This is a genomic window from Flavobacterium sp. HSC-32F16, assembly GCF_024171645.1.
Taxonomy (GTDB): Bacteria; Bacteroidota; Bacteroidia; order Flavobacteriales; family Flavobacteriaceae; genus Flavobacterium.
Map to the genome: position 1 here is coordinate 230687 of NZ_JALKAC010000001.1, position 115343 is coordinate 346029.

At 33.7% G+C, this 115343-nt stretch carries 103 protein-coding genes and 1 tRNA gene (1 of these 104 cut by a window edge); 55 read left to right on the forward strand and 49 right to left on the reverse strand.

What is annotated here, in order from left to right:
- From L1276_RS01100 to L1276_RS01115, 4 genes are all read left to right on the forward strand, one after another.
- Positions 1-2611, forward strand: the 3' portion of a protein-coding gene (locus tag L1276_RS01100) for an efflux RND transporter permease subunit (protein WP_253784606.1). 488 nt of this gene lie to the left of the window's left edge; only the last 2611 of its 3099 coding nucleotides appear in the window; the start codon falls outside the window, past its left edge; the stop codon is at positions 2609-2611.
- Positions 2612-2677: 66 nt separating this feature from the next.
- Positions 2678-3988 carry a TolC family protein gene (locus L1276_RS01105; RefSeq protein WP_253784608.1) on the forward strand — a complete coding sequence of 437 codons (1311 nt, stop codon included), beginning with the start codon at positions 2678-2680 and terminating at the stop codon, positions 3986-3988.
- Positions 3989-4188: 200 nt separating this feature from the next.
- Positions 4189-5052, forward strand: a complete 864-nt coding sequence (locus L1276_RS01110; protein ID WP_253784610.1) for a bestrophin family protein — start codon at positions 4189-4191, stop codon at positions 5050-5052.
- A gap of 74 nt (positions 5053-5126) precedes the next feature.
- A complete protein-coding gene (locus L1276_RS01115) occupies positions 5127-6050 on the forward strand; it encodes an AraC family transcriptional regulator N-terminal domain-containing protein (RefSeq protein WP_253784612.1) in 924 nt (307 codons plus the stop codon).
- A 134-nt stretch (positions 6051-6184) separates the two neighbouring features.
- Here the strand turns inward: L1276_RS01115 and L1276_RS01120 are convergent, their stop codons facing one another.
- Positions 6185-6772 (reverse strand): glutathione peroxidase, encoded by a 588-nt coding sequence (locus tag L1276_RS01120; RefSeq protein WP_253784613.1) that lies wholly within the window; start codon positions 6770-6772, stop codon positions 6185-6187.
- A 747-nt stretch (positions 6773-7519) separates the two neighbouring features.
- Here L1276_RS01120 and L1276_RS01125 point away from each other — a divergent pair.
- The 3 genes from L1276_RS01125 to L1276_RS01135 all read left to right on the forward strand — a co-directional run bounded on the left by L1276_RS01125 (position 7520) and on the right by L1276_RS01135 (position 9084).
- Positions 7520-8050 (forward strand): RNA polymerase sigma factor, encoded by a 531-nt coding sequence (locus tag L1276_RS01125; RefSeq protein ID WP_053473258.1) that lies wholly within the window; start codon positions 7520-7522, stop codon positions 8048-8050.
- Positions 8050-8838 (forward strand): anti-sigma factor domain-containing protein, encoded by a 789-nt coding sequence (locus L1276_RS01130; protein ID WP_253784614.1) that lies wholly within the window; start codon positions 8050-8052, stop codon positions 8836-8838. The genes L1276_RS01125 and L1276_RS01130 overlap by 1 nt, the downstream gene beginning before the upstream one ends.
- Positions 8839-8919: 81 nt before the next feature.
- Complete coding sequence (locus tag L1276_RS01135; protein ID WP_253784615.1) at positions 8920-9084, forward strand: hypothetical protein; 165 nt, start codon at positions 8920-8922, stop codon at positions 9082-9084.
- 278 nt (positions 9085-9362) lie between these two features.
- Here L1276_RS01135 and ccsA read toward each other — a convergent pair whose 3' ends face one another.
- Positions 9363-12566, reverse strand: coding sequence for a cytochrome c biogenesis protein CcsA (ccsA, locus tag L1276_RS01140; protein WP_253784616.1), 3204 nt, complete (start codon positions 12564-12566; stop codon positions 9363-9365).
- Between the two features lie 269 nt (positions 12567-12835).
- Between ccsA and L1276_RS01145 the strand changes: the two genes are divergently transcribed.
- The 12 genes from L1276_RS01145 to L1276_RS01200 all read left to right on the forward strand — a co-directional run bounded on the left by L1276_RS01145 (position 12836) and on the right by L1276_RS01200 (position 27415).
- Positions 12836-13597, forward strand: coding sequence for a Rossmann-like and DUF2520 domain-containing protein (locus tag L1276_RS01145; protein ID WP_253784617.1), 762 nt, complete (start codon positions 12836-12838; stop codon positions 13595-13597).
- Entirely contained in the window at positions 13581-14108 is a 528-nt protein-coding gene (locus L1276_RS01150; RefSeq protein ID WP_253784618.1) for an HAD family hydrolase, read from the forward strand. The genes L1276_RS01145 and L1276_RS01150 overlap by 17 nt, the downstream gene beginning before the upstream one ends.
- Positions 14109-14292: 184 nt before the next feature.
- On the forward strand, positions 14293-15219 hold the full coding sequence (locus L1276_RS01155) for a geranylgeranylglycerol-phosphate geranylgeranyltransferase (RefSeq protein ID WP_253784619.1): 927 nt from the start codon (positions 14293-14295) through the stop codon (positions 15217-15219).
- Positions 15212-15796, forward strand: a complete 585-nt coding sequence (locus L1276_RS01160; protein WP_253784621.1) for a Maf-like protein — start codon at positions 15212-15214, stop codon at positions 15794-15796. The genes L1276_RS01155 and L1276_RS01160 overlap by 8 nt, the downstream gene beginning before the upstream one ends.
- Positions 15797-15806: 10 nt before the next feature.
- A complete protein-coding gene (locus tag L1276_RS01165; protein WP_253784623.1) occupies positions 15807-16337 on the forward strand; it encodes a mechanosensitive ion channel domain-containing protein in 531 nt (176 codons plus the stop codon).
- 114 nt (positions 16338-16451) lie between these two features.
- Complete coding sequence (locus L1276_RS01170) at positions 16452-17552, forward strand: AI-2E family transporter (RefSeq protein ID WP_253784626.1); 1101 nt, start codon at positions 16452-16454, stop codon at positions 17550-17552.
- 86 nt (positions 17553-17638) lie between these two features.
- Positions 17639-19468 (forward strand): hypothetical protein, encoded by a 1830-nt coding sequence (locus L1276_RS01175; RefSeq protein ID WP_253784628.1) that lies wholly within the window; start codon positions 17639-17641, stop codon positions 19466-19468.
- Positions 19469-19652: 184 nt separating this feature from the next.
- On the forward strand, positions 19653-20168 hold the full coding sequence (locus L1276_RS01180) for a hypothetical protein (protein ID WP_253784630.1): 516 nt from the start codon (positions 19653-19655) through the stop codon (positions 20166-20168).
- Positions 20169-20382: 214 nt separating this feature from the next.
- On the forward strand, positions 20383-22008 hold the full coding sequence (locus L1276_RS01185) for a hypothetical protein (protein WP_253784632.1): 1626 nt from the start codon (positions 20383-20385) through the stop codon (positions 22006-22008).
- Positions 22009-22195: 187 nt separating this feature from the next.
- On the forward strand, positions 22196-24727 hold the full coding sequence (locus L1276_RS01190) for a PIG-L family deacetylase (RefSeq protein WP_253784634.1): 2532 nt from the start codon (positions 22196-22198) through the stop codon (positions 24725-24727).
- Between the two features lie 121 nt (positions 24728-24848).
- Entirely contained in the window at positions 24849-26573 is a 1725-nt protein-coding gene (locus tag L1276_RS01195; RefSeq protein ID WP_253784636.1) for a sodium:solute symporter, read from the forward strand.
- 212 nt (positions 26574-26785) lie between these two features.
- Positions 26786-27415 (forward strand): MCP four helix bundle domain-containing protein, encoded by a 630-nt coding sequence (locus tag L1276_RS01200; RefSeq protein ID WP_253784638.1) that lies wholly within the window; start codon positions 26786-26788, stop codon positions 27413-27415.
- Between the two features lie 15 nt (positions 27416-27430).
- Here the strand turns inward: L1276_RS01200 and L1276_RS01205 are convergent, their stop codons facing one another.
- From L1276_RS01205 to L1276_RS01220, 4 genes are all read right to left on the reverse strand, one after another.
- Complete coding sequence (locus L1276_RS01205; protein WP_253784641.1) at positions 27431-27844, reverse strand: nuclear transport factor 2 family protein; 414 nt, start codon at positions 27842-27844, stop codon at positions 27431-27433.
- The gene (locus tag L1276_RS01210; protein ID WP_253784643.1) at positions 27844-28371 is read right to left on the reverse strand and encodes a TetR/AcrR family transcriptional regulator; all 528 of its coding nucleotides are present in this window, start codon (positions 28369-28371) and stop codon (positions 27844-27846) included. The genes L1276_RS01205 and L1276_RS01210 overlap by 1 nt, the downstream gene beginning before the upstream one ends.
- 141 nt (positions 28372-28512) lie before the next feature.
- Complete coding sequence (locus tag L1276_RS01215) at positions 28513-28887, reverse strand: DUF779 domain-containing protein (RefSeq protein ID WP_253784645.1); 375 nt, start codon at positions 28885-28887, stop codon at positions 28513-28515.
- A gap of 69 nt (positions 28888-28956) precedes the next feature.
- The gene (locus L1276_RS01220; protein ID WP_253784647.1) at positions 28957-30462 is read right to left on the reverse strand and encodes an aldehyde dehydrogenase family protein; all 1506 of its coding nucleotides are present in this window, start codon (positions 30460-30462) and stop codon (positions 28957-28959) included.
- A 272-nt stretch (positions 30463-30734) separates the two neighbouring features.
- Here L1276_RS01220 and pheT point away from each other — a divergent pair, with 272 nt between their 5' ends.
- Positions 30735-33155 carry a phenylalanine--tRNA ligase subunit beta gene (pheT, locus tag L1276_RS01225; protein WP_253784649.1) on the forward strand — a complete coding sequence of 807 codons (2421 nt, stop codon included), beginning with the start codon at positions 30735-30737 and terminating at the stop codon, positions 33153-33155.
- Between the two features lie 231 nt (positions 33156-33386).
- On the opposite strand, the gene L1276_RS01230 is transcribed toward pheT, so the two are convergent.
- The 3 genes from L1276_RS01230 to L1276_RS01240 form a co-directional block, all read right to left on the reverse strand.
- The gene (locus L1276_RS01230; protein ID WP_253784652.1) at positions 33387-34211 is read right to left on the reverse strand and encodes an N-acetylmuramidase family protein; all 825 of its coding nucleotides are present in this window, start codon (positions 34209-34211) and stop codon (positions 33387-33389) included.
- The gene (locus L1276_RS01235; protein WP_253784654.1) at positions 34208-36361 is read right to left on the reverse strand and encodes a hypothetical protein; all 2154 of its coding nucleotides are present in this window, start codon (positions 36359-36361) and stop codon (positions 34208-34210) included. Before L1276_RS01235 ends, L1276_RS01230 begins: the two co-directional genes overlap by 4 nt.
- Positions 36362-36440: 79 nt before the next feature.
- Positions 36441-38456, reverse strand: a complete 2016-nt coding sequence (locus L1276_RS01240; protein WP_253784656.1) for a hypothetical protein — start codon at positions 38454-38456, stop codon at positions 36441-36443.
- A 260-nt stretch (positions 38457-38716) separates the two neighbouring features.
- On the opposite strand from L1276_RS01240, the gene L1276_RS01245 reads away from it, so the two are divergent.
- The 4 genes from L1276_RS01245 to L1276_RS01260 all read left to right on the forward strand — a co-directional run bounded on the left by L1276_RS01245 (position 38717) and on the right by L1276_RS01260 (position 41201).
- Positions 38717-39151 carry a hypothetical protein gene (locus L1276_RS01245; protein ID WP_253784658.1) on the forward strand — a complete coding sequence of 145 codons (435 nt, stop codon included), beginning with the start codon at positions 38717-38719 and terminating at the stop codon, positions 39149-39151.
- A 328-nt stretch (positions 39152-39479) separates the two neighbouring features.
- Positions 39480-39806, forward strand: coding sequence for a hypothetical protein (locus L1276_RS01250; protein WP_253784659.1), 327 nt, complete (start codon positions 39480-39482; stop codon positions 39804-39806).
- The gene (locus tag L1276_RS01255; protein WP_253784660.1) at positions 39779-40567 is read left to right on the forward strand and encodes a sensor histidine kinase; all 789 of its coding nucleotides are present in this window, start codon (positions 39779-39781) and stop codon (positions 40565-40567) included. The genes L1276_RS01250 and L1276_RS01255 overlap by 28 nt, the downstream gene beginning before the upstream one ends.
- Entirely contained in the window at positions 40551-41201 is a 651-nt protein-coding gene (locus tag L1276_RS01260; protein WP_253784661.1) for a response regulator transcription factor, read from the forward strand. Before L1276_RS01255 ends, L1276_RS01260 begins: the two co-directional genes overlap by 17 nt.
- On the opposite strand, the gene L1276_RS01265 is transcribed toward L1276_RS01260, so the two are convergent.
- Positions 41202-41714: an adenine phosphoribosyltransferase gene (locus L1276_RS01265; protein ID WP_253784662.1), complete on the reverse strand. Its 513-nt coding sequence runs from the start codon at positions 41712-41714 to the stop codon at positions 41202-41204. It abuts the gene before it with no gap.
- Between the two features lie 114 nt (positions 41715-41828).
- Here L1276_RS01265 and L1276_RS01270 point away from each other — a divergent pair.
- Positions 41829-41902: transfer RNA gene (locus L1276_RS01270), tRNA-Arg, on the forward strand.
- 206 nt (positions 41903-42108) lie between these two features.
- Here the strand turns inward: L1276_RS01270 and L1276_RS01275 are convergent.
- Positions 42109-42339, reverse strand: a complete 231-nt coding sequence (locus L1276_RS01275) for a transposase (RefSeq protein WP_253784663.1) — start codon at positions 42337-42339, stop codon at positions 42109-42111.
- Positions 42340-42763: 424 nt separating this feature from the next.
- Between L1276_RS01275 and L1276_RS01280 the strand changes: the two genes are divergently transcribed.
- Both L1276_RS01280 and L1276_RS01285 read left to right on the forward strand, forming a co-directional pair.
- Positions 42764-43345 carry a TetR/AcrR family transcriptional regulator gene (locus tag L1276_RS01280; protein WP_253784665.1) on the forward strand — a complete coding sequence of 194 codons (582 nt, stop codon included), beginning with the start codon at positions 42764-42766 and terminating at the stop codon, positions 43343-43345.
- Positions 43346-43650: 305 nt separating this feature from the next.
- Positions 43651-44823, forward strand: a complete 1173-nt coding sequence (locus tag L1276_RS01285) for an MFS transporter (protein ID WP_253784666.1) — start codon at positions 43651-43653, stop codon at positions 44821-44823.
- A 670-nt stretch (positions 44824-45493) separates the two neighbouring features.
- On the opposite strand, the gene L1276_RS01290 is transcribed toward L1276_RS01285, so the two are convergent.
- Both L1276_RS01290 and L1276_RS01295 read right to left on the reverse strand, forming a co-directional pair.
- Positions 45494-46045, reverse strand: coding sequence for a GyrI-like domain-containing protein (locus L1276_RS01290; RefSeq protein ID WP_371924123.1), 552 nt, complete (start codon positions 46043-46045; stop codon positions 45494-45496).
- 44 nt (positions 46046-46089) lie between these two features.
- Positions 46090-46809, reverse strand: coding sequence for a YafY family protein (locus L1276_RS01295; protein ID WP_253784668.1), 720 nt, complete (start codon positions 46807-46809; stop codon positions 46090-46092).
- Positions 46810-47368: 559 nt separating this feature from the next.
- Between L1276_RS01295 and L1276_RS01300 the strand changes: the two genes are divergently transcribed.
- The 6 genes from L1276_RS01300 to L1276_RS01325 all read left to right on the forward strand — a co-directional run bounded on the left by L1276_RS01300 (position 47369) and on the right by L1276_RS01325 (position 52084).
- The gene (locus L1276_RS01300; RefSeq protein WP_253784670.1) at positions 47369-47893 is read left to right on the forward strand and encodes a DUF4199 domain-containing protein; all 525 of its coding nucleotides are present in this window, start codon (positions 47369-47371) and stop codon (positions 47891-47893) included.
- A gap of 475 nt (positions 47894-48368) precedes the next feature.
- The gene (locus tag L1276_RS01305; protein WP_253784672.1) at positions 48369-48950 is read left to right on the forward strand and encodes a Crp/Fnr family transcriptional regulator; all 582 of its coding nucleotides are present in this window, start codon (positions 48369-48371) and stop codon (positions 48948-48950) included.
- A gap of 147 nt (positions 48951-49097) precedes the next feature.
- Entirely contained in the window at positions 49098-49700 is a 603-nt protein-coding gene (locus tag L1276_RS01310; protein ID WP_253784674.1) for an isochorismatase family protein, read from the forward strand.
- 63 nt (positions 49701-49763) lie between these two features.
- Positions 49764-50498, forward strand: coding sequence for a pirin family protein (locus tag L1276_RS01315; RefSeq protein WP_253784676.1), 735 nt, complete (start codon positions 49764-49766; stop codon positions 50496-50498).
- 2 nt (positions 50499-50500) lie between these two features.
- Positions 50501-50992, forward strand: a complete 492-nt coding sequence (locus L1276_RS01320; protein ID WP_253784678.1) for a cupin domain-containing protein — start codon at positions 50501-50503, stop codon at positions 50990-50992.
- Positions 50993-51157: 165 nt separating this feature from the next.
- Positions 51158-52084, forward strand: a complete 927-nt coding sequence (locus L1276_RS01325) for an alpha/beta fold hydrolase (RefSeq protein WP_253784680.1) — start codon at positions 51158-51160, stop codon at positions 52082-52084.
- Between the two features lie 612 nt (positions 52085-52696).
- Here the strand turns inward: L1276_RS01325 and L1276_RS01330 are convergent.
- Both L1276_RS01330 and L1276_RS01335 read right to left on the reverse strand, forming a co-directional pair.
- On the reverse strand, positions 52697-53083 hold the full coding sequence (locus tag L1276_RS01330) for a response regulator (protein ID WP_253784682.1): 387 nt from the start codon (positions 53081-53083) through the stop codon (positions 52697-52699).
- Between the two features lie 774 nt (positions 53084-53857).
- Positions 53858-54115, reverse strand: a complete 258-nt coding sequence (locus tag L1276_RS01335; RefSeq protein WP_229351007.1) for a hypothetical protein — start codon at positions 54113-54115, stop codon at positions 53858-53860.
- 245 nt (positions 54116-54360) lie between these two features.
- On the opposite strand from L1276_RS01335, the gene L1276_RS01340 reads away from it, so the two are divergent.
- On the forward strand, positions 54361-54549 hold the full coding sequence (locus tag L1276_RS01340) for a hypothetical protein (RefSeq protein ID WP_253784684.1): 189 nt from the start codon (positions 54361-54363) through the stop codon (positions 54547-54549).
- Between the two features lie 163 nt (positions 54550-54712).
- On the opposite strand, the gene L1276_RS01345 is transcribed toward L1276_RS01340, so the two are convergent.
- Together L1276_RS01345 and L1276_RS01350 are read right to left on the reverse strand one after the other, a co-directional pair.
- Positions 54713-54976 carry a hypothetical protein gene (locus L1276_RS01345; RefSeq protein WP_253784686.1) on the reverse strand — a complete coding sequence of 88 codons (264 nt, stop codon included), beginning with the start codon at positions 54974-54976 and terminating at the stop codon, positions 54713-54715.
- 255 nt (positions 54977-55231) lie between these two features.
- Complete coding sequence (locus L1276_RS01350) at positions 55232-55816, reverse strand: ferritin-like domain-containing protein (RefSeq protein WP_253784688.1); 585 nt, start codon at positions 55814-55816, stop codon at positions 55232-55234.
- A gap of 378 nt (positions 55817-56194) precedes the next feature.
- On the opposite strand from L1276_RS01350, the gene L1276_RS01355 reads away from it, so the two are divergent.
- The gene (locus tag L1276_RS01355; protein WP_253784690.1) at positions 56195-56347 is read left to right on the forward strand and encodes a hypothetical protein; all 153 of its coding nucleotides are present in this window, start codon (positions 56195-56197) and stop codon (positions 56345-56347) included.
- Positions 56348-56874: 527 nt separating this feature from the next.
- On the opposite strand, the gene L1276_RS01360 is transcribed toward L1276_RS01355, so the two are convergent.
- From L1276_RS01360 to L1276_RS01375, 4 genes are all read right to left on the reverse strand, one after another.
- Positions 56875-57324, reverse strand: a complete 450-nt coding sequence (locus tag L1276_RS01360; RefSeq protein ID WP_253784692.1) for a response regulator — start codon at positions 57322-57324, stop codon at positions 56875-56877.
- Positions 57325-57811: 487 nt separating this feature from the next.
- Entirely contained in the window at positions 57812-58102 is a 291-nt protein-coding gene (locus L1276_RS01365; RefSeq protein ID WP_253784694.1) for a hypothetical protein, read from the reverse strand.
- Positions 58103-58441: 339 nt separating this feature from the next.
- Positions 58442-59953 carry a DEAD/DEAH box helicase gene (locus L1276_RS01370; RefSeq protein ID WP_253784696.1) on the reverse strand — a complete coding sequence of 504 codons (1512 nt, stop codon included), beginning with the start codon at positions 59951-59953 and terminating at the stop codon, positions 58442-58444.
- 536 nt (positions 59954-60489) lie between these two features.
- A complete protein-coding gene (locus L1276_RS01375) occupies positions 60490-61659 on the reverse strand; it encodes a zinc-dependent alcohol dehydrogenase (protein ID WP_253784698.1) in 1170 nt (389 codons plus the stop codon).
- Between the two features lie 206 nt (positions 61660-61865).
- On the opposite strand from L1276_RS01375, the gene L1276_RS01380 reads away from it, so the two are divergent.
- The 7 genes from L1276_RS01380 to L1276_RS01410 all read left to right on the forward strand — a co-directional run bounded on the left by L1276_RS01380 (position 61866) and on the right by L1276_RS01410 (position 68533).
- Positions 61866-63446, forward strand: coding sequence for an FAD-dependent oxidoreductase (locus L1276_RS01380; RefSeq protein WP_253784700.1), 1581 nt, complete (start codon positions 61866-61868; stop codon positions 63444-63446).
- A gap of 11 nt (positions 63447-63457) precedes the next feature.
- Positions 63458-63901, forward strand: coding sequence for a hypothetical protein (locus tag L1276_RS01385; protein WP_253784702.1), 444 nt, complete (start codon positions 63458-63460; stop codon positions 63899-63901).
- A gap of 351 nt (positions 63902-64252) precedes the next feature.
- The gene (locus tag L1276_RS01390; RefSeq protein WP_253784704.1) at positions 64253-65398 is read left to right on the forward strand and encodes a glycosyltransferase; all 1146 of its coding nucleotides are present in this window, start codon (positions 64253-64255) and stop codon (positions 65396-65398) included.
- Entirely contained in the window at positions 65395-66534 is a 1140-nt protein-coding gene (gene glf / locus L1276_RS01395; protein WP_253784706.1) for a UDP-galactopyranose mutase, read from the forward strand. The genes L1276_RS01390 and glf overlap by 4 nt, the downstream gene beginning before the upstream one ends.
- Positions 66534-67682: a hypothetical protein gene (locus L1276_RS01400; protein WP_253784708.1), complete on the forward strand. Its 1149-nt coding sequence runs from the start codon at positions 66534-66536 to the stop codon at positions 67680-67682. The genes glf and L1276_RS01400 overlap by 1 nt, the downstream gene beginning before the upstream one ends.
- A gap of 11 nt (positions 67683-67693) precedes the next feature.
- Positions 67694-68140: an adenylyltransferase/cytidyltransferase family protein gene (locus L1276_RS01405; RefSeq protein ID WP_253784710.1), complete on the forward strand. Its 447-nt coding sequence runs from the start codon at positions 67694-67696 to the stop codon at positions 68138-68140.
- Between the two features lie 57 nt (positions 68141-68197).
- Positions 68198-68533, forward strand: coding sequence for a CinA family protein (locus L1276_RS01410; RefSeq protein ID WP_253784712.1), 336 nt, complete (start codon positions 68198-68200; stop codon positions 68531-68533).
- Positions 68534-69334: 801 nt separating this feature from the next.
- On the opposite strand, the gene L1276_RS01415 is transcribed toward L1276_RS01410, so the two are convergent.
- The 3 genes from L1276_RS01415 to L1276_RS01425 all read right to left on the reverse strand — a co-directional run bounded on the left by L1276_RS01415 (position 69335) and on the right by L1276_RS01425 (position 75868).
- Entirely contained in the window at positions 69335-73072 is a 3738-nt protein-coding gene (locus tag L1276_RS01415; RefSeq protein ID WP_253784714.1) for a WG repeat-containing protein, read from the reverse strand.
- 90 nt (positions 73073-73162) lie between these two features.
- Complete coding sequence (locus L1276_RS01420; protein WP_253784716.1) at positions 73163-73708, reverse strand: hypothetical protein; 546 nt, start codon at positions 73706-73708, stop codon at positions 73163-73165.
- A 99-nt stretch (positions 73709-73807) separates the two neighbouring features.
- Positions 73808-75868 (reverse strand): DKNYY domain-containing protein, encoded by a 2061-nt coding sequence (locus L1276_RS01425; protein WP_253784718.1) that lies wholly within the window; start codon positions 75866-75868, stop codon positions 73808-73810.
- A gap of 519 nt (positions 75869-76387) precedes the next feature.
- On the opposite strand from L1276_RS01425, the gene L1276_RS01430 reads away from it, so the two are divergent.
- From L1276_RS01430 to L1276_RS01445, 4 genes are all read left to right on the forward strand, one after another.
- Entirely contained in the window at positions 76388-76816 is a 429-nt protein-coding gene (locus L1276_RS01430; RefSeq protein WP_253784720.1) for a hypothetical protein, read from the forward strand.
- An 11-nt stretch (positions 76817-76827) separates the two neighbouring features.
- Positions 76828-78048, forward strand: coding sequence for a hypothetical protein (locus tag L1276_RS01435; protein ID WP_253784722.1), 1221 nt, complete (start codon positions 76828-76830; stop codon positions 78046-78048).
- Between the two features lie 45 nt (positions 78049-78093).
- The gene (locus L1276_RS01440; protein WP_253784724.1) at positions 78094-78741 is read left to right on the forward strand and encodes a carboxypeptidase-like regulatory domain-containing protein; all 648 of its coding nucleotides are present in this window, start codon (positions 78094-78096) and stop codon (positions 78739-78741) included.
- 522 nt (positions 78742-79263) lie between these two features.
- On the forward strand, positions 79264-79674 hold the full coding sequence (locus L1276_RS01445; RefSeq protein WP_253784726.1) for an XRE family transcriptional regulator: 411 nt from the start codon (positions 79264-79266) through the stop codon (positions 79672-79674).
- A 241-nt stretch (positions 79675-79915) separates the two neighbouring features.
- Here the strand turns inward: L1276_RS01445 and L1276_RS01450 are convergent, their stop codons facing one another.
- Positions 79916-80773 carry a LysR family transcriptional regulator gene (locus L1276_RS01450; RefSeq protein WP_253784728.1) on the reverse strand — a complete coding sequence of 286 codons (858 nt, stop codon included), beginning with the start codon at positions 80771-80773 and terminating at the stop codon, positions 79916-79918.
- An 89-nt stretch (positions 80774-80862) separates the two neighbouring features.
- On the opposite strand from L1276_RS01450, the gene L1276_RS01455 reads away from it, so the two are divergent.
- Positions 80863-81837: an alpha/beta fold hydrolase gene (locus L1276_RS01455; RefSeq protein WP_253784729.1), complete on the forward strand. Its 975-nt coding sequence runs from the start codon at positions 80863-80865 to the stop codon at positions 81835-81837.
- Between the two features lie 241 nt (positions 81838-82078).
- Here the strand turns inward: L1276_RS01455 and L1276_RS01460 are convergent, their stop codons facing one another.
- The 4 genes from L1276_RS01460 to L1276_RS01475 all read right to left on the reverse strand — a co-directional run bounded on the left by L1276_RS01460 (position 82079) and on the right by L1276_RS01475 (position 85909).
- Entirely contained in the window at positions 82079-82531 is a 453-nt protein-coding gene (locus L1276_RS01460; RefSeq protein ID WP_095929232.1) for an Lrp/AsnC family transcriptional regulator, read from the reverse strand.
- Positions 82532-82745: 214 nt separating this feature from the next.
- Positions 82746-83738, reverse strand: coding sequence for a bile acid:sodium symporter family protein (locus L1276_RS01465; protein ID WP_253784731.1), 993 nt, complete (start codon positions 83736-83738; stop codon positions 82746-82748).
- 56 nt (positions 83739-83794) lie between these two features.
- Positions 83795-84826, reverse strand: coding sequence for a methionine synthase (locus L1276_RS01470; protein WP_253784733.1), 1032 nt, complete (start codon positions 84824-84826; stop codon positions 83795-83797).
- Positions 84827-84856: 30 nt separating this feature from the next.
- Entirely contained in the window at positions 84857-85909 is a 1053-nt protein-coding gene (locus tag L1276_RS01475) for a DUF1852 domain-containing protein (protein ID WP_253784735.1), read from the reverse strand.
- Positions 85910-86176: 267 nt separating this feature from the next.
- On the opposite strand from L1276_RS01475, the gene L1276_RS01480 reads away from it, so the two are divergent.
- Positions 86177-86806, forward strand: coding sequence for a nitroreductase family protein (locus tag L1276_RS01480; RefSeq protein ID WP_253784737.1), 630 nt, complete (start codon positions 86177-86179; stop codon positions 86804-86806).
- A gap of 286 nt (positions 86807-87092) precedes the next feature.
- Here the strand turns inward: L1276_RS01480 and L1276_RS01485 are convergent, their stop codons facing one another.
- From L1276_RS01485 to L1276_RS01530, 10 genes are all read right to left on the reverse strand, one after another.
- Positions 87093-88229, reverse strand: a complete 1137-nt coding sequence (locus L1276_RS01485; RefSeq protein ID WP_253784739.1) for an NADH-dependent flavin oxidoreductase — start codon at positions 88227-88229, stop codon at positions 87093-87095.
- A 21-nt stretch (positions 88230-88250) separates the two neighbouring features.
- Complete coding sequence (locus tag L1276_RS01490; protein ID WP_253784741.1) at positions 88251-88994, reverse strand: SDR family oxidoreductase; 744 nt, start codon at positions 88992-88994, stop codon at positions 88251-88253.
- A 36-nt stretch (positions 88995-89030) separates the two neighbouring features.
- Positions 89031-89309 carry a putative quinol monooxygenase gene (locus L1276_RS01495; RefSeq protein ID WP_253784743.1) on the reverse strand — a complete coding sequence of 93 codons (279 nt, stop codon included), beginning with the start codon at positions 89307-89309 and terminating at the stop codon, positions 89031-89033.
- 14 nt (positions 89310-89323) lie between these two features.
- Entirely contained in the window at positions 89324-90394 is a 1071-nt protein-coding gene (gene namA, locus L1276_RS01500) for an NADPH dehydrogenase NamA (RefSeq protein ID WP_253784745.1), read from the reverse strand.
- A 79-nt stretch (positions 90395-90473) separates the two neighbouring features.
- Positions 90474-90860: a nuclear transport factor 2 family protein gene (locus L1276_RS01505; RefSeq protein ID WP_253784747.1), complete on the reverse strand. Its 387-nt coding sequence runs from the start codon at positions 90858-90860 to the stop codon at positions 90474-90476.
- A gap of 5 nt (positions 90861-90865) precedes the next feature.
- Positions 90866-91411: a nuclear transport factor 2 family protein gene (locus L1276_RS01510; protein ID WP_253784749.1), complete on the reverse strand. Its 546-nt coding sequence runs from the start codon at positions 91409-91411 to the stop codon at positions 90866-90868.
- Between the two features lie 674 nt (positions 91412-92085).
- Positions 92086-92946, reverse strand: a complete 861-nt coding sequence (locus L1276_RS01515) for an AraC family transcriptional regulator (protein ID WP_253784751.1) — start codon at positions 92944-92946, stop codon at positions 92086-92088.
- 466 nt (positions 92947-93412) lie between these two features.
- A complete protein-coding gene (locus tag L1276_RS01520) occupies positions 93413-93925 on the reverse strand; it encodes a response regulator (protein WP_253784753.1) in 513 nt (170 codons plus the stop codon).
- Between the two features lie 458 nt (positions 93926-94383).
- Positions 94384-95892, reverse strand: coding sequence for an ATP-binding protein (locus L1276_RS01525; RefSeq protein ID WP_253784755.1), 1509 nt, complete (start codon positions 95890-95892; stop codon positions 94384-94386).
- 175 nt (positions 95893-96067) lie between these two features.
- Positions 96068-97789, reverse strand: a complete 1722-nt coding sequence (locus tag L1276_RS01530; RefSeq protein ID WP_253784757.1) for an FAD/NAD(P)-binding protein — start codon at positions 97787-97789, stop codon at positions 96068-96070.
- 223 nt (positions 97790-98012) lie between these two features.
- Between L1276_RS01530 and L1276_RS01535 the strand changes: the two genes are divergently transcribed.
- Both L1276_RS01535 and L1276_RS01540 read left to right on the forward strand, forming a co-directional pair.
- Positions 98013-98573, forward strand: a complete 561-nt coding sequence (locus tag L1276_RS01535; RefSeq protein ID WP_253784759.1) for a Crp/Fnr family transcriptional regulator — start codon at positions 98013-98015, stop codon at positions 98571-98573.
- A gap of 70 nt (positions 98574-98643) precedes the next feature.
- A complete protein-coding gene (locus L1276_RS01540; RefSeq protein WP_253784760.1) occupies positions 98644-99507 on the forward strand; it encodes an SDR family oxidoreductase in 864 nt (287 codons plus the stop codon).
- Between the two features lie 26 nt (positions 99508-99533).
- On the opposite strand, the gene L1276_RS25325 is transcribed toward L1276_RS01540, so the two are convergent.
- Together L1276_RS25325 and L1276_RS01545 are read right to left on the reverse strand one after the other, a co-directional pair.
- Positions 99534-99779, reverse strand: coding sequence for a helix-turn-helix domain-containing protein (locus L1276_RS25325; RefSeq protein ID WP_371924124.1), 246 nt, complete (start codon positions 99777-99779; stop codon positions 99534-99536).
- Between the two features lie 129 nt (positions 99780-99908).
- Entirely contained in the window at positions 99909-100292 is a 384-nt protein-coding gene (locus L1276_RS01545) for a helix-turn-helix domain-containing protein (protein ID WP_253784761.1), read from the reverse strand.
- Between the two features lie 99 nt (positions 100293-100391).
- Here L1276_RS01545 and L1276_RS01550 point away from each other — a divergent pair, with 99 nt between their 5' ends.
- From L1276_RS01550 to L1276_RS01560, 3 genes are all read left to right on the forward strand, one after another.
- Positions 100392-100832 carry a nuclear transport factor 2 family protein gene (locus L1276_RS01550; RefSeq protein WP_253784762.1) on the forward strand — a complete coding sequence of 147 codons (441 nt, stop codon included), beginning with the start codon at positions 100392-100394 and terminating at the stop codon, positions 100830-100832.
- Positions 100833-100848: 16 nt separating this feature from the next.
- Positions 100849-101226 carry a DoxX family protein gene (locus tag L1276_RS01555; RefSeq protein WP_253784763.1) on the forward strand — a complete coding sequence of 126 codons (378 nt, stop codon included), beginning with the start codon at positions 100849-100851 and terminating at the stop codon, positions 101224-101226.
- A gap of 89 nt (positions 101227-101315) precedes the next feature.
- Positions 101316-102071 (forward strand): SDR family NAD(P)-dependent oxidoreductase, encoded by a 756-nt coding sequence (locus L1276_RS01560; protein WP_253784764.1) that lies wholly within the window; start codon positions 101316-101318, stop codon positions 102069-102071.
- Between the two features lie 368 nt (positions 102072-102439).
- On the opposite strand, the gene L1276_RS01565 is transcribed toward L1276_RS01560, so the two are convergent.
- Both L1276_RS01565 and L1276_RS01570 read right to left on the reverse strand, forming a co-directional pair.
- Entirely contained in the window at positions 102440-104557 is a 2118-nt protein-coding gene (locus L1276_RS01565; protein ID WP_253784765.1) for a cation:proton antiporter, read from the reverse strand.
- Between the two features lie 3 nt (positions 104558-104560).
- Positions 104561-105136, reverse strand: a complete 576-nt coding sequence (locus L1276_RS01570; RefSeq protein ID WP_253784766.1) for a hypothetical protein — start codon at positions 105134-105136, stop codon at positions 104561-104563.
- A 411-nt stretch (positions 105137-105547) separates the two neighbouring features.
- Between L1276_RS01570 and L1276_RS01575 the strand changes: the two genes are divergently transcribed.
- Positions 105548-106882, forward strand: a complete 1335-nt coding sequence (locus L1276_RS01575) for an amidohydrolase family protein (protein ID WP_253784767.1) — start codon at positions 105548-105550, stop codon at positions 106880-106882.
- Between the two features lie 104 nt (positions 106883-106986).
- Here L1276_RS01575 and L1276_RS01580 read toward each other — a convergent pair whose 3' ends face one another.
- Positions 106987-107319 carry a helix-turn-helix domain-containing protein gene (locus L1276_RS01580; RefSeq protein WP_253784768.1) on the reverse strand — a complete coding sequence of 111 codons (333 nt, stop codon included), beginning with the start codon at positions 107317-107319 and terminating at the stop codon, positions 106987-106989.
- A 119-nt stretch (positions 107320-107438) separates the two neighbouring features.
- Here L1276_RS01580 and L1276_RS01585 point away from each other — a divergent pair, with 119 nt between their 5' ends.
- Positions 107439-108335 carry an SDR family oxidoreductase gene (locus L1276_RS01585; RefSeq protein ID WP_253784770.1) on the forward strand — a complete coding sequence of 299 codons (897 nt, stop codon included), beginning with the start codon at positions 107439-107441 and terminating at the stop codon, positions 108333-108335.
- Positions 108336-108460: 125 nt separating this feature from the next.
- On the opposite strand, the gene L1276_RS01590 is transcribed toward L1276_RS01585, so the two are convergent.
- From L1276_RS01590 to L1276_RS01610, 5 genes are all read right to left on the reverse strand, one after another.
- The gene (locus tag L1276_RS01590; RefSeq protein ID WP_256527354.1) at positions 108461-109816 is read right to left on the reverse strand and encodes an MATE family efflux transporter; all 1356 of its coding nucleotides are present in this window, start codon (positions 109814-109816) and stop codon (positions 108461-108463) included.
- A gap of 128 nt (positions 109817-109944) precedes the next feature.
- Positions 109945-110817 (reverse strand): AraC family transcriptional regulator, encoded by an 873-nt coding sequence (locus L1276_RS01595; protein ID WP_253784774.1) that lies wholly within the window; start codon positions 110815-110817, stop codon positions 109945-109947.
- Positions 110818-110971: 154 nt separating this feature from the next.
- Entirely contained in the window at positions 110972-111514 is a 543-nt protein-coding gene (locus L1276_RS01600; protein ID WP_253784777.1) for a cysteine hydrolase family protein, read from the reverse strand.
- A gap of 663 nt (positions 111515-112177) precedes the next feature.
- Positions 112178-113524: a c-type cytochrome gene (locus L1276_RS01605; RefSeq protein WP_253784779.1), complete on the reverse strand. Its 1347-nt coding sequence runs from the start codon at positions 113522-113524 to the stop codon at positions 112178-112180.
- A gap of 13 nt (positions 113525-113537) precedes the next feature.
- Entirely contained in the window at positions 113538-114980 is a 1443-nt protein-coding gene (locus tag L1276_RS01610; RefSeq protein ID WP_253784781.1) for a cytochrome c, read from the reverse strand.
- Between the last annotated feature and the right edge of the window lie 363 nt (positions 114981-115343).

Consider the following 115343-nt stretch of genomic DNA (forward strand, 5'->3'; position numbering starts at 1 on the left):
GCAGCGATTAGAAACAATACCGGGAGTCAGCGCAGTTCAAATTTGGGGACAAAAACGTTACGCCATGCGTTTATGGATTGATCCTGCAAAACTGGCCGCTTACGGTTGTACGGTAGCCGAAGTTCGTACCGCTTTAAATGCACAAAACGTAGAACTTCCGTCAGGAAAATTAACAGGAAACAATACAGAATTAACGGTAAAAACTATTGGAAATCTTTCTAAACCAGAAGAATTCAATAATATTATTATTCGTACCGACGGTGATAAAATTGTTCGTTTAAGCGATATTGGAGGTGCTGAATTAGGACCAGAAAATCTGGAAACCAAATTAAGCCAGTCAGGACTTCCTTTAATTGGTCTTGCTATTGTACCAATGCCGGGAGCCAATTATTTAGATATTTCAAAAGAATTTTATAAAAAATACGATGCCTTAAAAAAGGATCTTCCAAAAGATATTAAACTGAATATTGCACTTGATAATACCATTTTCGTAAAGAAATCAGTACTTGAAGTTGCCGAAACTTTAGGGATTTCGATTATTCTGGTTATCATTATTATTTACTTGTTCTTTAGAGACTGGGCAATTGCTTTCAGACCATTAATTGATATTCCGGTTTCGTTGATTGCTACTTTCTTTATCATGTGGCTTTTTGGGTTCTCTATCAACGTATTAACTTTATTAGCTATCGTTTTAGCAACCGGTTTGGTTGTAGATGATGGAATCGTGGTTACCGAAAATATCTTTAAAAAGGTCGAAGAAGGAATGTCTCCAATTGAAGCAGCAATTAAAGGTTCTAATGAAATTTTCTATGCTGTAATTTCAATTTCTGTAACGCTTGCTGCGGTATTTTTACCAGTAATCTTTCTTGAAGGTTTCGTAGGCCGACTCTTTAGGGAATTTGGTGTTGTAATTGGAGCTGCTGTATTGATCTCTGCCTTTGTATCATTGACTTTAACACCAATGCTGAATGCGTATTTAATGAAAGGCGGTGAACAAAAAAAATCTAAATTTTACATTAAAACGGAACCGTTTTTTGAAAAAATGAACAGCGGTTATGCCGAAGCGCTGACTAAATTTATGGATCGAAAATGGATTAGTTTCCCTATTCTAATTGCTTGTTTCGGATTAATTTATTTGTTTTTCACCATTCTTCCAAAAGAAACAGCGCCCTATGATGACCGAAGCTCTGTAACCATGCGTATGACAACACCTGAAGGCTCTTCATACGAATATACAGATCGTTTTATGCAGGAAATCTCAAAGTTAATTGATGATTCTATTCCAGAGAAAAAAGTAAGTTTAGTTATTACTTCTCCAGGATTCAGTTCAAATTCTGTAAACAGCGGATTGGTGAGACTTACATTAAAAGATGTTGCTGAAAGAGAAAAATCTCAAAAAGATATTGCTGATAAATTAACGAAATGGACAAAGCAATATCCGAACGCTAAAACTTCTGTAACTCAACAGCCTACAATTGCGGTTAACCGACGCGGTGGTCTGCCGATTCAATATATCATTCAGGCTCCAAATTTTGATAAGTTAAGAGAAAAAATCCCTGTTTTCATGAATGAAGTAGGTAAAAGCGACGTTTTCTCTACTACAGATGTTAACTTAAAATTTAATAAACCTGAAATCAACGTAAGTATCGACCGTGCAAAAGCCGAAAGCTTAGGAATTTCAATTCTTGATATTGCACAAACTTTACAGCTTTCATTAAGCGGACAACGTTTTGGGTATTTTATCAAAAACGGAAAACAATATCAGGTTATTGGTCAGTTTGATCAAAAAGACAGATCAAAACCTTTAGATTTAACTTCGATGTTTGTAAAAAACAAACAAGGTCAATTAATTCAGATGGATAACGTTGTAAAAGTAGCAGAGCAGAGTAATCCGCCTCAGTTATATCACAACAATCGTTATATGTCGGCAACTGTATCTGCTGGTTTAGCGCCGGGAAAAAGTATCAGTGACGGTATTCAGGAAATGGACAGAATTAAAGCTAAAGTTCTGGACGAAAGTTTTACAACTGATTTAAGCGGAGAATCTCGAGATTTCGTAGAAAGTTCCTCGAATACTTCTTTTGCATTCGGATTGGCATTATTATTAATCTTCCTGATTCTTGCAGCACAATTTGAGAGTTTTATAGATCCTTTTATTATCATTTTAACAGTTCCAATGGCGGTTGCAGGAGCCTTATTTTCACTTTGGTTATTCAATCAGACCTGGAATATTTTCAGTCAGATTGGAACCGTAATGCTTATTGGTCTGGTAACAAAAAATGGTATTTTGATTGTTGAATTTGCCAATCAGTTACGAGAACAGGGCAAATCAAAAATGGAAGCTATTCTTGAAGCTTCAGAAGCACGTTTACGTCCCATTTTAATGACCAGTTTAGCCATCGCTTTAGGTGCGCTTCCAATTGCAATGTCTCTTGGTGCTGCTTCTACTAGTAGAATTGGTATGGGAGTTGTAATTGTGGGAGGAACTATTTTTTCTCTTGCGCTGACACTTTTTGTGATTCCGGCAATTTATTTTATGTGGTCAAGAGCCAGAAAACATTATCCTGAATTTGATCATATTGACGAATACGAAAAAGAAAGTATAAAATAGCATTCCAAAAAAATTCACGAATTTTACGATGTGAGATTCGTGAATTTCTGGTAAAAGAATATAAACATGAATATTAAAAATATATACCGCATTTTAATAGTTTTTTTTCTGTGCACGATAAGTACAAAGGCACAGGAAGTATTAACTATTGAAGAAGCAATGAAAATCGCTTTAGAAAATAATTTCGAAATTAAAATTGCTAAAAATAATTCGACAATAAGCGAAACAAATGTTACCATTGGAAATGCTGGTATTCTGCCAACTGCAACAGCCAATATTGTGGATAACAACAGTGTAACCAATTCAACGCAGGTACGTCAGGACGGAACATCAACTACATTAAATAATGCAAAAAACAACAGTTTAACCTATGGAGTTAGTTTGGGCTGGACTGTTTTTGACGGAATGAGAATGTTTGCCAGATATGATCAGTTAAAAGAGCTTCAAAAATTAGGTGATGCCGAATTAAAAAGAACTATTTTAGTTAAAATTGGTCAGGTAAATTCTGCGTATTATGATTTGGTACAGCAGCAGCATCAATTGGCCGCTTTAGATACTACAATTGTAATTTCTAAACAAAGGGTTGAATTAGCACAAAACCGCTTTACTATTGGTAAAGCTTCAAAATTAGAAGTTTTAAATGCACAGGTTGATTTAAATACTGATCAGGTGGCCTTATTGAGACAAAAAGAATCGTATGCAAATGCCAAAATTCTTTTAAATCAATATTTAGCACGCGATCCTAAAATTAATTTCATTGTAACTGATGAAGTTACGGTTGACAACAAACTGGTTTTAAATGACTTAATGGACTTGGCGCAAAAACAAAATCCGGCTTTAGAATCGCAGATTATCAATAAACGTATTGCCGAATTACAGCTGAAACAAGTAAAAGCAAGCCGATATCCAACTGTAAATTTAACATCAGGCTATAATTTTGCTGAAAGCCAGTCAAGTTTAGGATTTACAAGCGAAAACTCTTCAAAAGGTTTTACTTATGGTTTTAATGCTTCGATGAATATTTTCGACGGTTTTAATCAAAATCGAAATGAAAAAGTAGCAAAACTTCAAATTGAAAATTCCCAAATCGCTATTGAACAGCAGAACATGATTTTGAACACACAGTTAAGTACTGCATTTCAAACTTATTTAACCAATTTAGAGTTAATTGATTTAGAAGAAGATAATGAAGCAATTGCAAAACAAAATTTAGAAATTACTCTCGATAAGTTCAGAATTGGAACTATTACAACCATTGATTTTAGAACGGCTCAGCTGAATTATGTTAATGCAAAAGTACGCTACAGCAATGCCCAATACGAAGCTAAATTATCTGAAATTGCGCTGAAAGAATTAGCAGGAAATATCAATTTTTAATTTTTTAGCTGTAATTTATAGAACTACAGCACTTACATATAAAATACAAGGCATTAGTTTGAACTTATCTTCATCTGCTAATCTCCTAAATCTGCGGGAAAAAATCAGCTCTCAGATTTAGCAGATCCAGCAGATTTTTTTTTTCATTTTGCAGCAAATGAGGTGATTTTTAATTTAAATTTGTTTCAAAATAAACTTAAATGATTTCGTACAATACCAAAGACTGGTTTACCTTTATATTCCATTTTCATAAGTCAGATACCGTTAGAAAATTGTTTCCTATAATGATCGCTATCGGAATTTATTCAGCCACGGTAGGTTATCTTGAAATTCATTATTTTAAAGTCGGTAAGAACGATTACATTCATAACATTCCAATCATGCACGGAATGCTGGGTTTTGTGATTTCGTTACTGCTTGTTTTTAGAACTAATACGGCTTATGACCGATGGTGGGAAGGCCGTAAACTTTGGGGCAGTCTTGTAAACAACAGCCGTAATCTTGCTATAAAACTTTCGGCTATTTTAAAAGATGAAAACGACAGAAATTTTTTTAGAAAGTTTATTCCGTTATATGCTGATATTCTGTACAAACATTTAAAAGATGCCGATACGAGCAAACAGCTTTTTGAAGATGTAGATTTAGATATTGATCACCATAAACACAAACCAAATCAGCTTAAAAGAATTATGTATCATAAAATCAATGATTTGTATGATGCAAAAAAAATAACCGGAGATCAGCTTATTACTTTAAATCAAGAATTAATTGCTTTTACAGATATTTGCGGTGCCTGCGAACGTATCAAAAATACGCCTATTCCCTACTCTTACAGTGCTTTTATAAAGAAATTCATTTTCTTTTACACTATGACACTTCCGTTTGGATATTCAGTAAGTTTAGGATATTTAGTAGCGCCCGTTGTTGTCTTTATATTTTATGTTCTGGCTAGTTTAGAGCTTATTGCAGAAGAAATTGAAGATCCTTTTGGAGATGATGAAAATGATCTTCCAACTAAAAAGATTTCTGAAAACATCAAAAAACATGTCGAAGAGCTGATTTAATAAAACGTTAAATCATAATTTTCTAAACATATTTTTATTAAATTTAGAGTTTTCCACTCAAAAATTTAATGACAATGCATAATCAACGAGTTTTAATAAATCCGCCTCATTTATCCAATGAAAAATCATTAAAAACACTTGTTGAAAACAGGAGCGTTTATACGCTTAATCAATGCGAATTAAATCTTTTTGAAACTTACGAATCTTCTAATCTTGTACCGCTTAAATTCAATGATTTTGTGGTGACAAGTATGCTTCGCGGAAAAAAAATAATGCATCTTTTTGATGAACCCGCTTTTGATTATCTTCCGGGCGAAACTGTCGTTGTTCCGTCTAATATCGAAATGAAAATCGATTTTCCCGAAGCATCAAAAGAAAATCCCACTCAATGCCTGGCTTTAGCAATTGATAATGCAAAAATCAATGAAACTTTAAACTTCTTAAACGAACGTTACCCAAAAGAAGGCAGCGATGTATACTGGCAGTTGAATTATCAGAATTATTTCTTTTACAACAATGTTGATCTCGCTTCGACCATCAATAAACTAATTAAAGAATGTATGAGCACATCGATAACAAAAGATGCTCTAGCCGATTTAACTTTACAGGAATTATTAATCAGAATTATTCAGACACAAACTGCAAAATCTGTTGATGAAGGCGTTGTAATTCAGTCCAATAATCCAATTTACGAAGTAACTGAATTTATAAGACTCAATTTAAAAGAGAATATCAATTTAAAATGCCTTAGTGAGAAAGCCTGTATGAGTACCACTTCGTTTTACCGCTTTTTTAAAAGAGAGCTAGGCATGAGCCCGATTGAATATGTTTTAAATGAAAAAATAAAACACGCCAAAAAACTACTTAGAAATCCCGGAATTCAAATTAATGAAGTTTGCTATTTATCCGGTTTTGAAGATGCAAACTACTTCATTCGATTATTCAAAAAACACGAAGGAATTACTCCAAAACAATATCAGCTGCTTTATATTAATTGAGGAACAAAGCTGTTGAGATTCTGTTCTGAGTTTTTTACTGCTAAATATGTTATTTAAAACCTTTGTACTTAAAAAAAATCCACAAATTTGATAATTCAAATTTGTGGATTTTTTTTAAGTTTAGATAGTTATAACTAGCTTTTTATCCAGTTAATTACTTCTGGTTCTGTTACTAACGTTCTAGGTTTAATCACTTTTACCAATTCACCTTTTTCGTTGATCAGGTATTTTTGAAAGTTCCATTCTACTTCAGAATCCTGTAAACCGTTTTTAGATTTTTGAGTTAAGAATTTGTAAACATCGGACATATCCTCTCCTTTTACAGAAACTTTGTTCATCATAGGAAAAGTTACACCATAATTCTGCTGGCAGAAAGTTTCAATTTCTTTGCTTGTTCCAGGCTCTTGCGATGCAAAATTATTTGCCGGAAAACCTACAATTACAAATCCTTTATCTTTGTACTCTTTGTAAACCGCTTCAAGATCCTTGTACTGAGGTGTTAAACCACATTTTGATGCTGTGTTTACAATTAAGATTTTTTTGCCTTTTAAAGATGCAAAATCAAAAGTGTCTCCTGATAGATCTTCAACCTTAAACTGGTAAATCGTTTCTTTTGTCATAGCCTTATCTGATTTAGATAATTTATTTTTGCTTGATTGAGCCTGAATTTGTGCACTTAGAAAAAAGACTGCACTGCAAGCTATAAATAGTATTTTTTTCATTGTATAATTTTTTATAAAATTAATTAAATCTATGTTGAAGTGATGACTTTGAGCTCTTTATTTTTATTAATTATAGGTTAAATAAAAATTGAAGCCCGGCGTTAATCAGACGCCGGGCTTCCCCCCATACAAACAAATCAAACCATGAATTAATTATTATGTTTCTTTTTATATTTTGTAAATTATAGTTGATGCCCCGGTTTATATCGAAAATTATTTTTATCTAAATCACACTAAATTCAATTTATTTATGGCGTTTATAAGTGGAAAATTTCTTCGTTTAACAGTGTGTGACTTCATTTATAATTTTCAGCTGGAAGTCCGAGGACATCAACTATTCAATTTCTTATTCAATATTTAAAATTCGATTCTGTTTTACACTTAACAATTTCATTTTTAAAATCACTTTCATTAAAATTAATAAGTGATAAAACTGTTGTTAAGCCTACAATCAATATTTTGATTTTTTCTATCCCAGTCATAATATCTCTTTTAAAAGAATCGTTTTATCTTTATGTAAAAGGGTTTACTTATTAAATTTCCCTTTATAATGTTATGTACGTAAGAGGTTTATTTTTGGATTTAAAAAAAGCAAAAAAAAGTGACATTTTTTTTACTTTTTTTTTTCAGCCCTTAATTTTCCTAAGTTTTTAGCTACTAAAAAAATATTATTTTTCACAAAAAAATGAATTATCTTTATCTCAGGTTATAAAATATGTTTTTTGTTTAAGCTTTAAATCCAAATCTATGAGTCAAGAAGAATTGTTAGTATTAATTTACAAAAAAGACGAAAGAGCTTTTACCCATCTGTACGATATGTACTCTAAAAGTTTATTCTCAGTCATTAATGTTCTAATCAAAAATCGTGAAGAAGCCGAAGATGTTTTGCAGGAAGTTTTTGTAAAAATCTGGAAAAATATAGATTCTTATAATGAAAGTAAAGGTCGATTTTATACCTGGATCCTTAATATAGCTAGGAATACATCAATTGATAAGTTGAGATCTAAAAATTTTAATAACAGTCAAAAAAACCTTTCCTCAGATAATTTCGTAAATCTGTTAGATGACAGTAATAAATTAATTAATAGAATTGACACAATTGGAATTCAAGAGTTCGTAAAAAAATTGAAACCAAAGTGTATTGAAATAATTGATTTGTTATTTTTTAAAGGATATACCCAGCAAGAAGCTTCAGAAGAATTGGCATTGCCACTGGGTACTATTAAAACTCAAAACAGAAACTGTATTAACGACTTAAGAAATTATCTAAAAATATAATGGAAGCACAAGAATATATTGAATCAGGAATTCTAGAACTTTATGTTTATGGTTTATTAACCGAAAAGGAGAATCTAGAGATAGCCGAACTGGCAAAGAATAATCCAGACGTTGATAAGGAAATTATTGCGATAGAAAAAGCTATTGTAGCTTTATCATCGAGCTTTGCTCCTTTCCACTCTGTTGAAAATTTCGAAAAAATTAAAGCGCGTTTAGAACTTAAACATGGAAAAGTTGTTGATTTAAAACCAACATCAAACTGGACTCAGTATGTGGGCTGGGCAGCCGCAGTTTTATTATTGTTAGGTTTTGGATACCAAACATTAGAGTTGACAAAATCAAAACAAGCCATTTCTACTGTTGGAGGTGAAAAAAATAAAATTCAGAGAGAATATGCTTTCTTAGATCAGCAGAATAAGCAAACGGAGAAAAACCTAAATATTGTCAGAGATATTAAAAATACAGGGGTAACTCTTGGCGGTCAGGCCGTTTCTCCAACTTCTTTTGCAAAAGTATACTGGAATCAGCAGACAAAAACAACTTATATTGATGCTGCAGGTTTACCAGCGCCGCCAAAAGGAATGGTGTATCAGGTTTGGTCTTTAAAACTGAGCCCGGTTCTAACGCCAACAAGTATTGGTTTACTGGATAACTTTGAAGGAAATTCTCAAAAAATCTTTGCTGTCAGCCAAACAGACTCGGCTGAGGCATTTGGAATTACTTTGGAACCCGCAGGAGGAAGTTTAACGCCTACAATGGAACAATTGTATACTTTAGGAAAAGTTTAAAAGCTAACTTAATTATAAATTTTAAGCGCATATTAATTAATTTTAATGTGCGCTTTTTTTATATACTAAAAATGAATGATCATGAATGGAACTTTACTTTTGAGAATTACAACTGCTATAATTCTACTGACGCATTCTGTTTTCGGTATCTTTAATGGCGGTATTAACGATTTTGGAAATCTGTATTTAAATCAAATTGGTTTTGCTCCTTTTGATGTATTTCTTGCTTGGTCAATTAAATTATAGTCACTAAAATAAGATCTGTTAGCACGATAATCAAACTTATATAAAACCTGTCCTGAATAATTTTTTAAAAAATATATAGAATATGAAGACCAAATTTTTTCAACTTCATTTTTAAAAAAGTTTTGCCCCTGGACTACGATTACTAAATTAGTTTTTTGACTATTCATGAGTGATTTTACTTAAATTTATTTTTCTTTCTTTTTATGCGAAATGTTTTCTGTCCAAATAAAAAAGGGTCCAACAATTAAGTTGAACCCTTTTTTATGTACGAAAAAAAATTACTTTTTACTCTTGTAATATTTACGGTATTTTGGATAAGTAACAGCTCCAATTACTGCAATTGTTGCTAAAGAATAATAAATCCAGTTTAACGAATGCGCTTCTCCACTTGCGTAAGAGTGTAAACCAACTAGGTGAAAATTTACTCCATAGTAAGTAAATAAAATCGAAATGAAAGCAAACATACTCATTAAGTTAAAGAACCATTTTCCTCTTAATGCAGGAACAAAACGAGCGTGAATTACAAAAGCATAAATCATAATCGAGATTAAAGCCCAGGTTTCTTTTGGATCCCATCCCCAGTAACGTCCCCAGCTTTCATTTGCCCATTGTCCTCCAAGGAAATTTCCAATAGTAAGCATGATCAAACCAATTGTTAAGGCCATCTCATTGATATAAGTGATCTCTTTAATGTTTAGTTCCATTTTAGTTTTGTTTTTCTCCGTTGTAAAGAAAATCAATAGTAAAGACACAAAACCTAAAATCATTCCTAATGCTGTTGGACCGTAGCTTGCTACAATTACGGCAACGTGAATCATTAACCAATATGAATTAAGAACTGGCTGTAAGTTTGCAATTTCCGGATCAATCCAGTTCAAGTATGCCGCCATTAAAATCATAGAAGTAACAAAAGCAGATGAAGCAACGGTTAATTTTGATTTTCTGTCAAAAGCCAATCCAAAGAACATTGTTGACCAAGCCACATATACAATAGATTCGTAAGCATTACTCCAAGGAGCGTGACCAGAAATATACCAACGTGCTATTAATGCTAATGTGTGAAGCGCAAATAACAAACCAACAATAATATGGAAACCATTTATTGTAATACGAAGCCATCTTTTTTCAAAGAAAATATTGACAATCGTAAAAATAAACATAAATATTGCTGCTGTTATATACCAATACGGTAATTTTTGAAAAACATCATATTTGTTATAAGCAATCTCAGCATCTATTTTTTCTTCGCTTGGGCGGACTTTAGCTCCAAATTTCTTTTGAAAACCATTGATACTTTCTACCAATTGATCAGCCGTATCCCAGTTTTTTGAAATTGAAGCATTATTTAAAGCACTAAAATATAACGGAAGGATTTGTTTTACATACGTAGAATCCATTCCTTTAAAACTATTATTATCGCGTTCTAAATACGAAACCCATTTGTGATTTGGATCATTTGGAATTGGGAAAATTTTTAAAATACTACCGCTTAAGGCAGACTCCATTAAATTTACTTTTTTATCAGTTTCGATAAAATCTTTTTCAAAACTATTTGGATTAGCGGCTTTATAAGCGGCATCTAAGTAAGGAGAAAGTTTATAATTTCCGTTTTCATCAAAAAACTTAACAAAAGGCGCTAGTTTTGCTTTTCTGTCAATACCAATAATTTTACGAATACTGTCATCTTTCGTATTGATATAAATAAGCGGTACCTGAATCCAAACCTGAGCATACTGTGTCATTGATAAAAATACCTGATCAGAATTCATTCCATTGTACTTATCATCATGGCTTACTTTTCTAAGTAATTCAGATGAAAATGTATTAATAGGCTTCATTCTTCCTCCTGCATCCTGAATAATCAAACGGCCAAATTTAGCGGCATGAGATTCCGGAGCTTTATAAATTGTAAGCAGCGAATCTAATTGTTTCTGACTTGGCGGTGCAGTTACGTGATTAGCATGATCATTTGGATCTGCTGCATGATTATGATCGTGATCTTGTGTGTGAACATGAGGTGCCTGAGCAAAACCATTTAAGCTTAAAAGTAAAACTAAAATGGTAATTAGTTTTTCTTTTTTCTTTTTCACACCATCCAATTTGCGTTTTAAATCACCAAAACGAGAATGTTTTGTAAACATGATGGCCATTAAACCAATATATAACATATAATATCCAAAATAGGTTAAGTTAGTTCCCCAGTAATCATGGTTGACAGATAATACTGTTCCTTTTTCGTCCGGATCAAATGAAGATTGAAAGAAACGATACCCTTTATGATCTAAAACGTGATTCATATAAATATCAGCATCAAAAGTTTCAGGAGAATCTAAAACAGTTACTTTACTTTCAAAAGCGGAATAACTTTTTTCTGTTCCAGGATATTTTGTTGCAATGAAATCATTCAAACGAACTTTAAAAGGTAAAACGTAAGCCTTACTTCCAAAAAATATAGAATATTCTTTATTGCCTATTTTAACGGTTTTTGGTTCTCCAATGCTTCCTTTAGAACCCATTACCATAACTTCTTTTTCCTGTCCTTCTGCTTTTACTTTTACAATTAAAGCATCAGAATGCGATTTTGCCTTGAAATCATTATTTGATTCATAATCAACTTTTCCTTTCATTGGCGGATCAGGAAAAACGATACGAATGTCACCAATACTGTATAAAGAACGCATCATTAAAGGCTGTACATCATCTTTAGTAACTTTTCCTTTAAACTGATCTGCCATTCGCATAAATTCTCCTTCAAAAGGAGTCTGAATGGTGTATTCTTTTCCGGTTGTATTAATATTAATAGCGCCTTCGGTTGGTTTATTTAAAGCAAATAAAACATTGTGAATATTTTGAACTTCACCTTCTTTCAGGTAATGTTCTTCACGTCCGCCAGCTCCGGCTTCGACTAATTTAAGATATAAAATTCCGTTTGGATCTTCTTTTACAACTTCCTTAGCTCCCATTATATATTTAGAATAGGTAACTTCAAAAGGAGTTTCGTCAAATTTTCCGGCAATTGTAAAATCATTGTTGGTAACCGGAGAAAGTAAAAGGCCTTTTTCAAAGACTCTGCGTTTCATTTCTCCTTTATATTCACCGTCAACAAAAACGGTTAAAAATGTTTTATCTGAATAAATTTGGTTTTCTGCCGCGCCTTCACGAATCGGCATCATTCCTTCATAACTAATATAACGTGTAATAAAAGCTCCTAAAATGATAAAAACAAAAGAAAGGTGAAGTAATAAAGTGGCCCATTTTTCTTTTTTAAGCAATTGGTAACGTTTGATGTTTCCGAAGAAATTAATCAAAAACACCAGCATTATTGCTTCAAACCACCAGGTATTGTAAATTAAAATTCTGGCTGTATCGGTATTGTATTTACTTTCGATAAAAGTTCCAACACCCATTGCAATTGCGAATGTTATAAAAAGAACGGCCATTAATCGTGTAGAAAACAAAAAAGAGAATATTTTTTTATCCATTATTAAGGAATTACATTGTATAAAAGTGCCACAAAAATACTTAAAAATGTTGATTTGAGGTAAATGTTATTTGTTAATAAAAACCAAATAATCGGGATGAATAATAGGCTGCAGATTACACCTATTAAATGGATTATTTTTTTGGTTTCTTTTATTTTTCACAATAAATAAAACATAAATCTTTATAAATCAATATAATCGACGTAATCGATATTCAAACTTAGTCAGACCATATTTTCTTTAGAAAAAATAATGTTAATTTTGCGATTATGATTCGACTCACGATTATTGGTTCCGGAAACGTTGCACAGCATCTGATAAAAGCTTTTTCAGCAAGTTCTCATGTAGAAATTGTACAGGCTTTTTCGAGAAAAAAAGAAGCTTTGATTCATCTTCTTGATTCAGAAAAAATTGTAAGCGATTTTTCAGCTTTAAAAGAAGCCGATTTATATATTATTTCGATTTCAGATAATGCTATTTCCGAAGTTTCAAATCAGCTTCCTTTTGAAAACCAGCTTGTTGTTCATACTTCAGGAACAACTTCAATTGATATTTTGAATTCAAAAAACAGAAAAGGCGTTTTTTATCCGTTACAAACCTTTTCTAAAAGTAAGGCCGTTGATTTTTCAGTTATTCCAATTTGTTTAGAAACTGAAAATCAGGATGATTATAAAATTTTAGAAAACACCGCAAAAAGCATTTCAAATGCCGTATTCAGTATAAGTTCTGAACAAAGAAAAGCGCTGCACGTCGCTGCCGTTTTTGTAAACAACTTCACCAATCATTTGTACCAAATTGGTCAGGAGATCTGCGAAGAACATCAGGTTCCTTTTGAGGTTTTGAGACCTTTAATTCAGGAAACTGCCGAAAAAATTAAAACTTTAGATCCAGTTGACGCTCAAACTGGTCCGGCAAAACGCCATGATTCAGTTACAACCGATGCGCATTTGGACTTTATTACCAATGAAAATCAAAAAAATATTTATAAAATACTAACACAATCTATACAGAATAATGGCAAAAAGTTATAAAGAAATAATGAACGACATTACAACATTTATTTTTGATGTTGATGGCGTACTTACAGACAGTTCCGTTTTTGTAACCACAGAAGGAGAAATTCTTCGTACGATGAATATTCGTGACGGTTATGCGATGAAAGCGGCTGTAGAAAGCGGTTACAATGTCTGCATTATTTCTGGCGGAAGCAATGAAGGCGTTCGCGTACGACTTCGCAATTTAGGAATTACCGATATTCATTTAGGAACTCCTGATAAGGTTAAAACATTTAAAGAATATACTGAAGTAAATAATATCAAACCAGAACAGGTTTTATATATGGGAGATGACATTCCTGATTTTCACGTAATGAAATTGGTAGGCTTACCTGCCTCTCCTCAAGATGCGGTCCCGGAAATTAAGAATATCTGCCGTTATATTTCGCACGTAAAAGGCGGAAAAGGTGCTGCACGTGACGTTATCGAACAAGTTATGAAAGTACAGGGAAAATGGATGGAACATTTTAATGGACAGCACGATTAGTGTTCCGTTTTTTAGTATTCAGCCGCAGTTTCAGTGTTCAGTTGTAGTATTTAGTTTGCAGTCGCAGTATTCAGTCACAGTTTACGGTGAATAAAATCTCTGAACCTTTGCCTCTCTGCCTCTTTGAACCTTAAAAAAACCTTAGAATCTCAGCATCTTAGAACCTTAGCAACTTCAAAATAAAATGAAATACTTAAAACTAATTCGATATAAAAATCTACTTATGCTTGCTTTTATGCAGGTTTTATTCCGTTATGCCTTTTTAAAACAGCAAGATGTTCCTTTGGCCCTGGCAGACTGGCAATACGGACTTTTGGTTTTAAGTACAGTTTTGCTGGCTGCAGCTGGTTATGTTATCAATAATATTTATGATGTTGCGACAGATACGATTAATAAACCGCAGGATGTTGTTATTGGCAAAGGAATTTCGGAAACCAGAGCTTACAATATTTATATAGGATTAAATGTTACGGGTGTTGCATTAGGATTTTATCTTTCTAATGTGATTATGAGACCAATGTTTTCTTCTTTATTTATTTTTATTGCCTCTTTTCTTTATTTCTATGCGACTAATTTAAAGCAGATTATGATTCTGGGGAATTTTGTGGTTGCTTTACTGCTTTCTATAAGCGTTTTAATCATTGGCGTATTTGATTTATTTCCAGCTACAACTACTGAGAATCAAGCCCAAATGGCCAGTTTATTTTCTATATTAGTAGATTATGCACTATTTGCTTTCATGATCAATTTTGTGCGCGAAATAGTGAAAGATATTGAAGACATGGATGGCGATTACAATCAAGGAATGAACACACTGCCAATTGCTATTGGAAAAAGCAGAGCAACAAAAATTGCATTAGGATTTGCCATAATTCCGTTTATTTTGTCATTGTTGTACATCAATAAATATTTCTTCGAAAATAATCTGTTAATTGTTACGTTTTATACGTTTGTTTTTGTTCTTGCTCCTTTATTATATTTTATAGTGAAGATATTCAGCGCCAAAACCAAAAAAGATTTTCATCATTTAAGTACCATTTTAAAACTGATTTTGTTCTTCGGGATTTTATCGATTTTGGTAATCAGCTTAAACCATCAATATAATGCTTAGAGAAAAACTAAAAAAATATAAAATCATTTTAGCTTCGGGATCGCCCCGCAGACAGCAGTTTTTTAAAGATTTGGATCTTGATTTCGAAATCCGTTTAAAAGATGTAGAAGAAATCTATCCACCTGAACTAAAAGCGGTTGAAATAACTGATTTTCTGGCTGAATTAAAGGCAAATGCTTTTGAAGGCGAACTGCTTGAAAATGAAATATTAGTAACAAGCGACACAATCGTTTGGCATAAAAACAAAGCTTTAGGAAAACCAAAAAGCGCTCAAGATGCCTTTGATATGATCAAATCAATGTCGAATGCTGCTCATGAAGTCATTACATCGGTTTGTTTTAAAACTTCGACTGCTTCTACCCTTTTGCATGATATTACAAAAGTTACTTTCAAGGATTTATCAGACGAAAGTATACTATATTATATAGAAAATTATAAACCTTACGATAAAGCTGGTGCTTATGGCATTCAGGAATGGTTTGGTTTTATGGCAGTTACAAAAGTTGAAGGTTCTTATACTAATGTTATGGGACTTCCCACAGCCAAAGTTTACGAATATTTGACTACATTAGTGTAAAAATTTATTTATGTTTTCTTTCAAAGAATATTCTCAGGAAATATTTGCTACAATAATTCTTCTTTTAGCTTTAGTGGCTTTAAGAATGATTACTGCCAAATTAATTCGTCGTTTTGCCGCCTCAAGTCACTTATTAGAACATCGTACTAATTTAGTTATCAAATACACTCATGTTTTTATGAATATTTTGGTTGTAATTAGTTTGATTGTAATTTGGGGTGTAGAAACCAAAGATATATTCATTACCGTTTCATCAATCGCAACCGTTATTGGTGTTGCCATGTTTGCACAATGGTCTATTTTGAGCAATATTACTTCTGGAATGATCTTGTTTTTTTCATTCCCGTTCCGAATCGGTGATACTATAAAAATTCACGATAAAGATTTTCCAATTGAAGCTGAAATAGAAGATATCAATACCTTTCATGTAAGTTTGCGAACCAAAGAAGGCGAAAAAATCATTTTTCCCAATAATCTACTTTTGCAAAAGGGAATTTCCGTAATGCCTGCACATTACGAAGAGAAAGAATTTTTTGACTAATTTTTGAATGGGAATTTTATAAAGTATATAGAAAAAGCTGGAACGTTATAATTTAATTATATTATAATATTTGCTTAACCAACTATACATTTATTTATAAAATTTCACCAAAAAATGACTCAACCTCTAAAGTTGCCGTTTTATGCAAAACTTGCCTGCATATTAGTAAGCTTAATTTCGTTTGCATATATATTCTGCATTGCCAAAGACATATTTACTCCGGTCTTATTAGCCTTTTTGTTTGCTGTTTTACTGCTTCCCATTTTTACTTTTTTAAATACAAAATTTAAGTTTCCAAGGCATTTAGCAGCAATTGTTTGTGTATTAATTTTTCTCTCCTTTATTGTAGGCATTCTAGTCTTTATATCCTATCAGGTTACCAATATGGCGAATGATTTTGATACAATTAAAAAGAATGCAAACTCTTTTATAATTGAAATTCACAAATTTATCAAGGAAAATTTCCAGGTAAGTATTGGCGAACAAAAAAAATATCTTGATACAGTTACAAAAGACTCTGTTAAAAACGGAAATGCAACTTTAGGTTCAGCTATAATATCAATAAGTGATGTAGTTTTAGACAGTACTATTATTGTAATTTATACGTTTCTTTTCTTAATCTATAAAGAGCATTTTAAATTGTTTTTAGCAAAACTTATAAGTAAAGAAAACCATTCTGTTTTAAAAGATATCCTTTCACAAATCAAAGTTTCGATCAACAATTATATTGTGAGTTTAATTATCGAAATGATTGTTGTTTCTGTCCTTACAAGTTTAGGATTATGGATTATTGGGATTAAATATTTCATTTTATTAGGTTTGATAACCGGAATTTTAAATCTGGTTCCTTACATCGGAATTTTAATTGCAGGTATAATAACAGTTTTGGCTTCGTTGACAGGTTCTGGAGAAATCTCAGTAATTACAGGAATTTTAATTGTAAATGTAATTGTTCAGCTGATTGATAACAACCTGCTTGTTCCTTTAATTATAAATTCAAAAGTCGAAATAAATGCCTTCGTTTCTATTATGGGAATTATTGTGGGCGGAGCTGCTGCAGGAATTGCCGGAATGTTTCTCGCAATACCGCTTTTAGCGATATTAAAAATCATTTTTGACAGAATCGAATCTCTTGAACCCTGGGGATATTTAATGGGAAACCATATGCCGAGAAAATTTGCATGGCGAGTTCGAAGAGCCAAAGTACAAGAATAAAATCTGTTGAATTATGAATTATTTGTATTATTTATCTTAAATTCATAGAATAATCAGCCTTAAAATAAAGTTTTAAATTGATCTGAATGTTACTAAATAAAAAAATAATTGTTTTTATTTCCTTATGCTTTTGTTTTCAAAGCATATATGCTCAGACAGATAAAACAAAAAAAGAAAGTTCTCCTAAAAAAGACAGTACCGAGATTTATACTAAAATAAAAAACTATTCTAAAAAAAATAAGTTTACGCAAACCCTGCATAAGCTTCTTTTTAGAACAAAAAGAGCTAAAAAAAAGGAAATTATTATACCTACTGATTCTCAAAATTATGAAGGTAAAATTATTCGTAATATAAATGTTATTACGCTGGATCCTTTTGGCTATTCTATTACAGATACAACTGTACAACCTAAAAACTGGGGAGAAAGAACCGGAAACAGGCTGCATTTAAAAACTAAAAAAATAGCGATCTATAATCTTCTTTTATTTAAAAGAAATGTTCCCTACGATACTTATAAGGTACAGGAATCTGAACGTTTGATTCGTGCACAAAGATATGTCACTGCAGTAAGGATTACTCATGAACTGGCAGGTGCTGCTTCTGATTCTGTTGATGTTACCATCCGCGTTTTAGATTCATGGAGCACCATTCCGAAGTTTTCAATATCCAGCAACAGAGTTTCTGTGGGATTTAAAGAAAAAGATTTTTTTGGATCAGGACAGCAGTTAGAATATAGTTTTACAAATAGATTTGATGATGGAGCAAACGGTAACGATATAACCTATACAGTTCCAAACATAAAAAATACCTATATCTCAACTGTACTTCATTACAATATGGACCTCGATAACAATTATACTAAAAGTATAGATATCGAGAGAGATTTCTATTCGCCTTTAACTAAATGGGCAGGCGGTGTTTTTGTAGGCCAGAATTTTAGAAAAGACACTTTGCAGGCACCCGATCAATCTTTTGCGTTTCAAACTTTTAAAAATAATTTTCAGGATTTATGGGTGGGCAAAGCCACAAAAGTATATGAAGATGATAATGAAGCCATAACCAATTTAATTACATCTGCCCGTTTTTTAAATGTCAATTATACTGAATCGCCTGATTCTTTGCATGATCCAACAAAATTCTATTCAGATGAAAAACTTCTTTTAATGGGAATTGGGCTTAACAGACGTAAGTTTATCAAAGACAGTTATATTTTTAGAAATGGGCAAATAGAAGACGTTCCTATTGGAAGAATTTACGGAATTACTTTAGGATATCAATACAAAAATTCTATGTGGAGACCGTATGCCGGTGCACAGTTTTCTTTTGGAAATTATTATCGTTTTGGATTCTTAAGTATGAATTTTGAAATGGGAACCTATTTACATCAGTCAAAAACCTATCAAACATCATATTTGTTTGAAGCCAATTATTTTACAAAACTTTATAATCTTGGAAATTGGAAATTAAGGCAGTTTATAAACCCAAAAGTGGTAGTTGGTGCCAATCATGAAGATATTATAGGAGATCAGCTTAATATAAATGAACAAAACGGTCTGGCCGGATTTAATAGTGCTTTATACGGAACAAGTAAAACAGTTTTATCATTACAAACCCAAACGTATTCGCCATATGCTCTTTGGGGATTCCGTTTAAATCCATTTTTTAATTATTCGATTGCGTTTTTAGGAAGCCCTAATAATGCTATGTTTGACAGCAAATCCTATTCAAAAGTTACTTTAGGTTTATTAATTAGTAATGACTACTTAGTTTTCAGTTCATTTCAGCTGTCACTGTCATATTATCCAAGTATACCTTTTCAGGGTGATAATGTTTTCAAAACCAATACTTTTGAAACTACTGATTATGGATTGCAAAGTTTTGAACTCGCAAAACCAAAAACCGTAGAATATAAATAATGCTGCTTATTTTGGATTTTTTTTCTCTTTTTTTAAGACTTTAAAAATCAATATTTTGCATAAAACTCACCTTTATTTTACTCGTTAAAAAACATATTTTATTCGACAAAATACAATCGTTTTTTATTTTTGGCACGGTATATGAAAATCTCTAAACAAGATTAACATTTAAACTTTAGAAAAGATGAAAACAATAAAGATAGCAATCGCCGGATTATTTCTTTTGGTTGCAAATGCCGCACAAGCTCAGGTGTCGATTAACGTTAATATAGGAACACCTCCAGCGTGGGGACCTGCAGGATATTCTGAAATGGAATATTATTATCTTCCAGATATTGAAGCTTATTATGATGTACGTGCATCTCAATTCATCTATTACGGAAGAGGAAAATGGGTTAGAACAACTTATTTACCAAGACAATACAGAAACTATGATTTATACGGAGGATACAAAGTAGTTTTAACAGATTACCACGGAAGAACTCCTTATACTTACTTTGACCGCCATAAAGTAAAATATTACAGAGGATACCACGGTACACCGCAAAGACCTTACAAACCAAGACCGGTTTACGGATATAATGATCGCCGTCATGATCACAGAGATTACAAACATCATGACAAACATGATAAACACCACGGAAAACACGATAGACATGATCGTGATGATGACAGACATGAAGGCCGTGGAAGAAGATAATATTGAATGCTGATGATTCAATACAAGAGAGTATCAAAATTATTGATACTCTCTTTTTTTTAACTATTTTTTTCAATAACTTTAGTTAAAACAGTGCATTATTCACATAAATATCTTAACACGATGATTTTAAGCTATTTATTAACAAAATAATCTTGTTTTATTCTATTTATAACATACATTTGCAGCGAATTTCAAATCCAAAAACTCAATTATGAAAAAGAATATTTATTTATTTTCATTTTTAACTCTATCACTTTTAATTTCATGCGATAACAGTGATGACAACAAAAACGACAACCAATCGTTAAACAACATTACCATTACTTCTGATCAAAACACTTTAAATCAAAGACTTGATTACACTAACTCAGGAGTAGTTGCTATCGAAAACGGTTCTTTAACAGGCAAAACTGCCGAAAATACCGTTACAACTTTTCCTTTAGTTCAGATTGCCGAAGTAAAACCGCCGGTAGATGCAAACGGAAAAACATTGCAGGCAAGTCATGTTACCGTTAACGGAAACTATGCTTATGTTTCTTACATCACAAGAGGTGATGTTTATTCTGGGGCAATCGACGTTATTGATGTTTCAGATCCTTATAAACCAAAACTGGTTACATCTGCTTTAATTCCTAATACAGATATCACATCACTTACCTACTCTAACGGAAACCTTATTATTGGTGCTGCGAAAGATGTAGATAAAGATCCGTTACTAGGTAATAACCCTGCCATCGTTTTTAACATGCCATTAAGCTCAGGATTATTAACTGATAAAGTAACTACTAATTACTTAGAAAGCAGAGTAACTACAGATGTTGCAGCGAATGCTTCTAATTATTTTGCCGTAACTGGAGATAACGGAAGTTTATTTAAAATAAATACTTCTACAAAAGCAATTACAGGAAAAACTGCAATGGCAGATTTACGTTCGATTGCATTAACAACTGATAAAGTTGTGACACTAAGCGGAACCAAAGGAGTTAATATTTACAATCAATCAACACTTGCTTTGCAAAAAAGCTTTTCAACATCTACAGATGTAAGCGGTGCAAAAAGAACAATGGATATTGACGGAACTAAACTTTTAGTTTCTGAAGGTCGAAATGGTCTTGGTGTTTATGATATTAACAGTGGTTCAAAATTACAAACTATTGCCATTGCAACGGCAGGAGAAGATAATGTGACCAATGCCGTTTCTATAAACGATGGTTATGCATTTCTTGCAAATGGTGCATTAGGACTTAACGTTTACCAGTCAGGAACACAGCTTAATGCCTTAGGTTCTGTAGGAATTGCGGGTTCTTCAAACTATGTAAAATCAAGCGGTAACTATATCTATGTGGCCAGCGGAACAGGCGGTTTGAAAATCATTAAGATGGAAAAACCAAATACTACATTTGCAAGCTGTTTATCTTATGGCATTTACAATCAGGGTAAAGATTTAGTTTTAAACTCAAATGAAACCAAATCATACCAAGGAGCCACTTCAATAAATTCAGTAATCGTAAATTCTGGAGCGACATTAACACATTGTGGTGCTATCTCAGTTTTAAGTAACTTAACTTTAAACAGCAATGGTACTTTTAATATGAGAGGAAGTTTATCTCAAGGTAAATATCAGCAGTCAAATCCAACAGAACTTGTTATTAACAGTAATTCAGTGTTGCAAATTGAAGGTTCAGTTGTAATTTGGGGAGATTTAAGATTAAACAGCGGGGCTAAAATTAATTTCATTGGAAATGATTCTTCTATTACTATCTACGGAAAAGTAACTAAAGGAAGTAACGTAACAATTGCAGGAACTTACAGAGACACCGAAAATAAATTAAAATAAATTGTAAGCGTCAAACCGCATTACAATTTAAACAGATACAAGCTGTCAGATTTATTTCTGGCAGCTTTTTTTGTTTTATTCTTAAAATTTAAGGTACAATTATTGTGCGTTAACATTTCATTTAAATAATCTTCCATAAAATAATTAGTATTTTTGGAACAATTTCAAAAAAACAACTAACTCTGCCATGCGAAAAATACAGGTTTTATTTCTTCTTTTATTTTTTATAGGTTTTCAAATCACGTTTGCACAACAGCCTCAAAAGCCAAATTCAGTTGAAATTTACAATCAGATTAAAAAATTAAACTTTTTAGGTTCTGTATTGTATCTTGCTGCGCATCCGGATGACGAAAATACACGTATGATTTCGTATCTGGCTAATGAAATGCATGCCAGAACTGGTTATTTGTCTTTAACGAGAGGCGACGGCGGACAAAACTTAATTGGTTCACAATTGCGTGAATTACTTGGAGTTATTAGAACTCAGGAATTAATTGAGGCTAGAAAAATAGACGGCGGAGAACAGTTTTTTTCAAGAGCAAACGATTTTGGTTTTTCTAAAAACCCGGATGAAACACTTCAAATCTGGGATAAAGATAAAGTTCTTGCCGATGTGGTTTGGACAATCAGAAATTTTCAGCCGGACATTATCATCAATCGTTTTGATCATCGTTCGCCGGGAACTACCCATGGACATCATACATCATCTGCAATGTTAAGCGTCGAAAGTTTTAAATTAACAAATGACCCTAAAATATATCCGGAACAGCTTAAATATGTTGCGCCGTGGCAGGTAAAACGCCAGTTTTTTAACCCATCCTGGTGGTTTTACGGAAGCCAGGAAAAATTCGATGCTGCTAATAAATCCAAGTTTACCAAACTAGAAACAGGTGTTTATTATACAGGAACAGGAAAATCAAATCAGGAAATTGCCGCTTTAAGCCGAAGCCGTCATCAATCCCAAGGTTTTGGAAGTACAGGAGTTCGCGGTTTAGAAACGGAATACCTTGAACTTATTAATGGGGAAAGTCCAAAAGACCGCGATAATTTATTTGATGGAATTGATACAAGCTGGAATCGTGTTAAAAACGGAAAACCAATTGGAGATTTAATTTCAACGATTATTGATAAGTACAACTTCAGCAATCCATCTGCCAGCATTCCAGATTTAGTAAAAGCGTATACAATGATTGAAGCTTTAAACGATACACATTGGAAAAATGTGAAATTAGCAGCAATCAAAAATAGTATTGCCTCTTGTTCTGGTTTATATCTTGAAGCCGTTGCCAGCGAACAGGAAGCTACTCCTGGAAGTATTGTAAAATTAAGCTTAGAAGCCATTAACAGATGTGCTGTTGGAATGGAATTGACCAGCATTACCACATTGCCAGACAATAAAACTACGGTTCAAAACAGTATTTTAAAAGACAATAACGATCAAAGAATCAATCTGCAAATACAACTTCCAAATAACATTGAATATACACAGCCTTATTGGTTAAAAGAAAAAGCAACTGTTGGAATGTATACGGTTTCAAATCAGCAAAATATTGGAATTCCAGACATTATCAGAGAAGTAAAAGTAATTTTCAATGTAAAAATAAACAATGTCGAAATTCCGTTTGAGCGTACGGTTGTGTACAAATATAATGACGGTGTAAAAGGCGAAATGTATAATTTTCTGGATATTGTTCCAGAAGTTACGACTTCGATCTTAGAAAGAGTATTGGTTTTTAGAGATACCAAAAGTAAAATGGTACCAGTAAAAGTACGCGCTGGAAAAGACGATTTAAAAGGAAATTTACAATTAGAACTGCCAAAAAGCTGGAATGTATCTCCAAAACAAATTCCGTTTTCTTTAGATAAAAAAGGAACAGAACAGATTTTCTATTTTGAAGTTACGCCTCCAATAAATCCTGAAGAAATTTCAGCAAAAAGTATTGCTGCAGTTGATAATAAACGCTTTGACAGAGATCAAACTATTATTGATTTCAATCATATTACCAAACAAATGGTTTTAAAACCAGCTGAATCAAAATGTATCAGAATCGATTTAAAAACTTCTGGTGATGCAATTGCTTACATTATGGGCGCTGGCGACGAAGTACCAGAAAGTTTAATTCAAATGGGATATAAAGTTTCTATTTTAAAACCGGAAGAAATTACTCCCGAAAAATTAGATTCATTCAGCACTGTTATTACAGGAATTCGTGCTTACAACACCGTAAATGCATTAGCTAACAAACAAAACATCTTGTTTAATTTTGTAAAAAGCGGTAAAAACATGATCGTACAATACAATACAAACGGGAAATTAGTAACTGATAAAATCGCACCTTATCCGTTAAAATTATCAAATGACCGTGTAACCGAGGAAAATGCTAAAGTAACATTTCTTGCACCCAATCATCCGGTTTTAAATACGCCAAACAAAATTACTTCTAAAGATTTTGAAGGCTGGACACAAGAACAAGGTTTATATTATCCAGATGAATTTGATCCTGCCTTTACTCCTATTATTTCATCACATGACAAAGGAGAATCGGCTAAAAAAGGAGCTTTATTAGTTGCACCTTACGGAAAAGGGTATTACATCTATACCGGCTTAAGTTTCTTTAGAGAATTACCCGAAGGTGTTTCTGGCGCATACAAATTACTATCGAATATCATTTCGCTAAAACAACCTATTGAAGCTCCAAAACAAGATATAAAGCAATAAAACTCAAAATATGGAAGCTAAAAAAACAAAAAAATGGAAAAAAAGCTACACCTACGTTTTGGTCGCTAACGCAATTTATATTGTGATTTTTTTCTTAATCATGCAATTTTATTCATAACCTATGCAGCTATTTGACTGGATCGTACTTATTGTAACCCTTTTATTCATTGTTGGATATGGTTCATGGAAAACCAAAGGAAGTAAAAACGTTGAAGATTTCATTTTAGGAAACAACGAAACGCCTTGGTACACCGTTGGGCTTTCAGTAATGGCAACCCAGGCCAGTGCCATTACCTTTTTATCTACACCCGGACAAGCTTATCATGACGGAATGGGATTTGTGCAATTCTATTTTGGACTGCCAATTGCCATGATTGTAATTTGTTTGACCTTTATTCCGCTTTATCATAAAAACAAAGTTTTTACAGCCTATGAATTTCTGGAAAAACGATTTGATGTAAAAACACGTTCACTTGCCGCTATTCTATTCTTAGTTCAAAGAGGATTAGGAACGGGACTTACCATATATGCCCCGGCCATTATTTTGTCGGCACTTTTAGGATGGAACCTTACCGTAATGAACATCATCATTGGAGTTATGGTAATTATTTATACATTTTCCGGAGGAACAAAAGCCGTAAACGTTACACAGAAACAACAGATGTTTGTAATCATGTCAGGAATGTTCATTACCTTTTTTCTGATCTTACATTATCTTCCAAACGATATGACTTTTACAAGTGCCTTGCATATTGCAGGTGCAAACGATAAAATGAATATCGTAGATTTCTCTTTTGATCCCGAAGAAAAATATACTTTTTGGAGCGGTATTACCGGAGGTTTTTTCTTGGCCCTCGCCTATTTTGGTACAGATCAATCGCAGGTTGGAAGATATTTATCCGGAAAATCAGTTGCAGAAAGTCAGATGGGATTAATCATGAACGGACTTTTAAAAGTTCCTATGCAGTTTTTTATTCTGCTTACCGGAGTTATGGTTTTTGTGTTTTTCCAATTCAATCCGGTTCCGTTAAACTTCAATCCGAATAATAAAATTGTTATTGAAAAATCAATTTACAAAGAAGAATATCATACTTTAGAAAATAAACTAAGTAAACTTTCCGAAGATAAAAAAGTAATCAACCTTTTATATATCGATCAGTTAAATCAAGATTATGATAATCCGATTCTGAGAAAAGAATTAGTGAATTTATCCAATAAAGAAAAAGATTTACGCGACCGTGCCAAAGAAATCATTTCCAGAGCCGACAGCAACAGCGAAACAAATGATAAAGATTATGTCTTTTTTCATTTTATTCTGCATTATTTGCCAAGAGGATTAATTGGTTTACTGCTTGCGGTAATTCTTTCTGCTGCCATGTCGTCAACCGCTTCGGGATTAACTGCTTTGGCCTCTACAACTGCAATAGACATTTACAAAAGAAATCTCAAAACCGAAAAATCAGAGAAGCATTATCTTAATGCCACTAAGTTTTTTACATTGTTTTGGGGAATTATCGCCATACTTTTCGCCTGCGTAGGAACTTTGTTTGAGAATTTAATTCAGCTTGTAAACATCATTGGTTCTATCTTTTACGGAACAGTTCTGGGGATTTTCCTTGTTGGTTTTTACCTAAAAAGAGTTCAGGCAAAGCCAATGTTTATCAGTGCCATTATCAGCCAGTTAACCATTTTTGTAATTTATTATTACATGATTTATAGTCAGGAAAAATTAGGTTATTTATGGCTGAATTTCATTGGTGCAATTTTAACAATTTTCTTGTCGCTTATATTGCAGTTCTTGTTTTTTAAAGGAAAACCAAATGATGAAGATTTGATATTAAAATAATACATCTCTTGTTATTACCCATAGATTGTCATTTCGACGAAGGAGAAATCGCACTGGAGAATCGACAAAGATTGGCGACTTTCTACACGAAAATACTAATGCGATCTCTCCTCCGTCGAAATGATGCTATTATGATTTTCAAAATCTAAATACTGCTAAGTCAGAAACAAATCTTTATCTTTGAGAAAAGCAATTTCTTAAACTAAAGCATTATGAGAGACCATAAAAAATACAGCAATAAAACCAAAGCGGCTTTTGTATTGCTGATTGTAATGCTCATCATTTTATTAGGGAACTTTAATACACTCCAAAATTCTAAAAATGTAAATGAAAACATCAATGCGATTTATAAAGACAGATTGGTTGTGGCGCATTATATTTTTCAATATTCCAAACAATTACATTTCATAAAAGCGGAAGCAGAAAAACTGGATTTAAGCGATAATATCAAAAAAAATGAAATCATTCATACCCTTGATATTATTCATACTATTGATGATTTGTATGCCAAAACGGTTTTGACCAATAAAGAAAAACAATACTTTGATGCTTTTCTAAGTTCCTGTAAAGAAATCAACAAACAGGTTGAAAACAAAAACTGGGATAAAATTGCCAGTTCAAGTACCGAAGCTTTAAAAACTTTAGAATCTTTATCTCAGATTCAGATTAAAGAAGGAAAAGCGAAACTCGCAGGTGCAAATGCTATGTACAGTAAAAACAATAGTTTAGGACAGCTTCAAATTGCTTTATTAATAATTTTAGGCGGTATAACTTTTTATCTTTTAGTTGTAAAAAAAATCAAGAGAAAGATAAAAATTCCGGAACCGCCTAGTATGAATTAATTTATGGCATAGAATTTATCCTAATTTCCTGTCTTCTTCCTTTATTTGAAGGTCATTAATACTGGCAAATCTCTTTTGCATTAAACCGTTAGCATCAAATTCCCAGTTCTCATTTCCGTAAGCCCTGAACCAGTTTCCGTTAATATCCTGATATTCATATTCAAATCTTACGGCAATTCTATTTTCAGTATGAGCCCAATATTCTTTTTTTAATTTGTAATTTCTCTCTTTCTTCCATTTTTCGGTTAAAAAAAGAACAATCTCCTCACGTCCGTTTACGAACTTATCTCTGTTTCTCCATTCGCTGTTTATTGTATATGCTTTTGAAACTCGTTCCGGATCCTGACTGTTCCAGGCATCTTCTGCCAATTGAATTTTTTCTATTGCCGTTTCTAAGGTAAAAGGCGGCAATGGTAATTTCTGTTCCATTATTTTAAAATTAAAGTTTGAAGTATTTTTTTTGATTGTTCTATTAACTCGTTTGATTTAAACAACTGACTTTCGATTATACAGCTTTCAAATAATAAATACACATGATCTGAAACTTGTTCCTCTTTTAAAACAGCTCTAAAATAATTGCGTAAATCACTTTTATGACTTTGAATAACGCTGCGTATTTTACTATTATCAGGTGGAATCTCCGAAAGTATATTTAAGAAACTGCAGCCTCTAAAGTTTTCTTTTGCATTCATGAAAATCAAAAAATCAAAAGAGGATAAAACTTTAGAATTTGAATCTTCTGTATTTAAAGTAAATTGCTTCAATTCATCAAACCAAAAAGAATGACGCTGCTTCAAAAAAGCAACACACAAATCTTCTTTTGATTTAAAGTGCTGATAAAAACTGGCTTTGGCTACTTTCGCTTCCTCAATAATTTGATTAATTCCCGTAGCATTATATCCTTGTTTATGAAATAAAGTAAAAGTCTTTTCTAAAATTCGTTCTTTAGGCAGCATTTTCAATAAATTAGAATACAAATATAATAGTTTTTCAAAACAAATAGACAGACTTGTCTGTTTATTTTAAAAAATAAAAAAGACGCATCAAAATGCGTCTCTACAGAAAAAAACCTCTGAACCTTTGAACCTCTCTCCCTTTCAATCAAAAACCTTTACAGGTTCTAAATCCTTCTCTTCTTCATTTGTAAAAATTCTATATTCAATTTGAAAAGTCTTTTTTAAAGGTGTTTCCAAAGAAAAACCTCCTACACCAAAAGCATCAATTACTTTAAGAGTAAAATGTGCATGTTTCCAATATTCGAATAAATCTTTATCGACCCAAAATTCAGTATCTTCAATAACACCAATACATACATCACCCATTCGCTGGTAATATCCTCCTTTTTCAAAACATTGCGGCTGAGTTCCTTCACAACATCCGCCTGCCTGGTAAAACATCAAATCACCATGTTTTTCTTTTAGAATTTGTATTAATTCTATAGCTTCTTTTGTTGCATCTAACCTTTTTATCATAACCTTTTTTGATTAAATTAAAAAAAGGCAAGTCCGAAAACTTACCTTTTAAACCAATATAATAACTATTTAAAAGAACCCTAATTTCTTTTTATCATAAGAAATCAGCATGTTTTTGGTCTGACGATATTGACTCAACATCATTTTATGATTTTCACGACCAATTCCGGATTGTTTATATCCTCCAAACGGTGCGCCCGCAGGATAAGAATGGTATTGGTTTATCCAGACACGGCCGGATTGAATCGCTCTTGGAACCTGATAAATTTCGTGTGCATCACGTGTCCATACTCCTGCACCTAAACCGTACATAGTATCATTTGCGATTTCGATTGCTTCTTCGGTAGTTTTAAAAGTGGTTACTGCCAAAACAGGTCCAAAAATTTCTTCCTGGAAGATTCTCATTTTATTGTGTCCTTTAAACAAAGTAGGTTTGATATAATAACCGCCTTCAAGATCACCTCCTAAATGGTTAACATCTCCTCCAGTCAGTAATTCTGCTCCTTCTTCTTTTCCTAATTTAATATATGACAGGATTTTTTCTTTTTGAACTAATGAAGTCTGGGCCCCAATCATAGTTGATTTGTCTAACGGATTTCCTGCAATAATGGCTTCTGTTCTTTCGATCACTTTAGTAATAAACTTGTCATAAATATCTTGATGAATCAATAATCTTGACGGACAAGTACAAATTTCTCCTTGATTTAAAGCAAACAATACAGCGCCTTCAATGGCTTTATCGAAGAAATCGTCATCATGATCTGCGACAGACGGGAAGAAAATATTTGGTGATTTTCCGCCTAATTCTAAAGTTACCGGAATAATATTTTCAGTCGCATACTGCATTACCAAACGTCCTGTAGTAGTAGAACCTGTAAATGCGGCTTTAGCGACTTTCTTGTTTGTAACCAACGAACGCCCAAGCTCTGCACCAAAGCCGTTTACAATATTTAAAACTCCCGGAGGAAGAATATCTCCTATTAATTCCATTAAAACCATTATAGAAATTGGTGTACTTTCTGCTGGTTTTAAAACAATAGTATTTCCTGCTGCAAGAGCCGGAGCAATTTTCCAGACAGCCATTAAAATTGGGAAATTCCACGGAATAATCTGTGCTACAACACCTAATGGTTCGCTTAAAGCAATTGAAACGGTCTGCGAATCGAGCTCTGCAATTGAACTTTCTTCGGCACGGATTACACCGGCAAAATATCTGAAGTGATCAATTGCCAGCGGAATATCGGCTGCAAGGGTTTCACGAATTGGTTTTCCGTTATCGATCGTTTCAACCGCTGCGATATACTCTAAATTGTCTTCGATTTTTTGTGCAATCTTATTCAATAAAATACTTCGCCCTGTTACTGAAGTTTTTCCCCAAGTTTTAAACGCTTCGTACGCGGCATCTACAGCTTTTTCAAGATCTTCTTTACCAGAATGTGCTGCTTTTGTAAAAACTTTTCCATCTATAGGAGAAACTACATCAAAATACTCGCCTGTAACGGGTGCTGTAAATTTTCCATTGATGTAATTGTCGTATTTTGCCTTAAATTCAGGTCTTTGTGTGGTTGTGCTCATAATTAGTAATTTTGGATTTATTTCAAATTTACCTTCATAATCTGAAAGAGAATAGCACTTTTCGTTCATCTAATAGCACAAATATTACACTTTTGGTTTTATAAGTTTCTTTTAATATTTTTTTATTAAAATTTTAATACAAAAAATACAAAATACTTATTCCTGTAAGCTTTTTCATAAATTAAATACAGTGAGAAAAAACCAAATAATTTCTTTCTTACTACAATTCGCAATTCTTATATTTGTATCCACATAAAAAGAATAAAACTAACATGAAAATATCTTACAACTGGTTAAAACAGTTTATTAAAACTGATTGGACATCTGAACAAACTTCTGAACTATTGACAGATTTAGGTCTTGAAGTTGAAGTTGTCGAGAAATACCAGTCTATTAAAGGCGGATTAGAAGGGGTTGTTGTAGGACATGTACTTACTTGTGAAAAACACCCTGATGCTGACAGATTAAAAGTTACTACTGTAAATATTGGTCTAGAAGCACCTGTACAAATTGTATGCGGTGCTGCAAATGTTGCCGCCGGGCAAAAAGTACCGGTTGCTACTATTGGAACTATTTTATATGATCAGGAAGGCGCTGAGTTTACTATTAAAAAAGGTAAAATCCGCGGACAGGACAGTCACGGAATGATTTGTGCCGAGGATGAATTAGGTCTTGGAACAAGCCATGACGGAATTATGGTTTTGGATGAAAACCTGGTTCCGGGTACTCCTGCCTCTGAAGTTTTCCAGATTGTAAATGATGAGGTTTTCGAAATTGGATTAACACCTAACCGTGCCGATGCAATGAGTCATTTTGGAACTGCTCGTGATTTAAGAGCGGGAATGCTTCAACGCGGTGTTAATATTGAATTGATCACACCGTCTGTAAGTAATTTTAGAGTAGATATGCGTACGCTTAAAATTGATGTTAATGTTGAAGAACCAACTTTGGCACCAAGATACTGCGGTGTAACCATCTCAGGAATTACAGTTCAGGAATCTCCAAACTGGTTACAAGATCGTTTAAAAGCGATTGGTTTAACGCCAAAAAATAATATCGTTGACGTTACTAATTATGTATTACATGAATTAGGACAGCCGCTTCATGCTTTTGATGCTGCAAAAATCAATGGTAAAGTAATCGTTAAAACATTACCAGCAGGAACTAAGTTTACAACATTAGATGATGTTGAAAGAACGTTACATGCAGAAGATTTAATGATCTGCGACGAAAAAGGACCGCTTTGTATTGCAGGTGTTTTTGGAGGAAAAAAATCAGGAGTTTCTGAAGGAACAACAACTATTTTCTTAGAAAGTGCTTATTTTGATGCTGTAAGTGTTCGTAAAACAGCCAAAAGACATCAATTGAATACGGATGCATCTTTTAGATTTGAAAGAGGAATTGACCCAACCATTACTGAATATGCTTTAAAACGTGCTGCACTTTTGATTCAGGAAGTTGCGGGCGGAAAAATCACTTCTGATGTTGTAGAAGTATACCCTAAAAAAGTAGAAGATTTTTCGGTTTTATTGAATTTCAGCCACGTTTCTAAAATCATCGGACAGGAAATTCCAAAAGATACAATCAAAAAAATATTAGTTTCTTTAGACATTAAGGTAAACAGTGTTTCTGATACCGGTTTAGGATTAACAATTCCTGCATACCGTGTTGACGTACAGCGAGAAATTGACGTTATAGAGGAAATCCTAAGAGTTTATGGTTACAACAATATTGAGTTTTCTAAAAAATTCAATGCAACGGTGGCCAACTCTCCAAGAACAGAAGATTATAAAGTACAAAATGTTATCGCTTCTCAATTAAACTCACAAGGTTTTCATGAAATGATGGCAAACTCTTTAACAACAGCTGCGTATGCTAAATTATCTACTGCTTTAAAAGAAGAACACAACGTTACGATGTTAAATCCTTTAAGCAGTGATTTATCTACAATGCGTCAGTCTTTATTGTTTTCTGCCTTAGAAGCAATTTCATATAATATAAACAGAAGAAATTCAGATTTAAAATTATTTGAATTCGGAAAATCATATCATAAATACCTTAACGGATACGAAGAGCACAAACATTTGACTTTATCTATTTCAGGAAACCGAAATAAAGAAAGCTGGACATCGCCGCAAAAAGGAACCGATTTCTTTTTACTAAAAGGATATGTAAAAGGTGTTTTAGCACGTTTGGGAATTGAAAAGATTTCGAATACTCCGGTTCAATCTGATATTTTCTCAGAAGGAACTTCTATTTGCTATAACAATGATACATTGGTTGAAATGGGAGTGGTTAAAAAATCAATCTTAAAGCATTTCGGAATTAAACAGGATGTTTATTATGCTGATTTTAACTGGGATTTGGTTCTTAAAATCATTACCGGAAAAATTAAATACACTGAGATTCCTAAATATCCTGAAGTCCGCAGAGATTTAGCTTTATTAATCGACGATAAGATAACTTACGAAAGTATCTTTAATTTGGCGAGACAAACTGAAAAAGCACTTTTAAAAGACATTAATTTATTTGATGTTTATCAGGGAAGTAAACTTCCTGAAGGCAAGAAATCGTATGCTTTGAGTTTCACGATTCAGGATAATACAAAAACACTTACGGATGCTCAAATCGATAAAATCATGTCGAAATTACAGCAGACTTTTGAAACTGAATTAGGCGCAAGCTTAAGATAATAGTTTTATCTATAGATATTCAAACCCGACAGGTTTTAAAACCTGTCGGGTTTTGTTTTTTTTGTTTCAGGTTTCAGACTTCGGGTTCTTGACTTTTTAACATAGTTTCACCGCAAAGTTCGCTAAGATTTACGCAAAGAGTTTTAAAGCTTAAAACAACTTAATTACTAATAGTTATCACAATTAACCATACCAACAAACTTGAAGTTTGAAAACTGAAACAAAAAAACTTCATTTAGAATATTTCAAATACGCACGCATTAATTTTTCGTCGTATTTATTGGTTTTATAAGCCGGACCGTTGTATTTTAAAGCAAATGATGCCCAGTTTTTACTTCTTAGAATCCCTAACAGATTATTTTTTTCTAAGAACATCCCAAAGGCTTTTAAATGTTCGCCTTCATTCTCGTTCATTTTAGCAACAAACTCGTCAATGCTCTCATAACCAATTGACACCGCATTGAATCCCATTATTTGAAAAAGGCCCCATGAAGCCGAACAATATGCTGCGTCTCTAAAATTCTTATCTGCACCTAAACTTGCCGCTTTTTCTAAACGATTATATTCTTCGGCTCCGCCCACATAATATCTTCTGTTATAGCTTTCGAACAAAATATTTCCATTTGAGCTATTAGCATAAATTCCCGGATCAATATTTCTTTTCTCGAGTTGTTTCCAAAAAATATGGCCTTCAAATAAAATCTTGGGTCTTCCATCAACCAAAAAACCTTTTCCGTTGCTTTCAACTTCGTTAACTGCTTTTACAACGGCGAGTTCCAGATTAAACTGATTGGAAAAATCAATAAGATTTTGCTCTGAAAGCAGTTTTGAATTAGAAGAAAATAAATTACCGTTCTTCGCTAAAAGTGCTGACCAGGTTTTTAATCCCACTACTCCATCTACAACCAAATTGTTGTTTAACTGAAAATCTTTAATCGCCGTATCAGTCGCTGTTCCAAAATAATCTGAAACCACAACATTGTAGTTTAATTTTGAAAGAAGTTCATTTAAATAATAAACCTCACTTGACTTTGTTCCTGATTTTATCGTTCTCATGACTTTTTGTTTATAGTAATTATTGATGCTTTCGAAAAATCGAAAACATCATTTTTGGTACCAATCAGATTGTCATTTTTATCAAAATAATTGACTTTATAAGAAATCAATGTCGAATTATTCTGTGTGTTTTTAATTATAAAGTTGAATAATATTGGGGTCGAAAATTCAGCTTTTAAGCGCTCCACGGTAAATTTACTTCCCGTTTCCTGAACCGTTAATTCAATCGTTATTTTAGTTGTTACCGTAGTCTGGCTTTTAATCTGCACTTGAACATACCTGTTATAACTAGTTGATTGTGAAACAACCTGACTAAACTCAGAACTTATGTTTTCTATATTTTCAAAATCAAAAAATACATTTTTCAATTCACCTGAAGTGGACGGATTAAGAGCTGTAAAATCTAAAAGCTTAATATCATTACTTATTAACTGTGGATAATTTTTAAAAAAAGTGCTGTTTAAATACGTTGCATTTTGGTTATAAACCAATAAAATAGAGTTGAGTTTACAATTCGAAATGGACTGATTATTAATTTGGATTTTTTTAGCTGCATTGTCAATCAAAACTTCGATAATTTCGCCAATTGTCTGTTCGATATTCAACTCAATAATACTGGTATCTTTTATTTCTTTATGTTTGAAATTGATGTTGGCGTATTGCGTTATCGTATTGTTTAAGGCATTAATCATAATACTCGCTTCCGATAAATTTTCTGTAGAAAGATTAAACAAAAAGTGTTTTCCGTCAATCGTAATATCTGACTGTTGAAGGAAATAATTACCACTTACTTCATATTCTGCCCCAATATCATTCGGAAACAAGAATTGAACCTTATCAAAATAATCCGTTGTGTCTCCTTCTATAAAATTATTTTGAAGCAGAGCAATTTTCAATTTAGCCAAATCAAAATCAGATAAACTTGGACCAATGGCAAACTGAAAACTAATTTTTGATATTTCTTCGGATGTTCCTGTACCTTCTTCATAAGCATGAAAAATCGTCGAAATACAAGGCTTCATCGTATTTAAATCCTTGGAAAGACTGTAAATCTTTGAAATCAATAGAAATGTATTAGGCTGTACCATTGATTTGTAAATCGACAGTTTACTAAAATTAAACCCTGAAACAAATATTTGCTTAAACTGCGAAAAATCTTCGTTTAAATTAAAAGGAATAGTAGTGAATCCGCCGCCAATTGTTTTATATAAACTAACCACAGGGATTGTTCCAATAGGATAACTCAACGTTTTGTTGATTTTAAGCAGAAAAGTGCTTTTTACATATTCTTCCTGAACGTCTGCACGTATGTTATTATCTCTTTGAATTTCTGAGATTACCGTTTTTGGCGCAACTCTGCTTGCCATATCAGCTTTTACGAGCAATGGACTGTTTATAAGCATTGCTTTTGGCTGAAGCGTGGTTTTTGTTGTCAAATCTTTTTTAGTGCTTATTTGGCTTCTTAAAACAGTTAGATCTCTCGCAAATAGAAAATTTCGTTTTACTTTAGAATACCCTTTAAAATCAAAAAATAAATCAATATTACACTTTAAGTCATTAATATTGGATACTAGATTTATAAAAGCAATTTTAACGGCTTCATCAATCAAATCAAATTGAATTTCCTGAGTTGTTGTATTTACAATTCCGTTTACTTTAACGAAATCACTTTTGACTTTTAAATTTAAAATGGCTTCTCTCAGGTTTAAATCAATACTTTTTTGATTGGCTTGCAGGGGTTTATTTTTGATACTGTATTTCAATGTTACTTTTCCTGAAAGACCACCTTTATTTCCTGACTTATCCGGCACATTTTCATAATAAAAAACGGTTCCGTTATTGGGCTCGATTTCAATTTGGGGAAAAAATAAGGTAATATCATTTTTAAAATAATCCTTAAAGAAAGCATTCTCTGTAATAGCGCTATCCTCTTGTATTAAAGGAAAATAGCTTTCAAATATTGGAAACCCAATTATTATAGGTTTTATTTCAATCGAATGAATTACAGGATGTTCAATAACTTTAAAGTCCGTTTCTTTTTTAAGGGTTGCAGCAGTGAAAGAAATGCTGGGTTTTGCAGGCTCAAGATTAAATCTGTTAATAGGAACTAATTTTGTTCCTTCGAGCTTGAATGTGTTTAAATCTGGCATGATGTTTTGGTTTAATGATTAGTGACTTTTAGAAAACAAAAGGGACATTATGTCCCTTTTGTAAAATGTCTCAGAAAAATTATTCCATAAATGGAGCTCTGATTTTTTCGATATCAGCATTTTGAGCTGCAGTTCCGGTTGGAATTTCAAATAAAACATCACCTTCCAGATAATCAATTTTTTGATAATCTGTTGAGATTGACACTTTCTTAGCTTTCTTGCCAATTTTACCGCTGCAAGTATATTTTACTTTATACTCTGTTGGTTTTATGGTGTAATCCAGTTCATACCAAGCTCTGTACGGAATGGCATCTTCAAAATTATCTACAGTAAACTTGAACTTTTTAGACGACATTTTATCGACTTTTAAAGTTACTTCAAGTGTATCACAATCGTAAAGCTCTTCTGTAGATAAATTGTAATTGATCATGTTTTGAATTGGAAGCGGCACAAAGATTTTAGTTCCTTCAAATTCAAACTCTCTTGTTACATCTTTAAGCTTGATTCTCTTGTCTTTTTCATACATTACTTCTTGTCTTACTTTAATTTTAGAAGAACCGTTATTTTTTACAAAATCAAACACAAAAGCATTCTTTTCTTTCGATTTATCGTTCCATGTAGCCGGGAAAATCGCATCGATTTCCTTACCAGATTTGCTGGTATTTTTTACATAAGGAGTTCCTTCCGGAGCAATCATTCTTCCCGAGCTTTTCCAGATTAATTTACCTTTAGAATCAGGATATCCAACTTCAATAGAAACCTGGCTTACCGGGCTGTCGTTCACAATATCACTGTCTTTGTCCAGTTTAATTAAACCTCCGTTTAAAGAAGCAATTACCTGAACTTTTGAGAAATCTTCGTCTAACTGAATTACAGTGATATACTTTTTCAATTCTGCTTTTGCTTCTGCTCCTGATTTTAAAGTCAAAGGAGTCAGATTTCCACTGATTTTTGAATCTAAAACCTCAATGGCAGAGAATTTAATTTCATCTGTAAATTTTACTTCTCTAATTTGAGTTCCATGTTTCAAACTCACGCCAACGCTTCCAGCGCCAAAAAGAATTCTAAAAAATCCTCCTGGTTTTTCCGGCGTTGATGCTGGTGTAAATTGTTTTTCCGGTGCGTCAAAAATTTGTTTCTGAACCAATTGAAAAGCAAAATCTCTTTGTTTTTGAAAAAGTGCTTCTTCTACTTTTTTTCTTTCTTCGTTAGAAAACTGGTTATCAGTAATAATTTCACTAACGATTCCGCCTTGAGTCAGGATTTTTTCATATTCACTTTCCCAATTTACATCCACAAACGACCAGCTCACATTGGCTTTCGCCGAAAAATATGTGTGCACTTTTTTAACATCTACGGTTGTTTTGATCGTTGTAGTCGGCATATATCCTTTGTATTTGATCTTATTTTCGACTACAAGGTTATTGGTTCCTGTTTCTAAAGCATCTTTTACCAAAGAAGCACTATAGCGCCCCATAAGTACAGAAAGCGCATTGTCTCCAAGTCCAAAAGTGGTTCCTGCTCCTTCTCCCTGAATATTAAATGTCCACGGATTTGCACCTCCAAAAGGATTATTTGGTGATTTTTCGCCCACAACATGCATAGATATTGTGTTTTCTGTTAATTGAATCGGTCTTACATTTGTTTCATTAAAATCTCTATCAACTCCTTTTAAATAAGAAAATAACCCAAAAAGTTTTGATTGTCTCTGATTATTATAATTTGTATGAAGTTTCGTTTTTAATTTATCGATTGCTTTTTTCAATAAAGCTTCTGGTAAATCAATTGTACTTGTTAAGGTGGTATAAGCTCCGGCTTCTTCTTCCAGACCTTCTGCACCTATTACGGTAGAAGAGTCTCCTTCTGATTTAAAAACCTGCATTGCAAATTTAAATCTTCCATCAGGATGTTTTGCCAGCCTTGGGGCTTTTGGATAATAGTAGAACTGCATTGGTAATCCGGCATCTCTTAACAATATATTGTTTGGATCTGGCGAAAAAAGTACTGCGAAATCTGCTCCATCTTCTTTCTCTAAAAGAATTTCTACTGTTCCGGCTCCTGCATGAGGATAACCTAGGGGTGTTGGTTGTGACATAATTTAAAAAATTTAGTTATTACTTATTAATGGTTACTCATTTTGATCGTCGTTTTTAATGCACAAAATCGACGATGTAAAATTGTTTCATTATAAAATATTATGAAACAGCACTTTAACCCATTTTTTTAAATAATTTTACCCAACTAAAAAAGGGTGTTTTTCCCCTTGCAGCGTTTTTGGGTTTAAGATAATTTTGTCCCATCAACAATTAAAAATACAGCAAACTAAACCATTAACCAATTAAATTTTAAATAATTATGAAAAATCCACCCGCAAAACCGAATCAGTTAATAACTAAAGAATTTGCAAAGCAGTTAAACATTAACTATAACAATAAGAAAGCAGCATCCTTAACCGGAAAAGCTGCTAAAAAAGAAGATGCAAATGCTATTTGGTATTCATTAGAAGCTTTAGAAAGCTATATAGATTATATTAAAACGCATGGAGCAAAAGACGGATACAACGTAGATGGCATACGTTTTTATTTTGGCGTATATCCTGACGATGAAAAGCACGGCGAAAAAGCCGGATTAACCACTTTATTCTTGGTTCCTACAGGAAAAAAGGTCGAAAACAACACCGCAAAAATTCAAAGTTTCGCTTTAGTTCAGGAAGCATCGTCATCTGACATTCAAAGCCTTGACCCAATGAATTACGGAAACATCGGAAGACCGCCAAGTTTATTATATTAAGAAAATTATGTTTGAATTTTTAAGATCTTATATCATTTATTTAGCTTTGTTATCAGGCTGCATCGGATTAATTTCGATGCATAAATTACCTGGTAAGAAAGCTAAATTTTTAGTAATTTTAATTTGGTTTTCTGTACTAATAGAATTAGTTGGATACTATTTTACTTATTGGACGGGCTTATTAAATTATTATGTCTATAATTTTTATATGTTCGTTAGTTTCTCAGCCTATATTTTATTACTGCGAAGCCTTCTGTTAAAGATAAATTACAGATTGACTGCAGTATATTTTCTTATCTTATTTATTGTTTCTTTCTTTTTAAACATTATGTATTTTAAAGAGGATGCCAATCGTTCTTTTACGTATAGTTTTGCCATTGGAGTATTACTTGTACTAATATTATGCTGTCTATATCTGGTAGAGATTTTTAATTCAGACAAAATTTTAAACTTTAAACGATCTGTTTTTTTCTGGTATATTTTAGGAATATTGGTTTTCCACGTTCCTTTTACGCCCTTTATGCTGGCTATTAATTGGTTTCTTGTTTTACAAGATGAATCCACCTTTAGTCTGGTATTGTTTATTCTAAATATTCTGGCGCACACTTGTTTTATAATCGGATTTCTATGGAGCGAAAAGAAATACAATTATTAGTCATTTCATTAGGTATTGTTTTTCTAACTTTACTTGTCGTGATACTGGTTCTTTTTTTTTATTTTTTAAAGAAGAAAAACAACTATTTGGTCGAAAAAATGGAAGCTGAAATGTATTTCCAATCAGAACTTGTAAAAACCAGAATTGAAATAAAAGACCAGACGCTTTCTGAAATCAGCAAAGAACTTCATGATAATATTGGGCAGATTATTTCGGTAGGAATTATGCAGCTCAATATGTCTATCAGCAGTAAAAGTATTCAGGTAAAAGAACTAAAAGACCTAAAAGATGTCCTGGCAAAGGCATTAGACGAACTCCGGATTTTATCCCGCATTATCAATAAAGATAATTTACTGCAAAGCAACTTCATCGAAGCAATAAAACAGGATTTAGAACGCGTAAAAAAGCTCAAGAAAATTCATTATCGCTATACATTAACCGGAAAAATTCCAAAAATAAGCGAAGAACACGATTTATTTATTTACCGAATTTTCCAAGAAGCTTTACACAATAGTCTAAAACACTCTCACAGCGATTTATACGAAGTAAATATTGTAACGACTGAAACACTTTTTCAGTTGAAATTAAAGGATTTTGGGATTGGCTATGATGTAAAGAAAGCAAATTCCGGACTAGGATTAACTAACATGAAATTAAGGGCCAAGTTGATTGGTGCCATATTAATCATGAAATCGAATGCATCAGGAACAACCGTAACTTTAGAATACCCCTTAACCACAACCAATGAAACCGAACACTAAAAGTAAAATTATAATTGTAGACGATCATCAGCTTTTTTCTCAATCCTTAGAACTTCTAATTAAAAGTTTTGGCGATTATGACGTGATTGACAGATTTGAAAACGGTAAAGTTTTTATTTCTTATCTTCAGGAGAATCCAGATTCTGATATTGATCTGGTACTATTAGATGTTAATATGCCAGTTTTAGACGGTTTAAGCACAATGAAATGGATTAAAGAGAACAGACCCAACTTAAGAGTAATCGCGCTTTCTGTAAATGACGATGAAGAAATAATAATCAAAATGATTACTAATGGTGCAAAAGGTTATTTATTGAAAGATACTTCACCGGAAATTTTTAAAGAAGCAATTGAATGTGTTATCGAAAAAGGATTTTATTTCACCGAATTAGTTTCGGGAATGCTTATCAATAAAGTGAACAGTGATAATAAAAAAGTCAATTTAAAAGAAAAAGAACTGGTTTTTATAAAACACGCCTGCACCGAGATGACTTATAAGGAAATCGCATCAGAAATGTGCCTGAGCCCTAAAACCATCGACGGATACAGAGAATGTTTATTTGATAAATTAGAGATAAAAACCAGAATAGGTTTGGTCTTGTACGCGGTTAAACACAAAATTGTGTTTGTTTAATTAATAAGTCAGCGCTGCAAAGACCGGAAACTCTTTGATTTTTTCTCTACCGTTCAGGAAAGTCAGTTCCATCAGGAAATTGCACTGTACAATTTCTCCTCCCAGTTTTTCTACCAATTCGCAAACCGCTTTTGCAGTTCCGCCAGTTGCCAGAACATCGTCGTGAATTAAAACACGATCGCCTTTTTTGATGGCATCAGTATGCATTTCAAGGCTGTCAGTTCCATATTCTAATTCGTATGAAGCTGAAATAATATCAAAAGGCAGTTTTTTAGGTTTTCTAACCGGAACAAATCCTGCTTTTAGTTCTTGTGCCAATAACATCCCGAAGAAAAATCCCCGGCTTTCTGCTCCTACAACTTTATCAATTTTCTGATCTTTTAGGGAATTTACCAAAATTGACAAGCATTCCTGCCTCGCTTCAACGTCATTTAGCAGCGGAGTGATATCTTTAAATAAAATTCCTTCTTTAGGAAAGTCCTGAATATCACGTATATAATTTTCAATCTTCATTTTTTTTTATTTTTATGTTATTTTTCTCTTGTATATGTCACATTTCTTCCTATCTTTGCACCCGCAATAAGCAATCAACAAAGCTACAAAAAATTAGCTAATTGATAACAAAAAGGCCTCGTGGCGCAACTGAATAGCGCATCTGATTACGGCTCAGAAGGTTACTGGTTTGAATCCAGTCGAGGTCACAAAAAGAGATAACTAATTACTAGTTGTCTCTTTTTTTTTGCACGAATATGTAGATTTTTCAAGCCTTCACGGATCAACACGAAAACCTGTGGGGAAGCAAAAATTAGGCATAAATATTAGTTAGCCTAAAAAGAAAATATTCTACATTTCTCACGCCTCTAAATTTTGATCTAAAAGCTTTTATTTTTGCATTAAAAGATTCTGCCTAGGCATTGGTACTTCTATTGTCAAAATAATTTAATATAGTTTGATAATGATTCATAATCGTTCGGGAGATCGTATTGAAAGATTTAAATCCAGATTGATTTACTTTTTCGTGCCATTTGGCTAATTTGGTAAAACCAATGATTTTATCGGTTGTATTCTCAAAAATACTTCGAAGTTCCTGAGTTAGATTATATCCTTTTTGAATCTCAGGATATAAGTCAAATAGCACCGCAGCACATTCTGTTTGGTTTTAATCACTCCCTCTAGAAAAATTCAATGAAAAAAATATGTATTTCTACGGAAATAATACCATATTAAATTTGATAACTTAACAGGATTCGAACAGCAAATGTTGAATAGTAATTATAACTTTTTAATATCCTAAATTGTTTGAATTGCAGTTTACTGGTACATAAAAATTGAGTTAATGAAACAATTAACAATTGATTATTGAACTCTATAGCACCGCTAGCAGTGAATTGTTTCAAAAGGAAAATTAAAAAGATTGATCACAAAATCTTACGAAATAGTAAAAGCAGCTAAATCTATAAAGATTAAAAAATAATCCTCTCGATATTCCAAGAAAACAATAATTTAAAAATAATCTGTAATTAATAATAAACTGACCAGTTTATTATTATATTTGCATCGTTATGGCAAGAACAAAGGAATTTGATTATGAAAAGAAATTAGATATTGCGCTAGAACTTTTCTGGACGCAGGGATATCATGTGACTTCCATCACTGACTTGGAGACGCACTTAGGAATTAATCGAAGTAGTATTTATCCAACTTATGGAGATAAAAAAGCGCTGCTTATTAAATGCCTGACCAAGTATATGAAATCTAAAGTATCAGAATATGAAGGTATTTTAAAACCTGACCAGACTGATGCAGTTGAAACTTTAAGAGCATTATTAAAGCTGGCAGTAGATCAAAGCATAAAGGAAGACAGAATATGTCTGGCTGTTAAAATTGCATTTGAACTGGCATTAACTGACCAGGAGGTCAGACGTCTACTTGCAGCAAATGAGAAAAAGATAGAGCACATCTATTTTGAATCATTAAAGCTTGGGCAGAGCCAAGGAAGCATTAAAGTTGATTTAGACACAAAATTGACTGCTGATTTCTTTGCCAGTTCGTCTAGTGCAATGTTCAAGAATTATGCATTAAATAAAAATCGAAAATATATCTACGATATGATAGAGACTTTAATCTTAATGATTAAAGTCTAAATAGGTCATCTTGGAACGGAATTAATATAATGAAAATATTTTTTTAACCTTTTTTAAACCGATCAGTTTAATATGAAATAAATCTATACACAAGAATTGCATACTTGGGATGCATGGACGTTATCGAAATAATAAGTACAGATTTCGCTACGCTTGTAAGCTAAACTGTACATTATATAAAAATCGAAAGTGTCGCTACGACATTTTAAAAACTTTAATCATTACGATTAAAATGGACTAGAAACTTTCGAACAGAATTAATAAGTAATATTTTTTTTACCTTTTTTTAAACCGACCAGTTTAATATGAAATCAAATTTAAATAAAAGAATAGCGTACATCGGATGTCTGGGCGTTATCGGAATTATAAGCACGGAATTTGGCGTAATTGGCATCTTGCCGCAGATTGCTGATTACTACAAAATAAATATTGGAACCGCAGGGTATCTCTTGAGCATATTTGCTTTAACAATTGCCCTTACAGGACCTTTCATGGTTTTATACGTATCAAAATTTGACAAAAAGAAAATTATGATGTATGCCTTAGGACTTTTCCTAATTTCTAATTTCTTTTCAATTTTCAGCCCTCCTTTCTGGCTTCTAATGATACTTCGAATACTGCCCACGATTTTGCATCCAGCATTCTTTTCAATGGTAATTGCTGCTGCAACAAAAGATACATCTGCTCAAATGCAGATGCGCTTAACCAGTATGATAATTGGAGGAATAGCCCTTGCACAGGTAACACTTATCCCATTCACCACATTTATCGCAAGTATTTACACCTGGCAGTTGAGTTATGTTATTCAGGGTTTGCTCATTTTGATAACATTGATTATCATTTATAAGTTTCTGCCGTCTATGCCCAATAAGGAGGTGAAGTCTTTTAAAAACCAATTGAGCATACTCAAAAGACCTAGGTTTATTGCAGGGACTGCTTTGAACCTTCTTCTTATAACTGCCTGGTTTTGTTCCTATAGTTATTTTGCCGATTATCTTTCGAAGGAAAAAGGTTTAAGTGCACAGCAGATTAGCTATATGCTGCTTTTGTTTGGAATAATGGGTGTGATATCTAACTTTCTGGCAGGTCGTTTACTGGGAAGATATATGTTCTGGACTACCCTATTTTTCCTTGCAGGTACATTTCTGCTTCCATTTGCATTTCAATATACCGGCAGTTCACTGCTCAGCATATCAATTGTGGTGGGATTTTGGGGAATTATGTATGGACCATGCTTCTTAATTGGCGTCGGCCATATGGTATCGGCCGCATCCGATGCAAAAGAATTCGCGAACAGTCTTCAGACTTCGTTTGGAAATCTTGGTGTTTCACTAGGTACTGCTATTGGTGGATGGTTTATTAATCATTACGGAATATCAATTACGCCATGGATTGGTCTGGGTTTCGGTGCACTGGCTGTTATTATAATTTTTTGGAGAGCCTGGCTCGATAGAGCTATTACAGCTGAGAACCTTTAAAGGCACGCAAGTATTTTAACAAATTGCAAAAAAAAATCATTTTATTAATTAATCAAAGAATAGCCGAGTGATCGGGTTAATCAATTGTAAAATCAAATACACTTTCCAACAATCCCCAACAGGACATCTAAACCAAAATTACAAAGCCAATGGAAGACAGACATTAAATATAGTATGCCAATTTCTTCAAATAATCCAAAAAAGATGTTGAAACTTGTCCTGTTCCTGTCACAAATGCCAAAAGGCGCCAATTGGATACAATTGGCGCCTTTTTTTATATATCCCTATTAATAAATGAGTTTGACTTATTTTTGCTGTAATTTTCTTTTTTAGAATCGTACAATCTAAAGAAGAAAACTGCAAAAGAATACATATTGCGCAGAAAGAGAATCAGATTCAATAATTTCAGTTTCACAAAAAATTGATAGAATTCAGAATGTTCAGGTTAGACTGAACGCTTTTACAAATCCCACATTAGCAGAATTTTTCTATTTGGTCTTTTACAATTTCTATATACTTTTTCTTATTTTGAGGGTTTATAACTCCAGCGCCCAATTCTTCCTTTAGTGTATATATATATAGGGAGATTTAAAATGCATCTTCTAAATCTTTATACTAATCATCTAAGAATTGAACTTTTACCATCAACTGATCAAGGCTGTCTAAAGGTTTATTTTTTTACTGATATAAAAGTTTCTACCACGGCATTTTCTCCTTCAAAATATTTTTGCCCATGAACCGTAAAGTCGGCCCTATAGGCTCTTTTTAAATTTAGCTCCTTATTTCCCCATATTTGCAGCCAGGTATTGAAAATAGCTTCAGGCATCTTTCCTTTGGAAATAAATTTTTGGTAGCTTGTGGTTTCAATTGTGATGCCAACAAATCCTTTAGGAATATTTTCCAGTGTGCTTACCGGCAATCCTATTATAGTGGTGTAGGGCCCTGTAAAATCGGTTTCATAATCCGTATAAACAGCATAAATTTCATCATTTACTTTATTAGGAATTTGTTTTTGGATTTCTTCGCTCCAGAATTTGCCCCACAAAGCTTCAATATCTTTGGCAGATTGTCCATTTTCATTAGTTGTTCTGGTTGAAATTCCTACTACATAAAATTTCTGAATGGTTTGGTTGTTCATTTTTGTTAATTTGTTTGTCTGCGATTGCGCTGTTAATGAAGTGAACATTAAAGTAAGAATAATTAAGTTGTGCAAATTTTTCATCATATTTGATTTTGCAGCAAATTTAAAATATGCCTGTGACAGCCCTATGTCAAGGGTGTAGAACATTTTTTTCTGCAAATATCAAAATACTCTTCAAATGATATTTTATGTGGTTCAAATGTGTGGTTTTGCACCAATAGACTTTCAATTCTATCTAAACGAAATGCTCTGTAATCGTTTCTCAATCTACAGAGCGCAATGAGCAGCCAATTTTCCTGCGATGTGTAAATTGCAAAAGGTTCTATGATTCTTTCTGTTGTTTGGTTATTGCCGGGGGAATAGTATTTTATTTTGACAGGATTAAAATTTGTCAAAGCCAATTGAAGAGTTGACAAATTATTACTTGTGCGCTCACAGTCTGCATTTTTTCCGAATACAATGCGATTAGAAAGTAAATTAACTTTGTCTTTCGTGTTGTTTCTTAATACCGATTTGATTTTAGTAATTGCATCTGTATAATCTTTTACAAAAGACGCATCTTTATTTCTTAAAACCAATTGTTCAGCTGTAATCAAAGCATTAGCTTCATTTTCAGAAAACATTACCGGTGGAATTCTGTAACCGTCCATCAAACTATATCCTTTTCCGTCTTCTGTTAGAATGGGAATGCCTGCTTGTTCTAATGCCTTGATGTCTCGATAAATTGTACGTTTACTAATAGAAAATTTTTCAGCTAATTCCGAAGCTGTTAAAAGACGTTTTGTTTGAAATTGCGTCAAAATTGCGGTCAGTCTTGAAAGTCTTTTTGTATCGTTAACGTTCATTTTTATTCTATTTTCGGGTTTTGAGCGTTCTTGGACTTGATACCTTTATCGCAAAGGAAAGATAAGGCGAATTTAAAAAAAAAATAGTTATCCATACTTTGTGTTAAAACGTGAAGTTTTTTTTAACTTCAACATTTTGTCATAAAATTTAAGCTTGTCTGTTTTCACTAAAATTAAAATCATTTCAGAATTAAATAGATTTTTGGTTCAGTCCCCAACAGTCCATCTAAACCAAATTGCTGAAGTCAATCAAAGACACGCCCTATTTGAAGTATGGCAATCTTTTTAAATCTTCCATAAAATGTATAGTAATTTGTGTCGCAGCTTTAATAAGGCCCTAACGAGTACCCACTTGATTTTCAATCAATAAAAAAAATTACTTTTTTTTTCTTAAAAAATTAAACTGTCATTGAAACATTTTGAAAAAAAACGACTAACATTTCAATCAAGATCTTTTTTTACCAGCTTTCGTCTTTGCAACAATTTTAAGCAAACATAATTTTGCTGAGTTAATATACATCTGTTAGCCGTTAGAATATTCAATTAAAAATCAATAATAATGACAAAAAGGACATTTCTAAAATCAGTATTTAAGCAGGGAATTATAATGGGACTCAGCTTTTGTCTCTACACTATTTTAATGTGGCTGACAAAATTAGACACAACTTATTTAAATATTGGACAATATTTAGATATCGCAATAATTCTGCTGCCCTTACTTATGATTTTTTGGATTATAAAAAAACATACTGCTTCTTATAAAGTAACAGTTATTCAAAGAATTGTAATCGCTGTTTTTGTCGGTTTCATTTCCTATTTAATTTACGATCCTTTCCTGTACATTTATCATCACTACATTAATCCTGACTGGTATAATGCCGTATTAAATTTAAAAGAATCAGATTTAATTGCTGGTCATACGCAGCCAAATAAAATAACAGCGATTTTAAAAGAAATGAAAACGTCGCCAACAGCTCAGGCAGATTTATTTAGAGTATCCGCAGCAATACCTTCTGTAATTATTTTACCGGTTTTAATTTCTTTAATTTCTCTCATTTTTATAAAAAATAAACCCCAAAAATAGTACAGTAGCTCATGCAGTTTAATTAATCAGATCAGGAGTGAATTAATTTATCTAAAAATAAACTGGAGTTTTTTGATAAAATCATTTTTGAAATTAAATAAATTTTAACGCAATCCCCAACAAGACATCCAAACCAAATTTACAAAGCCAATGAAAGACAGACACTACATGTAGTACGCCAATTTCTTCAAATCATCCATAAAATTTATTATAATTTGTCCCGTCGAGGTCACAAAAAAGCCAAAAGGCGCCAATTGAAGACAATTGGCGCCTTTTTTTTATTACCTAATAGCAATATTTTGACTCGTTTTTGAGGATCAATGCAAAAAACTGTGGATTGATAAAATTTACGCATAAATATTAGTTAACCTAAAAAGGGATCAATCAGCACTTTTTCCAATGCTAATTGTAATAACAAAAATCATGCTTCTTAAAAAAATATTTTGTCGTACTTTTATTTAAAATATTTAAATCTATGTATGACCAGCTTTTCAGCTACATTAGCAGATACAGTGAATCTCCTCTTACACTAGAAGATGAAGTATTAATAAAAACAGCACTGAAACCTGCGAAGTTAAAAAAGAAGGAGTTGTTCCTTGAACAGGGGAATATCTGCCAGTTTACAGGTTTTATAATAAAAGGTGCCATGAGACAATACAGCATCGACAGCGCCGGTAATGAGCATATCATTCAGCTGGCTCTTGAAAACTGGTGGATGGTGGATCGTGAAAGTTATCTTATGAAAACACCATCGGTATATAATATTGATGCATGGGAAGATACAGAACTTCTAATATTGGAAGCTGACGATCTGCAGCGTCTGCTTGAAATACCTACAATTAAGGAAATGTTCTGGAAGATGAACCAAAGCAGTTTCATAGCTTCCCAAAAAAGATTAAACAATTCCATTGCACTTCCCGCCATGGAAAGATATGAGCAATTACTTAAAAGCTACCCTGATTTTGTACAGCGCTTTCCCCAGCATATCATTGCTTCTTATTTAGGTATCAGCAAGGAAACCTTAAGCCGCGTGCGCAGTAAGCTATTCCAAAAATAAAATTAAGATCCTGCCCTGCTTTAGTTCTTCTATTGTTCTTTATTGACAAATGTCATCGTTTTCTGTTCTATGACCGCAATAAATTTGCCTTATAAATCAGTAACAAAGATTTTTAAAATTTAGAACAACATTTAAAACATTAGAAAAATGAAACAGTTTACAAAAGATGATACCGTTATGCTATTAATTGATCATCAAACAGGCACACTTAATTTTGCAGCTAACAGACCTCATGAAATGATCGTGAGCAGAACAAGAGCTTTGGCTAAATTTGCAACAGCTTTAAACATTCCCGTTGTGCTTACCAGCAGCCAGGAAGATCATGCACAAGGACCTTTAATTCAGGATTTACAGGATCTGCTTCCTAAAGAGTATGCAGATAGAGTAAAAAGAGAAGGAATTACAAATGCATGGGATGACGAGAATTTTAAAAATGCTGTTCTAAAAGCAGCTGGCGGAAGAAAAAACGTAATCATGGCAGGCCTTACTAATGATGTATGTATTGTGTGGCCTTCAATTTCAATGCAGGAAGAAGGATTTAATGTTCAGGTAGTACTTGATGCAGGCGGATCTCCATCAAAAATTGCTGATGATATCGCACAGCAGACTTGGGAAAGCCAAGGTGTAAGAACTACAACAATCAACCAGATAATTTCTGAAATGGTGCACAACTGGGCAACCGAAGACGGTCAAAAAGTTCTTCCAATACTTTTTGAAGAAGTTATGTCTAAAGTAGGACAGTTCTCTTAATTAATAGATTCTTATAATCGAAGCTGGGGTATTTAGGTATCCGGCTTCTTTAAAAATATAATTATGATACAGAAAATAAACAGCTCCCAATTTCTGGGTCACGGTCCGATAAAGATTCTTTATCCGGGTTCGGCCGTTTCAAGTACCGATACCGGAATAGGAAGCATAGGAAGAATTGACCATCCTGAAATAAATTCCAATACGGTTATTAAAATGCATCCCCACATCAACGATGAAATTCTTTCTTACTTCAGGACAGGGGAAGCAGAACACAGTGACTCGGAAGGATTTGTGAAGGTAATCGGCGGAAAGACCCTTATGCTGATGAAAGCCGGAAAATCATTCTTTCATGAAGAAAAAATCATGGGACAGCAGCAGACAATGGAAGGGCTTCAGATTTTTATCCGTCCCGGTAAAAAAGACCTGAACCCCGAAGTGGTATTCTTGGAACTGGAAGATCTTCATAGCGAAAACAGCTGGCGTATTATCGGATCTCCAAATCCTGAAACTGAATTTCAATTCAGCAGCCAGACCTGGATTTACGATATAAAACTTCTTAAGGGTAGCACTTCAGAAATACCCCAGCTGCCAAAGGAAAATCTTACTGCCCTATTATACGTTTTTCAAGGAGCAGTCCAGGTGAATAGTACAATTGAACTTAACAAAAAAGAATGTATCGTATTTAAAGAAGAGCCGGTTTCTATAAAAGCTTCACAAGACGCTGAGCTGGTCTTATTCTTTACAGACGAACAAGGAGAAATCTTTAAAGGAGGAATGTACAGTGGAAATCAAATGTAATTATGGACAATACTATCAGCATTATCAGTAAAAATGAAGGAGAACGTCTTGCAGTTGCAGGCGGTAATTACAGAATTATAATATCTGGAGAACAGACCAATGGCAATTACGCTGTTATTGAAATGATAGTGCCTCCGGGAGGAGGACCGCCTCCGCATGCTCATCCTGACACCCAGGAAATGTTTCATGTCCTGGAGGGGGAGCTGGAATTTAAAACTGAAGCAGGAAAACAGCTTGTAGCGCAGGACGGATTCATAAATATCCCTTTTGGCGGCGCCGTGCACTGCTTTAAAAATACTTCAAAAAATTATGCACGTCTGCTCTGTACGGTAGTACCGGCAGGACTGGAAAACTTGTTTCATGAAATAGGAATTCCGGTAAAAGCCGGCGAATTCCTGCCCGTTCCTGAACTCACAGAGAAACGGAAGGAATTTTTAAAAGAGATGGACTGGAAATACGGCCAGAGAACATACGCTCCTGATTACTTAGGATAGCAGTTCAATCCAATTAAATATAAAAATTTGGCGGACAGGTTTTTCCAGCGGGCTGATTGCTTAAAATCAGCACTGGATGATTCCTGCAATATTTCTATTGCCATGCAGAAACTGTTGTCTGTCCTTAGAATGTATTGTACAATACTGCCCTAAAAAAGAATAAAAATGGAAAATATAGATAAAAATACGGCAGAACCCGGTAATTTAAGCAATGAGCTTGTAGGCTGGTCAGCAGAAGTTAACGGAATTAAAATTAATTATCTTATGGGAGGCAATCCTGAGGGAAGTCCTGTTCTTTTATGGCACGGCTTTTTAGGGACTTCAAGCTCCTGGAGAAAAGTGGCAGCAATTCTTATTGAAGCTGGACTTGCCGTTTTAATTCCTGATATGAGAGGATATGGGGATTCTGATAAACCGCAAGGCACTATTGGATATGATGCCCGCACAATCAGTGAGGATTTCAGGGCTTTAGTGAAAAAGCTGGATTTTGGAAAAGGAAAGCCTATTACCCTGGCGGCACATGATATGGGCGCGGCACCAGCCCTTATCTGGAGCGCTGACCACCCGCAGGAGATTGCCGCTTTATTTTATATAGAAATGGTAGTGATGCTTGATCAGGTGCTCAGCCCCCACTTATCATTCAGCCGTGAAACCATGGAAAGCCAGATGGGGCCGATGTGGTGGTGGATCCTTCCCCATGCTCCAAAGGCGCTTGAAGTACTGTTTACAGGAAGAGAACGTGAGTTCCTTACCTGGTTCTATGATTGGATGACTGCCGGAAAAGATGTAATTGACAGCGAACAGATTGATGAAATCTATCGCACATTCTCTGGGAATAATGGTTTCCAAGGTGCTTTCGGAATATACAGAGGGGTATTTGATTCTATAGATCAGACCACACCTTTACTTCAGAAAAAAATCAAAGTGCCGGTTACTGCTATCGGAGGAGAATATTCACTTGGAGCTGGTGTTGGCGAAATGACCAAGCTGGTAGCGGAAAATGTAACTTTAATTGTAATCGAAAATGCCGGTCACTTTCTTCCTGAAGAAAAGCCACAGGAAATAGCACATCACATTTTGACTAATTTCTAACTTCGGAAATTTATAGAGTGAATCTAATTATTATATTTTAGTAACAAAATAAGATCCAAAATTTAATACATTTTTCTTTTATTTCCTTTCTTTAAAATAATACTAAAGCAAAGAGTCAACTGCATCAGCGTATATATTTATATCATAAACAATACAAATCATTAATCTAGCGTTCGATAACTTAACAGGATTCGAACACCAAAAATTGAGCTAGAAATTAAGTTTTAGATTCTGCTTAATTGTATTCAACTGCTTTTCAAAGGCTAATAGTTCATCTCGTGTAGTAACTGATTTATCATCAAATAATTAGTTAAATCTTAAACTAACTTTAATTAATTTATCCAAAATATCTGGTTTATAAATTCCAGGAAGGAATTTAGAATATTTCATACATATTACTTTCTGAGGGAAGTCCAAATAATCTCAAAGATCACGATGAGGACAAATTAAAAATGTGGATAGAGAAAACGAAAAAATCTGGAAGAATCAAAAATCTCAATAAAAAGGGCTGAAACTTCATAAATATTAGCCCTGATTTCCCCCATAGAAAACGTTATTGAAGTTTTTAATGCTTTCTTAAAGCTGGTATCTAGAACTTTTCTATACATTTTATTATTGCTCCTCCAGTATATTTTTCAGCAGTTCCGTCAGCTCTGTAAAAGTATTGGGTTTACTAATATATCGCTCCGTATCATGAATAATCGACAATTGTGCAGCCGCATTTTCGGAATAGCTGGAATATATAATTACCGGAATGGGTTTGAGCTTTTCGACCGCTCTCATTTTTTCTATAAATTCATTCCCATTTATAACAGGCATATTATAATCTAAAAAAATAAGGTCAGGCAGGATTTTTGTACTTTTCAAAAACTCTAAAGCTTTAACGGGATTTGTTTCTGCCAGGCAGGTAACATTTTTATCCAGAGAATTGATGGCTTCGATAAACGTATCGGCATCATCAATATCATCGTCAATCAGCAGTATATTTCTATATAACATGGCGTATATTATTTATAGTTATTATCTAACCGTTTTTAATTTCACTGAACATGAAAGTTTAATTTCGGTATTTTTTTTAATTTGTATTGTTTTAAAAACACCTGTGCTAGAAAATAGAGATCAAACAGTTATTAAACAGAACTTTTTCAATTAATAATTTTATGGAGATCTTTGTTTTTTATAATTCCAAAAAGCCACTCGTTTTTTAGCAGCAACTGTCAGAATGTTTTAATTTTTGACTATTCCCAAAATTACACCACTCTAATTACTGCATCTTACACAATACTATTTAAGGTATTACAGGATTCAAACATAAGCGCCTTCATATCAAAACTTTACAAGCAAAAACATAAAATAAGAAGTAAGAATTATCAAATTTTATTAAAAATTGCTGATACAGTACTTCTCTGCTAAAAGAAATTAATGAGTTTGCAATAAAAGTTTCGCTTATTCAACATGGTGCTGTTACCAGCGATATACAGCGTGATCCCATAGAGGAGCAAGAAGAAAAAATCAAAAAAATTAGAAATGCTTGAAGCGGAAGATATTGACATGAGTGTGTTATTTTGCTTATCGCAACCCAAAAGATGCGATTTTGTAACTATGCAGGTTAGACCCCATTTGCAAGCTATATAACGTATTTTATAGTCAACAAACTAAATCGATCAATAATTAAATTTCAACCAAAAATAAAGCTGCCTCAACATAAGTGAAGGCAGCTTTATCATTTTGAATAAGATATTTTAAAGGTTTTGTTATACTCCTCCATAAAACTTACCCGTTTACTGTTTTGTCTTCAGCATCATGTCCTTCTAACTTGACAAGCTTATTATAAACTCCAAGTAATAAAAAAGGCGATGCCCATTGTCCTACAAATAGTGCAGTATGCTTTCTGCCCAAACATTTTAAGGTTAATGACGTTCCCATTGCAGCAAGTGCAGCGTATAAAAATAAATCTGATGGCAATTTTGAAGTTTGTTCTTCGATTGCTTTTGCCGTAGCTCCTTCTGTGTTTTGATTTTCAAATGACATAACATTTTGTTTAAAATTAATAATTGGAAAAGTAAAACATCAGTACAGAGGGTTTTTACAGAATTCAACTCTAAAGTTACAACATTGAATACTAATACATTAATTATCAAATAATTAAAAGTAGTTTTAAAATTTCAAAAATTACTTTCAAAGATTTAACCAAGTCATTTATAAATTGTAAAATTTGTTTTTCGCATTTTTAGACTTAAAACGAAAACGACTTTTATCCTTTTAAAATATAAACCATGAAAATTATACAACGACAGGAAAATGAAACCTCTTCAGTAGATCATTATATAACCAATAATGCTAAACCAGATTATGGAAATGAGTTTAGCAGCGAAGAATTCAAAACTGATGGACTTGGTAATAAAAACTTGGGAGATGATGAATTCAATAACGAAGGTCTTAATGATATTCATGAAAAGAACTAATCTCAATCGTATTTCACAAATCTATTTCAGAACCGTCTTTTTAGGCAGTTTTTTTATGAAAAATTATAAATTATTATTTACGATTTCCTGTCTCAATTGCATTAAAATAAAAGCCTATTTTAAAAAAAATAGGCTTTTAAATTAAATAATCTAGAAAGATATATTACGGTCTTGTTGTTCCGTTGATCGTATCTCTTCGTGGAGGAGTTGATGTTTCTGTTTTAGGAGTAGTTCCTTTCTTTTTGTTAGAACGCTGTTTAGTAATCGTGTCTCCTTTTTTATTGCCAGACTTATGCTCAGAACCATGCTTTTTCTTGTTGTAAGTAGAATCTGTTTTAGTCGTTGACTTTGTTTTCGCAGGAGTGGTCTGCGCTGATGCATATACAAATGATAATGCCATACAACAGGTTAAAAATAAATTTTTCATAATTCAATAGTTTAAATAATAATTTGATAGAGAAACAAAAAGCTTTTTGTTCTCTTGCAAATGTTGCACACTTACTATTCAGTTATTTATAAAAACCTTATGCATTAATTACATGATTACCATTTACTTGCAAAACAAATATATACAGAAGAGTATTTAAACAAATAGTTTTACTTATCGAATTATAATTAGCATAAAAAAAACCTGTAATATTCTATTATAGATTACAGGTTTTTTACTTATTTTTTGAAATATTTATTCCTCATCTTCTTCAGAAGCATCAAAATTAATTGTATTATAAGCAGCTTCAGTCAAAATAGTATCAGCTTCTTTTTCTTCTTCTAATGTCTGCTGCAATAATGCTGCGGCTTGCTCTTCTCCCAAAGTTGTTGCAAACGCTGCCAAAGTTCCGTAAGTTGCAATCTCGTAGTGTTCGATTTTTTGCGATGCAGCAATAATTCCTGCATCCCTTACTGGACCTTCCTGCGTTTCTTCCATAATACTTTCTCCTTCCTTAATTAGACCTTCCATAGCATCGCATTTTTTTGCTGCAGCTTTTTCTCCAATTATTTCAAAGACTTGTTCCAATCGGCTTACTTGTTCTTCTGTTACAGTCAAGTGGTCATTGATCGCCGTAATTAGATTTTCTGAAGTTGCATTTTTAGCCATCTTAGGTAACGCTTTTGTTAATGCTTTTTCTGCCCAATAGATATCTTTTAAAGAATCTACAAATAAATCTCTCAATCCTTCGGCTGCAGACGATTTAGCTTTTACCGTTTTTCCTTTAGATGCTGTGGTCGCTGCTTTTTTTGCAGTGCCCTTTGTGTTTGTCGCTTTCATAATGTTTTTTTAATAATTAACGATTTCAAAAGTAGCGGAAGACATAGGGCGCTTTTTACATAATTATGGCGGGTATTTGTAAGATTAGCATTTAAGAACTTTATCTATACTAACAGGAACATTATTGATTAAATGAATTATTTTAAAAATAGCAGAGAATTTATAGATTATAAAAAGGAAGCTTATCACCAAGCTTTAAAATTAGTTCAGAGGGAATGAAGTATCCTCTTAGATTATAATACATTAAAGCATGGACATAATTATCAATTACCAAATAACTAACTGGTAATTATACAATTACAAACAGCATTAGTATAAAATCGAGCTATAACACAATCTTACATTTACCAATATATTAATCATTAAAACTATATTATCATGAGTACTTCAAACAATAAAAAAAGCACTAGTAGTGCAAAAGCATCAGATAAAAAAACTGATAAAAAAGAAACTGCTTCAAAAAGCACAGATAAAACTGCTGATACAAAAAAAGACACAGCAGACAATAAAAAGGGAACAGATAAAAAATAATCTTAAAAAAAAGAGTATGAGTTTAGATGAGAGAGAAAACTACGGTCAAAGTGACTCGTATTCTCAAGAAGACGAAACAAGAACTTGAAATGAAGAGTATACTACTTCTGTAGATAGTACTGAATCTAACGATGAACTGCAAAATAAGGATCCTGATTTTAATCAACAAGACAATTATACTAAAAGCGATAATCTGGATGATGATCAGAAAGAATATGATTCTAATGAGTTAGATGATGATGAGAATCTCGAAGACGAAGATGATTTTATTTCTAGTGATGAAGATGATTCGGAGTTGGATTCGGACAATGATTACACCCAAAGTGACATCAACAAATCGCTTTAAAAACACTGCTTAAACCGTCTGAAAATCAGACGGTTTTTTTATTTTTCAACAAAGTAAACACGGCAGATATGGCAGTCCTTTATGTATTGAACAAGAAGGTACTCATAGATTTTACAACAGAATCTGGAATGATGCATGCCAATTTTTAGAAATTCGCAGAACCGGGATTGTTTTTCAAAATTTAAGTTAATCTAAATTTCTTCTTGTCATTTTGAATGGAAATCCAATCCATCTGCAAAACATTTTTTATCAATATTTTGATATCGTCAAAAGTACTGGGCTTTACAGCATAAAAATTAGCTCCAAGTTCTTGTGCTTTAAAAATAGTAAGAGGATCACTGCTGGTAGAAAGCATTATAATCAGCAATTTATTTAATTTCTTATTTTTCTTTATTTGTACAAGGCATTCAAAACCACCTATTTTAGGCATATTGATGTCCAGAAAAATAAATTCGGGTAATGGTTTCGGATTTTTAGAAAGAATATCCAGTAACTGCTTACCATCTTCCGCCTGAGTTAAAACTACATTGCTATTCACTTCAAGCAGCGCTTCAAGAAACATCAGCCTGTCATCTTCGTCATCATCTGCTAAATAAATATTCCTTTGTGATTGTGAGGTCTGTGCTGTCATTTGCTTAATATTTATATCGCAAAAACATAAGACAAGAATTTAGAAATCTGCAAATGTTTATATAAATATAAGCGTCTGAAAATCGATAAACGATCGAATTATATCCGTGAAACGGTTAATAATAGTTAAAGATACTTATTTAACTTAAGAAAAAACATATAAAAAGTTCATTTTCTAAACTTAAAAGTATGATTCGCTTCAGTATTTTACCTATTAAAACATAAACAACATATTTTATGGAAAAAAAATCTTATAAAAAAATAAGAACATTGATTTAAGAATATTGCAGCTATTTCACTGCCTTAAATAGTTGCTAATAGTATAATAGCTTTCATAGATTTTGTGGGTTATGAGTAATGGTTATATGCTGGAAGTTTGAAATACATGGTCTTTAATTCAGTTCTTCTTAATCCTTTAAAAGAAATAAACCTGCAGCCAGCAAATGCCACAGGTTTACAAACATTAAATAATCAACCCAGGGCAGTTATTATCTGCCTTTATTATTACCTGCTGCAGTTGAATCAGTCTTTACATTTGTTGTTCCTTCCTGCTGTGTACCCGCAGCTCCAGATCCGGTTGAACCTTCTCCTGTTGCTCCGGTTGTTCCCGCACCGATAACCTTTGTACTGTCTGTACCTGGACCAATGGTGTCTACTGTTGTAGAAGTAGAATCTGCAGTGCTATTGTAATCATTCTCAGCAGCTGATTCATTCTTTTTACAAGAAAGAATAGTTGCAAACAACGCAATCAGCATTGTGGTTTTAAATAGCTTTTTCATAATATTAATTTTTAGTTTGTATATTTTCAAATATACCTTTGCAGCTAAAGTTATTTTTACACAATTAATCTAAAATCTTACACTTTTCGATACGGTATCTAAATAGAAGAAATATTTTCAGGTTAATTACCAAGCAATTTCCACTATACTTTTTCCTGTAATTTTATACTCTAGTAAAATTTTACTTTTTGCCGTGGCCAAAATTCGTTTTTTATTGTGAAAGACATCTATTTTAATTTTACTGCTACTCTCAGGAAATAGTATTTTGAAATTACAGTCAAATTTTTACATTATTTTTGTATGATGTTACATTATTAAACTTAATCCTTACTATAATCTTTATGCTGCAGTTACTTTTGGATATAATTTAATAATCAAACCTTTAAGTCTGTTCTGATAATCTTCCAACAGCCAAGCCTTATAGTTTTTACTGGCATTATCAAGACATTTTACGTACTGTTTTACACGCCAATCAATTTCTGGCTGCAAAGCTTCTGCCAATGCGATTGCCTGCGACAGTGTTTCTGCATTATCCATACACATTTTGGCATGCTGCCTTATAGATTGCTGAATGACGGTTTTTGTTTTTTTATCTGTATCGATTGCTTCCTGATAATGTCCTTCGATATCAAAGGTCATTTCCAGCGTATTAGGAAATTGAGCTCGTAATTCAGCAGAAAGTCCGTGCGATTGTACAGATGAAGAACCTGCACTCGATTGAAAATGCAGTTGTTTGGCAAATTCCTCTGGACGTTCAAAAACATATTTCCAGTCCACAGGTTCTTCCCAAGCACCGAAACGCTGGATATTATTCCCCAGATCAGTAATCGTAAACGTTTTTTTAGACGGAAGTCTTCTTGATCCGCGACCCACCATTTGATGGTAAAGTGTTATCGAAGTTGTGGCGCGATTCAAAATAACATTTTGCACCGTCGGTTCATCAAAACCAGTGGTTAAAATCGAAACCGAAGTCAGAACTGCATCTTTGGTTTTCTTAAACCATTTTAGAATTTCTTTACGCTCTTTATCAGGTGTTTTATTATTAAGATGTTTGATCGCAATTCCTGCTTCAGTAAAAGTTTCATATACTTTTTGAGAAGCCGCAATTCCGTTATTAAAAATCAGCGTTTTTTTTCCTGCACCATTTTCACTGTACGCTTTTAGCAATAATTCCAGCATTGGTGGTAAACTATATAATTCATTAGAAGAACTTACCGTATAATCGCCATGTATTCCTGTTTTTAGCGAATTTAATTCAACCTCATAAATATAAGATTGTGGTTTAGCGAGAAAACCCTGCGCAATAAGCTCTGAAATATTCTCACCCATTACCAACGATTTGTAATGCTTTTTCATTGGTTTAGATATATCAGAACTAAAAGGTGTTGCGGTAACTCCAATAACAAAAGCATTTTTAAAACTGCTCATTAATTTCCTGAATGAATTGTGATGCGCTTCATCTACAATTACAAGACCAACGTTATTGGTTTTTATTTTTTTAGCTTTTATTCGGTTACGCAGCGTTTCTACCATGGCAACATAACAATCAAAATCAGGTTTAAAGTCTAGGCTTTTACTGCTGATAATATGGTTATTAATTCCCATTTTTTTTAATGTCGAAGAAGTCTGTGTAGATAATTCTTTGCGATGCGTCAAGATAATAACTGTTTTATCAAATTCTTCTATAAACCTTCTGGCAATTTCAGAAAAGATTATAGTTTTTCCCCCGCCCGTAGGTAACTGATATAAGAGTTTGCCGTTATTTTCACTTTTGATATGATCAAAAATTGTTTCGATATCTTTTTCCTGATAAGCATAAAATGCTTTTTTAGGCTTTGTATTAGTTTTCATTTTGATCTAATTATTTATTCTTTACTCTTTATTCCGCCGGCGACAATTGCGATTCCATAAATTTTCCCGTTACAATTGTACCTTCTTCATCTTCCCATTGTATAATGACATTTTCAATCAAATCTGGTTCGAAACCTATTACTTCCATAACCTGATTCCCAAATTCCTGCTATACTTTCTGCCCTTTCTTAAACATTATTTTTCTAGTTAAGATGTTATTAATTGTTTTCGTGCGAATTGGAATAGACAGTTTTTAAGCTATGCTAGCGCATTATTGTCCCAAATTAAAATTAATGCATGGCAACTGATCTAATTTACATTATTGTATTGCAGGTTTTATATTATTATCTGATTCTAAAAATCTAAAAACAAATCTATTGCAGAAAATATTAGAGAAAATCACGATTCTACACAGCCGCTGAATAGCAAATAAACTATTCTTATAATGAAGCAAACCCGATAGATTTTGAAAACCTGCCGGGTCTGTTATATCGGATAATTTATTCCAAAATTCGCTTGAAAAACTAATCTCAAGTCTATTTCCAAGGATCTAAAACTACTTTCACACAGCCGTCTTCACGTTTTTTGAAAATATCATAAGCATGTGCAATTTCCGACAATGGCAGTCTATGCGTGATAATATCATCGAGTTTTACTTTTCCCTGCACCACATATTCCAACAACTTATCAATATGTTTATGAGCCGGAGCTTGTCCTCCTTTTAAGACTATTCCTTTGTCAAAAAATTGCCCTAATGGAAAATTGTCATAATTAACAGGATATACACCTAAAACTGCAACTATTCCACTTCTTCGTACAGCGCTCATACACGCTTCTAAAACTTTAATAGATCCCTTTTCAAAATTAATGGTGGCTTTGATTCTGTCCCCTAAATTTCGGTCTGGCTCAAAACCTACAGCATCAATGCACACATCGGCGCCACGTCCATGAGTTAAAGAACGAATTTGTTCCACTACATCTTTCGGTCCGTCTTCCCACAAAATGGTAGTACAGCCCGTGCTAAGCTTTGCTTTGTCTAGTCTGTACTGCAGCGTGTCCACTACAATAATTTGTGCCGCCCCTCGTAAAACAGCACTTTTAGCCGCCATAATTCCAACTGGGCCAGAACCAAAAATGGCTACCGTTTCGCCGCCTTTCACTTCTCCCCAATCCACTCCTGTATATCCTGTTGGAAAAATATCAGTTAGAAATAGAACCTGCTCATCACTAAGATCTTCAGGAACAATTCTTGGCCCATAATTAGCATACGGAACTCTTACATATTGCGACTGGCCTCCATCATAACCTCCATACAAATCAGTATAGCCAAAAAGTGCACCGCCTTTTTCTGTCGCTATTCCTCCTTCTGGTCCATAATGCTCGGGATTACTGTGTTCACAATTTCCGGGAACATCATGATTGCAAAAAAAACAATTGCCGCAGGCAATCGGAAAAGGAACCACTACTCTGTCTCCTCTTTTTAAATGGGTAACCTCAGATCCAACTTCTTCTACTATTCCCATAAATTCATGCCCTAAAACCATAGGTCTGGGCTGCGGAAACCCTCCCGAATAAATGTGCAGATCAGATCCGCATATGGCTGTGGAAGTTACTTTCAATATAATATCATCTTTTGCTTTTAAAATCGGATCATCTACTGTATCATATTTAATAAATCCCGGACCGTGTATAACTGCTGCTTTCATAATTCTCTTATTTAAGATTAATAGAAAGCTAATCAACTATTAATAAAGCACTTATTCTTACAGCATTATGACAAAGTATTATATAACATACACAATGGCAATGATATAAACTTAAAATCTTACCATGTAAATTCCATATATAAAAGGCTTTTAAATTTGGCTCAAACTTGGAAAAAACCTTTGTCAACTAACTAAATAAATAAATCATGAATAAGATTTCAGATCAAATAAATAATGGAAGTATTTCATCGGGAGAAAATGTATCGTTTTGGATTGATTCTACTTCCCCGATTGCGTATAATACCCCTGATCAAAATTATGGAGCCGAAGTACTCGTTATTGGAGGCGGAATCGCTGGTCTTAGTACTGCATATAAATTATTAAAAGCAGGTAAAAAAGTAGTTGTCGTTGAAGACGGGTTTATTGGCAGCGGTGAAACGGGTCGTACTACAGCACACCTGACCTGCGCCCTTGATGACCGTTATTATTATCTGGAAAGTACTTTTGGCAAAGAAGCTGCAAAATTGGCCGCCGAAAGCCACAGCAAGGCAATAGATGAAATTGAAACAAATGTAAATGACCTAAATATAGACTGTTCCTTCAGAAGAGTCAACGGATATTTATTCCTGCATCCTAGTGACAAACCGGAGAATTTAGAAAAGGAATATGAGGCTACCAGAACCGCTGGAATCAATACCACATTTCTAAACGCCACACCAGCCATAACTGGCGGAGAAAAAACAAATTCTATTGTATTTCATAATCAGGCCCAGTTTCATGTTTTACATTATTTGAAGGGTCTTGCCGATGCCATTACAAAGTTAGGAGGCATTATTTACACAGAAGCGCGTGCCGAAAATATAACCAAACATGGTGCAGAAGTAAATGGTTTTACCTTTTCGGCAGAACATATTGTGGTGGCTACCAACTCTCCTATTAATGATACGCTAACTATGCATACTAAACAAGCTGCTTATAGAACTTATGTTATTGCGGGGAAAATACCTAAAGGCTTATTACCTTATTCTCTATGGTGGGATACTGGCGACGCTAATTCGGAATGGGTTGCAGAACCGTATCATTATGTTCGATTAGAAAATTTTGACGATCAGTATGATCTGCTTATTTCGGGAGGCGAAGATCATAAAACAGGCCAGGAAGATCAGGAAAATATTTCGGCAGCTGAACGTTATGAAAGGCTCGAAAGCTGGACAAGAAGTTATTTTCCTATGCTTGAAGATATATCTTATCGATGGTCAGGCCAGATTATGGAACCTGTAGACGGTTTAGGTTTTATGGGGAAAAATCCCGGTGACAACAATATTTATATTATCACAGGCGATTCTGGAAACGGAATGACACATGCCACTATTGGCGCTATGATTATCAGCGACCTTATATTAGGAAACAAAAATCAATGGGAGGATTTATACAGCCCTTCAAGAATTACGCTAAAATCTACGGGAGACTTTTTAAAAGAAGCCGGAAATATGGCCTCACAATACCTAGACTGGATCAAAGGTTCTGACTTAAAAAACACAGCTGATTTACCTGCTGGCGAAGGTGGTGTACTCTCTTCTGGACTTAAAAAAATTGCGGTTTATCGCGATTACGACGATACTTTAAAAGCCTTCTCTGCAGTATGTCCCCACTTAGGCTGTATTGTTCATTGGAACACTGACGAAAAATCTTTCGATTGTCCTTGCCACGGTTCAAGATTTTCTACAGACGGCACCGTGATCAATGGTCCGGCACAAACTGATCTTAATCCAATACAAATTAAATAAAAATTTTATCTATGGACTTTTACACATTGATTCAAATTTTAGTCTCGTCAATTGCTGCTACTTCTGCCATGACTTTGTTTAGTTATGCAGTATCGGCAACTGCCAGAGAACTCTACAAAGAACCTGTACTATTGAGTTATATTTTAAGCCATCTTCATTTAGAAGTATCACCTAATGTAAAAAATATACTGGCGTGGATTTTACATTATACAATTGGTTTTTGTTTTGTAATTGCTTACCATTTTTTATGGATTTATAAAGTTCTCGAGCTAACATGGCCAAGTGGTATTCTTTTAGGAGCAATTAGTGGTATTATTGGCATAATTACGTGGTTCGTTTTATTTAAAATGGTACATCAAAAACCTAACATTGACTATAAGGGGTACTATTTACAGCTTTTTGCAGCACATATTATTTTTGGTTTTATTGCTTATGCAGTTTATATTCTTTTTTAATAATAAAACTTAACAGCAATTAAAATCTCTACTCAATCCAATTTTTGAAGCAAAAACAAAGTTCAATATTCTGGATTGCTACAAACTTCGCATGCAAAATATTCTACAATAAATATGTTGTTTCCCTTACTCTGCTAATTCCTGAGAGTATATAAAACATCCCCCTGTTAATACAGAAATAACCTTACTAATCTTGAAGTTAAAATTCAAAAAAAACCTGCCTTTAATTGTGTAACAAAGCAGGAGAATTCTGTAAAAAACACATGCTTTACAAGTCTACATTTGAATCCGTTAAATTTACAACAAAAGATCATTTAACAAATAGTAATCACATTTAAAATAATTATCGACATGCAGACAAATGTACACACCCCAAAAAATAAAGTAACAGAATCTAATTTTTCTACAAGCAGCAATGAACCGCCTCAAAATTACGATATGGTTGTTTTTTGCCATTTAAGATGGCAGTTTGTTTACCAGCGTCCGCAGCATTTAATCAGCAGAATGTCTAAAAACATGAAAGTGCTGTTAATAGAAGAGCCAATTGCCTTTGATGCTCATCAGGAAAACACAGCCAATCTTATTATTATCAATGACAACTTGCATATTTTGCAGCCTCGTGTTCATAGTATTGAAGCCATTGCGAGCGTATTACCTCAGTACATTAAAAATAAAAACGTTTCAACTGGATGGTTCTACTCAGCATCGTTTAGTCCTTTAATAGAAACCTTTGAATTTGAAACAATCATATACGATTGTATGGATGAATTAACATTGTTTAAAGGAGCTCCTGAACATTTGATTCATCAGGAAAAATATTTAATGGCCAATGCAGATATTGTTTTTACTGGCGGAAAATCATTATATGAGTCAAAAAAGCAAAACCATTCTAATGTCTACTGTTTTCCAAGTTCTGTTGATGAAACGCATTTTGCACAGGCACTAAACGGAATTGAAATTCCCGCAGATATTGCCAATTTACAATCTCCAATTGTGGGTTACTTTGGCGTAATCGACGAGCGTATCGATTTAAAATTACTGCATGAAACTGCCTTAAAACTGCCAAAAGTTTCCTTTGTAATGATTGGCCCATTGGCAAAAATTGACGAAGCTGATCTTCCAAGAGAAGAAAACATTTATTATTTGGGAATGCGATCTTATAATGAACTCCCGAATTATATTAAAGGTTTTGATATTGCAATGATGCCCTTTGCAATAAACGATGCGACCAAATATATAAGTCCGACAAAAACTCTGGAATATATGGCAGCCGGAAAACCGATTATCTCCACTAAAATAACAGATGTAGTAAGAGATTACAGCAATTGCGTAAGTCTTATCGAAACCGCTGATGATTTTTGCGATGCCATTACCTTACTCTTTGATAAGAGAGCAAGCGCATTGATTGCGTTGAAATATACCGAGATATTAAAAAATACATCTTGGGATAGTACTGCTGCAAGAATGCAGGAAATTATTAAAGAATTTTCAAAATGAAACAAGTAGATATTTTAATAATCGGTGCTGGAATTTCTGGATCGGTATTAGCAGAAAGATATGCCTCTATAGGAAAAAAAGTCCTTATTATCGAAAAACGAAATCATATTGCAGGAAACTGTTATGATTATGTGGATGACAACAATATTCTGGTTTCAAAATATGGAGCACATTTGTTTCATACCAATGATGAAAGTGTCTGGAAATATGTAAATCAGTTTTCCGACTGGTATCCTTGGGAACATAAAGTTATCGCGAGAGTTGATGATAAAACGGTTCCCATTCCGGTCAATATTACAACGGTTAACAGGCTATTTGGCGCCAATATCAACTCTGAGCAGCAAATGATAAGCTGGCTCGAAGAAAACCGTACACCAATAGAAAAACCTGCAAACGGCGAAGAAGCAGTATTAAACCGTGTTGGTTCTGTGTTGTATGAGAAAATGTTCAAGCATTACACCAAAAAACAATGGGATAAATATCCTGCTGAATTAGATGCATCTGTTTTAGATCGTATTCCGGTTCGATATAATTATGACGACCGTTATTTTTCGGATACTTATCAGGCATTGCCACAAGGCGGTTATACACAATTATTTGAAAATATTGTAAAGCACCCCAATATCGAAATTTTACTCGATACGGATTACTTCGATGTAAAAGAACAGTATACGGGATATGAAAAATTATTCTATACAGGCCCCGTAGATCGCTTTTTTGATTTTAAGCATAGTCTGACGGAAAAGCTTGAATACCGTTCAATCAATTTTGTGAGTGAAACTATTGATGCTGCATTTTTTCAGGAGAATTCAGTCGTCAATTATCCTGGAACTGAAGTAGATTTTACCCGAATTATCGAGTACAAGCATTTTGGAAATCAAAAGTCAGAAAAAACAACGGTAGTCAGAGAATATACAGTAGATGAAGGTGAACCTTATTATCCTGTTCCAAATCCGAGAAATGCTGAAATTTACAACAAATACAAGGATGAAGCCGAAAAACTTCTTGATGTGCATTTTGTGGGCCGACTGGCGAATTATAAATATTTCAATATGGATCAGGCATTTAAAAATGCCCTTGACCTTTTTGATTCTCTGGAGAAAAAAGACAAAATCACTTATAAGACAGCAGGCTGATGAAAATATTCAATACTTTTTTTATGGGCGGTTATGAATGTGCTGATCATATAAACAGATCGGGACATCGCATTAATCTTTTGAAAGAAACACAGCATGATCTCAGAGTTGCTGAAGATTATGACATGCTTTCTTCAATTGGTATTAAAACGGTAAGAGAGGGAATATGCTGGAGCGAAGTTGAGACATCGCCTGGTTTCTTTGACTTTTCAGAAGTTTATAACCGCATGCAAACCGCAGAAGAATATGGTATTCAACAGATATGGGATTTGATTCATTTTGGCTATCCCGATGGAATTTATCCCACACATCCCAATTTCTGCGAACGTTTTGCTGCTTTGTGTCATGCTTTTGCAGTGTTTTATTCTGAAAATTCTACGCAGGAATTGTATGTCGTGCCCATAAATGAAATCAGTTTTCTCTCCTGGCATTCCGGTGATGTAAGAGGAACTGTGCCCTTTGCGGTAAACAGCGGATGGGATATTAAATATCATCTCTGCAAGGCAGCAATTATAGGTATAAAAGCTTTAAAGGAAGCAGATCCTGACTGTGTCATCATTTTGGTCGAACCCTTAATAAAAATTCATGGGAATCTTCAGGAAAATGCAGAACAAATGCATGAGCTAAATGAGCATCAGTTTCAGGCAATGGATATTATCGCCGGCAGAATGTGTCCTGAACTGGGTGGTTCTGAAGAATTCCTGGATATTTTAGGTTTTAATTATTATTGGAATTGTCAATGGAACATAGATGATACTCCGTTGGACTGGCCGGAAACATTAAAACGAAGAACACCGCTTGCCGATCTGCTGCAGATGGCTTACAAAAGATATGAAAAGCCGATTTTTATTTCCGAAACAGGACATTTTGGTTCTGGAAGAGTAGAATGGATTGAAGAAATTACGCAGGAATGCCTCATAGCAAAAAAACGTGGTGTAGACCTTAATGGTATCTGTATTTATCCAATTACCGACAGGCCAGATTGGGATGACCTTTCAAGCTTCAGCAATTGCGGGATTTGGGATCTTGATTTTGATGGAAACAGGCTACCAAATATCCCCTATATAAATGCAGTAGAAAAAGCCCATGCACAGTTTACAAATACGAACAAAATCATGGATTTTGTACTTAACTTTTTTAAAAACTAAAATTTATTACAATGGAACTTACCAAGACAAAAACTGGAATTACATTTAGCGCTTTTGATTTGCTTCATGCCGGACATGTAAGAATGCTGGAGGAAGCTAAACTGCATTGTGATTATCTAATTGTAGGTTTACAAACAGACCCGACAATAGATAGACCAGAAAAAAATAAACCTACGCAATCTGTTGTAGAAAGATATATTCAGCTTAAAGCCTGCAAATTTGTAGATGAGATTATTCCTTACACTACGGAGCAGGATCTTGAAGATATTCTTCAGGCGCTGTCAATCGATGTTCGAATTCTAGGAGATGAATATAAAGAGGTCGATTTTACCGGAAGAGAATATTGTGAAAGAATGAATATCGAACTGGTTTACAATAAACGGAATCACCGTTTTTCAAGCAGCGGGCTTCGTAAAGAAGTATATCAATGTGAAAGCTTAAAGATTGTAAATGGTTAACTTTTATTCATTTAACCACTTATAAAGTTTATTCATCAACCTCTAAAAACTACAGTTATGCCTTCAGAATTTGTAACAAAATGCAGTAAAGTTTTAGCAGCAAAGGAATGGAATATTGCCTTTGCCGAAAGTGCCACTGCGGGAAGAATGAGCGCAGAATTTTCGATGACTAAAGAATCCGGAAAAATTTTGCGCGGCGGCATAGCCTGTTATGAAGTTTTTGTAAAAGAACAAATTCTTAATGTTCCGCATGCAATGATTGAAAAATATACACCTGAGTCAGCAGAAGTCACAAAAAAACTTGCCGAGCAAATGACAAAATTGTTTAATGCAAAAGTTACGGTAGCAGTTACCGGACTTACTACGGAAGTGAAACCCCTGAAAAACCTGTAGGAACATTTTTTTTCAGTATCATAACTCCTTCTGAAAATATAAATAAGCGCAAAGTATTTAAAGGAGATTCGGAGCAGATAATCATTCAGGCCATTGATGAAACTGCCAAACTTATTATTGAGAGTATTGCGAGCTTGTAGTAAAACCAATTTAGACTTTCTATAATGCACATTTAATAGTTTCTGTAATAACAAGACTATTATATCTGCAGTAATGCACAAGTTCTAACTGGCTGCGCTAGGAATATCCTTTTACAGCCTGCTCATCGTTACTAACTCGTATGCACAGATAAACCACAGGCATAAGTAGATAGATTTTACGAGGAAGTCATTATTATTTAAAACGTAGAATTTAGAAAATCATTAGACACACAACAAACTCAATACGAACCACATATACACTTAAAAGTTTATCAATAAATTGTATTTTTGAAAATCAACAACATACCAGATAGTAATAAGGACGTGATACCTTTAACATAAAAAAAACTAAGGCGATCCTTAAACAAATCATAGACTCCAATTATGGAATTTTAACTGCAAAATTTAAGGAAGACTTATTTAACCAAATAAATTATCATTTTGCTGAAAAAAGTTTCGGAAATCAAATGGATTAATTTTAAAATCCCAGACAGTAATTCATAGAGTCAAAGAAAGACAATCCCGCCTTAACTTAAAACACTCTTTTCAAATCCTCGATAATAATATTTCATAATTATTTGAATTTCCTGCCCGCTTTATGTTGCTCGACTGAAGGAAAAAATTAATTTATTCCCTAGGCAATACAGTTGTTGTCATAATTTTAATTAATGTCGCTATTCTTTATTTCGTAAAACACTTTATTCTGGGGGGTCACCAATACTGTTTTTTTACCTTGTTTACATTCAAAATACCCCTTCTCTATATATCTGATATCATCGTAAATAAGTGAAATAATTATGAAATTTGATAAATCTACCACACCTTGTTTTTGTTCTTTGGAAACGATAGCTAAATTTGTCCTTTCAAGTATTTTATAATCATCATAGTCTTTATTATTTTCCGATTTTGTTTTATTATTTTCCTGATTTGCAGGAGTAATTTCATACGGATTACGGTCATTATCAATTAGGTTTCCATAATAATCAATTCGTCCCTTTTTTCCATCTTTTATAAAGGTATAGCACCAATAAGGAAGATTTTTTTCTCTATACAATGTATCGCATTCAATCGAAAATTGTTTTTCTCCATAACTTCCATACATTGTGTGTATTTTATTCTTTCGACCTTGGATTCCTTCTGTAAAATTTAAATCATCTTGCTCAATCGGAATTATTACGCGACCGTTCAGAAAATCTAAAATCCCTTTTTTCTTATTTTTTGTAACTACCAATACCTTTTGCTCATTCGCATACCCTTTATTAAAATCAATATTTTTAATATTATCATAAACAAATTCATGAAGCATCTGATTTTTATTGGTAAGCACTCCATATTTAGTACCTCTTTTAGCAATGAAATTGGTATTGTCCGGCGTATATAAGCTATCATTTACAAAGGGTATTAATATACTTTCGTTTGCATCAATTACCCCATATTTATTATTCCTTTTGACTATAAAAAGTGTAGTGCGTAAAAAAGGATCGTAATTACGATCATAATGCTCCATTGTTTTTGAATCTTCAAAAATCAAGCGACCATATTTACTATATTTAATCATTTTTACACTATGATTTTTATCGTCATACTGCCTATCTGAATAACCTCCGTCAATGTCGTCACTAAATTTTGCTGCTGTAGTTTCTAAATCAATTTTTTGCGTTTTTAAATTCAGCAGTTTAATGGTGTTACCGTCCCTAAGTATTAAATGATGATTGACGGTTATATTACTAAAATCAAATTTCCAATTGGCAGGCACTATAAACGAAACTATTTTTCTGTTTTCTGGGCCTATAATATCTACTTTGTCTTTGGTTTTACAAATGAATATTTTGTTGACATATTCTAAAATAACATCTCTTTTTGCTTTGTTGCACCAAACACTATTATAATTTTCAAATGGAAAAATGATTTCATCATATTTGTTGTCTGCTGGCACTAAAACTTTTCCGTCAAAGTTGACTATACCGTATTTATCGCTTTTGGCATCAGTCTTAAACTTAAATAAACTAAAGATTATCTTTTGATTTTCAGAAACTTGACTTCTCTCTTTATCATTTTGATAATAATAATCTACTACCGGATACTTGAACTTGGCAATTTCTAATTTATCGTTAACTGCTCCGTACAGATCTTTATCATTATAGATAAAAAATTTATTTTTATACGAAACTATTGGATAGGGAGCCTGATACATATTAAAATCCGTGTCAAAAAACACCTGTTTTTCATCGGCAGTGTTTGCTAAAATAAATTTTTGATCATACTGTGAATGAGTATATCGTGCCAATATTGCTCCCGAATCCTTTCCGTTTTGAAGATTATACAATCCGTATCGACCTAATTTATCCTGATAACCAAGTATAATATTGTGGATATCAGTTCGGATATTATTGCAATTATCCAATACTTTGGTAAGTGTGTCTCCCTGTATTTTCAACAAGGATATTTTGTAATCATAAATTTGTCTCCCATTATCAAAATAGGAAATGTTTTGATAATTTACTTTTTCAGAAATAATATAATAGCATGTTTTTATGGAATCATTTCGAATACTCAATCTTTCTATTATATCCTGAATGATAAAAGGGTAAATGCTTTGTCCTTTGCTATTATACAGACCATAATTATTATCTTTATTTTTTACTTCAAAGACAAGGGCTTCTTCTCTTTTTTCGTTATAGCTTGGATTCGGGTAAGTAGTAATACTTTCATATTTTACGGGTACAACTTCTTTTCCATTAATATCCAACAAACCTTCAAGCGATTTAGAATCTTTTATATTATTTCCAGCTAAAAAAATATTTTTATTAGCATGAATTATATACGAGTATTGAGCCTTTAGAATTTCTTTACCATCAACATCCTCAATACCATATTTATTATTTTGTTTAAATAATTGTCGATCTGTGTAAGTATCATTCAGTCCATCAAACGAATTTTGGCTTGATACATATTCTTTAGGATTATTGTCCTTTGAATCGCGGTATAATTCACCATTTAATTTATAAAGGGTCTTTCTTTTGTTATGATAAGCTGCTATAAGTAAACCCTGGGCTTTAGTATTATCTATACATACAAAATCATACTGTGGTTTTTCTATTTTTTTGTTATTCAAAATAGTAAACCCCCAATTGTTTTTTATCCTATAAAATAACACATCTTTGTAATAGATATTACTGCTAAAACTTTTAATTTCATCATATTCATTATTTAATAACTTTTTTCCATCCAATAGTCTGGCGCCAAACTTATTTTTATTTTTAGTAATGAAAATATAGTATTTTGAATATTCTTTTCTTTCTACAACAGGCTCAGTAAAGAAAAGATTCGAATGCTTGCTTTGTAAAAGTGTATTTCCGTAATTTGAAATAGAATCATAAACAGGTTCAGTGAAATACTCAAGTTTGCTAAAATTATAAACACCCGCCTTGTTGTCTTTTTTTACTATTAAATATTTGTTTTTATCTTTTAAAGGGATTTCGTTGGGCTGGTTAAAATTTTCTTTGTCATTAATAATTTTTGACAGAATATTATCATCCTGGCTTTCTTTTTCATAAGAATCAAAAATATCCTTGATGAAAAGGTTGATTTGGGGCTGGTAAATAGAAAGATGATTACCAATATGTAAAATAAAATATTTCGATTCCTTTTCTTCAGCATAATTCGGATACATTTCTTCATAAGAATCAATAGAATCAACTAAAACTTCATTTTTTTTTAGATTGATAAATTTCCATTTTCCATCTTTTTTAGCCAATAGCAGGTTATTTCTATACAGTATCGCAGAAGAGCACTCAAAAATCAGTTTACAGTTTAAATCATAAATACCAATGGTTTCCTGAATTTTTGAATTTTTATCCAAATCGGTTACGATAAAATATTCTAGCGTCCCATGCAAACCGTTGTAATAGGTAAAATAATCTTCACTGGTTGTAATTTTCTGATTTTTAAATGGTATTACAATTTTTCCAGTTTTATCAAGAAGTGCTTGCTGATTATTTTTAATGACCACAAAAAAAGTAGATTTATCATCGCAAAAAGTTAAAATCCAATCGTAAATAGGTGCAATCACATAACTATTTGTCTTTCTATTAAAAACACCTTCAGATACAATATTTAAAGTTTGTACTCTAACTTTAATGTTCAAGGTATCTTTATCGGATATTCCATATTTCTCCGAAAAATTATGATTGAGAATCGAAGCAATATGCTCTTTCCAAACGCCAATATTGGTATTTTGTAAAAGTTCCTTATCTTTTATTTTATCAAATGTTTTAAGAGATTCATTAAATTTTCCTTCATTATAAAACTGCATGGCTTGTTTTCTCAAAGCTTCGCTATTTTGGGAGAAACCAGTTAAAGGCAGTAAGGCAAATAATATTAGTACTATTTTTTTCATGCAGTTATAATAAATTAGTAACATTTTTTGAAATCCTTTTTTAGTTTTTGCTGTTCAATTTCAGCTATAATGCTGTCTATTTTTGTTTTTCTATTCTAACATAAAGTCTTTTACATCACTTAAAATTTCTCCTGTTTTACCATCAATTTTTATTGTTCTGGTCCCTTCCATTAAATTTAGCTGTAGTACGTAACAATAACTGGTAAACAAAAAAAGACGTTTATATGAAAATCTATCTATTAATAATGACTTGTAATTAGTGTCGTTAATCAAGTCAATCTGCAAATCTTTTTTCAGCATTGCTATCAATTCTTTTACTGTAAAATCAAAGTTTTCATCATAATTTTTCCAGCTTATCAAAACTCCTTTTTCGTCATAACTTTTCCAGATACCAACTGGCATTGCGTAAAAATGACAAAATTGATTTACCAATAAATTTGTCGTTTTATCGTAAAGAGAAGTTTGCTTGAAACTATGATTATCCCAAACTAGTTCTTTTTTATATTGATCTTTACTCTCATACAACTTGACAATTGTATCCTGCAAAGTATATTCATAAATACTGTCAAGTTTATTCTCATTGAATTTTTTCAAATCGAATTTTTCAGAAGTGGCACTATCAATATTTTCAGGCAAGATTGTTTTTTTATCACTACAGGATAAAATACACAATATCGTAATTGCAATAAATACTTTTTGAATCATGAATAAAATTATATTTCCTAAAAACTTTAACTACTGAACATAGTATGGAATACTGTACAAACATCTTACTGGGTTTCCATCTTTAATTGCCGGAATCCAATTAGGAGATAATTTTAAGACTCTTTCTAATTCTCTTCCCGATCCATAGCCAATATCTCGAATCACTTCTATCTCAGACAAGCTTCCATCCTTTTCAATTATAAATTTTGCAAAAACTCCGCCTCTAGAAGATTCATCATCAAGTATTTCTTTCGGAATAACATAATTCTTCTTTATAAAAGCATAAAACTTTTGAATCCCGCCTGGATAATCTGGCCTAATTTGGACAGCTACAGCATTATAAACTTCATTATCTATTGTTTTACTTTTATTCTCGTTCTTTTCTTGTTTTACTATTTTTTGAGGTCCAATTGTTCTATTGTTTCCATATTTTTTGGCAAGATCAATTGCTTCAAAAGAGAATTCCCATTTACGGTCAAATACTTTACCTAAAAAGCGATACGATATTTTATCTGAAATTTTGACAAGCCAAAAACCTTCCGAATTTTTAAACAAATAAAAATTTGAAAGAGGCGTTGGATCATTACCACAGAAACCACCTCTATATCCGGAAAACGAAGCCAATAATTCTATTCCTGTACTTTTAATAATTTTTACATTTTTGCAGTATAATAAGTTTTTATCAATCAGGAAAATATCGAAAGTGCGTGCAGAATTCACATCGATATCACTCATTTTTTTTATGTCACGAATTCTTTCATTACAATAAGAAACCACATTCTTATCTTTATAATATTTATCTTCATAATATTGATTACTATTATCCATTGGTATAAATGTTTCAGCATCAAATGAAGTTCGCTTACCCCTAAAATAAATACGATTATACATTTTGCAAAAATTATAATCGATGAAAACCTTATTGGAACCATCAAAATCGTCAATATCATTTTTTTGTGCTTTTGCTGCCGCAATTTGTTTTGGACTTAAATCTTCATAAAAAGATTTTGTTCGAGTTGCATAAGCCTGATTTTTATAAAAGATAATCCCGCTATACTTATTATATGATATATATTTGCTGTTAAACTTTCCTTCATATTGAAAAGGTAATTTTTCTATAATCTCTTTTTTCAATTCTTGATTATATCCTCTTTCATAAATTCCATTTTTATCATAAAAACAATAGGCACCACTAAGAAAACCGAAAGAAGGAAGATCTACTTTCTTGTCAATCTCTTTACCATCTTTAAAAATGCTTTTACCATCAGTAATGTAAAAATCATAGTTGTCAGCAGTCCAAACTTTAACTATACTAGAATTTTTAAGTTTCATTGGAGTTTTATTACCTCTAAAATATACATCATTGTTATATCTGGTATAATGTGCCGACAGTGCTTTTAAATTGTCTGGATGCATATCATCAACTAATTCTCCATTGCGAAAGACGTATTTTTTTGTTTTAAAAAAATCACAGTTAACATATTGATATGGTTCTCCACCAAAAGAAGCAACTTCACCTTTGAAATAAATGTGATTTTTATCGTGACAAAAATCATACGGATTGGTATTTGCCGTAGCTCCATCTGACCCTTGTATTTTTTTGTCGAAGTAATAAATGAAATTCTTGTCTTTATAATATTGATCTTTAACCTCTCCATTGTAACTCTTGCAAGGATTAGGCTGAAAAGTTGCCACATCAATATTCTTTAATTCTGTAGTGTTTTTAAATACTTTATATTTTGTTTTCCATAGAAGATCATTTTCTTTATTTATTCCTAAAGCAACAAAACCGGTGGTATCTATTTTTAAAAATTCACCTTTAACGTACATCCCGTTTTTATCAAATGCAAACCCCGGTTCATTATTTTTCCCGGGTTTAAAAGAAACAATATCCGGATAAAAAACAATATGTGTACAAACATCCTGATATACAACATAATCTTTGTTTACGATGTAAGTAGGATTTTCAACAAAATTGCATTCTCCCGATCCATATTCTATTTTTAGAGCAGGATCTTCCAATGCTGCTATACTAGTATTTTGACAGCTAAAAAACAATAGAAAACTAATGGGTAAAAATATTCTTATCATAGATCTTGGCTTAATGAATGGGACATCACTATTTCATCTGCTTTTAGAAGTAAAAAAACAAAATTTATTTCATTACAGTAAAAATAAAGTAAAAATCTTCTAAGTAAATCTCCTTCATAATAACATAGATAACCTAAAAGGTAAAAGGGTTGGGATAGAATGAAAAATAATTTCAAAAAAGATATTGATGTTTAACCATTTTTAACTTTTAACCCTTACTGTACATACAAACCGCTATAGAATTAAAATTCAAAATGATGGTTCAAAGTCCTGCTAAGGATATAAATTATCCTAATTCTATTTTCACAATTATCCTTTAAATAAAAAAAAATAGCCAAATTTAAATTATTGAAAATCTAGTTTCTTTCCAACCTTTCAAACAAAATCGACATCTATAATCAAAAGACGGATATTTAATTCTCTGAGATATGACATTTTAAAAAGTCATTTTTATTTTTATACTTTTAACTATCGTTTTTACAAATAATTAATTCAAAACTATAAAACCAAAATTATATCATGAGAAAAACAATCTTGATCATCTTATATTTTATTACTATGATATCTTTCGCACAAACAAAGGTAATTGCACACAAAAGTCATAGCGGCTCTAAAAACTCATTTGCAAAGGCATATCAAAATAATCTCTTTGATATTAGAGACTCTAATTTTGGGTTACCTGAGCATAAAATCCAAAGATTAGATACTATTATTGCCATAAACGATTCTACTACTGTACTTAGATATAGAGTATCTAAAACTAAATATCATATTGGAACGAAATTTGAAAATATAGACGAGTCTGATATTATTAAAAAAACTCAAACACTAAAAAATGATCGTTTAATAAATAAAAAAAACACTATAAAATATATAAAATCACATGCTTCAATATTTTATAACACTCCTATTGATGAGGTAGTATTCATTGGCTTTAAAAAGGAATAAACTATTTCATAATGAAAAAATCAAATCTCTTTTGGTATCAGGCATTCCTATCATTTGGCTTATTGGGAGTATTGTTTGTGCCTTTTTCTTTTCGCTATTTTGATTTTCAGTCCAAAATAACGAAGTTTATATTTGAAGATTTGATTCTTTTAATTTCCTCTTATTTCAAAAGTACTGCTATTTCAAATCCTGAAATTACGTCAGATTCCACAATGCTTTATTATCTGTTTTTTATTTTATTCATTCTGTGTTTAATCTTTACAGTAGCTTTCTCCTTTTTTGAATTTTGGAAAAATCATAAAACCCCAATTATTAAGGCATTTCAAATTGTTTTAACCTATTATCTTGCCTGTATTATGCTTAAATATGGTTTGGATAAAATCTTTAAAGTACAATTTTACCTTCCAGAGCCTAATATTTTATATACGCCATTAGGAATGCTTGATAAAGACATTTTGTTTTGGAGCACTATGGGAACTTCTTACAGTTACAATATCTTCATGGGTTTGATGGAAGTTGTTCCTGCCTTGATGTTATTTTTTAACAAAACCAGAATTCTTGGTCTTTTAATTCTTTCGGGAGTTTTAATGAATGTCGGGTTTATCAATTTTAGCTTTGACCTTTCAGTGAAGTTATACTCCTTGTTCTTACTTCTGATTTGTTTTTTATTGCTTGTTCCGAATTTAAAAAAAATAATTCTTTTTTTTATATCCAACCAACCAATCGTATTGTCACACTTTAAAGGATCGGACATAATCAGCTCAAAATCAACAAGAATCAGTATAAAAACATTAATTATCATTTTTATTTTTATGGAATCTCTTTTTCCATACATTCAAAACCAAAATTTCAACAACGACAATGCCATTCAAAATCCACTTCACGGTGCATATGAAGTTGTCAAAATAGAAAAGAATGAAACGAAGAAAAATTCTGTAAATCTGAAAATAAAACGCATTTTCATACATCGAGACAGTTATTTTATTTTTCAGTATGAAGATGATAGTATGCAAGATTTTTATCTAGAAATTAATGAAGCTAAAAATCAATTCACACTCACTAATTACAACAGTCAAAAAATAAGATTGCATTACAAATTTGCAGACCATTCAAAAACATTAACCATTTCATCTCCAGAATTAGGCATTACTTTTTATACTAAATCACTTCCGTGGAAACAAATGCCATTATTACAACCTCTTTTTCATTGGACAGTAGATGAAATTCACTAAAGCTAAAAGACTTTCCTAAAATGGCTATTTACTAAAAACCCAAATATGAAAAACTTGAAACTATTTTTTATCCTAATTCTACTTTCGCAATTATCCTTCGCACAAAACAGAGTAGTTTACGGAGTAGTTAGTGATAGTACCGGACTTCCTATTCCGGGAGCAAACATCTTAGTTGAAGGAACAAAAACAAATGCACAAACCGATTGGGATGGTTGTTTTTCCATTAAAGCAGATTCAGATCAATTCTTAGTTTTTACTAATCTAGGATTTTTTTTCCAAAAGATTATTGCCTCCAAAAATGATATCAAGGTGATCCTTCAAATAGATCATTCACATGATTACGACTGTATAATTCCTCCTTTACCTATAAAAAAAGTAAAACCTCGCTTTGCTATTACAACTATATCTGCTAAGGATTTAAAAAATGCCAACAATCCCAAATACAATTTTAAGAACTATTATAACAGCAATCCATCGATTTTTGTTTCAGACTACACTTTGAAAAAAGCAGATTATGAATTTCAAATAAAATACAAAATAATCTATTCTCCAATTCAGGATCGTAATATTGAATATGCCACAACCTACAATAAACTTACTTTTAAGTATTTAAAAAAGAAATATAAAAAAACTTGGCAATCTGAGATTAGAAGAGACGCTATTGGATTAAATGAGTTTTTGAAGAAAAATTAGAATAATTAACACTAAACCCCATTATGACTCTCTAATAACCTAAACTGATTGTTAATCAATGTTCAATGACTAAATTAAATTTTATTTTAAAACGTCTTATCATTTCTTGCTTTTTCCGCTCTCATGTATTCGATTATTAATTATTTCTCGAGTGAGGCAAAAAAAATGATTTATTACCATAGATCTGCTGCTTTTTTGCTACAAAAAATTAATACTCTGTTTTTTACCTAAATAATTTACTCAATAACGTTTTCTTGAAATCATTAGTAAAATCTAATAATTTTCCATCAATCCCCAACAGGACATCTAAACCAAATTGTAAAAGCCACTGGAAGACAAACAACTACATATAATAAGCCAATTTCTTCAAATCATCCAAAAAAAATGTTGAAATTTGTCCCGTCGGGGTAACAAAATTAAAATCCCATTTCTAACGAAATGCGATTTTTTTTTATTTTAAAACACAGGTTTTAATTCAAAAAATGGCTTTATCTTTAAGCCTTTAGAAAATTGATATTCGTTATGGAACAGAAAATACATCAGGGAAGAAACGTAAAACGTTTTAGAGAAATGCTAAGTATAAAGCAGGAATCATTAGCTTATGATCTGGGAGAAGACTGGAATCAAAAGAAAATTTCTATGCTGGAGCAGAAAGATGTAATTGAAGAAAGCCTTCTGAAACAAATCTCTGCAATATTAAAAATTCCTGTTGAAGCTTTTCAGAATTTTGATGAAGAGCAAGCGATAAATGTTATTTCAAATACTTTTACAAGTAATGATACATCAACATTAAATGCAGTTAATCCAAACTGTACATTTAATCCAATTGATAAAATTGTTCAATTGTATGATGAAAAAATTGCGTTGTACGAGCGTATGCTGAAAGAGAAAGATGAAATGATGTTGAGGCTTGAAAAATTGATTAATAAATAATTTATTTATAGAAGATATATAATTTCCCAAAGAGACTTTCGAGTCTCTTTTTTTATTTTAGATCATTATTTTACTTGTGCAAAATCAGGAGACATTTTCATATCTTTTTCATAAGAACTCTTCGGAGAGCGGAACCAAATGGCGCCAATTGAAGACAATTGACGCCATTTTTTTATCTATAGGTTTTGTATTAATTCAAAAAACTGAAAAATTAGAGAAACTATAATTTTATCAAAATAAATCATCTATACTGATCTAAAAATGCTTTTAAAGCCTTAGAAGGTAGTTCATCATTTCTATAAACTAAAAGTGTAGTCATTGTAGCGAGTTCTTTGGTTACAGGAAATGTTTTTATATTTCTATTGCCATAGTACTGATTTATGACTTCAGAAGGAAGTATACTAATACCCAGGCCTGCCTCGACAAAATTAATAATACCTTCTATTGAATTAAGTACTGTACTTTTATAGCGCAGTACTCCTTTTGAACCAAGCCATGTTTCAAGTCTCGCCCTGAAAAAACAGCCCTGACCGAAAACCACAATTTTCAAAGGCTCTTCTTTTAACAATTCCGAAAGCTTCCCGACATCGCCTCCTGCAATTATTACTAGCTGCTCATCGCGAACAACAAGCTGCTGCAATCCCGGAATATTTATAGGTGCAGCAACAAAAGCAGCATCCAGTTTATAACTAAGTACATCTTGTATTAGTACTGATAACATAGAAGATTGGAATTCAAGTTCTACGTTGGGGTAAAGTTCAGCAAAACCTTTGATGATTTCAGGTACCTTAAGTGCCATTGTAGTTTCTATACATCCTATGCGTATGGTCCCTCCTATTTTTTCTGCACTCTGTATATCACTTTTTGCATCATCTAATAAACGTCCTATTTTTTTAGCATATTGCAAAAGCGTTTCGCCTGCCTCAGTAAGAACTACTTTTCTGGAAACTCTCCTAAACAGTTCAGCTCCAAATTCATCTTCTAGATTTTTTATACGAGCCGTTACATTAGATTGTACCGTAAAGGTTGCTTCTGCTGCTTTTGTAAAACTTCCCAGAGTTGCTGCCGCTTCAAATATTTTCAGGTCATTGCTGTTCATATTATCACAATTAGTGATTAATCATATCATTATAAATCGTTTTCAGGTATCAAATATAGGATGTAATTTTGTTTTAAACAATTGAAAACATGAAAAACACAATTAAATCATTAACTCTAATTCTAGCTGTAATTATGCTCCAACAAACAACTGCAAAAGCACAAGTAAAGAATACTTTACCTGCAAAAGAAAACATTGAAATTCATCCCGACCACTACAACACGATTAAGATCAACGGACTAAATATATTCTATCGTGAAGCTGGAGCTAAAGATGCTCCAACGGTATTATTACTGCATGGTTATCCTACATCGTCTCACATGTTTAGAAATCTTATTCCTATTCTGAGTAAAAAATATCATGTAATAGCTCCAGATCTTCCCGGTTTTGGTTTTTCAGATGCACCCGATCATCTTAAGTTCGAATATACTTTTGATAATCTGGCTAACACTATGCAGGGATTTATTGATAAACTCGGACTAAAACGTTTTGCTCTTTATGTATTCGATTATGGCGCACCAACCGGGTACAGGCTTGCTCTTGCTAATCCGGAAAAAATTACTGGAGTCATATCACAAAACGGAAATGCTTACGAAGAAGGATTAAGTACAGGCTGGAATCCTATCCAAAAATACTGGAAAGATGCTTCTCAGGTGAACAGAGATGCACTAAAGAATTTTGTTTCTAAAGAATCTACTTGGTTTCAGTATCATGAAGGCGCTTCAGATGCTTCGCTTATTGCACCTGAAACATACACATTAGATCAGCATTTTCTGGATCGCCCGGGAAATATTGAAATACAGCTTGATTTATTAAAAGATTACAGAACTAATGTAGCGCTGTATCCTAAATTTCAAGCTTATTTTAGAGATCAAAAACCTATGATGTTAGCTGTTTGGGGCAGTCAGGATCCTTATTTTCTTCCAGCGGGAGCAGAAGCTTATAAGCGCGATAACCCAAATGCTTCTGTAAAATTTTATAGAACTGGTCATTTTGCCCTTGAAACTCATTATAAAGAAATTGGAGCTGACATATTGTTATTTCTTTCCAAACTTCCTAAATAATTAGGCTAAATATTTTAAAATAGCGGTTGTAAAAGACCGCTGTTTTTTAAGGTAAAATTGTAGGTTTTCCAAACCTTTACAACCTAACATTTCATGATTCTATTTTTTTTACAAGAAATCCTTAGACTGTTTAAAATAAACAATATAAAGTGGCTTCATTAAAGATTTAATCGAAGCTGAACGATGATTCGAAGTCCCACAAAAGCTAAGGTGAATTTCAAATAAATAAGCCATCGCGGCACTATCCATACAAATTTTTTATCTCCGACATAACAAAGGTACTCTGGGTACTGCCTATGCTTTCAACTGATCCCAATTTATTAAACACAAAATCCTGATAATGCTTCATGTCTTTGGCAGAAACTTTCATTAAAAAATCGTAGTCACCTGAGATATTGTAACATTCCACAACTTCTTCGATTTTCATAATATCACTAACAAACTGATTCCCAATATTACGATCGTGCTGTTTAAGTTTGATATTACAGAAAACGATGAAACCTCTGTTTAATTTTTCTGCATCCAGCAGGGCTATATATTTCTTAATGTAACCGCTGTTTTCCAATCTCTTAATCCGCTCAAAAACTGGCGATGCTGAAAGATTTACCATCTTAGCAAGTTCTTTTACAGTGTATTTAGAATTATCATGAAGTATATTTAATAACTGAAGATCAATATCGTCTATTTGTTCCATAGAATATTTTGGTTTAATTTATTTCTAAAACAGAATAAAATTCTTCAAATATAACCAAAAACAATACAAAAATCTTATTTTATACAAGTTAAAAACATTACATACTGCAACGTTGATCTTCACAGTTATAAAAATCTAAAAGAATTATTTTATAGCAGGAGCTTTATTTTATTGCCCTTTATCAAAATAAATAAAGGGGAAAGTCATAAAAAAATTACACTTCTTTTCGTCGAGCCATCCCCTGAGCAATGATGCTGGCGGCAATCAATTGCAAGGCATGGTAAAGCATGAGTGGCAGCAATACGATGCCCGTGATGGTACTGTGCTGAAAAAGTACTTTTGACATAACAGTACCGTGTACCAATGACTTTTTAGACCCGCAGAATAAGACAGTAATACGGTCTTCATCTGAAAAACCAAGCAGACGGCTGAGTAGTCCGACACAAAAGAATACGGCAAAAAACAACGCCATCATCCCTGCAGCGAGTCCGACAAGTTCAAGGGCGGTGAAGCCTTCAAAAAGATGTTCGGAAAATGACTTGCAAAACGACGTGTAAATAATCGTGAGAATAACTGCCTGATCGAAATATTTGAGCTGTTTCTTGTATTTTTCGGCAATGGCACCGAAACGGGAATTGAGACTTATGCCAATGATGACAGGCAGCAAGACTTGAAGAATCAACTTTATGACGATTTGAGTAACATCAAAATCGCCTGTTGCAGAAGCTATAAACAGTCCAACCCATAGAGGCGTAACCACTACTCCGATCAAACTGGAAATACTCGCATTGAAAATGGCTGCCGGAATGTTTCCCTTAGCGATGGAAACCATGACCACCGAAGAGGAAACTGTGGACGGTAAAGCTGCCAGAAAAAATACACCCAGCCAAAGCAGCTCGAAGCCGTTATTGACAAACAACGGACGAAATGCCAAAACAAGGAGCGGAAAAAATAAAAAGGTTGTCAACTGTACGATAATGTGCATTTTCCAGTTGGAAAGTCCGGTTTTTAGTTTCTCAACACTCAGTCGCATGCCATAAAACAAGAAAATAAAGGAAACGCCTGCATTGGCAATCTCCTCCAGCGAAACAGGTTCTTTGACCATGCCTGGCTTTGGCAAAAAATAAGCCATCAGAATCATGGTGGCTATCATTAACAGGAAACCATCGAAACCTGCTTTTTTTAATACTTCTAATAATTTCTTCAATGTGTTTTAAATATTATTCCTCCGTGGAGGCAAGATTACAAAAATATCAATTGAGACTAAATCCCAAGTTCTTTGCGTATAATTTCTGCTCCTGCGCTTAAAGCACTTAACTTACCTCTGGCTACGTCTCGAGATAGCGGGGCCATACCGCAGTTTGTAGAAGGGTAAAGATTTTCGGCATCTACAAACTCAAGAGCTTTACGCAGTGTAGCAGCGACTTCTTCTGGTGTTTCGATAGTGTTTTTTGCCACATCAATGGCACCGACCATTACTTTTTTACCGCGAACCAATTCCATTAAATCTAAAGGCACATTGGAGTTGTGACATTCTAAAGACACGATATCAATTTTAGATTTTTGAATTTTCGGAAAAATTTCTTCGTATTGTCTCCACTCAGAACCTAATGTCTTTTTCCAATCAGTATTTGCCTGTATTCCATAACCATAACAAATATGAACCGCAGTCTGGCAGTGTAAACCTTCAATGGCTCTTTCTAATGCTGCCATTCCCCAATCGTTTACTTCATCAAAGAACACATTAAATGCAGGTTCATCAAACTGAATAATATCTACCCCTGCGTCTTGAAGTTCTCTTGCTTCTTCATTGAGTGCTTTCGCAAATTCCCAAGCCAATTTTTCACGGCTTTTATAATGGTCGTCGTACAAAGTATCTACCATTGTCAGCGGACCTGGCAATGCCCATTTTATAGGTTTATTAGTCTGTTTACGTAAAAATTTAGCATCTTCAACAAAAACTGCTTTTTGACGTGCAACCTCACCTACAACCACTGGAACACTCGCGTCATAACGGTTACGGATTTTTACTGTTTTACGATTTTCAAAATCTACACCGCTTAAATGCTCGATAAAAGTCGTTACAAAATGCTGGCGTGTCTGCTCACCGTCACAAATGATATCTAGATCTGCCAATTGTTGTTCCTGCAGAGAAATGCGTAAAGCATCTTGTTTCCCTTCAAGCAGCTGATCGCCTTCTAATTTCCATGGTGACCAAAGTTTTTCGGGTGGTGCAAGCCAGGCAGGTTTGGGTAAACTTCCAACAATTGAGGTAGGTAATAATAATTTCTTCATAATAGTATAATTTTAAGACGTTGTAATCAATTAAAGAGTAAAATTAGCAGACCATTCTTCCAGGAGACTTTTGTAAGGCTTAATGAAATGCTCTTCTGCATATTTACCCTGTTCAACAGCCAGTCGGCTGCGCTCTTCGCGATCATAATCCACACGAGTCAGTGAATAATCTTCGTGTTTAAGACTAGGTTGATAGATTTTCCCAGCCACTGAATTTGCATTGTAAATTTCAGGGCGATAAATCTTCTGGAAAGTCTCCATCGTGCTGATTGAGCTGATTAGTCCAAGATCAGTATAATCAGCAAGCAGATCTCCGGAATGATAAAAAGCCATCGGTGCCACACTATTCGCAGGCATGAAAAAACGAACTTTTAAACCCATTTTAGAGAAATATTCATCAGTGATAGAATACTGATCCTGCAGATACTCAAAACCCAGAACCGGATGCTGATACTCAGTGCGAGTATATGTTTTGTTGCTCGATACACTTAGACAAATGATCGGTGACATTTTAAAGTGCTCTTTATAAGTGGCTGAATTCACAAAGCATTTATAAAGTTTTCCGTGCAAATCACCAAAATTTTCAGGAATAGAGAAATTAGGTTTATTTTTATTGTGATCGATCAATAAAATGCTGAAATCATAATCACGCACATAAGATGAATAATTATTTCCGGCAACTCCTTCGATTTGCTGGCCAGTCTTACGATCAATAATATTTGTTTTTAAAACTTCAATCATCGGTAGATCGTTACTACCATTTTTATCATCAATACTCATTGTTACTGTGAGGATTTCAAGTTCCACATGGTAACGATCCCCTTTTGGATTATCTACATAAGCCAATGTATTGAATCGATTATTAATCATATTTAAGGCATTACGCAAGTTTTGCTGGCGATTACCTCCTCTAGCCAGGTTTGCAAAATTGGTTGTCAAACGCGTTTTACTTGAGGGATGATAGTTTTCATCTAAACAAGTGCTCTTTAGTGTAAATGCAAAATCATTTTGGATTGCATTCTGGGTGTTTTCAATATCCTGCTTTTCGTTTATTCCCCTATCTTGCTGTATGTTCGCTTTCATCTGATGATACTATTTAGTTTTTTTACCCTGCAAATTTGAAAATAAAAGATTTAATATTTTTATTTATACTTAAAATCAGACAATTATTCTTTTTATGCATATTTTTAAAGATTATTAATCTTTAAACAAATATAATAATGAAGGAAAACAGATAAATATTCTTTAGTGACCTAAGAGGATTGACTTGGAGTTTCCCAGAGCGCTTCCAAAACTCGAAAAAGAAAACAATATCATTTATATTTGTCAAAAATTAAGACAGACATAGCAATGAATTTGATAGAAAATTTGAAATGGCGCTACGCCACAAAAGCTTACAATAACATTAAAGTAACAGAAGAGAAGATCGATCAGATCTTAGAGGCTATAAATCTTTCAGCATCTTCTTGTGGTCTTCAATCTTACCGTGTTTTTGTTGTAAGCAACCCGGAAATCCAAAAAAAATTAGGTGCTGATTCGTATAATGGACAGATTAGCTCTTGCTCTCATTTGTTGGTTTTTGCCGCATTCAATGATATGTCTTCGACTTACATTGACGATTATATGGCAATGACAGAAAAGCAAAGAGGTCTTGATGCTGGTGCCTTATCAGGATTTAGAAATGGACTGCACTCCTATTTCAGCGCTATTAACGCAGATCAAAAAGCCCTATGGGCGGCCAAACAGGCTTATATTGCACTAGGAACGGCACTTATTGCTGCGGCAGAATTGAAAGTGGACGCCACTCCTATTGAAGGATTTAATGCCGCCACTATCGATGCCGTTTTGGGTTTGAAAGAAAAAGGGCTGCATTCCGCAGTTATCCTTGCTTTAGGATATCGTGATTCGGAAAAAGACTATATGGCAGCTACGAAAAAAGTTCGTTTGCCTATAGATGAAATGATAACTAAAGTTTATTAATAATATTAGATATGTTAATTATTATGGGTTTACATCTAACCCCAACAGGCATCTAAGCTAAAATCATAATACCAATGAAAGACAGAAACTACATATAGTAAGCCAATATCTTCAAATTATCCATAAAAAATACTGTTCCTGTCAGTACAGCCAAATGGAGCCAATTGAAGACAATTGGCTCCATTTTTTATATCATTAAATAATAATTTAAGCAACAGGAGTAATTCCCAAAACTAGCAGCCAACTGATTTTTATTTTATAAATCTTTATTTTGCTATTGATTACATTAAGCTTCTACTTGCACCCAACCTTCTATTTTTTCGAAAATTGTCATTAATTTTGATGGAATTTTTTTCTCTTTTATTGCTGTAAGTTTAAGAATAGAAGTGATTTTATCCTCTTCTCCATTTTGAGTTAATTCTACCCAATCAGGATTAACAATCAAAGTTCTACCAATTGCCACCATGGGAATACCATACTCTACAACTTGATTAGCCATTGCAGGTGTTGTAATACCTCCGGCAACTAAAACAGGAACTCTGCTGTTCACATAGTTGTTTAGTGCAACTGATATAGGTTCTTTAGAAAATTCTGAATCAATTGGTTTTTGATCTACAGCATCAAACAAAGAGAAATGTAAATAATCAATATTTTCTTCAATGAGCTTATCAATTAGATTGAACGTATCTGGAAGTCCATAAGTTTGTTGTGGAAATTCTTCAGGTGAAATTCTGTACCCTATCAAAAAAGGACGATCAGCATATTTTGAAACTATATTTTTTACTTCTCTTAAAATTTCCAGACTAAGCCGCAAACGATTTTCCAGAGAACCTCCCCATTGATCCTTTCTATTATTAAAAAAAGGTGATCTAAAATTTTGAAGCAAAAAACCATGTGCGCCATGAATCTCTACGCCATCAAAACCGGCTTCAATTGCTCTTCTGGTGGTTTCACCAAATGCTTTGATGATTTCCAGAATTTCATTTTCCCTTAATTCTTTTGGAAGATTTTCTTTTTCAAAAAGCACTATTGGTCCACTTGAAACTGCGCTTGCACTTACCACTTCACCATCTGGAATAAGTCCGGGAATTGCTTTATTGCCTGCATGAAACATTTGTAGAATTGCTGGTGCTCCACCACTTTTTGCAGCATTTGCCAACTTTTTCAGACTTGGAAGAAAGGTATCATCATATCCTGCAAATTCATGGGTAAAGCCAATGCCATTTGCCGTAACGTGGGTACAGCCTGTAATCACTAAACCAACACCGTTTACTCTTTTCTTGTAATATTCAACTTCTTCATCAGATATCGTGAAGTCTTCATTAGAGGACCAAGTAGTCATAGGCGACATCACAATTCTATTTTTCAAACTAATTCCGTTCGCAAATAATAAGGGTGCAAACAGCTTTTTATATTTATTCATTACTTATTTTTTTATTAAATATTACCAATCTTGTGAAGTTGGACTGATCACGATATCGTTTACATTAACATTATCCGGCTGGTCAAAAGCAAACAATACTGCGTTTGCAACATCTTCAGGTTTAATCGCTTGCTTATTCAACTCGGCTGCAATTGCTGCACCTTCTTTGTTGGTCACTTTGTCTGCCCATCCTGTATTGATTACTCCCGGACTTATCAGGCTTATTTTAATTCCTTTATGCACAGATACTTCTTTTCTTAAACTTTCGGTAATCGCCCGAACGAAAAATTTGGTTCCGTGATAGATGCCTGCTCCTACACCAATGTTGATTCCTGCCACAGATCCCATATTGAGAATATGACCGGATTTTTGCTCTAATAATTTAGGAAGAACCGTCGCAATAGCATTCAAATAACCTTTGATATTGGTATCAATCATCGCATTCCATTCCTCAATAGCAACGTCTTTCCATTGAGAAAACAGCATTAGTCCGGCGTTATTAACCAAATTATCTATTCTCCCGAACTTCTCAATTGCAAAATCTGCCATAGCTTTCATTTGGTCGATGTCTGTTACGTCTGCAACAAATATTTCGGCTTTACCACCTTCAGCTTCAATCTGTTTTTTTACTTTTTCTATTTTATCATCAGCTCTGGATACTAAAATAATGTTGGATCCTGCTTTAGCTAATTTTAATGCTGTTGCTGCACCAATTCCAGAAGATGCTCCGGTAATAATGGTTACAGACTCGTTTAATTTTTTCATATTCCTAAATTTTTAAACAACTATAAATGTTACTAATTAATTGGATCGATAAATAATCGGTTGTTCCTGCAATTTGTCAAATGATGCGAAAAACGCCTTTGAATACGGTTGTTGATTATGAAGACTTAATCCGTCCAGGCTTTCCCATTTTTCATTTAGAATAAAAATATTTTCATCATCAATACTTTGGTGAACATTATATTCGATGCAGGTCTCTTCTTTTATAGATAATTCAGGGAGACTGTATAAAAGGGTTTTGATTTCTTGCTGATGCTCAGGCTTTGCCTTTACAACAACAGTTAAATAAATACTCATGTTTTTTTGTAGTATTAAAATGCAAGTTCATAAGGTTTTGGAACAGGAATTTCTGAACGAAGCTCTTTTGCCGCTTCTAAAGAAAAATAAGGGTTTCGCAAAAGCTCACGACCTATAAAAATAAGATCGGCATCATCATTCGTCAGGATCGTTTCTGCCTGATGTGCATTAGTAATCATGCCTACTGTTCCCACCAATAATTGATCTTTCAACTCCCGTTTAATGGTACTTGCAAATGGCAATTGATAACCGGAACCTACTTTAATTTTAGCATTTGGAACTGTACCGCCTGAAGAAACATCAACAATATCAATTCCTTTTTCAGACAATTTTTTGCTTAACCAAACTGAATCTTCAATGTTCCACCCTTCTTCCATCCAGTCTGCAGCCGAAATACGCACGGCAATTGGAAGCTCTGAAGGCCATACCTGTTTTACTTTGTCGATAATTTCGAATAGAAATCTTGCTCTGTTTTTTATACTGCCGCCATAATGATCTGTTCTTTTGTTTGGAATAGGTGATAAAAATTCATTAATAAGATAACCGTGGGCACTGTGAATTTCAATCATTTCAAAACCTGCCTTTAAAGCCCTCACTGCAGCATCAGAAAAAGCTTGTTGAAGTTCTTCGATATCTTGTAAGGTCATCTCGCGGGGCATTTGCATTTCTGATGAAAATGGTACGGCAGAAGGCGCAATAACTTGCCAGCCATCATCTTCATCTGGCATCAATGGGCGACTCTCGCGTCCTGAAGCCCAAGTACTTCCTTTTCTTCCGGCATGAGCCAATTGAATAGCAGGGACACTTCCGGCACTTTTTATAAAGGATGTAATCTTAGTAAGCATTTCGATATGCTCGTTTTTCCAGATTCCCAAATCTCCTACGCCAATACGTCCGTCAGCTCGTACCGCTGTTGCCTCCAGCATTACTGCACCTGCACCTCCCATCGCTCTTGAACCATAATGAACCAGGTGCCAATCGCTTGCAAATCCATCCTGAGCCATATACATACACATTGGCGAAGTGATAATTCTATTTCTAAACGTAACTGATTTAACAGTCAATGGACTGAATAATTTTGACATTTTTATTTTTTTTTAAACGCAAAGCTCCACCGGAAGCAGTATTTTGCTCCCAGTAAAAACTTTACGAAATGATTTTTGATTATTTAGTGTACAGATGAAAAAGCTTTGCCACTACTTTCCATTCACCATTAATTTTGATTAACGAATGGTAATCTGTGAAATCTTCATCTGCTGCATCGTGTTCCATTTCAATACGAACAATTGCTGTGGTAGGTGTTTTGTGTAAAACCGTAAGATTGGTTTTGATGTTGGGTGCTGCACCAAATTTCTCTACATAGGTGTACAGATTATCTATACTTCCTTCTGAAAGGTCATCGCCTAAATGACCGTACATTATCGCATCGTTATGAAAAGTCTTTTTTAATGCTGCAACGTTTCCTGTTTTTAATCCGTTTACATAACCTTCCATTGCCGTCAGGACATCTTCATAATCCTGAACGGTATTGATATTTTGATTTACTGACATAATTCTTATTTTATAATTTGATAAATTTTACTGATGATTTTCCAATCGTTTCCGTCTTTTACAAGGGTAAACATATCGGCATATTTGTTTGGTCCAAATTGTGATTCGATTCTCACTATTGCAACATTACCTTCTACATCCAGAGTAGTCAATGTGTAATTCGCTTCTGTTGGCTCAGCGGCAGAAAATCCATCAAATAACACTTGAATCGGAACACTTTTTAATGCTCCGTTTTCAGACCATGACATTGTTGCGGTTGTTGCAAATGCTGGTTTTGCAATACTGCCATCGCCTTTTCTTCCTGCTTCTACATATAAATCTATTGCTTTCAGGATACCTTCTTTTTGTTCTTGATTGTTTTGCATAACTTCTGTTTTATTGTTTTGATTGTTTTTATCGTGGCAGGAAACTAATAATCCGCCAACGGTTAAGGCTGAGATAATAGCTAAAGTTGGGACTGAGAAAAAGATCTTTTTAGAAATTTTTCTAATACCCTGCCTAAAACCTGCGTAATTTCGAACTGCGGTTTTTCTTTCGGAAATGTTTTTCATAAATCGTTTGTTTTAGTTGAAAATGCTAATTTTTGAGCTTAATTTTCTGTGTTATTTGACAGAATAGTTAAGCTCTATTTCTAAAACAAAAGTACAAGGACTTAAGCGTGACGTTTTTTCTAATCAGCTCAAAGATTTTATCTAATTAGTCCTTTTTTAAGGATTGAAAATTATACATTGTGGAAGTTACTCTATTAATAAAATTTGTTATCAAAACTTTTTCAATGAAAATCGAGAATATACACAAAGACTGATATTCAAATAATTGAATGCCTAAATTTTTATTTGATTTGATGTAAAGCTTCAACAATTGGAGTATTGCCATCGTGCATTAAAATGACTTTACTTATAGTAGAATTATTTTCTAATATTGATACAAGAGTATCTACAACATTAGCAATAGAATTAGATCATCTGTAAAAGATTTTTACCTCATGAACCTAAGACAAAATAAACGACGTCTACACCAGTCATACTTTCGGTAATCGTATCAACATCGCTTATCAGATCAATATAAACTTGCTCAACATTATCCAGATTATTTTCTGGCTTTGGATTTCTTGAACCTGATAAAACCTGATGTTAAGAAGCTAATTTAGTAACTAAAAGAGATCAAGCCCTTCCATTTCCTCCAATAACGAATACTTTTATAAGCTTAATTTTAAAATTATTTACTATCGAGAGGTACTCGGTGCCTGTCCGTGAAATTCTTTATATATTCTTGAAAAGTGAGAAACATTTTCGAACCCTAAAGAATAACATATATCTGAAACCGACAAAGCTGTAGTTTCCAGCATATCTTTTGCTTTTTCTAATCTCTTTTCTCTAATCCAGGTTGCAGGTGCAGCATTGTATATATTTTGAAAATCTCTCTTAAAACTTGACAAACTTCTGCCGGAAAGATAGGCCAGCTCGGAAACAGAAACTGGTGAAGCATAATGCTGTTCTACCACATTACGGATATCCGTTTTTACAGGCTCGTGCAGCTGGAGGATTTGTAAAAACATATTTCGGTTACATTCTGCAACATCATAAAGCAGTTCCATGATTTTCAGGCGAAGCTGTCCGGGATGAACCACAGAATGATCAAAAAAGTAAGGCTTCATGGAATGGGCAAATGCAACTAAACATTCATTCATTGGGTAAACTCCTGTTTTAATTTCTCCCTCAGGTTTTGACACCTTAATTTCTGAGGTTGATAAAAACGACTTCAGAAGATCATCTTTGATACTAAACATTAAACTATCATAGATATTATCATTTTCGGAATTTCCGAATTTATGATATTTTACAGCAGTTGCTTTTTTTAGTAAAATCATGTCATTCTTGCCAAGCTTATATTCCTGTTTTCCATAAGTCAGATCAACAGATCCTTCTAATACAATTAAGAGTAAATGCTGTTCCAAGTACATGATTCCTTTAACTTCAGTACTGTGTATACACTGCTCAATTAAAGAACAACCATCTAAGATGAGGGAGTTTTGGGGAGCATCTCCGCCAATCAAAGAAGTTGGAACTTTAATCATTTTCTTCATACTACAACTATTAAAGTTATAAAGCAGTTATAAATTTGTTTTGGAAATTCTTTTGAAATTGATCCTGAAATATTACAAAATTCAGCTACAAAGATAAAAGTATTAAGAAAAACATACTTTTCTTTTTAGTCCAAATATTTTACTCTTTTAGTCCAAAAAAATTTGATGTTTAAAATATTAGGCAACAATTAAATAAGTTAACCCCTCAGAAAAAAGATATCAATCTCCAACTGGACATCCAAACCAAAATTCTTAATAAAGCAAAGACAAACTGGCTGGTATCCCACAACGAGTTCCCTAAATTCACCTGACGTTTTGAAGATAAAAGATTCAATTATGAAAAGACCATCACAGGGCTCTGCGACTCTTGAGGGGACTTGAATGAAATTCATCTGCTCCAGAGAAAATGGGAAAATGGCTAAAGCAGTTCATAAGGACAAAATAAACGGATAGCACAGGTAAGAGCTTAGGAGTCCCTTTGGGATATATTCTTTTCTGAAACAAAAAATAAATTTTTAACCGGGCTCAATAAAGCTTTTGCCCAGTGGAGAAAGAAGACTTTCTTTAGGATCTGTACAAAGCCGGCAAAAGAATTTGGTTTCTGAACATAGAGGTCCGCTCCCTTCTCAAAAGTATCTTCAATATCTGCAGGATGGCCCCAAGTGGATAGCATAACGGCAGGGATGTCCTTAAGCTCTTTATCAGCCTTTATCTCTTCCAGTGCCTGAATACCTGCTTTAACTGGCATATTGATATCTATAAAAATAATATCCGGATCGGGCTGGGATTTATCTTTGAGCGTGTTCATCAGCTCCTGCCCGTTTTCAACCGTAGTTACCTCAGAGGGTACTTCTGCCTCATCCAGGGCATCGATGAATAATTCCTGGTCATCTTTATCATCTTCAGCCAATATGATTTTCAGGGGTTCTTTTTCATTTAAGCCTTCAGAGGCCTGGTGGGAATTTTCAGAAATTATCATCTTAAAGAGTTTTAAACCTACCAAATGTAGTGTATAAATGCTAAAAAGATTTCGATAAACCAATAATATTAAAAGTAATAAGAAATTCAGAACATAAAGAGTCGTTACAGATAATTATGTCCGGAGTCCTGCATAAGAAAGAAAAACGGTCTTTCGCATCCTTGTTTACAATGACAAAAGAGGACGCCTGCTTACTGCAAGCGAGCCCGGATACAAACCCTGAGTTAATTGATTTAAATTAGTCAACCTATTATATGGTCTGCGAGAGGTTCTGCTCATTTATAAAAACTTTAATATCCTGTTGGACTTCGTTTTTCTATCGGCGTCAAAAGTATTGAGATAAAATCGTATGCTTTGCGCTTTTTAAAAAATCTTTCGTTGATAAACCGCTGTGATTATAAATTAATTATAATTATAAAATAAAGCCTCGGCATGCCGGAATGTTAAAAATAATCCGCTTAAAGCGTTCTGCTTTGCTGTGTTAATGGCAGCAGTACAGTAAAGACCGACCCCGCATCCTTCTCTCCTCTGGCTTTTATGGTTCCTCCATGCCGCTCTGCAATCTTCCTGCACAAGGAAAGCCCCAGACCGCTGCCTTCATACTGGTCTTTGGAATGAAGACGCTCAAAGGCCGTGAAGATCCGCTCACTGTAAGCATTGTCAAGCCCGATGCCATTATCCTCGATACTGATCTCGGCCCAATTCCCCTGCTGATCCTCTATGATACTGCTGGAGATAATCACACTGGGGGGCACCTCAGCTTTGGAAAACTTAAGGGCATTGTGCACCAGATTGTAAAAAAGCTGCTGGATCAGTATTCTGGCCCCTTCAATCTCAGGGAGCTTCGAGCTGATAAAAACCGCATTTTTTTCCTGTATTACCAGTTCTAGATCGGTCTTAATTCCCTCAAGAACCCTGTTAAGGTCAATGCGCTCCACGGGCTGTTTTTTCTTATCTGCAGTGGAATATGCCAGTATGCCTTCTATGACATTCTGCATCCTGTGCGCAGAATGTTCAATCTTGCCTATATACCATTCAAACCTGTCATTAAACTCTGACTGCATTTCATTTCGCATTCTGCTGATAAAGGTTTTGACCTTACGGACTGGTTCCCTGAGGTCATGACTCACCAGATTAGCGAAATGCTGCAGGTCGTCATTCGAACGGCGGAGCTCCTCGGTGGTATCCCTGGCTTCTTTTCGAAGCTGCTCTTCTATCGCTTTCTGACGTCCAATATCCTCAATAATTCCGGTAATCTTAACGGGATCCCCATTTTCATCCCTGATTACCTTGCCGCTGATATTGGTCCAGCGCAGCGAATTGTCTTCGTTTAAAATCCTGGCCTGATAAGAAATCACACCCGTCTGCTCGGCATCACGGTGCGCTTTTTCCCTCACTGCTATATCATCAGGATGCAGTCTTGCTATTATTTTTTCATTTGTAATAGTATCATTTATATTCCAGATTGTCCTAAAATTGCCTGAAGTGGCAATCTGCTGTGTGCTCAGGTCTATTTCAAAAGTCCCCATGCCAGAAGCATCAATGGCCATCCGGAGCTGTTCCTCCGAACTCTGTACCTTTTCCTTTGCCATATGAAGGTCAGTGATGTCCATCCCCGTATTCATTACTCCATATATACGGCCTTCGGGATCCAAAAGCGGCATAAAACAGTAATTGAAATAAAAAACCTGCTGCTGTCCGTCCACCACAAGCTCAACCTTCCTGTCTTTGGCATGGAAAGCAATACCGGTGGTATAAACCTGCAGCGCCTCGTCAAAAATACGCTGCTTTAGAAGCTCGGGAAGAACTTCAATGTAGGTTCTGCCGATTACCTCACTACCTTTTCCCCATGTTCTGATCATGGCCAGATTAGCCAGTTCTATTTTCAATTCAGGTCCAGTATACACCCCTATAGGCAGGGGAGCATTATCTACAATATCCCTTAAAAGGTGTACAGTTCTTTCCATCTCGGCAGTTTATTTTATAGGCAATGTAGTTCTTTTCGATGGTTTTACTATTATATCCAGCCCCATTATTATTTTAGAATTTCCATTGTAATGTTCAAGAAAAATTAACGTGGAAGGAAAACGAAATTTCCCGGAGCGTATTGGAGTGTTTGGAACATTTGAATTTATACTCTTATTAATCCCTCAAAATATCTTTTACTATGCGCAGAGAAGCTGCTTCACAAAAATCCAAACCGGAATAATCGGGATTTAAACCTCCGATATAAGGCACAGCCATAATGTATAAATTTTTATTATATGCTCCATATTGATCCATAATTTGAAAATTGTCATTAATGGCTATTCCTGAAACATTCAAAAAATAATCGCCGTATTGGTCTTTCTGAACTCCTTGTGAATCATTAATAAAGGCCTTATGGCCAGCTTCTTTAGATTTGAATTTTAAACGCGCAGGACTAACCGCTTTTTGATCCAGCAGACTTTTAAAAGGAAAATCAGAGTAAGATAAATGCGGCTGTCCCACACAATCTACAAATGTTTTATAGAAAACAGACTGCTTATTGTTATCACTATCTGTAAAATTATACAAGACTCCTCCTCCATTCTGCGGTTCAACCGAACTATCGTCGCCGACAGGAATCAGGTCCAGCACACCAGCCATGTAAAGAGCCAGTAATTCTTCACATGATTTCTGGGGAACAAATGCAATTACTATAGAAATAAGCGGCATCAGCACTTTTTGAAGCCGCTGCATATCCTCTGCCGAAAAATATTTGGCAGGATGGTTCATGGCAAAACTCAACACTGCCAGCATTTCTTTCCAATAAATTGATTGCTGCCTTTTAATAGATTTCTCGGCCTGCACATATTCAGCTCTTAAAAGCTGGAAAGGATCAAGACGCTCACGCAGTTCCATCATATCAGTTACAAAATCCTCAATTGAAAAGTCTTTAATCCGCTGATAAAATTCCGGGTCTTTTTCACGAAATATTTCTTTAAAATCCTTTTCAAAAATGAAATCAAGGGATAAAAATCCATCATTACTTTTTCTGTGCAAATCTATTTCTTCCTTAGTTAACAAAGAGTCATTTGAAAGATGTGAATCTTCTAAATGAAAACGAACCGCAGGAAGCATACCGCTTCTGGAATGCATCATAATTTTAAAATCTGCACTTTCCGGGTTTAATTTAAAACAAAGAACCTCATCAGCATCTTTCTCAAATGAACCGTTATTTCTTGCCAGTGTTCTTATGGCGTCAATTGCTGTTAATGAAGAGCCTTTTACTGCAATTGGGTGATTGAAATGCTTTGCCAGTTTTACAGGAGGATAAGGTGCATCATAATATCCGGGAACTTTACCTTCATAACGTATCGGCCAGTTATGGCCTGTGCAGATAACAGCATAATCAAATTCATGATCAATACCATTTATAGTTTCCACCCTCACGGTTTGATTTTTACTGTCATAAATAATATCTGTAACTGTGCTTGCAAAATATACATTGGTGCTAATTCCCATTTTCTTCGCTGTCTCACGTAACATTTCAAACTGCGCAGCAAGATAACTTCCAAATAGAAGTCTCGGTACGACTTTATACTCATTAAATTGATCCGGTTTGATATTATATTGTTGAAGTAATTCGGCAGGTGCAGTATAAATCCACTCTGACATGGCAGATACTATATGCGGTACTTCATTATCTGATACATTGGTGATATGCTCTATATTTGCTCCTTCGGTGCTGTAAGGCATTCCTGCTCCAAGCTCTTTTTTTTTCTCAAAAATTGTAATCTCAAAATCATCTGAGCCGGATTCAACCAATCTCTTATAAACAAAAAGGCCGCTTGGACCTCCTCCTAAAATTGCTATGCGTTTTTTAGTATTTTTGATATCCATTTCATCTTAGATTTTAATATTTATTTTGAAACTGGCAGGCACTTAAATTATTTTTGCAATGGAATAAGATGGTGTAAAAATAATCGCTCCTATGTGATACAAATATCAATAACCAATTGTCCAGTTGGTTATATTATTCGAAGTGGAAATTATATAATTAAGGTTATTCCTGAGCTCAAACTACTAAAGATCAAATAAGATATACTCTATTATTTTATAAAAAATGAACGCACTAATAGAAAAATTTAAACAGTATGGTCCTCTCAGTAATGAAATAGAAAAGGAACTTCTGAAGAAGATAAAAATGCAAACAAGACCAAAAGGCGATTTTTTTCTCAAACAAGGACAAGTCATCACCTGCCTGTTTATGCTTGAAACAGGCCTAGTACGTTCTTATTACACTGTAGAGGATCGTGAGGTAAATTCCTGGTTTGGTTTTGAAAATATAATTTTAGGATCCATAACCCCGTTGTTCCTGCAGCGTCCATCTTCTGAGAACATACAGTTTTTAGAACACTCCACGATTCATTACATAGAAAGCAGTGATCTTGAAGCTCTGTACAGAAAACATACTGAAATGAACACAATCGGAAGGCTCATAGCCGAAGAGTGCTGCAAGTTTCTGGAAGAACGGGTAAACTCACTCCAGACTCAGTCTGCTGAGAAAAGATACCAATCATTATTATCCTTTCAGCCTGATGCTCTCCAAAGAATTTCTCTGGGGCATATTGCATCCTATCTGGGCATTAAACAAGAAACTTTAAGCCGGATCAGAAAGAAATAACGATTTTGACTTTTGTCAAAAAAACAAGTCAAAAGTTGCTGTTACTTTGTATTATTAAAATACAGAAAACATGATATTAGTAACAGGAGCATCTGGAAATTTAGGCACAATAGTAGTTGAAAATCTATTAAAACAAATACCTGCTGAAAGGATTTCAGTATTAGTGCGAAATCCATTAAAAGCGGCATTATTTGAGAACAGAAATATAAAGGCTCATATCGGAGATTATAGTGATAAAGCCTCAGTTATAAAGGCTTTACAGGGCGTAGAAAAACTTTTACTTATCAGCAGCATGGGTGCTGATGCATTGCAGGAGCATATAAATGTAATTGACGCGGCCGTTCAGGCAGGTGTATCACATATTTATTATACCAGTGGTGCATTAAACAGAAATGTCAAGAAATCCCTGCTTGGACCTTTAGCTGATTCCTATATGACGACTGAAGATTATATTATCGCAAGCGGTTTGAAGTATACAATATTTCAAAATGGACTTTACTTGGAAACCATTCCTTTTTTTATAGGTGAAGAGGTACTTGAAAAAGGAATTTACTTTCCTGCAGGAGACGGAAAGGCATCTTTTGCAAAAAGAGAGGAAATGGGTGAAGCAATTGCTAATGTAATAGCAGAGCAAGGTCATGAAAACAAAATTTACGTTACCACAGCTGTTCCATCACACTCCTTTGGAGAAATTTCACAAATGCTTTCAGAGCTCTCCGGCAGGAAAGTAACTTATGAAAGCCCGGAGCCGGAAGAATTTGAAAACCAATTAAAAGAATTTGGTCTGCAAAATGAGGATATCTACTATTCACAGATACTGGCAGCCATCATAAAAAATCAAGAATATAATATAAATGTCTCAGACCTTGAAAATTTGCTGGGAAGAAAACCAACTGATTTAAAAGCGTATCTTAAAGAAACATTTTTGCCCTAAATTATTGTTATAAGTATTACTTAATATTAAGATATTTCTTTTAAATTGAACTTCCTAAAATCCAGAAATACTGGTATCTTTTTTTTTAAATATTTTACAAAATAAGAATGATCATCAAAACCAAGACAATGTCCAATCTTACTGATATTGTAATTAGTATCAAGGAGTATTCTTTTTGCTTCTGTTATAATCCATTCGCAGATAATCTCAGAAGGCCTTTTATCTAATAATTGACTGGTGAGACTGGATAATGTACTAGATGATACCTGCATAGGTTCTGCATAATCGCAGACTTTAAGTTCTTTTTTATAATTTTCCTCTACGAGATTAACAAATTTTACTAATTGAAGCTGCTTTTGAAAGAGAGTTCAATTGAATTTTCTTTCCTTTTTTTATTGTACCTATTGGGCTTTACTTTCATTTCGTATTTTTTCTCTATGCTGTATCCCCCATTTTGTCATGGCTCCTACAACTTCTTCCAAAGTCTGGCTGTAAGGAAGAAGTTCATATTCGATACTTACAGGATATCCCACTGATACTTTTTTAATTATAAAACCATTTTGCTCTAATTCTTTAAGCTCACTTGAAAGAACCCTTGCAGAAATACCTGCAACCTGCCTTTGAATTTCCGTAAATCTTTTATTCCCCCTCGCCATTGCAATAATAATCATCAATTTCCATTTTCCTCCAATTGCATACAATGCATCAGAAACTGCCATAAGTACAGTGTTGCATTCTTCAGTAAATTCCTTGTTTTCGATCTTTTTTTCTTCTGCTTTTGACATAACTATCATTTTAAAAGCTACTAACCTTTTAGTAACAACTAATAAATTGTAAGCAAATGTACTGTAATTTTGCTTAATAATTTTAAAAATAATAAAATCATGACATTAGAAAATTTAAGAGTAAAAGAGGAATTAAGAAACCTGATAGATGACTACGCCACTTTAGGTGACGAGAAAAAGATCTCACAGGTAATGGATTTATTTACCCCGGATGTTACCTATAAAGTTTATATGAATGGTACTTTAGTTTCTTCTGTTTCTCAAAGAGAAAACATGGAAAAAGAATTCAATCAGCATGCCGGCCATGTAAAAACTTACTTTACACTGAATGGACAGCATAAAGTAGAAATCGATGCAGATACTGCTACAGGCATTTCTTTCTCTCAATTAAAAATGATTAGAGAAGTGGAAGGAAAAGACATTCTTTCAGACTACAGCGTTAAATATGAGGATGAGTATGTAAATCATAATGGAAAGTGGCTGATAAAGAATCGCATAGGACATTTTATCATTATAGAAGTTAGACAACTTAATAATTAATCTCATTACGTAATCAATGAAAATAAAAAAATATCTTACGATCTCGCTTTTGATATTAACTACTGTCATGGTAGTTTTAAGCGGTCTTATGAAAGCCATCCAGCTTCCGTGGTCAGTTAATGGACTGGTAAAATTTAATCTGCCTAATGCAGCGACAACACTTGGCTTGATGGAAATGATTTTTGCTGTTTTATTTATCTTTCCCAAAACCATGCGCATTGGTTTTATACTGCTTTCGTGCTATTTTGCCGGAGCAATGGCAACAGAATTATCACATGATGGTTCAATGCTCAATCCGGCAGTGCCATTGTCTCTAATCTGGATAACAGCATTTCTGCGTGACCAATCTTTATTTATAGGATCTCCGGAATCAGTACAAGAAATCAAAAAATAATAGCAGACTAGATTTTTTTAATATCACAATTTAATCTTTGATTAAAAAAAGTTATATCCAATTTAATTAAAAAAGACATAATCAAAAAAATGAAAACAATATTAGAACATAAAGTTGTTGTAGTAACTGGTGCATCTAAAGGAATAGGTGCTGGTATTGCAAAAAAAATGGCTGAATCAGGAGCCAAAGTAATAGTAAACTATGCTTCAAGCAAACAAGATGCAGAAGAAGTTGTGGCCGAAATAACCAAATCTGGGGGCATCGCCGCTGCAGTTAAGGCAGATATATCAATACTTACAGATGTAAAACAACTTTTTCAGGAAACAATAAAAATTTATGGCCGTTTGGATGCACTGGTAAATAATGCCGGTATTTATGAATTTGAATTATTAGAATCATTTACAGAGGAATCATATCGAAAAACATTTGATATTAATGTGCTTGGTGTTCTCTTAGCATCAAAAGAAGCCGCCGCTTTGTTCGATAAAAACGGAGGAAGCATTATCAACATCAGTTCATTTGCCGGTACCAGACCTGAACCTTACTCTGTGGTATATGCGGCTTCCAAAGGGGCTGTTGACTCAATAACCTATGCACTGTCACAAGAACTAGGACCGAAGAATATCAGGGTCAACTCTATCAGGCCCGGCGGGGTTTTTACAGAAGGTGTGGCAAAATTAGGAGCCAGCCTTGAGTCTGATGTCATTCTGGGAACTGTGAAGAGAAGTGCGTTAGGCCGCATGGCTATGCCAGATGATATTGGAAATATGGCAGTATTTTTTGCTTCAGACGAATCAAAAATAATTACAGGACAAACTGTAGAAGTATCAGGCGGGTTCAAGTAAAATTAAATATTATTAAATGATAATAATAAAAATAAAACTTTAAATTGTGCTTTTGAAATGCATCAGTTTCTTTCTATGTTTAACTCTGCACAATTTTCACACATACCATTGAGATGCAGTATTGTGCTTTTAAATTAAGGCTGCTTTCACTACTAATTGTAGAAAACATTATAAGACAGATAATGTTTAATATTTCAAAAGAATTGCATAGGGCAGATTAATTCTAGCCATATAATTTAAATAAACATTTTTTGGAAGATTATGTTTATGGACAAACCCGTCTTTATTTTATCTATACTGACGGGTTTTATTGCTGTTATGCAAATTCCGCTTTTTTGGTTTTACATGATCTTCTCAATTTTTAAGTTTTATTTAAAAAGTCTTCTTATCGCCTGTCCTATCTCAGCGAAATCATCATGACTGCTCACTGATCTTTTTTCCATATTATTCTTCAAGGTTTTAGAAAAGGGATAGATAAGCATATAATTATTGTTATTAAATTTCTGGTTTAAAAGATCAGGTATATCTCTCATTTGAGAAAAATACGAATGCATTCCGCTATCCCCCATCATAATAATTAATCCTTCATTTTCTTCAATCCCCAATGCAGTCTGCTGGGCATTTTCCCAATTTAAGAAAACATTAAATGATGCCTCGATGGAAGCTTTTTTAGCGATTCTTTTTAAAATATTCAGTGTTTTTTCTTTCCCGTAAAAACTCATTTCTGCACCTGAATTACGGCCTATATTCCAAATTCTCAACATGGAATAAAAAAAACCTGGATCCATTTCGGCATCCTCAGGTATAAAAACTAAATATTTTTTGATAGTTGCAGCCGGCTGGACAGCATGATATACCATTAAGTTTATGCTTTTATTTCGCAGGTAACCATTATATAGATTATAAACAAATGAAGCCGAAAAGCCTTTTCCTCCTTCAAGTCCTAAAATAAGGTCAGTAATTTCTTTTTCCTTCATCACATTACTGATCCCTCCTGCCGTATCATTGTCATGACGTGTTATGGGATGCAATATTACATCTGCGGCAGAAGCAGCTTTAACGGCATTCTCTAGTATTTTTTCGGCATTTTTTTCAGAAGATTCATTAGCATCTTCATTAATTACATTTACAGCATAAAGTTCTTTATTAGATGCCGTTCTAACCATTAATCCAAGATTTACCATTTTCTCTACAGTAGCCTCATGATTAACAGCCAGGAGTATATTTTCTTTTTCTTCGCTCTTGCCCGATACAGTATTATCTTTATCTGCCTGAGCGATGCGCTGTGCGCTTGCCATAGAGACAAAAGAAGATACTGTGCAGGAAACCAAAATAAGAAGGATACTGCCGTTGAGCACATGATCATTTAGAAGTCTTATCGGCTCACCTGCATCATTTTCGCCAATAATAATATTATATCCAACCATTACAGAAGCCAGCGTAGCCGCCGCAGAAGCCGAACTCATTCCAAAAATCAGCTGTCCTTCATCGTTTGTAAGTTTAAAAGTTTTCTTGGTCAGCATGGCTGCGATATATTTTCCTCCAATTGACGCTACGAGCATAATTGCCGCAACCCACAAGGTTTCCCAGCTTTGTATAAAGGCATTAAAATCAATCAGCATTCCGACACTTATTAAAAAGAAGGGAATAAAAATGGCATTTCCAACAAATTCTACCCTGTTCATAAGGGACGATGTATGGGGAATTAATTTGTTTAAGGCCAGTCCGGCAAAAAATGCACCGATAATAGATTCGATACCTGCCAGTTCGGCCATAAGCGCAGCCAGATAAATCATGACAATTACAAAAAGATACTGGGATATTTTATCATCTACGTTTTTAAAAAACCAACGGGCAATAATTGGGAAAACCAAAAGTACTATTAAAGTAAAAACAACCATTGAAACCGATAGTCTGGCCCAGAAAGCGATTCCTGCTTCTCCCTGCGACATGCCGACGATAGCTGCCAAAACCAAAAGCGAAAGGACATCTGTAATCATTGTGCCTCCAACAGTTATGTTTACAGAAAGATTTTTAGCAATACCCAAACCGCTTACCATTGGATAAACAATTAAAGTATGCGACGAAAAAAGACTGGCAAAAAGAATTGAAGTCAGCGGTGAAAAACCCAGCATGTAATAACCGCCGATAAACCCTAAAGTAAAGGGAACGGCAAAAGTAAAAATCGAAAAGATGATACTCTTCCATTTGTTCTTTTTAAAATCAGCCATATCGATTTCAAGGCCAGCTAAAAACATAATATACAAAAGGCCGGTAGTTCCGGTAACTACCACACTGCTGTCTCTTGAAAGCACACCAAAACCATTTGGACCAACAAGTGCACCGGCAATAATAAGACCGAGCAGATGAGGCACCTTAATTTTATTAAGTAAAAGCGGAATGCATAAAATAATGATGATTTCAATAAGAAATTTCAAAAGCGGATCTTCAATAGGAAGACTTATATGGTGTATACTCAGCTGCATATATTACTTTTTTGTGGATGGAGTAAGTTCAACTGAGAATTTCGCAATACAGTTATCCTGACCAGTTACGGTTTGTGTACCTTTAATGATATTTTTTTTAATATCATCAAGTACCACACTAACTTTAATTTTGTTTTTAACAGAAGTTTCCTTTGCAGAATCAAGGACTATTTTATTTTCAAGATACCGGCCTGTAAAGACGCGTTTAATTTCTTTATTGCTGAAAACATTGGCATACATTCCTGTTGAATCCGATGTAAACTCCCAAATCTCGATGCGCTGGTCGCCAATAACATAATTGCTGCAGTTCGATTCCCTGCAGATCATTTTACTGTTCCATTTAATTTGAAGACTGTCAGGCCATTGCTGATTTTTTGGAAGCGAATCTTTTATGCTTTCGGCAGAGAACAGACTGTCTTTTAATTTTAGAAGTTTATCATATTCTGCCTGCTTATGTTCAAACTGTTTTTCACGTTCTAAAAGGGAATTTTCACGAAGGATGAGATCCTGTTCTTTTTTATTGCTGCAGGAAAAAAAAAAGAGTACAAAAGTGAGAAATAAAAGTCTGTTTAAAGCCATAAGAATTGATTTTGGATTCTACAAGTTAAGCAGAAAAATTCTTTTAACCCAGTAAAACAGCTTAAAAAGAAATTTGATTTCTTTTTTTAAGCTGTAAAATAAAATTTTAATTGCTTGTTTATATCCTAAATTACTTCAAAAACTCCTTTGTTATATTCAAATAAGAGCTCATACGGTTCTGCAACCGCAGGTCCTGAATCTTCACCAACAAAAGTATCAATTCTGAAGCAGGCGGCAGCTTTTTATCAATTCGCATTCCTGCTGTTAATTTATTACTTATATAAATCTTACTACTTTTCCGGTGCCCCGTTAAATTACGATTTACTTTTAAGCCAAACGTTTACAGACAATTAAATAACTTACTATAACTTTTGCTATATTAGTACTTTATAATTTCAATACCCTTTTAATATGAGCAGTATAAAACAAAAATTATTGACAATTGTAATTTTAATGAGTTCATTTTATACAATGGCTCAAAAAGTAATCCTAATCAACAATGTTCAAATTTTTAATGGTAAAGACGAAAAAATAATTACAGGAAATCTTTTGATTGTTAATAATCTGATTAGTAAAATTTCTACGGCAGCAATCCCAACGGATGGAGGTGCTACTACTACCATTATTGATGGCAAAGGAAAATTTTTGATGCCGGGTCTTATTGATGCTCATACCCATATCATGATGGAATCCATGAGTATCACAGAACTGATGAACAGCGATATAGAATACATTACTGCAAATGCTATTAAATCTGCGGAGAAAGATCTGATGCAGGGCTTTACAACGTTCAGAGACCTTGCTGGTCCTGCAGGCGGTTTACAAAAAGCGATAGACAAAGGTTTAATTATTGGGCCGCGTATCTATCCTTCGGGTGCGATGATTTCCCAAACCGGAGGTCACGGAGATTTCCTTCTTCCGAATGCCGTTCCAAGAGATGTTGCAGCAAGCCTTGATTTTACCGAACGTAATAATTTCGGTGTAATAGCTGATGGTCCGGATCAGGTATTGAAACGTGTAAGGGAGCAGCTTCGTCTTGGTGCCACGCAAATAAAACTGGCGGCAGGCGGCGGGGTTTCTTCAACTTACGATCCTTTAGATGTATCTCAATTTACCGAAGCAGAAATGAAAGCCGCAGTCGATGCAGCTGAAAATTGGGGTACTTATGTTACTGTGCATGCTTACACGCCCAGAGCAATACAAACAGCATTGCGTGCAGGAGTACTTTGTATTGATCATGCTCAGCTTATTGATGATGAGACAGCAAAAATGTTAGCCGATAAAAAGGCATGGTTAAGTCTGCAGCCTTTCATAGATGAAGGTAAAAGCCTTTATGCTGATGGCTCACCGAACCGGATCAAACAACAAACTATGATGAGAGGTACTGACAAAGCTTATAATTTTGCAAAAAAATATAATATTAAAACCGCGTTTGGAACGGACTGCCTTTTTGAGCCTGGGCATTCGGCAAAAAGAGCGGGAGATCTTGTAAAGTTATTGCGCTGGTACACGCCTTATGAAATATTAAAAATGGCTACTTCTACAAATGCTGAATTACTTACAATGAGCGGACCGCGTAATCCCTATCCAAAGAAATTAGGTGTTATAGAGGAAGGTGCTTATGCCGATATTTTATTACTAGACGGTAATCCCCTTACTAATTTGAGTATAATCGAAGACTATGAAAAAAAATTATTGCTGATTATGAAAGACGGAGTTATTTATAAAAATACACTTAGCAGATAATTTCGATATCTATTATTCAAGGACTTAATTTTAGTTTTTGATTCATACTGTATAAAGTTAATTCAGCTGTTGGAAACATAAAGGTACACCTGATTCATGGCGAACTAAACCAAATTTTCCAATCCAAAAGCTGCAATTTGATCTATAATAGGTAAAGTCTTCAAACCGAGTTCTGTTAATGAATATTCCACTCTTGGCGGGATTTCAGGATAAGCCTTTTTACAGACTAGTTTGTTTTCTACAAGAGCATTCAATTCCTGAATCAGCATTTTTTCACTAATACCCACTACAGCCCTTTTAAGTTCTCCATATCTGATAGTTCTTGTATTAAGCTGATACAAAATCATCATTGTCCATTTTCCTCCCAATAAACCTAATGCTTTTTTTACCGGGCAGTTTTCATCACATGCATTAATTATTTTTATATTTTTTTCCATTGATTTTCAATATTTCTAACTATTTGGTAAGTACCCAACTAAAACGTAAGTACTTGTACAAAAGTAAGTTATTAATTAGTTTTACCAAAAAATCAAAACAATTAAATAAAAAAAATAAAATGATACTATTAGTATTTGGAGCCACAGGTTCACAGCAATTTCATGTAATTGGAGAAGCAAAAAATAAAGGCGCAATTGTTTATGCTGCTACAAGTTCAGAAAAAAACTTTTCAAAACTAGAAGATGCAGGTGCAATCCCTGTATTAGGCGATATGTCTGATGCATTAAAAATGAAAGAAATCACTAAGGGAATTGATGCTGTTGCTTTACTCATTCCTGTTTCCCTGCCTAATCCGGCAGATGGATTTCAACTTGCCAAAAATGTAATTGATGCAGCAAAGGAAAATGGCGTAAAAATGATAGTTTGGAATACCAGCGGATTTTTGGCACCGCACAAATTAGGGATTCCTATGGAAGATGTAAAGCTGGATACTAAGGAATATCTTCAAAATTGCGGAGTACCCTATGTAATTATTGAGCCATCTATTTATGCTGAAAATTTACTGGCTCCTTATACAACCGATTATGTAAAAAGTGAAAGAAAAGTAGCTTACCCAACTCCCGAAGATATGCCTATTGGATATATTGCATCAAGAGATGTCAGCGCTTTTGTGGCAGAAGCTTTATACAAACCAGAATTTTCAGGACGATCATTTATGGTTAGCGGTTTGGATAACCTTAAAGGAAATGATCTTGCCGAAAAATTCTCTATTGGTTTGGACGAAAAAATTGATTTCTACGCAATGCCTCCACAAGAATTCGGGGATAAATTAAGTATTCTTGTTGGAGAAGAAAGCGCCAGAGGTGTGCAAGGATATTATGAAATGTTGGCAAATCTGCCCGTATATCCAATAAAATTCAATCCTAACCTGCAGGAGGTTTTAGAAAAACTACCTGTAAAAATGACTCCAATGGAACAATGGGTTAAGATCCATAAAGAATTTTTTATTAAATAGATTGTAAAAAAAAGCAGCAAGAATAGTGACTATTTTTGCTGCTTTTTTTATGTCTTAAATTCTAAACAGACATTGTACTTTAATAATTGAATTTATAAACTAAGAAATCTATATTAGCGTATAAATTATTTTTCCAAAACTTTATTTATTACATATCGGAATCTTAAATACAGTAAGCCAGATGATGTTAACAACCCCAAAGTCAAACCATACCAGATTCCCTTTACTCCTGCATTGAAATAAATTCCTAAAATATAGGCCGCAGGCAGTCCAATAAGCCAATAAGCAACAAAGGTTATCAAGGTAGGAATATTTACATCACCCATTCCTCTTAGTGTACCTAGTCCAACAACCTGCGTACCGTCAAAGAGTTGGAATACCGCTGCAATTAACAATAATTGTGCAGCCAGCGCTACAACACTTGTATCATTTGTTATCAAATAAGGTAGATATTGATTAAAGAGTGTAAAAATTACAGCAAAAAACATCATAAAAATGATAACTAGATGATAAGACGCATAAGCAAATTTCTGAAGTCTTTTGTAGTTTTGATTACCGAAACTATTTCCAACTTTAATAGTTGCCGCCGATGCAATTCCTCCCGCCATCATGTAGGTCATAGCCGCAAGGGTTATTGCTGTCTGATGAGCAGCCTGTTCAATTGCGCCAATATTACCAGCCATTAAAGCAGCAACTGCAAATACTCCAATTTCAAAAACATACTGCATCGCTACAGGCAATCCTATTTTTACCACTTTTATAATTTTAGAAAAATCAATAAACTTAACAGAGAAATGCTTTATATAAATCCTAAAATTCTCTGATCGAAGTACATACCACATCATAACCAGCATCATTAAAACCCGATCTATTAATGTTGCAATTCCTACCCCCTGAACTCCCATTGGCTCAATGCCAAACATGCCCTTTACCAGAATCACTGCTATAATTACATTAAGCACATTTCCCCATATCGTTATAGACATTGCTTGTTTTGTAAAACCCAGCCCTTCTGCAAATTGTTTAAAGGTTTGAAATACCATTAAAGGCAGAATAGATAAACTTAAAATAAGCAAGTAAGGTTTTGCCGTTGCAACTACCTGAGGATCCTGATCGGCATGCTGCATGGCAAACATAGAACCATAGTACACTACTAAAAAAAGAAATACTGCAGCTGCAACATTAAGCCATAAGCTGTTTGACAGAAGCTCAGCGCATTCCTTAAAATTTGATTTTCCATTTTCTTGCGCAATCAAAGGTGTTAATCCATATGCAACGCCTAATCCAATCACTAAAACGACCATGAAAACAGAATGAACCAGTGAGACTGCTGCCAACGATATAGTTCCTGCATAATGCCCTATGATAACGGTATCGAGAGTCTGCACCAGTGTGTGTCCTAGTTGAGAAATGACCACAGGTCCTGCAAGTGTTATTGTACTTTGGTAATATATCTTATTAGATTTATATTTTTTGAGCATATTAAAAAATTAACTGCCTCAAGGCAGATTGAATGGATTGAAAAAATATACTGTAAACTATCATTTTTAAAGTATAGCAATTCTTTTATTGCAAATTTATCTTATTCTATAAAAACTCAACTAAAATGCTATGAAAATATACCATTTTGATAATCTGACAGGAACTGCGTGCTGGTAATTCCTGTCTGGGTTTTAAAAAATCGCATCATATGTCCAGGTTCCGAAAAATGAAGATTATAGGCAATCTCAGCGACAGTCTTTCCAGAATGTATCAGATCATTTTTTATTTCGAAGAGCAGTCTTTGTTTTAAGAGTTCTACAGCGGTAACATTAAACTGTTTTTTCACGCAGGTATTAATTGAAATCCTGCTCACATTTAATAAATCTGCATAATGATCAATTCTCTGCTTCTCCCTTATATGAGTTTCGAGTAACTTTTTGAACTGGTAAGCATAATTATTTTCGGCCCTTTCAATTGAGAGATTATTTTTTTCGGCATATACTCTGTTGAACTTCAGAAGAAGATAATAAGTAAGAGAGCGTATGATGTGAATACTGTCTGTCCTGCGCGCTGCCAATTCTGTTTTGATTTCCATAAGCTGCTCAAGTGCTTTTTGCAGTTCTTCTTTTTCAATAGTTATATTTAAAGGAAAATTTAACTGATAGAAATAAAGAAGACGATACGTAAAGTATTTATCTGAGAAAAAATCGTTAAGAAAATTTTCCTGAAAAACCAAAACAGTAAAGTCAAGTCCCTCATTATCCAATATCCATTGTCTTTTCTGAAAAGGGGAAATAAAAATAATTGTATTGTCAGTAATATTGATTTTCTGTTGATTTAAAATCAGAGTTCCCTTCGCCTTTTTAAAAAGCAAAATTTCAAAAAAATCAGTGTTAAAAGTATCACGCTCCAAATATCTTTCGCTTAGTACATCTCCATGCAATACATTAAGAAGCATCTCAACACCACATTCTGCTTTATGAAATTTTATTGTTTTCATTCCTTTCTAATTACTTTTTAATCTCTTAAAAATCGTTTTATTACTTTCAGCCTGCTTTAGTAAATTTACAACTTCATTTGCAAATAACTGCCAAATACAAAAATGAGCCATAATAAATTACAGCCCATTTTATAAAATTGAGTTCTAAATTTATTTAAGAAAGCAGATATTGATCAGTTGTCTGAATTTTAGCGTAAAAGAATTCTAATGCTGCTAAAAATGCATTGTGTACATCGACAGATTTTACTTTTTGTTCGTTAATCTGAAGGTCCATTGCAGCACAGGCATCGCCAATTACAGTACATTCAAATCCAAAATCAACAGCTGCTCTTGTTCCTGCATCTATACACATATGAGTCATCATTCCTGCAATAACCAAATGCGTTATTTCCTTTGACTGTAAATATTCTAATAGATCAGTGCCTCTAAAACTATTAGGAAATTGTTTCGTGATTACTTTCTCGCCTTGTAGTGGTTTTACATTTTCATGGATTTCCACTCCTTGAGTTCCAGAAACAAAAAAGGGAATTCCTTCGCCAGATATATGCTGTACATGAACAACAGTATCATTTTCTTTTCGGAAATGTTCCAGTAATTTTTTTGCATTTTCACTTGCCGGAATTGGATTTACAAGTACCAATGCGCCATTTTCAAAATATTCTTTCTGTATATCTATTAGTAGTAATGCCTTTTTCATTTTAATTAATTTTTTAATTTTTATATATGTCAAAATTAAAAACTCATGCAGCGATATCTGCTGCCAAAACACTTTTAATACATACCATTTTGATAAGCAAAATTTTCTATCTATGCTATTCTCAATTTCATAATCCTATTTGCTCTTAAAACTTAAGTCCTATTTATAAACAAAAAAGAAGCCCTGTGTGTGTCAGCATCAACAGGGCTCCAAACTATCAAAATTTAAAAAGAAACTTCTTTTGGTGGACAACCTTGGCTAATACAGTCCCTTAATAAATTGATAATTCTTTTCTAATGGGTTTTCTTTGTTATTCACCTCTTTTGACTTAACAAGCTGCAGTGTAATTGATTTTATTCTTATCAGAAAAACAATGGCAAGAAGCACAAAAATTAAAATCATAATGGAAAAAACTTGTATCATACTATTTTATTTTTAAGTTAAAAATCGATTAAGGCTGTCAATTATACGACAGTATCATTTACTATTATTATTTTCTAAACATGGAGCGGAAACGCTATGCGATCTTTCTATTCTGCTCTTTAGTCTTTTTTTTATTATACTTTCATACTTATTTACCTTGTATAAAATGCCTGTAACACACATAAAAATAATTATTGGAACCAGATAACAGAAACGAATCATAGAGAATTGTTTTTTACTTTATTTTATGGTCAGGATATATTCTGCCAGCTGATCGAGTTTCTGCTGATCCAGCTGCGATTCAAAACCGGGCATCTGCGGATAATCAGGACGTTTTTTACCCGGATTTTTTATCCATTTCTGCAAATCGGCCACATTATCTTTATAAATTTTTGCCATTTCCAAAACTGGAGGCCCCACTAATTTTTCATCTACTTTATGGCAGGAAGCACAATACTGGCTGAATACCTTCTGTCCTTTCTCTGCTTCTGACATATCTGCCGAAGCTTCTCCGGCTTCTACTTCTTTGATTTTGGCTGCGGCCTTCTTTTTCAAAATTTGAAATTCGTCTGTTTTAATTCTCACCAGTTCACGATGTTTTTCAAGCGAATTTGACCTGTAAATCTGCCTTCCTGATCCCATGCACAAAACCGTAATTCCAAGCAGCATTGCTATTTTATAAAAGTCTTTTTCGATGTTTTCCTTTTCACCGGTCAGTCTCTTCCAGATAAGCCACATGGCAGGAACAGCAAAAGCAACACCCGAAAAAATAACTAAAATCAGGTTCCAGCCCATGCCTTTAGAAGGAAGAGTCAGCAGTACAAGCGGGCCAATCATACACTGGCATATAGAAGCTGTAAGAGCCAGAGAATATCCTTTTTTCTGAATATCGTATCGGGTAAATTGCTGGTATATCGCTTCAAAGGGGTAACTCTTACGGCTGTTGTACCAAAATATAAACAATCCCGTTACAGCCAGTGAAGACAAGATGAAGTGCAGATACCTTGGAAAAACATTCGGCAGAAACAATGCATCAACAAAGCCTTTTACTAAAGCCCATTTTTCAGGAAAAAGCATTAGATTAATATTGGTCAGAAAGATAAATGGGATAAAAAGAAAGATAACTGTTGCCAAGGCCAGAATCGAAATATGAACTCCTTTGTGATTCTCTAATGTTTTCCAAGTATACTTGTGCAGGTAAGTAAGCAGAAATGCCACTGTTACCAGCGGTATTACCGCAATCCACATTAAACCGGTAAGCGCATTTGCCGAATAAAAATAAATCGTATACAATACATTAATACTCAAAAGAGGCGCAATACCCAGTACTACGGCTATACTTTTGTTGACTGTTATGGTTTTGGCTATTTCGTGTGCCAGTATATCGTATTCTTTATTTTTAAGTCCTTTTATTTGGGCAATCAAAGCCAAAATAGAGCCTCCAAGCATTAGGTTTACAAAAAGGATATGAAGCAGGAAGGACAGTACAAGAACCACTACAAAAAACCATTCAGGCATTGGCAGCGGCAAGGGAATATCTTTTGGAACGGGAACATTGTTTTGCAACGCAATATATAAATTGATCATTTTTAAACTTTTGTTATTTTTTATTTGCTAAAACTGCTTTTGTATCTTGGAGTCCACTTACCTCTACACCTTCTGACTGTGCCCCTTCGAGAACATCACCAGTATCCTGAATACTGCGGATATAGGCCGCCAAGGCTTCACTTTCTTCTTGGGTGCCAGGAAAAGGAGGCATATAGGTTCTTCCGTTATGCATATTGGGTATATAAGATGCCATCGAGTTAATATCCAACGGCTTTCCAACTCCATACATACGCTCAAAAACATCAACTACACTATTAACTCCCTGAGTGGTATGACAGCGGCTGCAGGCAATTGCAAAAACATTTCTGCCGGCCTCTACTTTATTCTCTGGCGTAATCTCGGTTACTGTGGTATAGGTTGCATTCTTAAGAAGTCCGTATTGCTGGTAAACAGGATAATCTTCTTCTAATAATAAGTTGGAATACATATAACCTCCAATTACATAAGGTTTTCGGACAAATTCACGGACCCTTTCAAAAAAACCAAGATATCCAAAAGCCATAACTACGGGAAACAATACCATATAACTTCTAATCCATCTGGTTTTAAATAAACCTAAAACTGCCATTATCAGAGAAGACGAAATTCCAAATAGTATAAAATATTTCATTAAATCGTAATACTTATTGAAATCCATCGTACCCACAGCCGTGCTCATATTGGCAGTCATGGCCTCTGGAATTGCACGATAGTAAATTACTGCTCCCAAAAGCGAAATCGGAGCCCATAGAATAATCCACTTTGAGACATATTTCACCGCTTTGAGCCTTATATCCGTACCTTTTTTAAAGAATAGAGTTACCAACATCATTCCAAAACTTCCAGCTACCAGCATGGCTGTAGGAGTCCTAAACAATAACTGAGGCAGATAAATTGGATTGGTAAACCCATTGAGCAGACTCTTATGTGTATTCCAGTTTCCGGGATCCATCATAAAGCTCAAAATAGAAACAATAATTGCCATAGTAATCCAGGAGAATAAACTTAAAAACCATCCAAACCGGATGTGCAATAATTTAGCCCTCAGTGAAGTATTACTGCTCTTCCATGTCAAAAAATAAATCATGATCAAAATTACCTCAGTAACAAATACCAGCCATTCAACAAACCATGCCCAGTAAAAAACACGTATTAAACTTCCAATCGATGTGGGACTTACAAGTGCAACGGAGAACCAGATCCCCACTCCTGTCATTGCACCAAGTGTTGTAGTTATGATAAAAGCAACTTTCATCATATTATAGATTCTGTTGTCCCAGTCTAAATCTGTAATTTGTTCCCTGCCGCTATTCTTAACGCCTTTCTGTTCCAGCCAAGTTATAAGAGGCATAAAACCTACAGCTAACCCATGATTTATCATCACGTGAATAATGGCAATGATGGCGATAAGCATCCTATTGTTGAGCCAGTCTAAATGAAAAATTGGAAAGTCCATAAATTATTCTGTTTTTTTACTGCAAATTTCGGTCAGTAATCCAGAAATTGCTAAAAACAAAAAAGCAGGAAATTTTAATAAACGTTACTTCCAGATTCGTTAAAATCACTATTTATATTGCATTTTATTCTACTGAATTTAGCTTTTCACTCTATTGATTTTACTAGTTACACCTTATTATCAGATTGCTGGGCTGTATATTATTTTCTGTTTTATTATTAAAAATATAAACCACTAATAAAGAATAATTTAAAATTCAAAATTCCATTTTTAGTCATAGTTCCTCCTCTTTAACCACCTCTGCTATTTTAATTCACGCAACTTGTTTGAATTCAGATAATTTTGTATCTCTAAACTATCCTA

Excerpts from the sequence above, each read along its gene's own strand:
- L1276_RS01105 (WP_253784608.1), top strand. The coding sequence starts at position 2,678 with ATGAATATTAAAAATATATACCGCATTTTAATAGTTTTTTTTCTGTGC.
- L1276_RS01110 (WP_253784610.1), top strand. The coding sequence starts at position 4,189 with ATGATTTCGTACAATACCAAAGACTGGTTTACCTTTATATTCCATTTT.
- L1276_RS01115 (WP_253784612.1), top strand. The coding sequence starts at position 5,127 with ATGCATAATCAACGAGTTTTAATAAATCCGCCTCATTTATCCAATGAA.
- L1276_RS01120 (WP_253784613.1), bottom strand. The coding sequence starts at position 6,772 with ATGAAAAAAATACTATTTATAGCTTGCAGTGCAGTCTTTTTTCTAAGT.
- L1276_RS01125 (WP_053473258.1), top strand. The coding sequence starts at position 7,520 with ATGAGTCAAGAAGAATTGTTAGTATTAATTTACAAAAAAGACGAAAGA.
- L1276_RS01130 (WP_253784614.1), top strand. The coding sequence starts at position 8,050 with ATGGAAGCACAAGAATATATTGAATCAGGAATTCTAGAACTTTATGTT.
- L1276_RS01135 (WP_253784615.1), top strand. The coding sequence starts at position 8,920 with ATGAATGGAACTTTACTTTTGAGAATTACAACTGCTATAATTCTACTG.
- ccsA (WP_253784616.1), bottom strand. The coding sequence starts at position 12,566 with ATGGATAAAAAAATATTCTCTTTTTTGTTTTCTACACGATTAATGGCC.
- L1276_RS01145 (WP_253784617.1), top strand. The coding sequence starts at position 12,836 with ATGATTCGACTCACGATTATTGGTTCCGGAAACGTTGCACAGCATCTG.
- L1276_RS01150 (WP_253784618.1), top strand. The coding sequence starts at position 13,581 with ATGGCAAAAAGTTATAAAGAAATAATGAACGACATTACAACATTTATT.
- L1276_RS01155 (WP_253784619.1), top strand. The coding sequence starts at position 14,293 with ATGAAATACTTAAAACTAATTCGATATAAAAATCTACTTATGCTTGCT.
- L1276_RS01160 (WP_253784621.1), top strand. The coding sequence starts at position 15,212 with ATGCTTAGAGAAAAACTAAAAAAATATAAAATCATTTTAGCTTCGGGA.
- L1276_RS01165 (WP_253784623.1), top strand. The coding sequence starts at position 15,807 with ATGTTTTCTTTCAAAGAATATTCTCAGGAAATATTTGCTACAATAATT.
- L1276_RS01170 (WP_253784626.1), top strand. The coding sequence starts at position 16,452 with ATGACTCAACCTCTAAAGTTGCCGTTTTATGCAAAACTTGCCTGCATA.
- L1276_RS01175 (WP_253784628.1), top strand. The coding sequence starts at position 17,639 with ATGTTACTAAATAAAAAAATAATTGTTTTTATTTCCTTATGCTTTTGT.
- L1276_RS01180 (WP_253784630.1), top strand. The coding sequence starts at position 19,653 with ATGAAAACAATAAAGATAGCAATCGCCGGATTATTTCTTTTGGTTGCA.
- L1276_RS01185 (WP_253784632.1), top strand. The coding sequence starts at position 20,383 with ATGAAAAAGAATATTTATTTATTTTCATTTTTAACTCTATCACTTTTA.
- L1276_RS01190 (WP_253784634.1), top strand. The coding sequence starts at position 22,196 with ATGCGAAAAATACAGGTTTTATTTCTTCTTTTATTTTTTATAGGTTTT.
- L1276_RS01195 (WP_253784636.1), top strand. The coding sequence starts at position 24,849 with ATGCAGCTATTTGACTGGATCGTACTTATTGTAACCCTTTTATTCATT.
- L1276_RS01200 (WP_253784638.1), top strand. The coding sequence starts at position 26,786 with ATGAGAGACCATAAAAAATACAGCAATAAAACCAAAGCGGCTTTTGTA.
- L1276_RS01205 (WP_253784641.1), bottom strand. The coding sequence starts at position 27,844 with ATGGAACAGAAATTACCATTGCCGCCTTTTACCTTAGAAACGGCAATA.
- L1276_RS01210 (WP_253784643.1), bottom strand. The coding sequence starts at position 28,371 with ATGCTGCCTAAAGAACGAATTTTAGAAAAGACTTTTACTTTATTTCAT.
- L1276_RS01215 (WP_253784645.1), bottom strand. The coding sequence starts at position 28,887 with ATGATAAAAAGGTTAGATGCAACAAAAGAAGCTATAGAATTAATACAA.
- L1276_RS01220 (WP_253784647.1), bottom strand. The coding sequence starts at position 30,462 with ATGAGCACAACCACACAAAGACCTGAATTTAAGGCAAAATACGACAAT.
- pheT (WP_253784649.1), top strand. The coding sequence starts at position 30,735 with ATGAAAATATCTTACAACTGGTTAAAACAGTTTATTAAAACTGATTGG.
- L1276_RS01230 (WP_253784652.1), bottom strand. The coding sequence starts at position 34,211 with ATGAGAACGATAAAATCAGGAACAAAGTCAAGTGAGGTTTATTATTTA.
- L1276_RS01235 (WP_253784654.1), bottom strand. The coding sequence starts at position 36,361 with ATGCCAGATTTAAACACATTCAAGCTCGAAGGAACAAAATTAGTTCCT.
- L1276_RS01240 (WP_253784656.1), bottom strand. The coding sequence starts at position 38,456 with ATGTCACAACCAACACCCCTAGGTTATCCTCATGCAGGAGCCGGAACA.
- L1276_RS01245 (WP_253784658.1), top strand. The coding sequence starts at position 38,717 with ATGAAAAATCCACCCGCAAAACCGAATCAGTTAATAACTAAAGAATTT.
- L1276_RS01250 (WP_253784659.1), top strand. The coding sequence starts at position 39,480 with ATGTATTTTAAAGAGGATGCCAATCGTTCTTTTACGTATAGTTTTGCC.
- L1276_RS01255 (WP_253784660.1), top strand. The coding sequence starts at position 39,779 with ATGGAGCGAAAAGAAATACAATTATTAGTCATTTCATTAGGTATTGTT.
- L1276_RS01260 (WP_253784661.1), top strand. The coding sequence starts at position 40,551 with ATGAAACCGAACACTAAAAGTAAAATTATAATTGTAGACGATCATCAG.
- L1276_RS01265 (WP_253784662.1), bottom strand. The coding sequence starts at position 41,714 with ATGAAGATTGAAAATTATATACGTGATATTCAGGACTTTCCTAAAGAA.
- L1276_RS01280 (WP_253784665.1), top strand. The coding sequence starts at position 42,764 with ATGGCAAGAACAAAGGAATTTGATTATGAAAAGAAATTAGATATTGCG.
- L1276_RS01285 (WP_253784666.1), top strand. The coding sequence starts at position 43,651 with ATGAAATCAAATTTAAATAAAAGAATAGCGTACATCGGATGTCTGGGC.
- L1276_RS01290 (WP_371924123.1), bottom strand. The coding sequence starts at position 46,045 with ATGAAAAATTTGCACAACTTAATTATTCTTACTTTAATGTTCACTTCA.
- L1276_RS01295 (WP_253784668.1), bottom strand. The coding sequence starts at position 46,809 with ATGAACGTTAACGATACAAAAAGACTTTCAAGACTGACCGCAATTTTG.
- L1276_RS01300 (WP_253784670.1), top strand. The coding sequence starts at position 47,369 with ATGACAAAAAGGACATTTCTAAAATCAGTATTTAAGCAGGGAATTATA.
- L1276_RS01305 (WP_253784672.1), top strand. The coding sequence starts at position 48,369 with ATGTATGACCAGCTTTTCAGCTACATTAGCAGATACAGTGAATCTCCT.
- L1276_RS01310 (WP_253784674.1), top strand. The coding sequence starts at position 49,098 with ATGAAACAGTTTACAAAAGATGATACCGTTATGCTATTAATTGATCAT.
- L1276_RS01315 (WP_253784676.1), top strand. The coding sequence starts at position 49,764 with ATGATACAGAAAATAAACAGCTCCCAATTTCTGGGTCACGGTCCGATA.
- L1276_RS01320 (WP_253784678.1), top strand. The coding sequence starts at position 50,501 with ATGGACAATACTATCAGCATTATCAGTAAAAATGAAGGAGAACGTCTT.
- L1276_RS01325 (WP_253784680.1), top strand. The coding sequence starts at position 51,158 with ATGGAAAATATAGATAAAAATACGGCAGAACCCGGTAATTTAAGCAAT.
- L1276_RS01330 (WP_253784682.1), bottom strand. The coding sequence starts at position 53,083 with ATGTTATATAGAAATATACTGCTGATTGACGATGATATTGATGATGCC.
- L1276_RS01335 (WP_229351007.1), bottom strand. The coding sequence starts at position 54,115 with ATGTCATTTGAAAATCAAAACACAGAAGGAGCTACGGCAAAAGCAATC.
- L1276_RS01340 (WP_253784684.1), top strand. The coding sequence starts at position 54,361 with ATGAAAATTATACAACGACAGGAAAATGAAACCTCTTCAGTAGATCAT.
- L1276_RS01345 (WP_253784686.1), bottom strand. The coding sequence starts at position 54,976 with ATGAAAAATTTATTTTTAACCTGTTGTATGGCATTATCATTTGTATAT.
- L1276_RS01350 (WP_253784688.1), bottom strand. The coding sequence starts at position 55,816 with ATGAAAGCGACAAACACAAAGGGCACTGCAAAAAAAGCAGCGACCACA.
- L1276_RS01355 (WP_253784690.1), top strand. The coding sequence starts at position 56,195 with ATGAGTACTTCAAACAATAAAAAAAGCACTAGTAGTGCAAAAGCATCA.
- L1276_RS01360 (WP_253784692.1), bottom strand. The coding sequence starts at position 57,324 with ATGACAGCACAGACCTCACAATCACAAAGGAATATTTATTTAGCAGAT.
- L1276_RS01365 (WP_253784694.1), bottom strand. The coding sequence starts at position 58,102 with ATGAAAAAGCTATTTAAAACCACAATGCTGATTGCGTTGTTTGCAACT.
- L1276_RS01370 (WP_253784696.1), bottom strand. The coding sequence starts at position 59,953 with ATGAAAACTAATACAAAGCCTAAAAAAGCATTTTATGCTTATCAGGAA.
- L1276_RS01375 (WP_253784698.1), bottom strand. The coding sequence starts at position 61,659 with ATGAAAGCAGCAGTTATACACGGTCCGGGATTTATTAAATATGATACA.
- L1276_RS01380 (WP_253784700.1), top strand. The coding sequence starts at position 61,866 with ATGAATAAGATTTCAGATCAAATAAATAATGGAAGTATTTCATCGGGA.
- L1276_RS01385 (WP_253784702.1), top strand. The coding sequence starts at position 63,458 with ATGGACTTTTACACATTGATTCAAATTTTAGTCTCGTCAATTGCTGCT.
- L1276_RS01390 (WP_253784704.1), top strand. The coding sequence starts at position 64,253 with ATGCAGACAAATGTACACACCCCAAAAAATAAAGTAACAGAATCTAAT.
- glf (WP_253784706.1), top strand. The coding sequence starts at position 65,395 with ATGAAACAAGTAGATATTTTAATAATCGGTGCTGGAATTTCTGGATCG.
- L1276_RS01400 (WP_253784708.1), top strand. The coding sequence starts at position 66,534 with ATGAAAATATTCAATACTTTTTTTATGGGCGGTTATGAATGTGCTGAT.
- L1276_RS01405 (WP_253784710.1), top strand. The coding sequence starts at position 67,694 with ATGGAACTTACCAAGACAAAAACTGGAATTACATTTAGCGCTTTTGAT.
- L1276_RS01410 (WP_253784712.1), top strand. The coding sequence starts at position 68,198 with ATGCCTTCAGAATTTGTAACAAAATGCAGTAAAGTTTTAGCAGCAAAG.
- L1276_RS01415 (WP_253784714.1), bottom strand. The coding sequence starts at position 73,072 with ATGAAAAAAATAGTACTAATATTATTTGCCTTACTGCCTTTAACTGGT.
- L1276_RS01425 (WP_253784718.1), bottom strand. The coding sequence starts at position 75,868 with ATGATAAGAATATTTTTACCCATTAGTTTTCTATTGTTTTTTAGCTGT.
- L1276_RS01430 (WP_253784720.1), top strand. The coding sequence starts at position 76,388 with ATGAGAAAAACAATCTTGATCATCTTATATTTTATTACTATGATATCT.
- L1276_RS01435 (WP_253784722.1), top strand. The coding sequence starts at position 76,828 with ATGAAAAAATCAAATCTCTTTTGGTATCAGGCATTCCTATCATTTGGC.
- L1276_RS01440 (WP_253784724.1), top strand. The coding sequence starts at position 78,094 with ATGAAAAACTTGAAACTATTTTTTATCCTAATTCTACTTTCGCAATTA.
- L1276_RS01445 (WP_253784726.1), top strand. The coding sequence starts at position 79,264 with ATGGAACAGAAAATACATCAGGGAAGAAACGTAAAACGTTTTAGAGAA.
- L1276_RS01450 (WP_253784728.1), bottom strand. The coding sequence starts at position 80,773 with ATGAACAGCAATGACCTGAAAATATTTGAAGCGGCAGCAACTCTGGGA.
- L1276_RS01455 (WP_253784729.1), top strand. The coding sequence starts at position 80,863 with ATGAAAAACACAATTAAATCATTAACTCTAATTCTAGCTGTAATTATG.
- L1276_RS01460 (WP_095929232.1), bottom strand. The coding sequence starts at position 82,531 with ATGGAACAAATAGACGATATTGATCTTCAGTTATTAAATATACTTCAT.
- L1276_RS01470 (WP_253784733.1), bottom strand. The coding sequence starts at position 84,826 with ATGAAGAAATTATTATTACCTACCTCAATTGTTGGAAGTTTACCCAAA.
- L1276_RS01475 (WP_253784735.1), bottom strand. The coding sequence starts at position 85,909 with ATGAAAGCGAACATACAGCAAGATAGGGGAATAAACGAAAAGCAGGAT.
- L1276_RS01480 (WP_253784737.1), top strand. The coding sequence starts at position 86,177 with ATGAATTTGATAGAAAATTTGAAATGGCGCTACGCCACAAAAGCTTAC.
- L1276_RS01485 (WP_253784739.1), bottom strand. The coding sequence starts at position 88,229 with ATGAATAAATATAAAAAGCTGTTTGCACCCTTATTATTTGCGAACGGA.
- L1276_RS01490 (WP_253784741.1), bottom strand. The coding sequence starts at position 88,994 with ATGAAAAAATTAAACGAGTCTGTAACCATTATTACCGGAGCATCTTCT.
- L1276_RS01495 (WP_253784743.1), bottom strand. The coding sequence starts at position 89,309 with ATGAGTATTTATTTAACTGTTGTTGTAAAGGCAAAGCCTGAGCATCAG.
- namA (WP_253784745.1), bottom strand. The coding sequence starts at position 90,394 with ATGTCAAAATTATTCAGTCCATTGACTGTTAAATCAGTTACGTTTAGA.
- L1276_RS01505 (WP_253784747.1), bottom strand. The coding sequence starts at position 90,860 with ATGTCAGTAAATCAAAATATCAATACCGTTCAGGATTATGAAGATGTC.
- L1276_RS01510 (WP_253784749.1), bottom strand. The coding sequence starts at position 91,411 with ATGAAAAACATTTCCGAAAGAAAAACCGCAGTTCGAAATTACGCAGGT.
- L1276_RS01515 (WP_253784751.1), bottom strand. The coding sequence starts at position 92,946 with ATGAAGAAAATGATTAAAGTTCCAACTTCTTTGATTGGCGGAGATGCT.
- L1276_RS01520 (WP_253784753.1), bottom strand. The coding sequence starts at position 93,925 with ATGATAATTTCTGAAAATTCCCACCAGGCCTCTGAAGGCTTAAATGAA.
- L1276_RS01525 (WP_253784755.1), bottom strand. The coding sequence starts at position 95,892 with ATGGAAAGAACTGTACACCTTTTAAGGGATATTGTAGATAATGCTCCC.
- L1276_RS01530 (WP_253784757.1), bottom strand. The coding sequence starts at position 97,789 with ATGGATATCAAAAATACTAAAAAACGCATAGCAATTTTAGGAGGAGGT.
- L1276_RS01535 (WP_253784759.1), top strand. The coding sequence starts at position 98,013 with ATGAACGCACTAATAGAAAAATTTAAACAGTATGGTCCTCTCAGTAAT.
- L1276_RS01540 (WP_253784760.1), top strand. The coding sequence starts at position 98,644 with ATGATATTAGTAACAGGAGCATCTGGAAATTTAGGCACAATAGTAGTT.
- L1276_RS25325 (WP_371924124.1), bottom strand. The coding sequence starts at position 99,779 with ATGCAGGTATCATCTAGTACATTATCCAGTCTCACCAGTCAATTATTA.
- L1276_RS01545 (WP_253784761.1), bottom strand. The coding sequence starts at position 100,292 with ATGTCAAAAGCAGAAGAAAAAAAGATCGAAAACAAGGAATTTACTGAA.
- L1276_RS01550 (WP_253784762.1), top strand. The coding sequence starts at position 100,392 with ATGACATTAGAAAATTTAAGAGTAAAAGAGGAATTAAGAAACCTGATA.
- L1276_RS01555 (WP_253784763.1), top strand. The coding sequence starts at position 100,849 with ATGAAAATAAAAAAATATCTTACGATCTCGCTTTTGATATTAACTACT.
- L1276_RS01560 (WP_253784764.1), top strand. The coding sequence starts at position 101,316 with ATGAAAACAATATTAGAACATAAAGTTGTTGTAGTAACTGGTGCATCT.
- L1276_RS01565 (WP_253784765.1), bottom strand. The coding sequence starts at position 104,557 with ATGCAGCTGAGTATACACCATATAAGTCTTCCTATTGAAGATCCGCTT.
- L1276_RS01570 (WP_253784766.1), bottom strand. The coding sequence starts at position 105,136 with ATGGCTTTAAACAGACTTTTATTTCTCACTTTTGTACTCTTTTTTTTT.
- L1276_RS01575 (WP_253784767.1), top strand. The coding sequence starts at position 105,548 with ATGAGCAGTATAAAACAAAAATTATTGACAATTGTAATTTTAATGAGT.
- L1276_RS01580 (WP_253784768.1), bottom strand. The coding sequence starts at position 107,319 with ATGGAAAAAAATATAAAAATAATTAATGCATGTGATGAAAACTGCCCG.
- L1276_RS01585 (WP_253784770.1), top strand. The coding sequence starts at position 107,439 with ATGATACTATTAGTATTTGGAGCCACAGGTTCACAGCAATTTCATGTA.
- L1276_RS01590 (WP_256527354.1), bottom strand. The coding sequence starts at position 109,816 with ATGCTCAAAAAATATAAATCTAATAAGATATATTACCAAAGTACAATA.
- L1276_RS01595 (WP_253784774.1), bottom strand. The coding sequence starts at position 110,817 with ATGAAAACAATAAAATTTCATAAAGCAGAATGTGGTGTTGAGATGCTT.
- L1276_RS01600 (WP_253784777.1), bottom strand. The coding sequence starts at position 111,514 with ATGAAAAAGGCATTACTACTAATAGATATACAGAAAGAATATTTTGAA.
- L1276_RS01605 (WP_253784779.1), bottom strand. The coding sequence starts at position 113,524 with ATGATCAATTTATATATTGCGTTGCAAAACAATGTTCCCGTTCCAAAA.
- L1276_RS01610 (WP_253784781.1), bottom strand. The coding sequence starts at position 114,980 with ATGGACTTTCCAATTTTTCATTTAGACTGGCTCAACAATAGGATGCTT.